General features: G+C 71.9%; 78 protein-coding genes, 1 tRNA gene and 1 rRNA gene (1 of these 80 only partly in view). 23 read left to right on the plus strand and 57 right to left on the minus strand.

Annotated features, from left to right (window positions below; genetic code table 11):
* From AB0927_RS19120 to AB0927_RS19145, 6 genes are all read right to left on the minus strand, one after another.
* Positions 1-799: the beginning of a cation acetate symporter gene (locus AB0927_RS19120; RefSeq protein WP_366668793.1), read on the minus strand. The gene continues 818 nt to the left of window position 1, outside the view; 799 of the gene's 1,617 nt are visible here — the first part of the coding sequence; it begins with the start codon at positions 797-799; the stop codon falls past the left edge of the window.
* Complete coding sequence (locus tag AB0927_RS19125) at positions 796-1,365, minus strand: DUF485 domain-containing protein (protein ID WP_366668794.1); 570 nt, start codon at positions 1,363-1,365, stop codon at positions 796-798. The genes AB0927_RS19120 and AB0927_RS19125 overlap by 4 nt, the downstream gene beginning before the upstream one ends.
* Before the next feature lie 70 nt (positions 1,366-1,435).
* Positions 1,436-2,125: a response regulator transcription factor gene (locus tag AB0927_RS19130; RefSeq protein WP_366668795.1), complete on the minus strand. Its 690-nt coding sequence runs from the start codon at positions 2,123-2,125 to the stop codon at positions 1,436-1,438.
* Positions 2,122-3,273: a histidine kinase gene (locus AB0927_RS19135; RefSeq protein WP_366668796.1), complete on the minus strand. Its 1,152-nt coding sequence runs from the start codon at positions 3,271-3,273 to the stop codon at positions 2,122-2,124. Before AB0927_RS19135 ends, AB0927_RS19130 begins: the two co-directional genes overlap by 4 nt.
* Positions 3,270-3,821 carry a DUF1453 domain-containing protein gene (locus tag AB0927_RS19140; protein ID WP_366668797.1) on the minus strand — a complete coding sequence of 184 codons (552 nt, stop codon included), beginning with the start codon at positions 3,819-3,821 and terminating at the stop codon, positions 3,270-3,272. Before AB0927_RS19140 ends, AB0927_RS19135 begins: the two co-directional genes overlap by 4 nt.
* Before the next feature lie 237 nt (positions 3,822-4,058).
* Positions 4,059-6,182, minus strand: a complete 2,124-nt coding sequence (locus AB0927_RS19145) for a DNA topoisomerase IV subunit B (protein WP_366668798.1) — start codon at positions 6,180-6,182, stop codon at positions 4,059-4,061.
* Between the two features lie 439 nt (positions 6,183-6,621).
* Here AB0927_RS19145 and AB0927_RS19150 point away from each other — a divergent pair, with 439 nt between their 5' ends.
* Complete coding sequence (locus AB0927_RS19150; RefSeq protein WP_366668799.1) at positions 6,622-6,852, plus strand: hypothetical protein; 231 nt, start codon at positions 6,622-6,624, stop codon at positions 6,850-6,852.
* A 90-nt stretch (positions 6,853-6,942) separates the two neighbouring features.
* Here AB0927_RS19150 and AB0927_RS19155 read toward each other — a convergent pair whose 3' ends face one another.
* The 7 genes from AB0927_RS19155 to AB0927_RS19185 all read right to left on the minus strand — a co-directional run bounded on the left by AB0927_RS19155 (position 6,943) and on the right by AB0927_RS19185 (position 18,027).
* Entirely contained in the window at positions 6,943-7,857 is a 915-nt protein-coding gene (locus AB0927_RS19155; protein ID WP_366668800.1) for a serine protease, read from the minus strand.
* Positions 7,858-7,999: 142 nt separating this feature from the next.
* Positions 8,000-9,535 carry an RNA polymerase sigma factor gene (locus tag AB0927_RS19160; RefSeq protein ID WP_366668801.1) on the minus strand — a complete coding sequence of 512 codons (1,536 nt, stop codon included), beginning with the start codon at positions 9,533-9,535 and terminating at the stop codon, positions 8,000-8,002.
* A 407-nt stretch (positions 9,536-9,942) separates the two neighbouring features.
* Positions 9,943-10,830 (minus strand): FadR/GntR family transcriptional regulator, encoded by an 888-nt coding sequence (locus AB0927_RS19165; protein WP_366668802.1) that lies wholly within the window; start codon positions 10,828-10,830, stop codon positions 9,943-9,945.
* A gap of 166 nt (positions 10,831-10,996) precedes the next feature.
* Positions 10,997-13,159 carry an ATP-binding cassette domain-containing protein gene (locus AB0927_RS19170; RefSeq protein WP_366668803.1) on the minus strand — a complete coding sequence of 721 codons (2,163 nt, stop codon included), beginning with the start codon at positions 13,157-13,159 and terminating at the stop codon, positions 10,997-10,999.
* A 137-nt stretch (positions 13,160-13,296) separates the two neighbouring features.
* Positions 13,297-14,055, minus strand: a complete 759-nt coding sequence (locus AB0927_RS19175; RefSeq protein WP_366668804.1) for an NUDIX hydrolase — start codon at positions 14,053-14,055, stop codon at positions 13,297-13,299.
* A 108-nt stretch (positions 14,056-14,163) separates the two neighbouring features.
* Positions 14,164-15,576, minus strand: coding sequence for a DUF4192 domain-containing protein (locus tag AB0927_RS19180; protein WP_366668805.1), 1,413 nt, complete (start codon positions 15,574-15,576; stop codon positions 14,164-14,166).
* A gap of 291 nt (positions 15,577-15,867) precedes the next feature.
* On the minus strand, positions 15,868-18,027 hold the full coding sequence (locus tag AB0927_RS19185) for a RecQ family ATP-dependent DNA helicase (protein WP_366668806.1): 2,160 nt from the start codon (positions 18,025-18,027) through the stop codon (positions 15,868-15,870).
* A 684-nt stretch (positions 18,028-18,711) separates the two neighbouring features.
* Between AB0927_RS19185 and AB0927_RS19190 the strand changes: the two genes are divergently transcribed.
* Complete coding sequence (locus AB0927_RS19190) at positions 18,712-19,659, plus strand: hypothetical protein (protein ID WP_366668807.1); 948 nt, start codon at positions 18,712-18,714, stop codon at positions 19,657-19,659.
* On the opposite strand, the gene AB0927_RS19195 is transcribed toward AB0927_RS19190, so the two are convergent.
* Entirely contained in the window at positions 19,643-21,097 is a 1,455-nt protein-coding gene (locus AB0927_RS19195; protein WP_366668808.1) for a hypothetical protein, read from the minus strand. The genes AB0927_RS19190 and AB0927_RS19195 overlap by 17 nt on opposite strands.
* A gap of 552 nt (positions 21,098-21,649) precedes the next feature.
* Between AB0927_RS19195 and AB0927_RS19200 the strand changes: the two genes are divergently transcribed.
* Positions 21,650-22,264 (plus strand): hypothetical protein, encoded by a 615-nt coding sequence (locus AB0927_RS19200; RefSeq protein WP_366668809.1) that lies wholly within the window; start codon positions 21,650-21,652, stop codon positions 22,262-22,264.
* Between the two features lie 262 nt (positions 22,265-22,526).
* On the opposite strand, the gene AB0927_RS19205 is transcribed toward AB0927_RS19200, so the two are convergent.
* The 5 genes from AB0927_RS19205 to AB0927_RS19225 all read right to left on the minus strand — a co-directional run bounded on the left by AB0927_RS19205 (position 22,527) and on the right by AB0927_RS19225 (position 26,547).
* A complete protein-coding gene (locus AB0927_RS19205; protein WP_366668811.1) occupies positions 22,527-23,150 on the minus strand; it encodes a hypothetical protein in 624 nt (207 codons plus the stop codon).
* Positions 23,151-23,218: 68 nt separating this feature from the next.
* Entirely contained in the window at positions 23,219-23,920 is a 702-nt protein-coding gene (locus tag AB0927_RS19210; protein ID WP_366668813.1) for a ribonuclease HII, read from the minus strand.
* Between the two features lie 340 nt (positions 23,921-24,260).
* The gene (locus AB0927_RS19215) at positions 24,261-25,166 is read right to left on the minus strand and encodes an ADP-ribosylglycohydrolase family protein (protein WP_366668814.1); all 906 of its coding nucleotides are present in this window, start codon (positions 25,164-25,166) and stop codon (positions 24,261-24,263) included.
* A gap of 12 nt (positions 25,167-25,178) precedes the next feature.
* The gene (locus AB0927_RS19220; RefSeq protein WP_366668816.1) at positions 25,179-25,838 is read right to left on the minus strand and encodes a histidine phosphatase family protein; all 660 of its coding nucleotides are present in this window, start codon (positions 25,836-25,838) and stop codon (positions 25,179-25,181) included.
* 103 nt (positions 25,839-25,941) lie between these two features.
* Complete coding sequence (locus AB0927_RS19225) at positions 25,942-26,547, minus strand: YdbC family protein (protein WP_366668817.1); 606 nt, start codon at positions 26,545-26,547, stop codon at positions 25,942-25,944.
* Positions 26,548-26,700: 153 nt separating this feature from the next.
* On the opposite strand from AB0927_RS19225, the gene AB0927_RS19230 reads away from it, so the two are divergent.
* Positions 26,701-27,228: a TerD family protein gene (locus AB0927_RS19230; RefSeq protein ID WP_366668818.1), complete on the plus strand. Its 528-nt coding sequence runs from the start codon at positions 26,701-26,703 to the stop codon at positions 27,226-27,228.
* A 157-nt stretch (positions 27,229-27,385) separates the two neighbouring features.
* On the opposite strand, the gene AB0927_RS19235 is transcribed toward AB0927_RS19230, so the two are convergent.
* Positions 27,386-30,289, minus strand: a complete 2,904-nt coding sequence (locus AB0927_RS19235) for a vitamin B12-dependent ribonucleotide reductase (RefSeq protein ID WP_366668819.1) — start codon at positions 30,287-30,289, stop codon at positions 27,386-27,388.
* 165 nt (positions 30,290-30,454) lie between these two features.
* Positions 30,455-31,027: a transcriptional regulator NrdR gene (nrdR, locus tag AB0927_RS19240; RefSeq protein WP_366668820.1), complete on the minus strand. Its 573-nt coding sequence runs from the start codon at positions 31,025-31,027 to the stop codon at positions 30,455-30,457.
* A gap of 694 nt (positions 31,028-31,721) precedes the next feature.
* Here nrdR and lexA point away from each other — a divergent pair.
* A complete protein-coding gene (gene lexA, locus AB0927_RS19245) occupies positions 31,722-32,501 on the plus strand; it encodes a transcriptional repressor LexA (RefSeq protein WP_366668821.1) in 780 nt (259 codons plus the stop codon).
* 90 nt (positions 32,502-32,591) lie between these two features.
* On the opposite strand, the gene AB0927_RS19250 is transcribed toward lexA, so the two are convergent.
* The 4 genes from AB0927_RS19250 to AB0927_RS19265 form a co-directional block, all read right to left on the minus strand.
* A complete protein-coding gene (locus AB0927_RS19250) occupies positions 32,592-34,568 on the minus strand; it encodes an ATP-dependent DNA helicase (protein ID WP_366668822.1) in 1,977 nt (658 codons plus the stop codon).
* Positions 34,569-34,644: 76 nt separating this feature from the next.
* Positions 34,645-35,268, minus strand: coding sequence for a GNAT family N-acetyltransferase (locus AB0927_RS19255; RefSeq protein ID WP_366668871.1), 624 nt, complete (start codon positions 35,266-35,268; stop codon positions 34,645-34,647).
* Positions 35,269-35,338: 70 nt separating this feature from the next.
* Entirely contained in the window at positions 35,339-37,279 is a 1,941-nt protein-coding gene (locus tag AB0927_RS19260; RefSeq protein ID WP_366668823.1) for an IucA/IucC family protein, read from the minus strand.
* Between the two features lie 171 nt (positions 37,280-37,450).
* Positions 37,451-39,028 carry a diaminobutyrate--2-oxoglutarate transaminase family protein gene (locus AB0927_RS19265; RefSeq protein WP_366668824.1) on the minus strand — a complete coding sequence of 526 codons (1,578 nt, stop codon included), beginning with the start codon at positions 39,026-39,028 and terminating at the stop codon, positions 37,451-37,453.
* A gap of 308 nt (positions 39,029-39,336) precedes the next feature.
* Here AB0927_RS19265 and AB0927_RS19270 point away from each other — a divergent pair, with 308 nt between their 5' ends.
* The gene (locus AB0927_RS19270) at positions 39,337-40,566 is read left to right on the plus strand and encodes a hypothetical protein (RefSeq protein ID WP_366668825.1); all 1,230 of its coding nucleotides are present in this window, start codon (positions 39,337-39,339) and stop codon (positions 40,564-40,566) included.
* 64 nt (positions 40,567-40,630) lie between these two features.
* Here AB0927_RS19270 and hflX read toward each other — a convergent pair whose 3' ends face one another.
* From hflX to miaA, 6 genes are all read right to left on the minus strand, one after another.
* Positions 40,631-42,121: a GTPase HflX gene (gene hflX, locus AB0927_RS19275; RefSeq protein ID WP_366668826.1), complete on the minus strand. Its 1,491-nt coding sequence runs from the start codon at positions 42,119-42,121 to the stop codon at positions 40,631-40,633.
* A gap of 239 nt (positions 42,122-42,360) precedes the next feature.
* Entirely contained in the window at positions 42,361-44,046 is a 1,686-nt protein-coding gene (locus AB0927_RS19280) for a M1 family aminopeptidase (protein ID WP_366668827.1), read from the minus strand.
* 123 nt (positions 44,047-44,169) lie between these two features.
* Positions 44,170-46,389 carry an HD domain-containing protein gene (locus AB0927_RS19285; RefSeq protein WP_366668828.1) on the minus strand — a complete coding sequence of 740 codons (2,220 nt, stop codon included), beginning with the start codon at positions 46,387-46,389 and terminating at the stop codon, positions 44,170-44,172.
* A gap of 283 nt (positions 46,390-46,672) precedes the next feature.
* Positions 46,673-47,542, minus strand: a complete 870-nt coding sequence (gene dapF / locus AB0927_RS19290; RefSeq protein ID WP_366668829.1) for a diaminopimelate epimerase — start codon at positions 47,540-47,542, stop codon at positions 46,673-46,675.
* Positions 47,543-47,604: 62 nt separating this feature from the next.
* Positions 47,605-48,102, minus strand: a complete 498-nt coding sequence (locus AB0927_RS19295) for a hypothetical protein (RefSeq protein WP_366668830.1) — start codon at positions 48,100-48,102, stop codon at positions 47,605-47,607.
* Between the two features lie 234 nt (positions 48,103-48,336).
* A complete protein-coding gene (gene miaA / locus AB0927_RS19300) occupies positions 48,337-49,275 on the minus strand; it encodes a tRNA (adenosine(37)-N6)-dimethylallyltransferase MiaA (RefSeq protein WP_366668831.1) in 939 nt (312 codons plus the stop codon).
* 189 nt (positions 49,276-49,464) lie between these two features.
* On the opposite strand from miaA, the gene AB0927_RS19305 reads away from it, so the two are divergent.
* Positions 49,465-49,617 (plus strand): hypothetical protein, encoded by a 153-nt coding sequence (locus AB0927_RS19305; RefSeq protein ID WP_366668832.1) that lies wholly within the window; start codon positions 49,465-49,467, stop codon positions 49,615-49,617.
* A 25-nt stretch (positions 49,618-49,642) separates the two neighbouring features.
* Complete coding sequence (locus AB0927_RS19310) at positions 49,643-49,927, plus strand: antitoxin (RefSeq protein WP_366668833.1); 285 nt, start codon at positions 49,643-49,645, stop codon at positions 49,925-49,927.
* A 57-nt stretch (positions 49,928-49,984) separates the two neighbouring features.
* Here the strand turns inward: AB0927_RS19310 and AB0927_RS19315 are convergent, their stop codons facing one another.
* Entirely contained in the window at positions 49,985-50,698 is a 714-nt protein-coding gene (locus AB0927_RS19315) for a class III extradiol dioxygenase subunit B-like domain-containing protein (protein ID WP_366668834.1), read from the minus strand.
* A gap of 71 nt (positions 50,699-50,769) precedes the next feature.
* Positions 50,770-52,296: a tRNA (N6-isopentenyl adenosine(37)-C2)-methylthiotransferase MiaB gene (gene miaB / locus AB0927_RS19320; RefSeq protein WP_366668835.1), complete on the minus strand. Its 1,527-nt coding sequence runs from the start codon at positions 52,294-52,296 to the stop codon at positions 50,770-50,772.
* Positions 52,297-52,437: 141 nt separating this feature from the next.
* On the opposite strand from miaB, the gene AB0927_RS19325 reads away from it, so the two are divergent.
* Complete coding sequence (locus tag AB0927_RS19325) at positions 52,438-52,797, plus strand: DUF6204 family protein (RefSeq protein WP_366668836.1); 360 nt, start codon at positions 52,438-52,440, stop codon at positions 52,795-52,797.
* A gap of 78 nt (positions 52,798-52,875) precedes the next feature.
* Positions 52,876-53,316: a MarR family transcriptional regulator gene (locus tag AB0927_RS19330; RefSeq protein ID WP_366668837.1), complete on the plus strand. Its 441-nt coding sequence runs from the start codon at positions 52,876-52,878 to the stop codon at positions 53,314-53,316.
* Positions 53,317-53,339: 23 nt separating this feature from the next.
* Here AB0927_RS19330 and AB0927_RS19335 read toward each other — a convergent pair whose 3' ends face one another.
* Positions 53,340-53,771 carry a MazG nucleotide pyrophosphohydrolase domain-containing protein gene (locus tag AB0927_RS19335; RefSeq protein ID WP_366668838.1) on the minus strand — a complete coding sequence of 144 codons (432 nt, stop codon included), beginning with the start codon at positions 53,769-53,771 and terminating at the stop codon, positions 53,340-53,342.
* Between the two features lie 95 nt (positions 53,772-53,866).
* Here AB0927_RS19335 and AB0927_RS19340 point away from each other — a divergent pair, with 95 nt between their 5' ends.
* Positions 53,867-54,865 (plus strand): TAXI family TRAP transporter solute-binding subunit, encoded by a 999-nt coding sequence (locus AB0927_RS19340; protein WP_366668839.1) that lies wholly within the window; start codon positions 53,867-53,869, stop codon positions 54,863-54,865.
* Here the strand turns inward: AB0927_RS19340 and AB0927_RS19345 are convergent.
* Positions 54,855-56,255, minus strand: coding sequence for a HAMP domain-containing sensor histidine kinase (locus AB0927_RS19345; RefSeq protein WP_366668840.1), 1,401 nt, complete (start codon positions 56,253-56,255; stop codon positions 54,855-54,857). The genes AB0927_RS19340 and AB0927_RS19345 overlap by 11 nt on opposite strands.
* A gap of 9 nt (positions 56,256-56,264) precedes the next feature.
* Positions 56,265-56,951: a response regulator transcription factor gene (locus AB0927_RS19350; RefSeq protein ID WP_366668841.1), complete on the minus strand. Its 687-nt coding sequence runs from the start codon at positions 56,949-56,951 to the stop codon at positions 56,265-56,267.
* A 294-nt stretch (positions 56,952-57,245) separates the two neighbouring features.
* Between AB0927_RS19350 and AB0927_RS19355 the strand changes: the two genes are divergently transcribed.
* The 8 genes from AB0927_RS19355 to AB0927_RS19390 all read left to right on the plus strand — a co-directional run bounded on the left by AB0927_RS19355 (position 57,246) and on the right by AB0927_RS19390 (position 63,640).
* Complete coding sequence (locus AB0927_RS19355; protein WP_366668842.1) at positions 57,246-58,022, plus strand: amino acid ABC transporter ATP-binding protein; 777 nt, start codon at positions 57,246-57,248, stop codon at positions 58,020-58,022.
* Between the two features lie 81 nt (positions 58,023-58,103).
* A complete protein-coding gene (locus AB0927_RS19360) occupies positions 58,104-58,940 on the plus strand; it encodes a glutamate ABC transporter substrate-binding protein (protein WP_366668843.1) in 837 nt (278 codons plus the stop codon).
* A gap of 74 nt (positions 58,941-59,014) precedes the next feature.
* The gene (locus AB0927_RS19365; protein WP_366668844.1) at positions 59,015-59,680 is read left to right on the plus strand and encodes an amino acid ABC transporter permease; all 666 of its coding nucleotides are present in this window, start codon (positions 59,015-59,017) and stop codon (positions 59,678-59,680) included.
* Positions 59,677-60,612 (plus strand): amino acid ABC transporter permease, encoded by a 936-nt coding sequence (locus AB0927_RS19370; protein WP_366668845.1) that lies wholly within the window; start codon positions 59,677-59,679, stop codon positions 60,610-60,612. The genes AB0927_RS19365 and AB0927_RS19370 overlap by 4 nt, the downstream gene beginning before the upstream one ends.
* Positions 60,613-60,791: 179 nt before the next feature.
* Positions 60,792-62,399 (plus strand): FAD-dependent monooxygenase, encoded by a 1,608-nt coding sequence (locus tag AB0927_RS19375; RefSeq protein WP_366668872.1) that lies wholly within the window; start codon positions 60,792-60,794, stop codon positions 62,397-62,399.
* 152 nt (positions 62,400-62,551) lie between these two features.
* A complete protein-coding gene (locus AB0927_RS19380; RefSeq protein WP_309506048.1) occupies positions 62,552-62,599 on the plus strand; it encodes a hypothetical protein in 48 nt (15 codons plus the stop codon).
* A gap of 70 nt (positions 62,600-62,669) precedes the next feature.
* The gene (locus AB0927_RS19385; RefSeq protein ID WP_366668846.1) at positions 62,670-63,230 is read left to right on the plus strand and encodes a cysteine dioxygenase; all 561 of its coding nucleotides are present in this window, start codon (positions 62,670-62,672) and stop codon (positions 63,228-63,230) included.
* A complete protein-coding gene (locus tag AB0927_RS19390; protein WP_366668847.1) occupies positions 63,227-63,640 on the plus strand; it encodes a rhodanese-like domain-containing protein in 414 nt (137 codons plus the stop codon). Before AB0927_RS19385 ends, AB0927_RS19390 begins: the two co-directional genes overlap by 4 nt.
* An 80-nt stretch (positions 63,641-63,720) precedes the next feature.
* On the opposite strand, the gene AB0927_RS19395 is transcribed toward AB0927_RS19390, so the two are convergent.
* The 5 genes from AB0927_RS19395 to AB0927_RS19415 all read right to left on the minus strand — a co-directional run bounded on the left by AB0927_RS19395 (position 63,721) and on the right by AB0927_RS19415 (position 70,277).
* Positions 63,721-66,249, minus strand: coding sequence for an ABC transporter permease (locus AB0927_RS19395; RefSeq protein WP_366668848.1), 2,529 nt, complete (start codon positions 66,247-66,249; stop codon positions 63,721-63,723).
* A 180-nt stretch (positions 66,250-66,429) separates the two neighbouring features.
* Positions 66,430-67,347 carry a recombination regulator RecX gene (recX, locus tag AB0927_RS19400; RefSeq protein WP_366668849.1) on the minus strand — a complete coding sequence of 306 codons (918 nt, stop codon included), beginning with the start codon at positions 67,345-67,347 and terminating at the stop codon, positions 66,430-66,432.
* A gap of 2 nt (positions 67,348-67,349) precedes the next feature.
* Positions 67,350-68,471, minus strand: a complete 1,122-nt coding sequence (gene recA / locus AB0927_RS19405; protein ID WP_366668850.1) for a recombinase RecA — start codon at positions 68,469-68,471, stop codon at positions 67,350-67,352.
* A gap of 247 nt (positions 68,472-68,718) precedes the next feature.
* The gene (locus tag AB0927_RS19410) at positions 68,719-69,948 is read right to left on the minus strand and encodes an AI-2E family transporter (RefSeq protein WP_366668851.1); all 1,230 of its coding nucleotides are present in this window, start codon (positions 69,946-69,948) and stop codon (positions 68,719-68,721) included.
* A 134-nt stretch (positions 69,949-70,082) separates the two neighbouring features.
* Positions 70,083-70,277 carry a DUF3046 domain-containing protein gene (locus AB0927_RS19415; protein WP_366668852.1) on the minus strand — a complete coding sequence of 65 codons (195 nt, stop codon included), beginning with the start codon at positions 70,275-70,277 and terminating at the stop codon, positions 70,083-70,085.
* Between the two features lie 80 nt (positions 70,278-70,357).
* Here AB0927_RS19415 and AB0927_RS19420 point away from each other — a divergent pair, with 80 nt between their 5' ends.
* Positions 70,358-71,341, plus strand: a complete 984-nt coding sequence (locus tag AB0927_RS19420) for a hypothetical protein (protein WP_366668853.1) — start codon at positions 70,358-70,360, stop codon at positions 71,339-71,341.
* A 27-nt stretch (positions 71,342-71,368) separates the two neighbouring features.
* On the opposite strand, the gene AB0927_RS19425 is transcribed toward AB0927_RS19420, so the two are convergent.
* Genes AB0927_RS19425 through AB0927_RS19435 form a run of 3 tightly spaced genes read right to left on the minus strand, consistent with a single transcriptional unit; the run spans position 71,369 to position 73,421 of the window.
* The gene (locus tag AB0927_RS19425) at positions 71,369-71,677 is read right to left on the minus strand and encodes an AzlD domain-containing protein (RefSeq protein WP_366668854.1); all 309 of its coding nucleotides are present in this window, start codon (positions 71,675-71,677) and stop codon (positions 71,369-71,371) included.
* Complete coding sequence (locus AB0927_RS19430; RefSeq protein WP_366668855.1) at positions 71,674-72,471, minus strand: AzlC family ABC transporter permease; 798 nt, start codon at positions 72,469-72,471, stop codon at positions 71,674-71,676. Before AB0927_RS19430 ends, AB0927_RS19425 begins: the two co-directional genes overlap by 4 nt.
* The gene (locus AB0927_RS19435) at positions 72,471-73,421 is read right to left on the minus strand and encodes an AraC family transcriptional regulator (protein WP_366668856.1); all 951 of its coding nucleotides are present in this window, start codon (positions 73,419-73,421) and stop codon (positions 72,471-72,473) included. The genes AB0927_RS19430 and AB0927_RS19435 overlap by 1 nt, the downstream gene beginning before the upstream one ends.
* A gap of 109 nt (positions 73,422-73,530) precedes the next feature.
* On the opposite strand from AB0927_RS19435, the gene AB0927_RS19440 reads away from it, so the two are divergent.
* Together AB0927_RS19440 and AB0927_RS19445 are read left to right on the plus strand one after the other, a co-directional pair.
* Positions 73,531-78,480, plus strand: a complete 4,950-nt coding sequence (locus AB0927_RS19440) for a DEAD/DEAH box helicase (RefSeq protein ID WP_366668857.1) — start codon at positions 73,531-73,533, stop codon at positions 78,478-78,480.
* Between the two features lie 159 nt (positions 78,481-78,639).
* Positions 78,640-79,485, plus strand: a complete 846-nt coding sequence (locus AB0927_RS19445; RefSeq protein ID WP_366668858.1) for a DNA-formamidopyrimidine glycosylase family protein — start codon at positions 78,640-78,642, stop codon at positions 79,483-79,485.
* A 25-nt stretch (positions 79,486-79,510) separates the two neighbouring features.
* Here AB0927_RS19445 and AB0927_RS19450 read toward each other — a convergent pair whose 3' ends face one another.
* The 10 genes from AB0927_RS19450 to AB0927_RS19495 all read right to left on the minus strand — a co-directional run bounded on the left by AB0927_RS19450 (position 79,511) and on the right by AB0927_RS19495 (position 94,391).
* The gene (locus AB0927_RS19450) at positions 79,511-79,789 is read right to left on the minus strand and encodes a hypothetical protein (RefSeq protein WP_366668859.1); all 279 of its coding nucleotides are present in this window, start codon (positions 79,787-79,789) and stop codon (positions 79,511-79,513) included.
* Positions 79,790-79,849: 60 nt separating this feature from the next.
* The gene (locus AB0927_RS19455) at positions 79,850-80,320 is read right to left on the minus strand and encodes a DNA starvation/stationary phase protection protein (RefSeq protein WP_366668860.1); all 471 of its coding nucleotides are present in this window, start codon (positions 80,318-80,320) and stop codon (positions 79,850-79,852) included.
* 236 nt (positions 80,321-80,556) lie between these two features.
* Positions 80,557-80,931 carry a helix-turn-helix transcriptional regulator gene (locus AB0927_RS19460; protein ID WP_366668861.1) on the minus strand — a complete coding sequence of 125 codons (375 nt, stop codon included), beginning with the start codon at positions 80,929-80,931 and terminating at the stop codon, positions 80,557-80,559.
* A 109-nt stretch (positions 80,932-81,040) separates the two neighbouring features.
* On the minus strand, positions 81,041-81,586 hold the full coding sequence (locus tag AB0927_RS19465) for a CinA family protein (RefSeq protein ID WP_366668862.1): 546 nt from the start codon (positions 81,584-81,586) through the stop codon (positions 81,041-81,043).
* Positions 81,583-82,371: a CDP-diacylglycerol--glycerol-3-phosphate 3-phosphatidyltransferase gene (pgsA, locus tag AB0927_RS19470; RefSeq protein WP_366668863.1), complete on the minus strand. Its 789-nt coding sequence runs from the start codon at positions 82,369-82,371 to the stop codon at positions 81,583-81,585. The genes AB0927_RS19465 and pgsA overlap by 4 nt, the downstream gene beginning before the upstream one ends.
* Positions 82,368-83,840: a 30S ribosomal protein S12 methylthiotransferase RimO gene (gene rimO / locus AB0927_RS19475; RefSeq protein WP_366668864.1), complete on the minus strand. Its 1,473-nt coding sequence runs from the start codon at positions 83,838-83,840 to the stop codon at positions 82,368-82,370. The genes pgsA and rimO overlap by 4 nt, the downstream gene beginning before the upstream one ends.
* Before the next feature lie 93 nt (positions 83,841-83,933).
* Entirely contained in the window at positions 83,934-84,776 is an 843-nt protein-coding gene (locus AB0927_RS19480) for a RodZ domain-containing protein (RefSeq protein WP_366668865.1), read from the minus strand.
* A 337-nt stretch (positions 84,777-85,113) separates the two neighbouring features.
* Positions 85,114-87,852, minus strand: a complete 2,739-nt coding sequence (locus AB0927_RS19485; RefSeq protein WP_366668866.1) for a DNA translocase FtsK — start codon at positions 87,850-87,852, stop codon at positions 85,114-85,116.
* 124 nt (positions 87,853-87,976) lie between these two features.
* Positions 87,977-88,657 (minus strand): response regulator, encoded by a 681-nt coding sequence (locus AB0927_RS19490; protein ID WP_366668867.1) that lies wholly within the window; start codon positions 88,655-88,657, stop codon positions 87,977-87,979.
* Between the two features lie 274 nt (positions 88,658-88,931).
* A complete protein-coding gene (locus AB0927_RS19495; RefSeq protein WP_366668868.1) occupies positions 88,932-94,391 on the minus strand; it encodes a HAMP domain-containing protein in 5,460 nt (1,819 codons plus the stop codon).
* A 409-nt stretch (positions 94,392-94,800) separates the two neighbouring features.
* On the opposite strand from AB0927_RS19495, the gene AB0927_RS19500 reads away from it, so the two are divergent.
* Positions 94,801-97,560 (plus strand): SpoIIE family protein phosphatase, encoded by a 2,760-nt coding sequence (locus tag AB0927_RS19500; RefSeq protein ID WP_366668869.1) that lies wholly within the window; start codon positions 94,801-94,803, stop codon positions 97,558-97,560.
* A 72-nt stretch (positions 97,561-97,632) separates the two neighbouring features.
* Here the strand turns inward: AB0927_RS19500 and AB0927_RS19505 are convergent.
* The 3 genes from AB0927_RS19505 to rrf form a co-directional block, all read right to left on the minus strand.
* A tRNA-Thr gene (locus AB0927_RS19505) sits at positions 97,633-97,705 on the minus strand.
* Positions 97,706-97,789: 84 nt separating this feature from the next.
* Positions 97,790-98,452, minus strand: coding sequence for a DegT/DnrJ/EryC1/StrS family aminotransferase (locus AB0927_RS19510; RefSeq protein ID WP_366668873.1), 663 nt, complete (start codon positions 98,450-98,452; stop codon positions 97,790-97,792).
* A gap of 114 nt (positions 98,453-98,566) precedes the next feature.
* A 5S ribosomal RNA gene (gene rrf / locus AB0927_RS19515) occupies positions 98,567-98,661 on the minus strand; the annotation flags it as partial.

Here is a 98,661-nt window from a genome sequence, read left to right on the forward strand (position 1 = left end):
GGGACAGGATGTGCGGCAGCCCCGCGGTGCCCAGTACCAGCGCGAGGCCCAGGCTGATGAAGTCGAGGCGGGCCGTCCAGTTCCCGCCGTACTTCAGGCCGGGCGCCAGAAAGGCCTTCCCGTGGCCGCTGCGCTGCGCGGCCGCGACCAGCAGCCGGTCGACATCGCCGTGGAAGCGCAGCAGGAGAAGCACGGTCAGCGCGACCGTCCCGCCGAGCAGCAGCACCGCCTTCACGATCTGGATCCAGGTGGTGGCCCGCATCCCGCCCAGCGACACATAGATCACCATGAGCGCGCCGACACCGACGACCGTCCAGGCCTGGGCCGCCCCGCTCGTCCGCCCCAGCAGCAGCGCCACCAGGCTGCCCGCGCCGACCATCTGCGCCACCAGATACAGCACGGACACCACGACCGACGACGTGCCCGCCGCGATCCGCACCGGGCGCTCTCTCATCCGCGCGGCCACCACGTCGGCCAGGGTGAACCGCCCGCAGTTGCGCACCAGTTCGGCCACCAGGAACAGCACCACCAGCCACGCCACGAGAAAGCCGACCACATACAGCAGCCCGTCGTAGCCGTACAGCGCGATCAGCCCCGTGACGCCCAGGAAGGAGGCCGCCGAGAGATAGTCGCCCGCGATGGCAAAACCATTCTCCATCGGGGAGAAGAGCCGCCCGCCCGCGTAGAACTCCTCCGCCGAAGCACGCCGACGCCGGCTCACCCACGTCGTGATCCCGAGGGTGGCCGCCACGAACCCGCCGAACAGCAGCAGCGCCGGCGTCTGGTGATCGCCGGTCACCGGGCACCTCCCCGCGTTCCCCGCGCCATCTCCTGCGTCTCCCAGCGCAGTTCCAGCGCGGCCCGGTCACGCCGCAGCCGCGCGTGCCGGGTGTAGGCCCAGGTGAGCAGGAACGTGGTGAGGAACTGTCCGAGCCCCGCGAGCATCGCCACGTTGACCGCCCCCACCACGGGCCGCGCCATCATCCCCGGAGCGGTGGTCGCCGCGATCACATACGCGATGTACCAGCTCAGAAAGACCGCGACCCCGGGCACCACGAACCGCCGGTATCTGCCGCGCACCTCCCGGAAGGCCGCGCTGCGCTGCACCTCGACGTACACATCGCGGGCCTGCGCCGGCATCGCGTCCCCCTCCCCGCGCGGGGACGGCACGGTCGGCGCGGACGGCGCGACCGAGGCGGGCCTCCCGGTGCCGTCCGGCTCGCCCCAGCCCAAGGCCGACGGGTCGGACCAAGGGTCCTCGTCGTGCCGCACGTCGCGGGTGGGCGCGCCGTGGTCCCTCCGGTTCTCGGCCGAACACTCGGGACCGTCCCCCGCGCCGCGGGCCCGATCGTTGCTTGACTGCATGCCCAAGGATGGACAGATCGGGAAGTTCCGTGACTCTTCTTCTCCGCGCTCTTCACCCCATCAGGTGACCTCACCCCGTGGGCGGCCGCACCAGTCCCTTGCCATAGGCGTAACGCACCGCCTGCGCCCGGTCCTTGAGGCCCGTCTTGGCGAACAGGTTGTTGATGTGGGTCTTCACGGTCGCGGTCGAGACATGCAGCCTGCGGGCGATCTCCTGGTTGCTGAGACCTTCGGCGATCAGCACCAGGACCTCGGTCTCGCGCACGGTCAGCCCGTCCGGCGCGACGGGCGCGAGGGCGACCGGCGGAGGCTCGGCCTGCGACAGCCGCTCCAGCAGTCGGCGCTGCACGCTCGGCGACAGTCCCGCCTCCCCCGACAGCACGCTCTCCACGGCCCGTACGATCTCCTCGCCGCCCGCGTCCTTGGTCAGATACCCGCGGGCGCCGGCCCGCAGCGCGGGGAACAGCGACTCGTCGTCGGCGTACGTGGTGAGCACCACCACCTGGGTCGCGGGGTACTGCTCGCGGATCCGCCGGGTGGCCTCCACGCCGTCGCAGCGGGGCATCCTGAGGTCCATCAGGACGACGTCCGGGGCGAGTTCCCCGACCAGCCGCACCGCTTCCTCGCCGTCTCCCGCGGCACCGATGACCTCGACGCCCGGCAGCAGCCCCAGCAGCATCACGATGCCCTCCCGGACGATGGTCTGGTCGTCGGCGACCACCACCCGCGCCGGCTTCTTCTCCCCCTCCGGCTCGGTCATACGGGCACCTTCAGCGTCACCACGAACCCCTCCTCCTCCGGCCCCGCGTCCAGCGAGCCGCCCAGCAGCTCGGCGCGCTCGCGCATCCCGAGCAGACCGTACCCACCTCCGGAGGCCGTGAGGTCGCCGGCACATCCGCCCGTGTCCCGCACGCGCAGCGTCACTTGGTGGTCGCTGTAGTCGAGGCGCAGGGCCACCCTGGCGCCCTGGGCATGCTTGCGGACGTTCGTCAGCGCCTCCTGGGCGACCCGGCGAACAGCCTGGGAGGCCTCGGCCGGCAGGGTTCTGGGCTCACCCGTGACGGTGACCGCCGCGCCCTCCGCCCCGCTGACGAGTTCGTTGAGGAAGTCCTCCAGTGGTGTCAGCTCGCCCCGCAGCGCGGACAGCGCCTGTCTGGTCTCGGCTAGGCCGTCGCGGGCCATGCCGCGGGCGGCCACCACCCGCTCCAGAATTCGCTCGCGGTCGGCGCCCCGCTCGATCAGCAGCCGGGCCGCCTCCAGGTGGACGAGCTGCGCGGACAGGCTGTGGGCCAGCACGTCGTGGATCTCGCGGGCGATTCTGGCCCGCTCGGCGAGTGCCGCGGACTCGGCCTCGGCGACTCTCGCGGCCCGCTCCTGGTCCAGCAGCCGCTGTGCGTTGCCGCGGGCCTCCGCGTCCAGCCGCAGGACATAGCCGGCGAGGGCCATGCCCGCCACGGAGGCGGCGGTGGTCAGCCAGACGTCGTTGTTGAAGGCGGAGTACGCGGCGAGGCCCGCCGAGGTCACCGGGGTCGCGGCCGCGAGCGGCAGCCGCTCCAGGGCGGTGATTCCGCAGCCGCACCACAGGACGAGGGCCAGTGCCTTGAACCCCGTGGCCTCGGCGGCGACCGCGATGCCCATGAGCGCCGCCAGCAGGACCAGCGAGGGCAGCAGTCGGTGCTGAAAGGTGGTGCGGAAGAAGGCCCAGCCGAGGACCCCGGCGGCGACGACGCCCGCGAGCCCGGCGGCCGCGGTCCGGACGCCGACATGCTTCTGGTTGTACGCGCCCCACAACAGCAGGGCGATCACCAGAGCCCTGACGGCCCAGGCGAGCAGGCGGCGGGCGCGGGTGGTCCGGGCGCGGCCGAGTGCTTCCTTCGAAGGCCACCGCGTCCAGGCGTTCTCGGTCACACGCGCTCCTTTCCCGCGGGCCTGCCGTCACCGTACGCCGCGACGGGGCGGCTCACGGTGCCGAGGGGCTGGGTGGTCAGGGGGGTGCGAGCACCGAGGGTGCTCGCTCGCCAGGTCAGGATCCCGGCGCGGACCAGCAGGGAGGCCGCGAAGCCGAACAGCAGGGCGGAGCTGTGCTGGTGCAGGCCGAGCGCGGCGCCGATGGCGAAGACGCCGACGCGCAGGACGATGCCGGTGATCCAGACGGCGACGCTCGCCTTGGTTCCCTTGCTCCACACGACGCCGTCCGGCTCCGTCCAGACGCGGGTGGTCCAGGCCCAGCCCGCGCCCATGGCCAGGCCGATGAGGAGTTCCACGGCGAGCAGCGCGGCGGATTCGGCGCGGTGCTGGGCGTCGAGGATGCCGGGCTCGCGCAGCGCTATGACCCCGAGGATCAGCGGCGGCAGCCACCAGCGCCGGTCCGTGCTGATCGGGCGTGCGCGGAACTGCCGTACCAGCACGAACGCGACGACGGCCACGATCACCAGCGCGTTGGCGAGCCCCACCATCGGATCCTCCGTGAACGAGAAGTCGAGTGCCGGGAGCGAGCGCTGCCCGACGCTTCGAAGTTACGGAAATTCCCAGGTCGGGAGATCGGAGCCGGGGTGGATCACAGGTGGAGATCTTCGATGACGCGCCTCCACCCAGGGGTGGAGACCGACTCGGGGTGGCCCCTCACGGGGAGGGCGGGCAGCGCGGCTGTTCAGCCAGATCCGGCCGAACAACCGCGCCGGCTCGGCACGGCGTCACGCGTCGATGCGGGAGCGGTCCAACGTCGCAGCCGAGCTGGAGATGAACTCCTTGCGAGGGGCCACGTCGTTGCCCATCAGAAGGTCGAAGACCTGTTCGGCGGCTTCGAGGTCGGAGAGGTTGATGCGGCGCAGGGTGCGGTGGCGGGGGTCCATGGTGGTCTCGGCCAGCTGGTCGGCGTCCATCTCACCGAGGCCCTTGTAACGCTGGATGGAGTCCTTGTAGCGGATGCCCTTGGTCTGGAACTCCATGAGCTTGTCGCGCAGCTCGCGGTCGGAGTACGTGTAGACGTACTTGTCCTGTCCCTTCTTGGGCTGGACGACCTCGATGCGATGCAGCGGCGGCACCGCGGCGAAGACCCGCCCGGCCTCGACCATGGGCCGCATGTAGCGCTGGAACAGCGTGAGCAGCAGGCAGCGGATGTGGGAGCCGTCCACATCGGCGTCGGTCATCATGATGATCTTGCCGTAGCGGGCCTGGTCGATGTCGAAGGTGCGACCCGAGCCCGCTCCTATGACCTGGATGATCGCGCCGCACTCGGCGTTCTTGAGCATGTCGGTCACCGACGAGCGCTGCACGTTGAGGATCTTGCCGCGGATCGGCAGAAGCGCCTGGAACTCGGAGTTCCGGGCCAGCTTGGCCGTGCCGAGCGCGGAGTCGCCCTCGACGATGAACAGCTCGCTGCGGTCGACGTCGTCGCTGCGGCAGTCGGCGAGCTTGGCCGGCAGGGACGAGGACTCCAGGGCCGTCTTGCGCCGCTGGGCGTCCTTGTGCTGGCGGGCCGCGACACGCGTCCTCGCCGCGGCGACGACCTTCTCCATGACGACCCGGGCCTGGGCCGCGGCGTCCCGCTTGGTGGCCGTCAGGAACGCCTTCAGCTCCCTGGTGACCACCTGGTTCACGATGCGCCGGGCCGCCGAGGTGCCGAGAACCTCCTTGGTCTGGCCCTCGAACTGCGGCTCGGCCAGGCGCACGGTGACGACGGCGGTCAGGCCCTCCAGGGCGTCGTCCTTGACGATGTTGTCCTCGGCCACGCGCAGCATCTTCTTGGCGCGCAGCACGTCGTTCATCGTCTGGGTGAGGGCCTGCTCGAAGCCGGAGACGTGGGTGCCGCCCTTGGGGGTGGCGATGATGTTGACGAAGGACCGCAGGGTCGTGTCGTAGCCCGTGCCCCAGCGCAGGGCGACGTCGACACCCAGTTCGCGGGCGACCTCGGTCGGGGTCATCTGGCCGTGCTCGTCCAGGACCGGAACGGTCTCCTTGAAGGTGCCCTTGCCGGAGAAGCGGAGCACGTCGCACACCGGCTTGTCGCTCGCCAGGTACTCGCAGAACTCGCTGATGCCGCCGTCGAAGCGGAACGACTCCTCACCCTTGCTGCCGCCCTCGCCGAGGCCGTACTCGTCGCGGACGACGATGGTCAGGCCGGGCACCAGGAAGGCGGTCTGCCGGGCGCGCTGGTGCAGCGTGTCCAGGGAGAGTTTGGCGTCCTTGAGGAAGATCTGGCGGTCCGCCCAGTAACGCACGCGCGTGCCGGTGCGGGTCTTGGGGATCTTCTTGCCCTTGCGCAGACCGCTCTTGGCCTCGAACTTCGCGTCCGCGCCGGCGCCCGTGAAGGCGCCCGGCACACCACGCCGGAAGCTGATGGCGTGGGTGGAGCCGCTGCGGTCCACCTCGACGTCGAGGCGGGCGGAGAGGGCGTTGACCACGGAGGCGCCGACGCCGTGCAGACCGCCGGAGGCGGCGTACGAGCCACCGCCGAACTTGCCGCCCGCGTGGAGCTTGGTCATGACGACCTCCACGCCGGACAGACCGGTCTTGGGCTCCACGTCCACGGGGATGCCGCGGCCGTTGTCGCGCACCTCCACGGACGCGTCGTCGTGGAGGATCACCTCGATGTGGTCGCAGTAGCCACCGAGGGCCTCGTCCACCGAGTTGTCGATGATCTCCCACAGGCAGTGCATCAGACCGCGGCTGTCGGTCGAGCCGATGTACATGCCCGGACGTTTGCGCACGGCCTCAAGGCCCTCAAGGACGAGAAGGTGCCGCGCGGTGTAGTTGGAACCGTCCCGGTCTGCTCCTGCCAGCAGCGCTGTGGACGGCACGGACGTGTCGGCGGTCACGCGGTTCGCTCCTCGCTGAATTTCAGGTTGCCCCCTTCTGGGTAAGGGGGTGGCTTCGGTTGCCCGTCAGAGGGTACCGAGGCCTGGTAGAGCCGGTGTAACGCCACCCTCGTCGGGAACTCAGACTAGTCCAGACTCGCATACACGTTCGATCCCTCGATGGGGTGAAGTACATATCACGTTCCCTTCGGGGCATGAACCATTTAGGCTCCGGGCACGTCCTCATGAACAACCGGCAACCCGGCCGGGAGGACCGAGATACTAGACAGCGCGAACCCGTAAGCACCCAGACACGCACTACGGCACATTCGCCGCCAACCGGCAGCAGACAGCCGCCCCGGAAAGATTTTTTCGAGGAAAAGCCACGAGCGGGAACGTTTTCGGGCTGGTTGGATGTTGAGCCTGGTACGACAGCTCGTCGAGCTAGAGAAGAGGCGACGTGACTACTGTTCTGACCCCCGCGAGCCCGCTGACGGCCGCTGATCGCTGCGACCGCTGCGGCGCCCAGGCATACCTGCGCGTCGTCCTGCTCAGCGGCGGAGAGCTGCTCTTCTGCGCCCACCACGGTCGCAAGTTCGAGCCGGAACTCAAGAAGATCGCCGCTGAGATACAGGACGAGACGGAGCGGCTGACCTCCGCCCCGAGCACATCGTCCGACGAAGAGCGCTGAATCTCGCACGTACGACGAGCAGCCCCGGCACAGGCCGGCGAACGGGCGGTCGCTCCTCCCCGGAGCGGCCGCCCGTGCTTCGTACCCTCGTTACCCGCGCGCAAGGCCCTCAGAAGCTCGCGTGGGCCTCTCCCGGGCCTTCGCGGGCGCTTTCCCGTCACCGCCGTCGCCGCCCGTTCCCAGGGCGCGTACGACCTCGGAGACGCGGGTGTAGACACCGGGGCTCCCCGCCCGCCCGCAGCCGCTGCCCCAGGACACGAGCCCGATCAGCCGGCCGCCGGCCACCAGCGGGCCCCCACTGTCCCCCTGGCACGCGTCCGGGCCTCCGTCGGCCTCTCCCGCGCAGAGCATGCTGCCGGCCTGGTACACGCCCTCAGGGCCGCCCGGATAGGCCCGGGCACAGCGGTCGTCGGCGAGCACATGCACGTCGGTGGCGTGGAGCCGGTGTGCGTAGGCGCCGCCGCCGGTCAGGTCGCCCCAGCCGGAGACCCGGGCCTTGGTGCCCGGTGTGTAGGACGAGTCGCCCGGTCCCGCCATCCCGATGACCGCGTTCCGCGGCAGCGGCTCGGCGAGCGTGACGACGGCGAAGTCGCCGGAGTTCGTCTCGCTGTCGAAGCCCGGGTTGACCCGGACGTCCCGTACGGCGATCTCCTGGCCCTCGTCGGACAGCAGATCCGTACGGCCCGCGATGACCTTGAGGTCGCGCACGCGGCTCGGCGATGTCCCGAGGACGTCGTCCGTCATGCAGTGGGCGGCCGTGAGCACCGTGGTGCGGGCGATCGCCACGCCGCCGCAGAACTGGCCGGCCCGGGTACCTCCGAACCGGTCACGGCTGGACAGCGCCACCGTCCACGGGGCCTGCGAGACGTCGATGGGGAATCCCCCCACGACCACGCTTCGGGCCGCCGCGGGGGATGCCAGGGACGCGCTCACCAGGGGTATGACGGTCATGGTGGCCGCCAGGACAAGCGGCCTGATCAGTGCGCGGGCAAGGGAACGGCGCATGTCGACTCCTCACTCAGGGTGGGAACTGGAAAACCCAGAGTGATCCACATGGTCGCCGCTCGCAGCCCGAAGGCCCGGCTCCCACGAACGGGGGGCCGGGCCTTCGGCGCCGTACGGCCGATCTCGTCGGCCGGACCGCGGACTAGTCGAGGTAGTCGCGCAGCACCTGGGAGCGCGACGGGTGGCGCAGCTTCGACATGGTCTTGGACTCGATCTGACGGATGCGCTCGCGCGTCACGCCGTAGACCTTGCCGATCTCGTCCAGGGTCTTCGGCTGGCCGTCGGTGAGGCCGAAGCGCATGGAGACGACGCCGGCCTCGCGCTCGGAGAGGGTGTCGAGGACAGAGTGCAACTGCTCCTGGAGGAGCGTGAAGCTGACGGCGTCCGCGGGGACGACGGCCTCGGAGTCCTCGATGAGGTCACCGAACTCGCTGTCGCCGTCCTCACCCAGGGGGGTGTGCAGCGAGATGGGCTCGCGGCCGTACTTCTGGACCTCGATGACCTTCTCCGGGGTCATGTCGAGTTCCTTGGCCAGCTCCTCCGGGGTGGGCTCGCGGCCCAGGTCCTGGAGCATCTGGCGCTGCACGCGGGCGAGCTTGTTGATGACCTCGACCATGTGCACCGGGATACGGATGGTGCGGGCCTGGTCGGCCATGGCGCGGGTGATCGCCTGACGGATCCACCAGGTGGCGTACGTGGAGAACTTGTAGCCCTTGGTGTAGTCGAACTTCTCGACGGCGCGGATCAGGCCGAGGTTGCCCTCCTGGATGAGGTCCAGGAAGAGCATGCCGCGGCCGGTGTAGCGCTTGGCCAGGGAGACCACCAGACGGAGGTTGGCCTCCAGCAGGTGGTTCTTGGCGCGACGGCCGTCCTCCGCGATGATCTCCAGCTCGCGCTTGAGCTTCGGGGCGAGCTTGTCGGAGTTCGCGAGCTTGTCCTCGGCGAACAGGCCGGCCTCGATGCGCTTGGCGAGCTCGACCTCCTGCTCGGCGTTGAGCAGGGGGACCTTGCCGATCTGCTTCAGGTAGTCCTTGACCGGGTCGGCGGTGGCGCCGGCCGCGGCGACCTGCTGGGCGGGCGCGTCGTCCTCGTCCTCGTCGGACAGGACGAAGCCCGCGTTCTCGGTGCCCTCGGGCTCGTCGCCGACCTTGGTGTCCTCAAGGACCTCGTCCTCGAGAAGCTCGGCGTCGTCCTTCTTGCCCGAGGTCTTCTTGGCTGCCGTCTTCTTGGCCGTGGTCTTCTTGGCGACCGCCTTCTTGGCGGTCGTCTTCTTGGCCGCGGCCTTCTTGGCGGGCGAGGCCTCCTCGGCGGGATCGGCCGGGGCGGCGGACGCCACGGGGGCGGCCGTGCTGGCGGTGGCCTTCCTGGTGGTCACCGTCTTCGCCGCGACCGTCTTGGTGGCGGTGCGCTTGGCCGGGCTCTTCGCTGCGACGCTCTTTCGGGTGCGCTTGGGCTCTGCTGCACTGACCATCAGCGTCACACCCTCTTCCTCAAGAATCTGGTTGAGGCTGCGCAGTACGTTCTTCCACTGAGTGGCCGGGATCTGGTCAGCTTCGAAGGCCCGACGCACATCGTCGCCGGCGATCTGCCCCTCAGCCTTTCCCCGCTCAATGAGCGCCATGACAGAGACGGACTCGGCGATCTCCGGCGGGAGCGTACGGGATGTGCTGGCCGACACGAACAACCTCTCGGAACGTTGGAAAACGGCTTCCGGCACCGTCCACTACGGACAGGAGCCGACCACCGGCCTGGGGATGGGCCGACGGCGCGGGCGCGGGCCGGGGAGATGCACAGCGCCATGCATGGCGTCCGTATTCCCTCCGCGGCTGTCACCTCTTAGGTCATCGCGCTGCTCCCATGAGTGTTACGCCCATTCTGCGTGGCCCGAGTCACACCCCGTAAGCGAACAAAGACGGTCAGATCCAGGCAAAGGAGATCGCCCGCCGGACCGCCGGACCCCGCCGGACTCCTGAGGATCCGGCGGGGTCCGGCGATGGCGGGCGCAACGGCCGGCACCCCGGCCCGGCGCGCCATGGGAACCGCGGGAACGCCGCACACCGGTGACCGCACCGCCCGCGGAGCGGGTCAGTGCTCGCGCGGGGCGGGAACCACCCGCTCCACCTCGGGATGGACGGTGAGCAGTTGGCGCATGGCTGCCTCCGCCGCGCCGCCGTCGCCGGTGCCGAGGGCGTCGACGATCCGCGCGTGCTGGGCGAGGGACCCCTCGTTCGGCCGGTCGCAGACCGTGACCGGGCCGCCGGAGACCTGGAGGGCGGCGCTGACGATGCCGGAGAGGTGCTCCAGCATCCGGTTGCCCGCGATCTGGATGAGCAGCGCGTGGAACTCGGTGTCGGCGCGCGAGTAGGTGAGCGCGTCGCCCTGTGCCATGGCGTGGCTCATGATCTCGACCATGTCGGACAGGCGCTGCTGCACCTCCTCGCGGCCGTGCCCCGCGGCGAGACGGGCGGCGAGCGGCTCCATGGTCCAGCGCAGCTCGCTGAGCTCCCGACGCTGGTCGTCGCGCTGGGGGCCGAAGGCCCGCCACTCGATGATGTCCGGGTCGAGGAGGTTCCAGTCGCTGACCGGACGCACGCGCGTGCCGACGTTCGGCCGGGCGCTGACCAGGCCCTTGGCCTCCAGGACACGGAGGGACTCGCGGACGACGGTGCGGGAGACCTCGAAGCGCTGGCCGATCTCCTCGGGCACCAGCGGACGGTCCGCGCCCAGGTCGCCGGAGACGATCATCTGACCCAGCTGCTGGACGAGTTGGCCGTGCAGCCCGCGTCCGCGGTTGCCCGCGGACCGTCGGCCGACCCGGCCCAGCTCGGATTCTCCTCCGTCCCAGGCGGGCGCTCCGACGCGGTCGCCCACCGGGGCGTCGGTGTAGGGGTAGCGGTCGAGTTCGCCCGGACCGACCAGACCGGAGTCGGTGGAACGGGCGGCGGTCATCATGGTGTGCGCAAGGGTACTCACGGATCCTTTGTCGGCGTCGTCTCCAACTCCCTTGAGGTCTTTGGTGAAAAGCACACGAAAGGGTGATCGCTCACCCCGTCGCAATTGACGCCTTATCGGAAAGAAACGAGCTGCCCCCGGGGAGTTGTGGGCACAAGCGGCATCAGAACCGTAAGAACCGTGGTCATCAGGCCCTGGTGCGCAGGGTCGTGAACAGATACGCGCACAGCAACGCCGTGAGCGACAACACCATTGCGCCGCCCACGGGTTGGGCGATCATGCGCACCACCGCGAGCAGGTAGCGGTCCCCTCCGAACGGCCACTGCAGCAGGAACGCCTCCCGCATCCGCACCGGGAGATCGGCCGCCGTCCGCACGGCCGGGCCCCGGAGCGCCGTGTGCACGAGGGGCACGACGGCCACGGGTACGGCGAGGACGGCGGCGAGCCCTCCCGAGGTGGACCGGAAGACCCCGGCCGCGAGCACGCCGGCCCAGGCGCACCCGAGGACGAGTCCGAACCAACTCGCGGTCAGCGAAAGCCAGTCCTCGGGAACCTGTGTCACCTCCCGGCCGTAGACGAGGTAGAGCGCTTCCGCGTCGCAGCCCGCGGTGAGGAAGGCGAGCAGCACCGCGGCGACTCCGGAGACGAGGAGTTTCGCGGCCAGCAGCCCCAGTCTGCGGGGCACGGTGCCGCGGTCGGCCGCGAGGGCGGGGTGGCGGAACTCGTCCCCGAAAGCCAGCGACCCGAGCAGCCCCGCGGCGAGCGCGGCGGGCGGCAGCGGCAGCTGACGCGGCCACGCCGCGAACAGCCGCGCCTGCGGGGTGTGGCCGACCCCGGCGAGCACCACGGCGGTCAGCACGGACAGCACGAGCGCCGCGCCGCAGATCAGGAACCCGGTGCCAACACCCGCGGCCCGCCGGATCTCGTAGCGCAGGGGGCGGAGGGGGGTGGGTGCGGGACGGACGGAGACGGGGGGCGGGAGCGGGGCGCGCGTGCCGAGGACGCGGGCGCTGTCGTTGCCGCCGTTGACCCGGTTCTCGCGGTCTGCCGTCCCTGACGGACGGATGGCCGGTCTTCCGGCACCGGGCAGTCGGGTCCGGAGGGCGGAGATGCGTGCGGTGGCGATACGGGTGGGGACGGCGCGGTCGGAACCGGTGCGGGTGGCGGCTGTTCCCGGCCTTCCGGAGTGACGGGGAGTGGTCCCGGCGCCGACGGCCACGCCGGCTTCGGCTCGCGGCGACACCTCCTTGGGCCCGGTCGGCGGGGTCGGGTCGTCCGTGGCTCCCGAGGGGTGGGACGCAGGCGGCTTCCGCACGGAAGGGGCCGGAGTGGTGTGTTCCGTGCGGGTCGTGGTGGGTGAGGCCGGCGCGGAGAAGCCGAACACGGTCTTCCCGTGCTCCGTTGACGTATGGCCTGCCGCCGGTCCCGGTGCGGACGGCACGCGCTCGGGCAGCACGCCGTCCGCACCGGAACCGGGCCCCATGTCGCCTAGTTCTGGCGCGAGTTGGTGGACGAGGATGCCGTGACGGAAGGCCGTCTCGCCGATGACCGCGGTCGTGGTGCCGTACACGGACAGATGGTTGCCGCCCTCGCGTACGACCTCGACGGAACGGCGGCCGGTGCGGGCCTCCTTGGCGAGCATGGCCGCGAGGCGCCCGGCGTGTGGGCTGCGCACGGCCACGCGCGGACGCAGCCGGGTGCGGGCGAACTCCCCGGCCTCCTGGTCGGCGACGAGCCTGCCGGCGTCGAGGGTGACCACCCGGTCGGCGACGCGCGCGGCCTCCCTCGGGTCCCCCGTGGTCGTCAGCACGGTGCCGCCCTGGTCGGCGTGGGCGCGCAGCATGCCGTGCAGCCACTGGGCCTCGCCCAGCGAGAGACCGGCGGCGGGGTCGTCCAGGACCAGCGTGTGCGGGTCGGGCAGCAGGGCGCACGCCAGGCCGAGCCTGCGGTCCATGCCGCGCGAGAGCGTGCCGAGCCGTTCCTCGCGGAAGCTGACGAGGCCGACTGCTTCGAGAACTTCGTCGGCACGGCTCACCGGGACGCCCGACGCCGCGCACAGCATGCGGAGATGACCGCGCACCGAGCGGGCCGGATGCCCCGGCACGTCGCCGAGGAGCACGCCGACCTCACGCGCCGGGTGGGCGATCCGGTACAGGGGCCGCCCTCTGAAGTAGGTGATGCCACGCCCCGGCCGCAGGGCGAGCATCAGCCTCAGCGCCGTGGTCTTGCCCGCGCCGGCGGCTCCGAGAAGCACGGTGATCTGTCCGGCGCGCGCTTCGAAGGAGACGTCGTCGACGGCGGGCGGCCGCGCCTTGCGGGAGGTGCTGGTCAGTCCGAAGGCTTGGATCACCTGCAGCAAGATAGCGTGCGATGTCCTGTTTTTTGGTGTATGGGGGAGTTTGATGATGAATGCCACGCCTCCGCACCGGTGTCTGTCCACCGTTCGACGCAACAGGAGCCCGGTTCCCCGGCCGGGCTCCGCCTCGGTCAGACCTCGGGACGCAGCATCGGCGGATTGAGCAGCGTGGCACCACCGGCCCTGAAGAGCTGGGCCGGGCGGCCACCCTGACGCGTGGTCGTGCCTCCTGTCGGAACGAGGAACCCGGGGGTCCCGGTGACCTTGCGGTGGAAGTTGCGCGGGTCGAGAGCCACCCCCCATACCGCCTCGTACACCCGGCGCAGTTCTCCGACGGTGAACTCGGGCGGGCAGAACGCGGTGGCCAGCGACGAGTACTCGATCTTGGACCGGGCGCGCTCCACGCCGTCGGCGAGGATCTGGGCGTGGTCGAAGGCGAGCGGTGCCACGGGCTCGCCCTCGCGGCCGTAGCCGCCCTGTTCGAGCAGTTCCTCGACCGGGGCCCAGCGCGCGTTGCTGGCGTCGCCGCCCGCGCGGGGTGCGGGCAGGTCGGGGGCGAGCGCGAGGTGCGCGACGCTGACCACACGCATCCGCGGGTCCCGTCCGGGGTCTCCGTAGGTGGCCAGTTGCTCCAGGTGCGCTCCGTTGTCCTGCGCGGGGGCCGAGGGTGCGTGCGCGCGCAGCCCGGTCTCCTCGGCCAGCTCGCGCGCCGCCGCCTGGTTCAGGTCCTCGTCGGCCCGTACGAAGCCGCCCGGCAGCGCCCACCGGCCCTGGAAAGGCGACTCGCCCCGGCGTACCGCCAACGCGCACAGCGAATGACGGCGAACGGTCAGCACGACCAGGTCCACGGTGACGGCGAAAGGCGGAAAGGCTGACGGGTCGTAGGGCATGCCGCGATCATAGTCGTCTGCCTGACGATAAACACGCCCTTCGCCGGTCGCAGCGGTGGGGCTTCCGCTTCGTCGCGTTATGGGTGGCGGGGCCGGCTGCCGTCCGCTTCAGGTCGTGGTCTCCTCCGTTCCCATGGTGTGTGTACGGGTGCCGGCCGGGTGCCGGGTGCCCGGGCGCGGGGGCCGGCCGGCGCTCGGTCCGGGGCCCGCAGGCCGGCGCCGCTGTCCCGGCACACGGGCGGCGCGGGGACCGTCACCGGCCGTGGCGATGGCGGACCGGAGCCTGCGGCGCCGGCGGATGCGCGCGGCCGGATCCGGTTCGTCTGCCGGTGCCGGGTCCGCTTGGTCCGTCTCCGCCTTGTCCGTGTCCGCCGTGGGTGTCAGGGGCTCCGCGTCCGGCGCCTTCCCGGCCCGGTCCGCCCGCAGGCAGCGGCGGACCGACTCCACGTCGATCCCCTCGTTGCAGGCCTGGTGCAGGAGGCGGGCGAAGAGGTAGTCGGGGTCGGCGCCCATCGCCATGGCCAGGGCCTCGCGGGCTTCGAGTTCGTCGCCCGCGGACCAGGCGACCCAGCCGGCCATGGTCAGCGGAGGGGCGGCGTGTTCCCCGTAGGAGCCGACGCAGCGGCGGGCCAGGGCGCGCCAGAGCCGGAGCGCCGGGGCCGCCTCGTCGCCCTCCATCCAGGCGGCGGCACGGTCACGGGTGGTGCGGTCCTGGAGGCCGAGGATCAACCGCGCCGCCTCGTCGTGTCCGATCAGGCCGTCGTCGCGCAGGTCGGCCGGAAGCATGCCGGCGACCGGGGTCGCCGCGGCGAGGCGCCGGATCACGCGCTCGGCGAGGTCGAGGGTCTCCTCGGCCACCTCCGCACGGCCCGCCTCGTCGAGGATGCGGGGCACCAGCGCCAGCCCGGCCGCGTCGAGGGCGGCCTCCTGTTCCCGCGCCGCCGCGCCCTCCCAGGGCTGGAGCCGGGCGCGCAACTCCTTGAGCGTGCCCCGGACTTGAATGCCGGCGTAGGTGGCAGCGGCGGCGACGACGGAGGTGCCGGGCAGGCCCATCGGCGTACCGTCCGCGGGACAGCAGTCCTCGGCGGGGCAGCAGTACGACCAGTAGCGGCCGCCGGAGATGCACAGGGCCTCGATGACCGGTACGTCGAGGTCGCCGCACTGGATGCGCAGCAGATGGGCAAGGCGGGCGAGCCGGCGTTTGACGTCCCGGCCGCTTTCTCCCGGGGCCGGTTCCTGGCAGACGTAGGCCACCATCTGCTCGGGTTTGGCGCCCCGCCGCTCGCTGCCGCTCACCAGGCCCCGGGCCAGCTGCCGCGCGGCCTCCTCCCAGTCCTCCTCCTGTGCGGGGATGCCGAGCCGGGCCCGGCCGCCGAACCTGCCCTTGCCGCCGCTGTCGTGCAGGGCGACCAGGACCATGCTGTCCTCCGGGCGGTAGCCCAGCAGGTAGGGCAGGGCGTCGGCCAGTTCGGCCGCGGTGCGCAGGGTGACCTGTGCGGTGGTTTCGCTGTGATTCGTCATGCGCCGACGATCTCGCGGATCCCGCGAGCCCGCTTGAGCCTGTGGATAAGTCGAATCAGGGACACGACAAGGCGCCGGCGGTTTTCCACAGATCCGCTTCGGCCCGCCCGTTCGCCGGTCCCGTCCGGTTGCATGGAACGCATGAAGCACGAGCACACGAGCAAGCCGGATCTCCGGGCACGGGCGGGCGCCGTCCTCGCCCGTGGCCAGGCCAGCGGCCCTTCGAGGCAAAGTCTCAGGCTACGGACGAGTCGGCCTTTACGCCGGGAGCGGGCAGGGCCGGATCGCCGGTCAGCCCGCCGCCGCGAGCACCAGCGGCAGTACCTGGGTGACCCCTGCCTGCCTGAGCAGGCGGGCGGCAACCGCGAGGGTCCAGCCGGAGTCGGTGTAGTCGTCCACGAGCAGGACGGGTCCTGGGGTCCGGGCCAGGGCGCCGGCCAGGTCCTCAGGGAGGGTGAAGGCATGGGCCAGGGCCCGGAGCCGTTGAGCGGAGTTGCTGCGTCGTGCCGCGTGCGCGCCGCTCGCCCCGGTGTACGCCAGGCTGCCCAGGTATGGAAGCCGCCCGATGTCCGCGACCCCCTGGGCGAGGGACGCGACCAGCAGAGGCCGGGCCAGGGACGGCACGGCGACGACCCCCACCGGCCGGGCAGAGGCGTCCGGACCGTCCGCCATCCAGCCGCCCGGAGAGCGCGCCCAGTCGGCGAGGACCGTGACCACGGCCTTGAGCACGTCCTCGGGGACGGGCCCGTCGGACGCCTGCTCGGACAGCAGCGGGCGCAGCCGATTGCCCCAGCCGATGTCGGAGAGCCGTCCCAGGGCCCGGCCGGGGGAACACTGCTGCTGGGCCGGGATGCGCCCCTTGAGGTCGACGCCCAGTGCGGGCATGCCGGTCGGCCACATCCGGCGCGGCTCGATCTCCACCCCCGGGCGGTCCAGTTCCTTCGTCGCCCCGGCCAGGGTCTCCGCCGAGACGGCAGGGTCGGCCCAAGCGCCCGCACAGTTGTCGCAGCGGCCGCACGGCACTGCCTCCTCGTCGTCCAGTTGGCGACGCAGGAACTCCATGCGGCAGCCGGTGGTGGCGACGTAGGAGCGCATGGCCTCCCGCTCGGCCGCCCGCTGCTCAGCCACGCGGGCGTACCGCTCCGCGTCGTACACCCAGCCGGCACCCGTGGCCGTCCATCCACCCTTCACCCGCCGCACGGCACCGTCCACGTCCAGCACCTTCAGCATCGTCTCCAGCCGACTGCGCCGCAGATCCACCGAGCCTTCCAGGGCCGGCACGGACAGCGGCCGTCCCGCCTCGGCGAGGGCCGCGAGGGTCTGGCGCACCTGTTCCTCCGGCGGGAAGGCGGTCTCGGCGAAGTAGCGCCAGATGGCCTCGTCCTCCTTGCCCGGCAGCAGCAGCACCTCGGCGTGCTCCACGCCGCGGCCGGCGCGACCGACCTGCTGGTAGTAGGCGATCGGCGAGGACGGCGAGCCGAGGTGGACCACGAAGCCCAGGTCCGGCTTGTCGAAGCCCATTCCCAGCGCGGAGGTGGCCACCAGTGCCTTGACCCGGTTGTGCAGCAGGTCGTCCTCCGCCTGCTGACGGTCGGCGTTCTCCGTCCGTCCCGTGTACGAGGCCACGTCGAGGCCGCGCTGGCGCAGGAACGCGGTGGCCTCCTCGGCCGCTGCCACGGTGAGCGTGTAGATGATCCCGGAGCCCGGCAGCTCGTCCAGATGCTGAGCCAGCCACGCCATCCGGTGCGCGGCATCCGGCAGCCGCACCACACCCAGCCGCAGGCTCTCTCTGTCCAGCGGGCCCCGCAGCACCAGTGCCTCGCCACCACCGGTACCCAGTTGGTCGGCCACATCCGCCGTGACCCGGGCGTTGGCGGTCGCCGTGGTGGCCAGCACCGGCACACCCGGGGCAAGCTCGGCCAACATGGCCCGCAACCTGCGGTAGTCGGGGCGGAAGTCGTGGCCCCAGTCGGAGATGCAATGCGCCTCGTCCACCACCAGCAGGCCCGTCGTGGCCGCGAGCTTGGGCAACATCTGCTCGCGGAAATCAACGGAATTGAGGCGTTCAGGACTTACCAGGAGAACATCGACGTCACCACGCTCGACCTCGTCGTGGATCGTCTCCCACTCCTCCGGATTGGCCGAGTTGATGGTCCGGGCATGGATGCCGGCCCGCCCCGCCGCCTCGACCTGGTTGCGCATCAGCGCCAGCAGCGGCGAGACGATCACCGTGGGACCGGCGCCACGTCGGCGCAGCAGAGCGGTGGCCACGAAATACACCGCCGACTTGCCCCACCCCGTGCGCTGCACCACCAGCGCGCGACGGCGCTCCACCACCAGGGCCGCCACCGCCTGCCACTGGTCCTCCCGCAGCCGCGCCGACCCCGTCGGATCACCCACCAGCTCGGCGAGGATGGCGTCGGCTTCGGCACGCAGCTCCAGATCGTCCATGGCCCCATGCAACCCGATGGCAAGGACAATCGGCCACTTCGCCCCGCGTGACGGTCGGCACGCCCGCCGCTCCACCAGCAGCCGAGGAGCGGGGCGGCGCGTCCAGGACCCGCAGGCGCTCGGATTCCCGTTGCGTGATGCGCCGAACCGGTGAAAAGTAGGTCTTGTAGGGACTTTTGCAGCGGACTTGTCCGCAACGGGCAAAGCAATGTGCCGCACATCCCGTCTGGATTCGCGATGGCCAGAACCACCCGGCGACACGTCCTGCACATCACCAGCGCCTCCGCCTTGGCGGCAGCGCTCGCGTTGCCCGCGGCTTCCGCGACCGCCCTGCCGGCGCCTCCGGTCCGTAGCGAGGTCAGGGCGAACCCGCTCCTTCTCTCAACGCCTCCTTCACCGGCGCCTCCGTCACCCGCGCCTCCGTCGCCGACGCCTCCTCCCCCATCGACGCCGAACACCCCGTCCGCGCCGACGTCGCCTCCGCCCTCCCCACCGCACGGGACCACGAGTCCGGCCGAGACGCCGCAACCGGGCAAGACGTCGGGGACCGGTGAGTCGCCCAGTCCCAGCGAAGGCGATACAGCTGCGTCCCACGCCGCGACGCAGCAGAAGGCAGCCATCGACGAAGTGACGGGGGCCCTGAGCCAGAAGCAGGGGGAAGTACCGCGGGAGCTGGTCCCGAGCGTGGAGCAACTGATCACCTCCCTGAAGACGGTGGAGGACCCGGGGACCCCGCCGCAGGAACGGGACAGCGTCATCAGGACCGCGAAGGCCCTGACCTCCACACTGGAAGTGATCGGCGATCCAGGGACACCTCCCGCACTGCGGGGGCAGTTGACCGGCCTCGTGAAGCAGGTGACCGCCGCGCTGGCCGCGGTGAACCACCCGGGGACGTCGCCCGACCAGCGACGCACGGTCGCCTTGGTCGCGGAGAGGTCGGCATACACCCTGGACATGATCGGCAACCACGGGACGCCTCAGGGGCTGCGGGGACAGCTGATCGACATCGTGAACGACGTGACCACTGCCGCAACCCACGAAACTCATGCGGGTGCCTTGAATCTCGCGGCGGCGATAACCGTCTCGCTGGACATCATCAGAGACCCGAAGACGCCTGACAAAGAACGGAAGGACCTCGCGGAGACCACACACGAGGCCGCTTCGTCTCTGAAACATCCGGATGGCTCGAACGAGCAGACCGACCGGATGAAGAAGAAGCAGGAGGAAGCCGCCTCGGCTCAGGGCCTGCCGGACGTGCCGCTCCCGAAAGCGGCCGAAGTCTGCACCAACGCCGTCTTCGATTCCGTCCCGGACGACACCCTGAACCGTGATCTCAAGAGCGTGGTACCGCCGAAGTGGAAAACCGAGGGAGTCAACGACTTCTGGAAGTCCAACGAATCAGGGAACGACTCCCTCGACGTAATCGTCCAGTTGCTGAACGAGCAATCCGCCGACGCTCCGCTGAAAATCAAACAGCTCATCCCCAAGCTGGCCGATGCCGTACCGGCAGGTGAACTCTTCGGGACCCTCGGCACTTCAGGGCTTCACTGCCTCCGGGCGGCCCTGCAACTAGATCAGGATTCCGGGGTCACATCAGGTTCCTGGAACAAGATGGCTAAGACGAAGGAATAGATCCCAGCAACTCGGCCAGGGACACCTCCGAAGAGGCGTAGACCGTGGAAACGCCGAATCTGTCGACCTCCCTCGTTTCTTCGGCGGGACCACCGGCAGCCTCTCCGCTCTTGAAGTCATAAGAAGAAGATATAGAGTACTCGGGACTTCTTGTCGGCGACCACTCCGCTGTCACATAACGTGGTTTGCGCGTCACATTGACCAGGTTGTTGTTGTGACGCACCCTGCCGTGATACGTGAGCGTTTCGCCGCACAGTGACGGATGGCAGGAGTACGGGCTCCCCTTGATCCATGACGGGTGCGGCTTCCCGAATTCCCGCACGTCGATCCGCCCTCGGTCCTTCCTCATGTACGTGATCTGCAGGTCGACGTGCAGAAGGTCGTACCGAACGTTCCTGGGGATCTCGAACACGTGCACCCGAGCGTCCTCCTGCCCACTGCCGAGCACTTCACCGGCCTCATAGAACCGCCCGCTGCTTATGGCCGTGTATTCGAGTTGATCGACGTGAAGCTCCGCCTCCTCCCTCGTCTCACCCGTCTCGAAGCTCTTCTTCCATTGTTCCGTGACCAGGGTGCCCCGTTCGGAATACTTGGCGGTTCTGCCGTAGACCGTGAAGTCATTGATGACGATGTAGACCGAGACCTCTCCGGTATTCTTGACCGAGAGTTTGAGCGGGACCTGGACGAAGGGGCGTTCGCGGTCTGCCCGGGCCGTCCCGAATTCCGCCTTCAACTGGAATCGCATCGGGGCGACTGCCGGTTGGTACATAGTCGAGTACGTCAGGCTGAGAGCAGTCAGGAGGGCGGACACGAACACGCCGGCCGCGAACTTCCTGGGTTGCGGAAGTCCCTTCCATGATTTCTCCCGCACCAGCAGGAGGAGGGCCCACAGCGACCAGCACAGGAGAGGCATGAAGGCCAGCATGTACGGCGTGTATTCGCGCTCTTCGAACCACATCAGGAAGAGAAGGCTGTCGGTGCCCAGCGATATGAGGACACCGAGCAGGACGATCGCGCCGGAGATTCTGGCCTGCCGTTTTCCCCAGTAGTCGATCACCGAGACCGCTGCCGCCGCCTGTACCAGACCGGACAGGACGAACAGGGCCCCGGTTATTCGTTGCGTGAAGGTCAGGGCTCCGGAGGCGTCCGGCCATCCGATCATCACGTTGAGGACCGCGGACGCGACCAGCCCCAGCATCATGAGGACGCTGGTCACGCGTCTTCTCCAGGCCCGGGCGGGCCAGGTACCGCTGCCCCCGCCGCGCCAGCACACGGATGCCGGGTCCTCCACATCCACGTCCGGGTAACCGAGGCGGTCCAGCGTCTTCCGCAGCTCACGCAGCGACCAGGCACTGCCTACGGTCTCCCCGCCGATGGTGACCCGGCGAAGACCACGGCCGTCCGGTGCCTCGACGACGACCCATGGACGGATGCTCATGCAGCCAGCCTCGGGCCGGAGCCGGAACCGCGCACGCGGGTTTGCGCCGGTTGGCCCCGTGCGCGGCGGCCCTGCCCTCCAGACGCGGGTGACCAGCTGGTCGCCCACCGCGGCAGTCGGAGCGTCGCCTCCGTTTCGCCGGCGCCGGAGCGCGTCCACGACTCGGAGACCGGGCCGCCGCCGATGCCACGACTCAAGGCCCCCGACGGCACGTTGACGGTGCCGCTCGTCCCCGTGACACGGGGCCACCCTCGGTGACGTGGGCGCCCCGCGCCCCGCCGGAAAGCGCAGGAGGCGTCGCGGGTAGCCGCCCTGGAGAGGCACGAGCACCCCATGCGTCATCCGCCCGACCTGTGGGTAGGGATATATGCCACGCACCGCCTGATAACCGACGGCGCCCTCAATTGCTCGTTGCCGCATTCCAGTTCGACAGGAAGAATTGAGATCCGCTCCCCGCACGGTCCGTCCGTGGTCCGGTTGGGCTTCGCTGCGGTGCGCGGTCCCCTGATCCGACCTCGCCCGCTGTGTGGGCGCGTAGCCGAAGGGAGGAACGTGACCTTCGGATTCGCCTCGTCCCCGGCGGCCTCGTCGTCGACGTCCGCCGCCTCCGCCAGCCGCGTGCTGGAGCCGGCGGAGTGGGCCGCTGCCGGGATTCCGTTGCTACGCAACCCCCGTGAGGTCGTCAGCGGGCTGCACGTCCGGCATCGTCCGCGGCCGTCCACGGCGGTCGTGGCCGTTCTCGGCCCGGACGAACGGCTGTGCGCCAGCGCCTCGTTCACACGCCTGGCCGCCCCCGCGGACGGCTGGATGTTCCGCAATGCCCTGCTGTCCCAGTTGCGCCGGGTCATACCGCACGACCTGCGCCGCCGTACCCCGGTGCGCACCGCCGTCCTGCTCTACTGCCGTGAGGGCGACGCGCGTTGGACCGAGGAGGACGGTGCCTGGATGTGGGGGCTGCGTGACGCCTGCACCCTGCACGGGCTGCGGTGCGGTGCGTACATCACGCTGACCCACGACGGCTGGCAGGTGCTGGGCGAGGGGCGCGGCGGACGCCGTCCCAACGCCCATTCGGCGCCTGAGCCGTTCGCCACGGCGGACGCCCCGCCGCCCGTGCCCCGTACCGGCGGGCCGGTCTCCGAGGTCCTGCGCCGGGCCGCGGCCCGCTGAGGCGGCGGCACGGATCCGGCCGACCGGCGGCCGCACATCGGCCAGGCGCCCGGCATTGCCGGGTGCCTCCCACCGGGAGGCCCAGCGCCCCGACTTCACACGGCCGGGGCGACAGGAACCGAGGACTCCGACCGGTTCGGTCGGCCTGCCCTGACGGCCGTACGGCCTGCACCGGTCGTACCGGACCCGCGGATATGCCGAAGGGCGCACCGTGCGGTGCCCCCCTCAGGCGGCGGCCGACTTCAGGTGCCCGACGGGTGGTTCAGACGCCGGTGCCCAGGAGCGAGTTGATCTGCTGCGGGTCACCGCAGACGATCAGCAGGGCTCCCGCCCGGGCGTGGGCCAGCGGCAGGACGTCGGCGGCGGCGGAGCCCCCGTTGACGGCCACGACGACCACCGGGCGGGATGCGGCACGGGAGGCGATGGCGGCGTCCGTGTAGAAGACGTCGTCACCCGCGTCGTGCTGGGCCCAGTAGGCGGCTTCGCCGAAGGTCAGTTCGTGCTCGGCCCACGGGTGCTGGGCACCCGTGGTGATCACGAGCACGTCGCCGGGGGCACGGCCCGCTTCCAGCAGTACGTCGACGGCCTCCTCGGCGGCGTCGATCGCGCCCTCGGCCGAGGCCGGGATCAGCTGGATCTGCGGACCCGCGGCGGAGGCGGGGGTGGCCGGACCGGAAGGCCCGGGACTGGCCGGAGTCACGTCACGCGGCGTGCGCTGCACCGGCGGCGTGGGCCGCTGAGGGCCGGGACGACCGGGGCGGGACGGCGCCGCGGGACGGGGGCCGGGTACGGGGCGAGGGGTCGGCGCGGTGCGGCCGCTGGCGGGCGTGGCGCGGGGACCCTGGGCACTCTCGTGAATCTGAGGCTCCTCGGGAATGAGAGGCATGAGCTGATTTTTATCAAACGTTGAAGTGGCACTGACGACGGGGTGGCACATCAGTGCGATCGGAACCGTCAGAAGTCGAAGCCGAGCTGACCCTCGATTTCCGGAACGCTCCCGTCCGCCCTGTTGCGGACCTTCTTGAGATGCCGCCACTGGGGCAGCGCATCAAGATACGCCCACGACAAACGGTGGTGCGGGGTGGGGCCCCGCTCTTCCAGTGCGGCCTTGTGCACGGGCGACGGATACCCGGCGTTGTCCGCAAACCCGAAGTCTGCATGGTCGACAGCCAGTTCGGCCATCATTTTGTCGCGCTGAACCTTGGCGATCACCGAGGCCGCCGCGACGGCGACGCACGAGCGATCGCCCTTGATCACCGTACGCACCTGCCACGGGGCACCGAGATAGTCGTGCTTCCCGTCGAGGATCACGGCGTCGGGGTGGACCGGCAGGGCGTCCAGGGCGCGGACCGCGGCGAGCCGCAGCGCGGCCGTCATCCCCATGCCGTCGATCTCCTCGGGCGAAGCATGCCCCAGCGCGTAGGCCGTCACCCACGCCCGCAGGATCTCGTCCAGTTCGGTGCGCCGTTTGACGGTCAGCAGCTTGGAGTCGGTCAGGCCCATGGGCGGCCGGCGCAGTCCGGTGATCGCCGCGCAGACGGTGACGGGCCCGGCCCAGGCGCCGCGCCCCACCTCGTCGACACCGGCGATGACCTTCGCTCCGGTCGTGGCACGCAGGGAGCGCTCGACGGTGTGAGTAGGAGGTTCGTACGGCATGGCGCCCTTAGATTACGCCGCCGGGAGCGTCGGCCGACACCCCGGTCGGCCATGCGACGGCGGGAGCGCCGGCCGGTCGGTGGCCGTAGCGGAATCCAGGTTCTCGAATTTGCTGGCGCGCACGGGAAGCGAGGGCGGCAGCCGACGGCAAGTGGACGCGGAGAACGAGCCGCCGACCGCGTCGGACTGGCCCTAACTCCGGTTCCTCGAACCATGGTTGATCCAGATGCAAGAACCCATTGACTACTCCACCCCACCCGTCCCGCAAGGGCGCCCTCCCGAGGAGAGTCGCATCCGCGAATCGCGCGCATCCGGCCGTATATACCAGTAGGTACGGCCGTCAGAGCGTCTGCGGCACCCAGTCGGGCAGTGCCTCCGCCCGCTGCGTCCACTCGGCGGGCGGGGCCCCCGCCTTGCCCGCCGCGAGGACTCCGCCCACGATCGCGCAGGTGGTGTCCACATCGCCGCCCACCCGGGCCGTCGTCCAGAACGCCGTCTCGAAGTCGCCGAGGCCCCGCGCGGCGGACCACAGCGCGAAGGGCACGGTGTCGTGGGCGCTCCTCCGCCGTCCGCAGCCCAGCACCGCGGCGACGGTGACCGCGTCGCCGTAGTCGAGCATGTCGCGGGCGCGGCGCAGGCCCTGGCCGACCGCGCTCTTCGGGACGAGCGCGATCACTCCGTCGAGGAGGGCCTCGGGTGTGGGCGGCCCGTCCGGCGAACCGGCCAGCGCCGCGGCCGCCGCCACCGCCATGGCACCGACCACCGCCTCCCGGTGCTGGTGCGTGGGGTAGGCCGAGATCTCCGCCTGGTGGGTGGCCTGCTCCGGATCGTCCGCGTACCAGGCGCCCAGGGGCGCGGTCCGCATCGCCGCGCCGCTGCCCCAGGAGCCCCTCCCGTGGAAGAGGGCGGCGGCCGGCCCGCGCCAGTCCTCGCCCTGCCGGACGAGGCTCAGCAGCCGGCTCGCCGTGGGCCCGTAGCCCCGGTCCGGGTCGTGGTGGTCGGCGAAGGAGCGGGCCAGGGCGTCCTGGTCGACGCGCTGGTGCGCGGCGAGCACGGCGAGGACGGAACAGGCCATCTCGGTGTCGTCCGTCCACGGCCAGGGCCCGGCCGGCAGCTCGCGGCGCTTGAGCAGGGGGTGGTTGGCGGGGACGAAGAACTGGGCACCCAGGGCGTCCCCGACGGCCAGCCCGCGCAGGCTCGCCAGGGCGCGCTCGTGGCGTCCACGGGGGGAGAAGTGTGCGGTCATCGCTCTGTCACTCTATCCGTTGGCCCAGTCCGGCACCGGTTCACGCCAGCGTTCGAAGGGCCGGTCGAGTGTGTACCTGCCGTCCTCGCCGAGGACGAGCATCCGCATCTCGGCGTTGTCCGGGTTGGACAGCGACTCGAATTCCGCGACCGTCCAGTGGAACCAGCGCATGCAGAACAGCCGCATCGCGAGCCCATGGGTCACCAGGAGCACGTTGGGCGGGTGGTCGGGGGCCTCGAAGCTGCGGAACAGGCTCTCCAGGAAGCCGCCGACCCGGTCGTAGACGTCGGCGCCGGACTCGCCCTGCGGGAAGCGGAAGAAGAAGTGGCCGTAGGCGTCGCGGTAGGCCTTCTGCAGGCGTACGTCGTCGCGGTCCTGCCAGTTGCCCCAGTCCTGCTCGCGCAGCCGGGGCTCCTCGCGGACGCGTATGAGGCCGGGGTCGAGCTGGAAGGCGCTGAGGGTCTCGTGGGTGCGGCGGTACGGGGAGACGTACACGCTCACCTGTTCGGGGCCGAACAGCTCCCGGAGCCGTTTGCCGGTCTCCTCCGCTTGCCGCCGGCCCAGCTCGGTCAGCGCCAGGGCGTGGTCCGGCTCGCGCTCGTACACGGAGTCGTCGGTGTTGCCCGTCGACTCGCCGTGCCGGACAAGGACGATGCGCCGTGGTCGTGCCATGCCAAAACCCTAGAGCGAGCGGCGGGCAACCGAGCACTCGTACCGGGCTTGTACAGCGTAAGTCACAGATCGGATTACGGACCGACCGGCCGGAATCCCCGTTCTAGACCGTCCAGGACGGTTCCAGGTCGACGATGTCGCCGGAGAGGGCCGAGATGTCCGCCTCGGTCTGGGCGCGCAGGGCGAGGCGCTCCACCCGTTCGGTGCGGTACTTGCCGTGTTCGGCGGCCGCCCGCCACATCGACAGGATCAGGAACTCCTGCTCGGGTGCCTCGGCGAACATCCCGCGGATCATGCCGGGCGAGCCCGCCATCGCCGGGTTCCAGACCTTCTCCTGCATGAGGGTGAAGTGCTCCACCCGCTCCTCGTGGACCCGGCACAGGGCCAGTCTGAGCAGGTCGGAGTCGGTGAAGCGCGGTTCGAAGCCGGTCTTCACGTCGAAGCGGTACTCGAACAGTTTGACCTGGGCGTTCTTGAAGGTGCCGACCTGGGCGGCCGCCAGCCGGTCGTGGGAGCGGGCCATGAAGGAGTCGTAGAAGGCGCGGCTCTCCCAGAAGGCGACGATGTGCGCCACCTCCGGCCGCCGCCGGCTCCAGCCTCCGCCCTGTCCCCGGAAACCCGGCTCTCCCGGGAGCCCCGCCCATTTCCGCTGTCCCCGCTCGAACCCCCGGCGGTCCACCACGGTGCAGCGAATCCACTTGACCAGCACCGCGCCATCGTAAGGCCACCGGGCGTGGCGCCGGTCACGCTCCGGTGGAGTTCGTTCGCGCGCTCGGCCCGCCGTACGTGGCACGATGTGCAAGGATCCTCGGCTGCAGCACGGGAGTTGGGGACGAGGTGCCCACAGGGAAGGGGAGGCCCGGTGCCCGGTTTCAGCAAGGGAATGGACAAGGTCGAGGTCGCGGTCAAATGGGATCCCAGTCCCGCGGGCACGCCGCCCACCGATCTCGACATCATCGCCGCGACCTTCGAGACGGGCGACCCGTACGGGACCCCGGCCTATCTGGTGCACTTCGACAGCCGTTCGCCCGACGGCACCATCTTCCTCAACCGCGACAGCACCGACGGCAGGGGCTTCGGCTGGGACGAGGTCATGACCCTGGAGGTCGACCGGCTCAGCGAGCGCTACGCCCGTGTCGTGGTGGGCGTCGTCATCCAGCAGCAGCCCGCCCGCCGCACGTTCGCGGGTGTCCTCAACCCCGCCATGCGCGTGCGCGAGGGCTACACCGTCCTCTCCCAGGACGACTTCTCCTCGGTCCATGACGCCACCGCCGCCACCATCGCCGAGTTCGTCCGCAACGACTCCGGTGAATGGATCTTCCGCCCCGGCGTCCACGGCTTCCACGAGGACCCGGAGACCTTCACCCGCGTCATGGGGCGCGCGCACTAGTCGCAGACGCCGCCTGCTCGGCGAGGCGCGGGGCGGGGCGGGCGGCCCGGCGTGACGAAGGGGACCGGCCAGTGGCCGGTCCCCTTCGTGCGCTGCTGGTCAGCTACGGAGGCGGGCTACACGCCGGACGTCGCGTCCGGCGCGGTGCCGCCCGGTGTCAGCTGCAGCCGCTCGTCGAGCCGCAGCCCTCGCAGATGTAGCAGGAGCCGGCGCGCTGCATCTTGGTGCCGCAGGAGAAGCAGAGCGGGGCGTCGGCCTGGATGCCCAGCTGCATCTCCACCAGTTCCGCGTTGGTGTGGGCCTGCTTCGGGGCGGGCTTGGCCACCTCGGTCTCGGCCCTCGGGGCGGCGACGGCCTTCGGCTCCTGGGCGCGGGGCGCGGACTGGGCCAGGCCCTCGACGTCGACCTCGTCGTCGTCGAGCGACTGCTCGTAGGAACCGGTCTCCAGGTGCCGCTGGCGCTCCTCGGCGGAGTGGATGCCGAGCGCGGAGCGGGTCTCGAAGGGCAGGAAGTCCAGCGCCAGGCGGCGGAAGATGTAGTCCACGATGGACTGCGCCATCCGCACGTCCGGGTCGTCCGTCATGCCGGCCGGCTCGAAGCGCATGTTGGTGAACTTCGAGACGTACGTCTCCAGCGGCACGCCGTACTGGAGGCCGACGGAGACCGCGATGGAGAAGGCGTCCATCATGCCCGCGAGGGTCGAGCCCTGCTTGGACATCTTCAGGAAGACCTCGCCGAGACCGTCGTCCGGGTAGGAGTTGGCGGTCATGTAGCCCTCGGCGCCGCCGACGGTGAAGGACGTGGTGATGCCGGGACGACCCTTCGGGAGGCGCTTGCGGACCGGGCGGTACTCGACGACCTTCTCGACCGCGGTACGGATCGTGCCCTCGGCCTTCTCGGCGATCTCGGCCTTCTCCTCCTCCTTCTTCTTGGCGGAGAGCGGCTGGCCGACCTTGCAGTTGTCGCGGTAGATCGCGAGCGCCTTGACGCCGAGCTTCCAGGCCTCGAAGTAGATCTCCTCGACCTCCTCGACGGTCGCCGTCTCCGGCATGTTGACCGTCTTGGAGATCGCGCCGGAGATCCACGGCTGGATCGCGGCCATCATCCGGACGTGGCCCATCGGGGAGATGGCCCGCTCGCCCATGGCGCAGTCGAACACCTCGTAGTGGTCCTGCTTGAGACCGGGCGCGTCGATCACGTTGCCGTGCTCGGCGATGTGGGCGACGATCGCCTCGATCTGCTCCTCCTGGTAACCCAGGCGGCGCAGGGCCTGCGGCACGGTGCCGTTGACGATCTGCATCGAGCCGCCGCCGACCAGCTTCTTGAACTTCACGAGCGCCAGGTCGGGCTCGACACCGGTGGTGTCGCAGGACATCGCCAGACCGATGGTGCCGGTCGGGGCGAGCACGGACGCCTGGGCGTTGCGGAAGCCGTTCTTCTCGCCGAGGCGGACCACGTCCTGCCAGGCCTCCGTGGCGGCGGCCCACACCGGGGTGTCCAGGTCGTCCATGCGCACGGCCTTGCCGTTGGCGTCGGCGTGCTGCTTCATGACGCGCTGGTGGGCGTCGGCGTTGCGGGCGTAGCCGTCGTACGCGCCGACGACCGCGGCCAGTTCGGCGGAGCGGCGGTAGGCGGTGCCCGTCATCAGGGAGGTGATGGCGCCGGCCAGGGCGCGGCCGCCCTCGGAGTCGTACGCGTGGCCGGTGGCCATCAGCAGGGCGCCGAGGTTGGCGTAGCCGATGCCGAGCTGGCGGAAGGCGCGGGTGTTCTCGCCGATCTTCTGGGTCGGGAAGTCCGCGAAGCAGATCGAGATGTCCATCGCGGTGATGACCAGCTCGACGACCTGCTGGAAGCGCTCGGTCTCGAAGGACTGGTGGCCCTTGCCGTCGTCCTTCAGGAACTTCATCAGGTTCAGCGAGGCCAGGTTGCAGGACGTGTTGTCCAGGTGCATGTACTCGCTGCACGGGTTCGACGCGGTGATCCGGCCGGACTCGGGGCAGGTGTGCCAGTTGTTGATCGTGTCGTCGTACTGGATGCCCGGGTCGGCGCAGGCCCACGCGGCCTCGGCGATCTTGCGGAAGAGCGCCTTGGCGTCGACCTCCTCGATGACCTCGCCGGTCATCCGGGCGCGCAGCCCGAAGTCGCCGCCCGCCTCGACGGCCTTCATGAACTCGTCGTTCACGCGGACCGAGTTGTTGGCGTTCTGGTACTGGACGGACGCGATGTCGTCCCCGCCCAGGTCCATGTCGAAGCCCGCGTCGCGCAGGACGCGGATCTTCTCCTCCTCCTTCACCTTGGTCTCGATGAAGTCCTCGATGTCGGGGTGGTCGACGTCGAGCACGACCATCTTGGCGGCGCGGCGGGTGGCGCCACCGGACTTGATGGTGCCGGCGGAGGCGTCGGCACCGCGCATGAAGGAGACCGGTCCCGAGGCGTTGCCGCCCGAGGAGAGCAGTTCCTTGGAGGAGCGGATGCGGGAGAGGTTCAGGCCGGCACCGGAGCCGCCCTTGAAGATCATGCCCTCTTCCTTGTACCAGTCGAGGATCGACTCCATGGAGTCGTCGACGGACAGGATGAAGCAGGCCGAGACCTGCTGGGGCTGCGGGGTGCCGACGTTGAACCACACCGGGCTGTTGAAGCTGAAGATCTGGTGCAGGAGCGCGTAGGCCAGCTCGTGCTCGAAGATCTCCGCGTCGGCGGGCGAGGCGAAGTACTTGTGGTCCTCACCGGCCTTCCGGTACGTCTTCACGATGCGGTCGATCAGCTGCTTGAGGCCGGTCTCGCGCTGCGGGGTGCCGACGGCACCACGGAAGTACTTGCTGGTGACGATGTTGACCGCGTTCACCGACCAGAAGTCGGGGAACTCGACGCCACGCTGCTCGAAGTTGACCGAGCCGTCGCGCCAGTTGGTCATGACGACGTCACGGCTCACCCACTCGACCTCGTCGTACGGGTGCACGCCGGGGGTGGTGTGGATGCGCTCGATGTGCAGTCCCTTGTTTCCCGCCTTGCCGCCCTTGGCTCGGGAATTTCGTGCCGGACCGCTCGCCGTCTCTGTCATGCCGCCTCCCTGTACGGGCAAAAACGCCCAGAAGTGCCCCGATTGTTCCCGTGGCACGGTGTTCTGTCATGTGTTGCGGGCACCCTCAGCTGCCACCCGCAACAGGTCTTCGGTCGCCGCCTCGCGGCCGGATTCCGGGCCCTCTCCCGGTCTCCGGCGCGCCGGTCAGTCGGCGGCGCGCGCGGGCCGGGGGACCTCGGAGGTCCCGCCGCTCCCGCGTTCGTCTTCCTGGCTCCCCGCGGCCGTCCCGTCGGTCTCGTCCGGCTCGTCCGCCCCGGCCGCGGCGGGGCCGCGCTTCGTCTGCCTCAGTTCCGCGATGGCGGCCTCGAAGTCGTCGAGCGAGTCGAACGCCCGGTAGACCGAGGCGAACCTCAGATAGGCGACGAGGTCGAGCTCCTGGAGCGGACCGAGGATGGCCAGACCCACGTCATGGGTGGTCAGCTCGGCGCTCCCGGTGGCCCGCACCGCCTCCTCGACCCGCTGGCCGAGCTGGGCGAGCGCGTCCTCGGTGACGGGCCGCCCCTGGCACGCCTTGCGTACGCCGTTGATGACCTTGGTACGGCTGAAGGGCTCGGTGACCCCGGACCGCTTCACCACCATGAGCGAGCAGGTCTCCACGGTCGTGAAACGACGGGAGCAGTCGGGGCACTGGCGGCGCCTGCGGATCGACGTGCCGTCGTCGGTCGTACGGCTGTCGACCACCCGGCTGTCGGAATGCCTGCAGAAGGGACAGTGCATGATCTCCAACCCTCCTCACAGCAGACTCAACAGCCTCGTCGAGTCCCAGGGGCCCCGCGAAGCAGCCCTAAGCATAGGCGATCGTGGAGCCGTCTCCGACCGGGGGGACCACAACTTGTGGGCCGCTGCAGCCATCCAACCACTAGATGTGGGGATCGGCTCATTCGCCGAGGCCGGACCGCGTGTCGGGCGGGAAGAGGCGGGACGGGACACCCCCGCGGCGAAGCGGACGCCCTCGCCCCAGCCCCGGACACCCCTTCCGGAGAACCCGGGCGTCCCTTCCGGAGAACCCGGGCGTCCCTTCCGGAGAACCCGGGCGTCCCTTCCGGAGAACCCGGGCGTCCCTTCCGGAGTGACACGCGGGCGCGGGACCGCACCGCTGTGAGGCTTACGGAGATACCGTGGGCGCCGCACGGAGGATGCGTAGGACTCCGGCGCAGAACGGACCCCTCGTCCCGGCGGGCCGGGTTCCGGATGGCAGACTGGGGAAGCACTCACGAGGTCGGCAACCCCGGCGGAAAAGAGTACAACGCACAAAAAGAGCGCTTTCGGTCACCCGCTGCCGCGTCAGCCATACACCCAAACACCCGATCGCAACAGGTGAATCGCACTTTTTCACTCGAACGTGTGTTTGGCGCAACCTTTCGAAAGCAACTACCGTTGTCCAGCAGGGAGACCATCGAGAGGGGCCGACGTGACCACCACCGCAGACAGTGCCACCATCACCGCCCAGGACCGCTCCCAGGGCCGGGTCGAGCCGGTACACGCGATGAACGAAGCCACGAATCCCGAGGGGCAGCGGCGCTCCCTGCCGGGCCGACCTCCAGGCATCCGGGCGGACAGCTCCGGACTCACCGACCGGCAGCGCCGGGTGATCGAGGTCATCAGGGACTCCGTGCAGCGGCGGGGCTATCCGCCGTCGATGCGGGAGATCGGCCAGGCCGTCGGCCTCTCCAGCACCTCCTCCGTGGCACACCAGCTGATGGCACTGGAGCGCAAGGGCTTCCTGCGCCGCGACCCGCACCGCCCGCGCGCCTACGAGGTGCGCGGCTCCGACCAGGCCGTGTCGGTGCAGCCCACGGACACCACCGGCAAGCCCGCCGCGTCGTACGTCCCGCTGGTCGGCCGGATCGCCGCCGGTGGTCCGATCCTCGCCGAGGAGTCCGTGGAGGACGTCTTCCCGCTCCCCCGCCAGCTTGTCGGCGACGGTGAGCTGTTCGTCCTGAAGGTCGTCGGCGACTCCATGATCGAGGCCGCGATCTGCGACGGCGACTGGGTCACCGTCCGCCGCCAGCCGGTCGCGGAGAACGGCGACATCGTGGCCGCCATGCTCGACGGCGAGGCCACGGTGAAGCGCTTCAAGCGCGAGGACGGCCACGTCTGGCTCCTCCCGCACAACGCGGCCTACGAGCCGATCCCCGGCGACGACGCCACCATCCTGGGCAAGGTGGTCGCCGTACTGCGGCGCGTGTGACGCCCGCGGCGAGCGGACCCCCGCTCGCTCCCTGACCGGGCCCCGGAACCTCTGCGCCGGTTCCGGGGCCCTGCCTTGCCTACGGCATGCTCACTCGGCCTCCGCCTGCTTGGCCGCCGCGTCGATCGCCGACAGCGACCGGCGGACCTGGTCGCGGTCCGTGGTGTACCAGAAGTCCGGCAGGGACGCCTTGAGATACCCGCCGTACCGCGCCGTGGCCAGCCGCTGGTCCAGTACGGCGACGACGCCCCGGTCGCCCGACGCGCGGACGAGGCGGCCGGCGCCCTGGGCCATCAGCAGGGCCGCGTGGGTGGCGGCCACCGCCATGAACCCGTTGCCCCCCGCGTCCTCCACCGCCTTCTGGCGGGCGCTCATCAGCGGGTCGTCGGGGCGGGGGAACGGGATCTTGTCCATGACGACCAGCTGGCAGCTTGGCCCGGGGACGTCCACGCCCTGCCACAGCGACAGCGTGCCGAAGAGGCAGGTCTTCGGGTCGGCCGCGAAGTTCTTGATCAGCTCGCCGAGCGTCTCCTCGCCCTGGAGCAGGATCGGGTACTCCGGGATCCGCGAGCGCAGCTCCTCGGCGGCGAGCTGGGCGGCCCGCATGGAGGAGAACAACCCGAGGGTGCGGCCGCCGGCCGCCTGGATCAGCTCCGTCAGCTCGTCGAGCATGTCACCGCGCTCGCCGTCCCGCGCGGGGCGGGCCAGGTGTCTGGCGACGTACAGGATGCCCTGCTTGCGGTAGTCGAAGGGGGAGCCGACGTCGACGCCCTTCCACTGCGGCAGGTCCTCGCCCTCGACGCCCTCGGGGCCGAGTCCGAGGGAGGCGCCGACGCCGTTGAAGTCGCCGCCCAGCTTGAGGGTGGCGGAGGTGAGGACGACGGCGCGGTCGGCGAACAGCTTCTCCCTGAGCAGCCCGGAGACGGACATGGGGGCGATGCGCAGGGAGGCGCCGAAGCGGTCGTGCCGCTCGTACCAGACGACGTCCCACTCGGAGCCGTTCAGCACGCGCTCCGCCACGTCGTGGACCGCCTCGACCGAGGCCAGGGCCTGCTTGCGGACGGCGTCCTCGTCCTGGACGGACTTGTCGCGGGTGGCGCCGATCGCGGAGATCACCGTACGGGCGGCGTCCCGCAGCGTCATCAGCGCGTAGCCGAGGTCCTCGGGGATCTCCTCCAGGCGGCCCGGCAGCGCCAGCTCCATCAGCCGCTCGAACCCCTCGGCGGCGGTCTGGAGCTGGTCGGCCGCCTTCTCGTTGACGAGTTTCGCGGCGCGGCGCACGGCGCGGTTGACCTGGCCGGGGGTCAGCTCGCCGGTGGCGACGCCGGTGACCCGGGAGACGAGTTCATGCGCCTCGTCCACGATCAGCACCTCGTGCTGGGGCAGCACCGGGGCGCCCTCGATGGCGTCGATGGCCAGCAGCGCGTGGTTGGTGACGACGACCTCGGCGAGCTTGGCGCGCTCGCGGGCCGCCTCCGCGAAGCACTCGGCGCCGTACGCGCACTTGGTGGCGCCGAGGCACTCCCGCGAGGACACCGACACCTGCGCCCAGGCGCGGTCCGAGACGCCCGGGGTGAGGTCGTCCCGGTCGCCGGTCTCGGTCTCGTCCGACCAGTCCCGCAGCCGCAGCAGGTCCTGGCCCAGTCTGCTGGTGGGCGCGGCCGCCTCGAACTGGTCGAAGAGGCCGTCCTCCTCGTCCTGGGGCATGCCCTCGTGCAGCCGGTGCAGGCAGAGGTAGTTGGAGCGGCCCTTGAGCATGGCGAACTCGGGGCGGCGGCGCAGCAGCGGGTGCAGGGCGTCGACCGTGCGCGGCAGGTCGCGCTCCACCAGCTGGCGCTGGAGAGCGAGGGTGGCCGTCGCGACGACCACTCTCTCCCCGTGCGCGAGCGCGGGCACGAGATAGCCCAGCGACTTTCCGGTGCCGGTGCCGGCCTGGACCAGCAGATGGGATCCGTCGTCGATCGCCTCGGCGACCGATTCGGCCATGGTCACCTGGCCGGGGCGCTCCGTGCCGCCGACCGCGGCGACGGCGGCATGCAGGAGTTCGGAGAGTGAGGGCTTCGTCATAGCCCGACCAGCCTACGGCCCGGGACCGACAAACGGACGCCGTTCACACCCATGGTGAGACCCCGCTCACCCGACGCTACAGCACATCGCGCAGCACCCGGTCCCGGATCATGAGCGCGGCCAGCTTGCCGGGCAGGTCGACCTCGGCCGCGTACCGGAAACCGGCGCCGAGGAACGCGGCGAGGGAGGGTGTGTTGCGGTGGTCGGGCTCCGCCACGACCCGGGCGCAGGCCGGGCGCCGGTCGAGGACGAGGTCGGCCACGGCCCGCAGCAGCGCGGAGCCGAGCCCCCGGCCGCGGTCGCCGGCCGCGCCGAGGAGCAGGTGGATGCCTGTGTCGTGGGGCAGCACCGGGTAGTGGAGGGCCAGGGGGTCCAGGTCGGCCCGGTAGATCTCCCAGTAGCTCATCGGGGTGCCGTCCAGCACGCCGAGGCACGGCACGCTCCGTCCGTCGCCGTCGAGTTGGGCGCGCAGATGGTCCGCGGTGCGGTGCCGGGGGCCGGCCAGTTCCCAGAACTCGGCGACGGCGGGGTCGTTCATCCAGGCGTGGACGAGCGGCAGGTCGCGCTCGATGCGCACGGGCGCCAACCGGAAGGTGCCGACGGGGGTTCGCACCGGCGGCCAGGAGGGGAGGCCGTCGAGGAGGTCGTCGGTGGTCCCGGCGAGGAGACCACCGGTGGTCCCGTCGGTGAGGAGGTCCAGGAACTCGGTGGGGGCGGTGCACACGTCGGAGGGCGGCACGGCGGGTTCCTCTCTGGGCTGCCGAAGGGCCTTACGGGTGAAGGGGGTTGGCGATGGTGACGTACACGGACTGGGTGTCGACCGGGCCGACGAGTTCGTCGAGTCCGTGCAGCCGGGTCAGCAGGTTGGCCTTGCAGCGCAGGACGGGTGAGTCGAGCAGCCGGGCGGGCAGGGGGGTGCGCAGGGCCGCGGGGCCGGTGACGAGGTGGGTGAGGAAGCGGCGGAACGCGGCGAGGAGCAGGCGCTCGTCGGCGAGGTGCTGGGAGCCGAGGGCGCCGATCAGGCCGAACACGTTGTTGACGGCGAGGTAATAGGCGAAGCGTTCGTCGGTGACCTCGTCGGAGACGAAGGTGTCGCTGCGCGTGCCGATGCCGGGCAGCCGGGCGTCGAGTTCGGCGCGGCGGGAGGCGCGGAAGTAGTAGCCCTGGTTGTCCCGGTAGCGGCCGCCCCTGGGCCAGCCGTCGCGGTCGAGCAGGACGAGGGTGTTCTGCTGGTGGGCTTCGAGGGCGATGCCCGCCTCGGCGTCCAGCCAGAGGACGGGCCGGACGACCTGTTCCAGGTAGCGCAGGAACCACTCCGTGGCGACGGCGGCGACGGGGCGGCCGGTGCGGGCGGCGAGCCGGGCGACGAGGAGGGAGAGCCGGGACCGCATGGGCGGAACGGGGCCGCTGGTCGCGGGGGCGGGGTTGGTATCAGGGGCTGGGCCGGGGGTGACGTCGGTGAGTGGCCGGGGCGAGATCAGTCCGGCGACGCAGCCGACGTCGTCGGCCGGGGTGAAGGGGTTGTGCCGGATCATCACGTCCAGTCCGGGCACCGGCCGGCCGTCCGGGTCGTCCACCGCGAGCCATGCCGGATCGCGCACGATGTCGAAGCCGGGGTGCGCGGCCTGCCACTGCCTGGACAGGCCCGCGCGCAGCAGCCGGTGCACCTCGACTCCGCGCCACAGCTCCTTGCGCAGGTTCTCCCGGCGGGAGTTGGTGATGCGCAGGCCCAGCGACAGCTTGAGCATCGCGGGGGCGCCGGAGCGGTACACGGTGCGCACGGAGGAGGTGGGATGCCAGGCGGGGCCGTGCGGGCCGAGGTCCCTGAGGAGTCCCGCGTCGAGCAGCGCGGCGACGGGGGCGCGGTGGCGTACCTCGCGGGCCTGCCAGGGGTGCAGTGGGAGGGCGGTGTATCCGTCGGGCAGGGGCAGGGTGGTCTCCGCCAGGTGCCGGACGAGGTGGTCGGCGGGGACGGGGCGGCCCCGCTCGGTCCAGGCCGAGTCGGTCGCGAGCAGGCAGGGTGCGACGGCCATCCAGTGCAGCGGGAAGGCGCCGTGCGACTCGGGTGAGTAGAGGGGGACTTCCGCCTCCGTCAGGCCCTCGCGGCTCTTCGGGGTCGGGTGCAGGGGGTGGCCGAGCAGGAGGGCCTGTTCGGTACCGAGGAAGAGGTCGGGGCCGTCGGCGGGGGCCTCGCGCCGGTCGCGGATGAAGGTGGCGGTACGGCGGAGGGAGTCGGCCACCCGCGCCACGAGGTCGTCGCCGTCGCCGCCCGCGCCCTCCCCGCTCTCCCCGCCCTCCCTGGCGAGCAGCGCCGCGAGGGTGACGGCGTCGACGGGCGAGGCGGTCTCGGGCGCGTCGGCGAACCGGGGCGGTCCGAAGCGGTGCCAGCCGGCCGGGGACCAGTACCGGACCGGGACGAGCAGGCGGGTGGCGCTGGCGGGGAGCGCGATGTGCAGGGTGCCGGAAGCCGGGGCGCGCAGGCCTGTCTCGCGCACCCAGCACCGCAGCAGGTTCTCCACGGCGGCGGCCTGCGCCGCGGTCCCGGCATCGGGGTCGTCCAGCGGCTCGGCACCGGGCGCGGTCGGCCGGGCCGGATCCACGACCCGCCTGCGCTGCTGCGGGACCGCCTCGACGAACGGCGCGCCGGCAGCGGATGCCCCCGGTTCATCGGGGGCACCGGAGCGGCCGTCGGGGGTGGGCGTGGCGTTCAAGACGGCTCCTCGGGACGTGAGCGGGAGGTGAGCGGATGTGAGCGGATCGGGCGCGGGGCGGGCGCGGGGCGGGCGCGGGTGTGTGCCGGCGGGGGCGACGCGCGGGGGCCGCGCGGCGTCCCCCGCGGGACGAGCGGTTGGTGCGTGGTCTCTCCGTGCCGGCCGTGGTCGTCAGTCGGCGGAGGATGCTGGGCCGTGCCGGAGTGCGTGCTGTGGGCCATGCGTCTCGTGATCGCGGGCCACCGCCCCGACCGCGTCGGTCAGCCGGTCCAGTACGGCCGCCGTCTGCTCGTCGCTGATCGTGAGCGGCGGCAGCAGCCGGACCACCGAGGAGTGCCGCCCGCCGAGCTCCACGATGAGCCCCCGCCGCAGGCACTCCCGCTGGACGGCCGCGGCGAGTCCCGGCGCGGCGGGCCGGGGCGCCCGCGCGGGCTCCGCCCGGGAAGGCACGGCGCCGAAGGCGTGCGCGGCGGACTCCGCGCCGGAAGGCGCAGCGTGCACGTCGTGGGCGGCGGGCTCCCCACCGGCGCGATCCGCGTCCGGGCCGAAGGCGGAGCTCCCCCCGCCGACCGCCCCGCCGACCAAACCACCGGCCGCCCCGTCCCCCTCCGGCTCCACCAGCTCCACCCCGATCATCAGCCCCCGCCCCCGGACCTCCCCCACGCACGCCAACGCCCCGATGTCCGCGCGCAGTCGCTCCATCACCCGTGCCCCGAGCCGGCCCGCCCGCTCCGCCAGGCCGTTCTCCCGGACGAACGCGAGCGTCGCCGTGCCCGCCGCCATCGCGAGCTGATTGCCGCGGAACGTGCCCGCGTGCGCGCCCGGTTGCCAGACGTCGAGGTCGTCGCGGTAGACGATGACGGCCAGCGGGAGGCTGCCGCCGATGGCCTTGGAGAGGACCATCACGTCGGGGGTGATGCCGCTGTGGCCGACGGCCCAGAAGGCGCCGGTGCGGCCGACGCCGGTCTGGACCTCGTCGGCGATCAGCGGGATGGAGCGGTCCGCGGTGAGGCGGCGCATCCGGCGCAGCCAGTCGTCCGGGGCCGGGAGCACCCCGCCCTCGCCCTGCACCGGTTCGAGGATCATCCCGGCGGGCAGCGGCACACCGGACTTGGGGTCGTCGAGGAGCGACTCGGTCCAGCGGGCGGCGAGTTCGGCGCCCTCGGGGCCGCCGACGCCGAAGGGGCAGCGGTAGTCCTGCGGATAGGGCAGCCGCGTGACCTGGACCTCGGGCGCGCCACCGGAGACGGCCAGCGCGCCGGCGGTCATGCCGTGGTACGCGCCGGTGAAGGCGAGGACACCGGAGCGCCCCGTCGCGGTGCGGACCAGTTTGAGCGCGGCCTCGACGGCGTCCGTCCCGGCCGGTCCGCAGAACTGCACGCGCGCCCGCCCGGCGAGACCCGGCGGCAGGGTGCGGAACAGCTCGGTGATGAACGCGTCCTTGACCGGGGTCGCGAGGTCGAGGACCGACAACGGGGCTCCGGAGTCGAGGACTTGGCGCACGGCCTCCAGCACCACCGGATGGTTGTGGCCGAGCGCGAGCGTACCCGCGCCGGAGAGGCAGTCCAGGTAGCGGCGGCCGTCGGCGCCCTCGATGGTCAGCCCGCGCGCCCGCACCGGCACGATGGGCAGGGCCCGTGCGTAGGTGCGCGCCGAGGACTCGCGCGCCGACTGGCGTCGCAGGATCCCCTCGTGCACGGCACCCGCCGGCCCGTGCGCTTCTTCCGCCAACGACTCGGTCACGGCCACGGCTGGCTGTCCTCCCGCGGTAAAAGGCGAGTTGATCCACGGGGACCAAGGACAGGCAGCGGGCCCCCCACCGCCTACAACCGCTCACCACGCGGCGGGGTCACGGCCTGACCCCGGATCGGATCCGGCGGCCCGCGCGCCGCTCGTAGCGAAACCGTTGCCGTTCCGGCGGAGGTCCCGCACACCTGAACGCATAGGGTGTGATGCCGTTCCGCAAGGTCACGGCGCCGGCCCGAACTGCCCATGGGCGGGCCGCCGATGCCATGGCCGAGCGCCGAAGTTCCGTCACCACACGGGGAGTCAAGAGCATGCGATCCATACGGCCGTCGTCCACCACCCGGCGAGAGAGGGGCGCCCGCACCCGCCGTGCCTCGACCTCGCTGGCGGCGGTCGCCCTCGCCTCGGCGCTGGCGCTGACCGCCACCGCCTGCGGCGGCGACGACCAAGCCGGCGGCGACCCGTCCGCCTCCGCCGCCGCGGCCGGCACCGGCGACGGAAAGATCAAGATCCCGGACGACCTGCGGCAGAAGCTCAAGGAACACGGGATCGACGTCGACAAGTGGAAGAACGGCGCCTGGAAGGACTGGAACCGCAAGGACTGGCTACGCGAGGCCAACGACTTCATCAACCCGATCATCAAGGGCCTGTGGGACCCGGACCGGATGCGGCACGCGGGCGACCCGGACAAGGGCGTCGACGACAACGACATCTCCGGTGACCAGGGCGTGACCGACCCGACGCCGCAGGCGGTGAAGGCGCGGCAGGTCGCGGCGCCGTACCACGCCAACGCGGCCACCTCGGGCAAGGTGTTCTTCGACTCCCCCGAGGGCCACATGGTCTGCTCGGGCACGGTCGTGGAGGACCCCGCGCACCCGGGCAAGTCCAACCTCGTCTGGACGGCGGGCCACTGTGTGCACGCCGGCAAGAGCGGCGGCTGGTACCGCAACCTCGCGTTCGTGCCGTCGTACAACAACGCGGCCAAGTCGGTCGACCAGTTGCAGCAGGCCACGCGCGAGCAGATCGCGCCGTACGGCGTCTGGTGGGCGGACGCGGCGCAGACCTCCCAGCAGTGGATCGACCAGGGCGGCGAGACCGGCGGCGACGGGGCGCCGTACGACTTCGCGGTCATCCACGTGACGCCGGAGCAGGGCAGTGGCGGCAAGTCGCTGGAGGAGACGGTCGGCGGGGCGCTGCCGGTGGACTTCAACGCGCCGGCCGTGCCGAAGGTGCAGAACATGACGGCCTCGGGCTACCCGGCGGCGCCGCCGTACGACGGTCAGCTGCTGTACCAGTGCGCGGACAAGCCGGGCCGGCTGTCGATCGTCCAGGACGCCCCGACGATGTACCGGATCGGCTGCACCATGACCGGTGGCGCCTCCGGCGGCGGCTGGGTGGAGACCGGCTCGGACGGCAAGCCGGCGCTGGTGTCCAACACCTCGATCGGCCCGGTGACGACGGGCTGGCTGGCGGGTCCCCGGTTCGGTGACGTCGCCAAGGGCGTGTACAAGTCGGTCAGCGACAAGTTCGCCGGTCAGTAGTCCCCGGACCACGGCGAAGGCCCGCCGCCCCCGAGGGGGTGGCGGGCCTTCGTACTGCCGTGGGTCAGGCCGCGGAGACGGGCGTGTACGGCGCGAGGTCCGCCGCCAGTTCCTCGTGCACCCGGGCCTTGAGCAGGGTGCCCTCCGCGGTGTGCTCCTCGGAGATCACCTCGCCCTCGGTGTGGGTGCGCGCGACGAGCTTGCCGTGGGTGTACGGCACCAGCGCCTCGATCTCGACCGAGGGGCGCGGCAGCTCGTCGTCGATGAGCGCGAGCAGCTCGGCGATGCCCCGGCCGGTGCGGGCCGAGACCGCGATGGAGCGCTTCTCGACGCGCAGCAGCCGCTGGAGGACCAGCGGGTCGGCCGCGTCCGCCTTGTTGATCACGACGATCTCGGGCACGTCGGTGGCGCCGACGTCCCGGATGACCTCGCGCACGGCGGCGAGCTGCTCCTCGGGGACCGGGTGCGAGCCGTCCACCACGTGCAGGATCAGGTCGGAGTCGCCGACCTCCTCCATGGTGGAGCGGAACGCCTCGACCAGGTGGTGGGGCAGGTGCCGGACGAAGCCGACGGTGTCCGCCAGCGTGTACAGGCGGCCGCTCGGGGTCTCCGCGCGGCGCACGGTCGGGTCCAGGGTCGCGAACAGCGCGTTCTCGACCAGGACGCCCGCGCCGGTGAGCCGGTTGAGCAGGGAGGACTTGCCGGCGTTGGTGTAGCCCGCGATGGCGACGGAGGGCACCTTGTTGCGCCGGCGCTCCTGGCGCTTGATCTCGCGGCCGGTCTTCATGTCCGCGATCTCCCGGCGCATCTTCGCCATCTTCTCGCGGATCCGCCGCCGGTCGGTCTCGATCTTGGTCTCACCGGGGCCACGCGTGGCGAGGCCGCCGCGACCGCCACCCATCTGCCGGGACAGCGACTGACCCCAGCCGCGCAGCCTCGGCAGCATGTACTGCATCTGCGCGAGCGCGACCTGCGCCTTGCCCTCGCGGGACTTGGCGTGCTGGGCGAAGATGTCCAGGATCAGGGCGGTGCGGTCGATGACCTTGACCTTGACCACGTCCTCCAGCTGGATCAGCTGGCCGGGGCTCAGCTCACCGTCGCAGATCACGGTGTCGGCGCCGGTCTCCAGGACGATGTCCCGCAGCTCGATGGCCTTGCCGGAGCCGATGTAGGTGGCCGCGTCGGGCTTGTCGCGGCGCTGGATGACGCCGTCGAGCACAAGCGCGCCCGCCGTCTCCGCGAGGGCCGCCAGCTCCGCGAGGGAGTTGTCGGCGTCCTGTACGGTGCCGGTGGTCCACACGCCGACGAGCACGACCCGCTCCAGGCGGAGCTGGCGGTACTCGACCTCGGTGACGTCCTCCAGCTCGGTGGACAGACCCGCCACGCGGCGCAGGGCCGCGCGTTCGGAGCGGTCGAACTGGTCGCCGTCCCGCTCTCCGTCGATCTCGTGGCTCCAGGCGACGTCCTCTTCCATCAGGGCATCGGCCCGAAGACCCTCGGGGTAGGCGTGCGCCATGCGCTTGGCGTCCTGGGAAGGGGAAGAAGAGGAGGTCATTGGATCCTTACGTCGATGGGCGTGCCGTGACGGCGTCGGTACGGCGGCCCGGCCGGACCGCACGTCTTGGTCAACGCACGGGTACCCCGGGAGATTCCCGCGTCCCGCGCGGCGCCGACCCGAAGATGGTCGCACGAGGCGGCGCGTCGCGTCACCGTGTTATCCCGGGGCCGGAGCGGGACCGGGAGGAGGGCCGGAGCACGGCTGGAGCGGGGGCTGGAGTGGCGCCGCCCGCCGCCTCACTTGTGGGCCGGCCGCTTCGCCGGCTTCCCTTCCTTCTTCGACTCCTTCTTGGACGGACTCGCCGGCTTCCAGTCCGGGTGGCCCGGCATCGGCGGGGTCTTCTCGCCGTACAGCCAGCCGTGCAGGAAGCCGCTGAGGTCCCGGCCGGCGACCGTGGAGGCCAGGCTGATGAAATCGCTGGTGGAGGCGTTGGCGTCGCGGTGGTCGCGGACCCAGAGCCGCTCCAGGTGCTCGAAGGCCGGCCGGCCGATCTCCTGCCGCAGGGCGTAGAGGGCGAGGGCCGCGCCGTCGTAGACGCTGGGCCGGAAGATGCTGATCTTCTGGCCGGGCGCGGGCGCCTTGGGCAGGGCGGGCGGACCGCCGGAGGCGCGCCAGCCGTCGGAGGCGCCGTACGCGCGCTTCATCCGGTCGATCATGGGCTGGTGGCCCTTCTCGTCCCCGTACAGGGCCTCGTACCAGGTCGCGTGCCCCTCGTTCAGCCACACGTCCGACCAGGAGCGGGGGCTGACGCTGTCGCCGAACCACTGGTGGGACAGCTCGTGCACCATGACCGAGTCGACGTACCACTTGGGGTAGCGGGGATCGGTGAACAGGTCCTTCTCGAAGAGCGAGAGGGTCTGTGTCTCCAGTTCGAACCCGGTGGTGGCGTTCGCCATGATCACGCCGTACGTCTCGAACGGGTACCGGCCGACCTTGCTCTCCATCCAGGCGATCTGGTCGGGCGTCTTGGCGAGCCAGGGTTCGAGGGTCTCGCGGTCGGCGCTGGGCACCACGTCGCGCAGGGGCAGCCCGTGGGGGCCCTGGCGGCGCGGCACGGCGGAGCGGCCGATGGACACCTGGGCCAGCTCGGTGGCCATGGGGTGCTGGGTGCGATAGGTCCAGGTGGTGCTGGCGCCGACCCGCTCGGAGTCGGTGGGCAGGCCGTTGGCGACCACGGTGTAGGCGTTCGGCGCGGTGACGTGGAAGGTGAACATCGCCTTGTCGGACGGGTGGTCGTTGCACGGGAAGACCAGGTGCGCGGCGTCGGCCTGGTTCGCCATGACGAGGCCGTCGGTGGTGGGCACCCAGCCGCCGTCGCCCTTCTGGCCCTGGTCGGGCCTGGGGTCGCTGGTGTGGTGCACGGTGATCCGGGTCCAGTCGCCCCGGCGCAGCGGTCGCACGGGCGTGACGACCAGGTCCTCCCCGGCACTGGCGAAGTCCGCGGGGACCCCGTCGACCTCGACGGAACGGACGGTGCCGCGCGCGAAGTCGAGGTTGACGCGGTCCAGGTCGGCGGTGGCCCAGGCGTCGATGGTGGTGACGGCCTGGAGCGGCTTGTCGTTGGTGCCCGGGTACGTGAGGTCCACGTCGTACGACGCGACGTCGTAGCCGGGGTTGCCCAGCGTCGGGTACAGCCGGTCGCCGATGCCGAGCGGCACGGGCGGGGCGGCGGCACCGACCAGGCAGAGGGAGGCGGCGACGGCGGCGAGCAGGCCGGCGTTGCGACGCGTGGCCTTGCGCGACCGGGGCGCCGCAAGGGGGCGGGGGCCGGGGGCGGCCTCGTGGCCGGCGGCGCGACCGGGGGCGGCCCGGTGGGGGAGGGCGAGGCCGGGAGTGGCCTCGTAGCCGGTGACCGGCCCGAGGGTGGCCTCGTGGCGGGGCGCGGGGCCCGGGGTGGCCCGGTGGCGGGGATTGAGCAGCATGGACCACCGCTACCAGCGCCCGCGCGCCCGGCGGTGGCGACGCGCGACCGGCCCACTCGAACGGGTTGCCCGCTACGGGGTTCGGGGGGCCGGCGCCGGGTACTGGGCGCGGCCGTACGTCGTTCAGGAGCCCTGGTGCCGGGTGCGACTCACGTCGTACACGCCCGGGACGTCCCGCATGGCGCGCATGAGGGACGGCAGGCCCGCGGCGTCGGGGAGCTGGAGGGTGTAGGTGTGGCGCACCCGCTGCTCGCTCGGCGGTTCCACCGTGGCGGAGACGATGTCGCCGCCCGCCAGCGCGATGGCCTCGGTGAGGTCGGCGAGCAGCCCCCGGCGCCCGAACGATTCGGCGACCAGCGTGACCCGGCACGCGGTGGTGTCCCCCCAGCGCACTCCGATCTCCGCGCGCCCCCTGCTCTTCATATGCGCCACCGCCGCGCACTCCACGCGGTGCACGGTCACCACTCCCCCGCGCACCGGGAACCCGGTGATCTCGTCGGGCGGCACGGGCGTACAGCATCCGGCGAGGCGGACGGCCGCGCCGGGGCGGTCGGTGCGGACGTCGGCGCCCTGGGGGCGTCCCGCGGGGCCGGGCCCGGAAGCGCGCCGTTCGGGGAAGTCGGCGTCGGCGCGGTAGCCGGCCGGCTCCTCGGCCGGGGCGCCCCCGCCGGGGTGCGTGGCCAGCCAGCGCTGGATGGCGATGCGGGCGGCCGGGGTGTGGGCGTGCTCCAGCCACTCGCGGGAGGGCTCCGAGGCGGGGTCCTGACCCATGAGGAGTTCGACGGTGTCGCCGTCCTTCAGGACGGTGCTCAGCGTGGCCAGGCGGCCGTTGACGCGGGCGCCGATGCAGGCGTGCGCGTCCTCGCCGTACTGCCCGTAGGCGGCGTCCACGCAGGTGGCGCCCTCGGGCAGGCCCAGGGTGCCGCCGTCCGGGCGGAAGACGGTGATCTCGCGGTCCTGGGCGAGGTCCTCGCGCAGGGTGGACCAGAAGGTGTCGGGGTCGGGCGCGGCCTGCTGCCACTCCAACAGGCGGGAGAGCCAGCCGGGCCGGGTGGGGTCGGCGCGCTCGCCGTCGGCGGGGTCGTCGGCGCCGGGGGCGTCGGCGGCGGAGGCGTCGGCGGCGGAGGCGTACGGGTTGCCGAGCGCGACGACACCGGCCTCGGCGACCTTGTGCATCTGGTGGGTGCGGATGAGGACTTCGACCACCTGGACGTCGTTGGAGGTCCCCCCGGGCGAGTCGGCTCGGGCCTGGGGGAGAGCGACGGCGGTGTGCAGCGACTGGTACAGGTTGAACTTGGGTACCGCGATGAAGTCCTTGAACTCCGAGACCACCGGCGTCATACAAGTGTGCAACTCGCCGAGCACGCCGTAACAGTCGGCGTCCTCGCCCACCAGCACCAGCAGCCGGCCGAAGTCGGCGCCGCGCAACCGCCCGCGTTTACGGGCCACTCGGTGCACGGAGACGAAGTGGCGCGGGCGGATGAGGACTTCGGCGGGGATCCCGGCCTCGCGCAGCACCGCGCGCACCTCGTCGGCGACCACGGCGAGGGGATCGGCGGCGCGGGCGGCGTTCTCCGCGATGAGTTCCCTGGTCCGCTCGTACTCCTCGGGATGGAGGATGGCGAAGACCAGGTCCTCCAGCTCGGTCTTCAGGGCCTGCACGCCGAGGCGTTCGGCCAGCGGGATCAGTACGTCGCGCGTGACCCCCGCGATCCGCGCCTGCTTCTCGGGGCGCATCACGCCGAGGGTGCGCATGTTGTGCAGCCGGTCGGCGAGTTTGATCGACATCACGCGTACGTCGCTGCCGGTGGCGACGAGCATCTTGCGGAAGGTCTCGGGTTCGGCCGCGGCCCCGTAGTCGACCTTCTCCAGCTTGGTGACGCCGTCGACCAGGTAACGGACCTCCTCGCCGAACTGCTCCCGCACCTGGTCCAGCGTCACCTCGGTGTCCTCGACGGTGTCGTGGAGCAGGGATGCCGTCAACGTCGTGGTCTCGGCGCCGAGTTCGGCGAGGATGAGGGTCACGGCGAGCGGGTGGGTGATGTACGGCTCGCCGCTCTTGCGCGTCTGGCCGCGGTGCGAGGACTCCGCCAGGAGGTAGGCGCGGCGCAGGGGTTCGAGGTCGGCGTCGGGGTGGTGGGCGCGGTGCGCCTCCACCACATGGCCGATCGCGTCGGGCAGTCTGTCCCGGGCGGCGGGCCCGAGCAGCGCGGCCCGGCCGAGCCGGCGCAGGTCGATCCTGGGCCGGGATTTCCGGCGCACCGTCGCGGGCGCCACGGCTGCCGTCGCGGCCGTGGGCACCACCGGGACCGGGGTCGGGGGGTTCGTGGCCTCCGCACTCATGGGCACCTCCGGCTCGTGGACCGGCGGACGGAGCCCCAGGGCATGCGCGGCGCGGGGCGCCGACGCTCCCCCGTCCGTGCCGGTGCTTGATGCTACCGAGCCCACCACGTGCGACCGACCGCCTCTCGCCGAGCGTGAAACGGATCACCCAATCGAGCGATGAACATGGAGGTTTAAGTTTTGCGCCACCTGCCCTCGGGTCGCCCGTGGATTCGATCCGGACCGGGGCCACGGAACCGCTGCTCCGGGTGCCCGGGACCGTCGTGAGGGAGGTTTCGGCAGGTCAGCGAAGCGCGTTTTCCAGCCACTCGCCGTCGATCTCGCCCTCGGCGACGATCACCGCGGGCCCGGTCATCTCGACCTGGCCGTCCGGCCGTTCGGTGATGACGAGGCGGCCGCCGGGCACGTCCACGGTGTACGTCGCCGGGGTGCCGGTGACGGCCGGGTCGGCGCCGTCACGGCGGGCGGCGGCCACGGCGACGGCGCAGGCGCCGGTGCCGCAGGAGCGGGTCTCGCCGGAGCCGCGCTCGTGCACCCGCATGGCGACATGGCGGGGGCCGCGGTCCACGACGAACTCGACGTTGACCCCCTCCGGGTAGGCGTGCTCCGGGCTGACCGGGGGCGCGGTGAAGAGGTCGCCGGCGTGCGCGAGGTCGGCCACGAAGGCGACCGCGTGCGGGTTGCCCATGTTCACGTTCCGCGCGGGCCAGCTGCGCTCGCCGACGCGTACCGTGACGTCCCCTTCGGGGAGGCGGGCGTCGCCCATGCCGACGGTCACGTCCCCGTCCTTGGCGATGTGGACGCTCTTCACGCCGCCGCGCGTGGCGATGGCGAGGTCGCCCTCGGCGACATGGCCGGCGTGCTGGAGGTAGCGGGCGAAGACCCGGACGCCGTTGCCGCACATCTCCGCGATCGAGCCGTCGCTGTTGCGGTAGTCCATGAACCACTCGGCCTCGCCGGCCATCGCCCGTGCGTCGGGGTGCGCGGCGGAGCGCACCACGTGCAGCACTCCGTCGCCGCCGATGCCGGCCCGGCGGTCGCACAGGGCGGCCACGGCGGCCGGGGACAGCTCGATGGCGTTGTCGGGGTCCGGGACGATCACGAAGTCGTTCTCCGTGCCGTGACCCTTGAGGAAGGCGATCCGCGTGCTCATTCCTCGATCGTACGGGGTGGGTACGACAGCGGTCCTGCGGCGGCGTCGCGGGGCGGTCGCGGTCAGCGCAGGCGGGCCACGCGCCACACGGCGAGGACGGCCACCACGGCGACCAGCAGCGCGTAGCCGAGGACGACCCGCCAGTCCAGCCGGCGGCCGGAGCCGCGCGGGGGCAGGCCCGGCCAGGTGTAGCCCACGCGGCGGGCGGCCATCATGCCCCACCCCGCGGCGCAGGAGCAGATCAGCAGGCCGAGCATGGCGATGACCGCGCCGCTGTCGCCGTCGAAGGCGAGCGGGAAGGCGAACATCAGGGAGCCGAGGGCGGACAGCCCCACGATGGGCGCGAGCTGCCAGATGCGCAGCCGGCGCTGCGGGCGCAGTTCGACCTCGACCTCGGGGCCGCTGGTGTACATCTCCTCGGGCGCCGGACCGTCGGCGGTCACGCCGTCCGGGGTCTCGTCGGGTCCGTCGTCGGCGAGGGGGTCCTCGGCCTCGGCCAGACGGTCCACGGGCTCGGCCTCGACGGCCTCGACCTCGGCGAGACGCTCACTCTCGGCCATACGGGATTCACCCCCGCCCAGCCGTTGTCCACCTTCGACACGAAGGTCCTCGCCCCGGTCCGATCGGTCACCCTCGGTGGTGACGTGCTCGGCACCTGGTGCGGTGTCGCGAGGGCCGGCCTCCATCGCCACGCGCCCTCCCAACTAGGACTCCACTTGGTCGATCGAAGCTCGATGATGGCATGGCGCCGGATGCGCCGATGACCCGCGGCGCATCCCGATGCCATCACGTGATCAGGCTGTGACCGGTCGTTCGACCAACGTCAGGGCCTGCCCGGGAAGTTCCCCGAGGTCGGCTTCGGCACCGCTCAGCCAGTGCACACGGGGGTCGCGGCGGAACCAGGAATCCTGCCGGCGCGCGAAGCGCTTGGTGGCGCGCACGGTCTCGGCGCGCGCCTCCGCTTCGGTGCACTCGCCGGCCAGCGCCGCGAGCACCTGCTGGTATCCCAGCGCGCGCGACGCCGTGCGCCCGTCGCGCAACCCCCGCGCCTCCAGCGCGCGCACCTCGTCCACGAGACCGGCGTCCCACATCCGGTCGACACGCCGCGTGATCCGGTCATCCAGCTCCGGGCGGCCCACGTCGACGCCGATCTGGACGGTGTCGTACACCGAGTCGTGGCCGGGGAGGTTGGCGGTGAAGGGCTGGCCGGTGATCTCGATCACCTCCAGGGCGCGGACGATGCGGCGGCCGTTGCCGGGCAGGATCGCGCGCGCGGCCTCGGGGTCGGCGGCGGCCAGGCGGGCGTGCAGGGCGCCGGAGCCGCGCAGCGCCAGCTCCTCCTCCAGGCGGGCGCGGACCTCGGGGTCGGTGCCGGGGAACTCCAGGTTGTCGACGGCGCCGCGGACGTACAGCCCTGAGCCGCCGACGAGGACCGGCCAGCGGCCCTCGGCGAGCAGCGCGTCGATGCGGGCGCGGGCCAGCTTCTGGTACTCGGCGACCGAGGCGGTGACGGTGACGTCCCAGATGTCCAGCAGATGGTGGGGCACGCCGCCGCGCTCCTCGGGCGTCAGCTTGGCGGTGCCGATGTCCATCCCCTGGTAGAGCTGCATCGAGTCGGCGTTGATGACCTCGCCGCCGAGTTGCTGGGCCAGGAAGACGCCGAGATCGGACTTTCCGGCCGCGGTGGGTCCGACGACGGCGATGACGCGGGGGGCGAGGGGTGCGCTGCTCACCGCACCAGTCTCGCAAACATGGCGGCGGGGTCTCGAACGAGTTACGTGACGAGGCGGTCGCCGGGTCGTTGCCCGAGGTGAGGCGCCCTTCGCGGGGCCGCCCGAGGCGGTGACCGGGGCGGCGCGACCGTACGCACCGCGTGACGCGGGAATGCGCCCGCACGAGTACCGTATGGAGTGGAAATGGGCATGTTCGCACGGCTTCTGGGCAGGTCGAAGACGACGCGGGAAGCGCCGGCCGAGGCGGCGGAGACGGAGCCGGCAAAGGCCGCCGTCATCGACGAGTCGTCCGAGGGCACCGGGATCCCCCGGCAGCAGTCCGCCGAGGGTGTCCGCGAGTGAACCGCTCCGCGAGGGAAGGTGGATCATGGGTCTGTTCGACAACATGAAGGCCAGGCTCGGCCCGGCCAGGGACAAGGTGTCCGACCTCGCGCGCCAGCACGGCGACAAGGTGCAGCACGGCCTCGACAAGGCCGCCAAGGCCGTCGACGACCGGACCAAGCACAAGTACAGCGACAGGATCCAGGCCGGCACGGGCAAGGCCAAAGAGGCCATGGACCGCCTGGCCCACCTGCACGACCATCCCGACGGCACGCCGGGCGCCCAGCCGAATCCGCCTACGCCGCCGCAGGGGCCGCCGCCGGCTTCCTGAGGCGGGCGGGCTCCGAGGGCGCCCGTGTCCTGGCGTGGTCCTGGCGGCCGACGACCGTCAGGACCACGTCGTGACCACGTACCCCACCCCGTACGGCGCGTCCTCGTACAGCAGGGCTCCCGTGAGCGCGGTGCCCTCGGCGGCGCCCGCCAGGATCTGCCAGGGGGCGCGACCCGAGGCCTTCAGGGCACGGGCCAGGGCGGGGTCCAGGGCGCGGACGGCCGGGAGGTCCGCCGTGGCCAGGGCCTGTGCGGCCGCCGCGTCGAAGGGGGCCGCGCGGTCGTCCAGATAGCCCGGGGCCTTGACCGTGCGGCAGGCGCTGGCGTCGCCCATGACGAGGAGTGCCACGCGATCGGCGCGGGTGCCGAGTTCCCGGCCGCTCTCGGCGCACTGCTCGGGGGTGAGCGTCTCCTCCGCGCCGAGGCCCTCGACCGGGGCGTTCGTCCAGCCGGTTCGGTCCAGCAGCCAGGCGCCGACGGCCAGCGAGGACGGCAGCGCGCGCTCCGCGACCGCGTCCCGGGCGGGCCCCAGGCGGACATCCAGGTCGACGCCGAAGCCCCGGAACGAACCCCGGGTGCCCCGCGGGAACGGGCCGCCCTCGCCCGGCCCGGCGGGTCCCACCACCACCAGCAGGTCAGGGCGGGCGGCCGCGAGTACGCCGAGCGCGTCCGTGCAGGCCGCGCGGGCGGCGTCCATCTCGGCCGCGGCACCCGCGGCGACCTCGGGCACGAGCAGCGGCGGGCAGGGGCAGACGGCGGCGGCGACAAGCATGATCGGCAGGGTAACCCGGCACCGCCGCGGACGGGCAGTCCGGCCGGGACCGCGAGGTCCCGGCCTCGCCGTCAGTCGCAGCCGCAGCCGCTCGCCGCCGCGGGCAGCGGCGCCGGAACGCCCACCTTCGGCAGGCCCAGCATCACACCGGCCGGCTTGGCGGCCTCCTCGGCCGTGCGCTTCTCCCACGCGTCGCCGGCGCGGGTGCGGCGCACCGCGAGGACCGGGCCCTCGGCGAGCAGGTGGTGCGGGGCGGCGTACGTCACCTCGACCGTGACCACGTCACCGGGGCGCACCTCCTGCTCCGGCTTGGTGAAGTGGACCAGCCGGTTGTCGGGAGCGCGCCCGGAGAGCCGGTGCGTGGCGCCGTCCTTGCGGCCCTCGCCCTCCGCGACCATCAGCTCCAGGGTGCGGCCGACCTGCTTCTTGTTCTCCTCCCAGGAGATCTCCTCCTGGAGGGCAACGAGCCGCTCGTAACGCGCCTGGACGACCTCCTTCGGGATCTGGTCCTCCATGGTCGCGGCCGGGGTCCCGGGCCGCTTGGAGTACTGGAAGGTGAAGGCCTGCGCGAACCGCGCCTCGCGCACGACGTGCAGCGTCTGCTCGAAGTCCTCCTCGGTCTCGCCCGGGAAGCCCACGATGATGTCGGTGGTGATCGCCGCGTGCGGAATCGCGGCGCGGACCTTCTCGATGATCCCGAGGTACCGCTCCTGCCGGTAGGAGCGGCGCATCGCCTTCAGGACGGTGTCCGAACCGGACTGGAGCGGCATGTGCAGCTGCGGCATCACGTTCGGCGTCTCGGCCATGGCGGCGATGACATCGTCGGTGAAGTCGCGCGGGTGCGGGGAGGTGAAGCGGACCCGCTCCAGGCCCTCGATCGTGCCGCAGGCGCGCAGCAGCTTGCTGAAGGCCTCGCGGTCGCCGATGTCGGAGCCGTACGCGTTGACGTTCTGGCCGAGCAGCGTGATCTCCGAGACGCCCTCGGCGACCAGCGCCTCGACCTCGGCGAGGATGTCGCCCGGCCGGCGGTCCTTCTCCTTGCCGCGCAGCGCCGGGACGATGCAGAAGGTGCAGGTGTTGTTGCAGCCGACGGAGATCGACACCCAGGCGGCGTACGCGCTCTCGCGCCGGGTCGGCAGCGTGGAGGGGAACGCCTCCAGCGACTCGGCGATCTCGACCTGCGCCTCCTCCTGGACGCGGGCGCGCTCCAGCAGCACCGGCAGCTTGCCGATGTTGTGCGTGCCGAAGACGACGTCCACCCAGGGCGCCTTCTTGACGATGGTGTCGCGGTCCTTCTGCGCCAGGCAGCCGCCGACCGCGATCTGCATGCCGGGCCGGGACGCCTTCCTCGGCGCGAGCCGGCCGAGGTTGCCGTACAGCCGGTTGTCGGCGTTCTCCCGCACCGCGCACGTGTTGAAGACGACGACGTCCGCGTCGCCGTCGGCGTCCTCCGGCGCCCGCACGTACCCGGCCTCTTCCAGCAGCCCGGCCAATCGCTCGGAATCGTGGACGTTCATCTGGCACCCATAGGTGCGGATCTCGTAGCTCTTGGGTGCGGGCACGTCCACTGCGGGGCTCCGGTCGCTGCTGCTGGTCATGGCTCAAGGGTAGGCGGTCCCGGGAAGGGGTTCGCCGCGCCGACCGAGAAGGTCGTCTTCCGGCCGACGGGCGGGCGAGGAGCACCCCGGTCCGCGAAAAGCCGGTGGAGAACCGCGCCCCGGCACGCCTATGGTCGCGGGATGAGTACCCGAACCTTCCGCATCACCGTGCGCGGTGTCTTCGACGGCCTCACCGACGACCAGCGGGCCGCGCTGCTGGCCGACGCGGCCGCCCATGACGTGCTGCGCGCCGCCTTCACCCCCGAGGGCAGCCTGACCTACGACATCGCCGCCCGGCCGGCCTTCGTCTTCCGCTTCTCCGACACCGGGGAGGAAGAGGAGGACATCCTGGAGGCGACCGAGCGGGCCGAGGCCGCGGCGGAGGCCTGGCTGACCGGGCGCGGCTACGGCTTCAAGAACCTCCGTTCCTCCGCCGAGGACCTCTCCCAGGCCCCCCTGAGCAAGCGCCAGCGGCGTGCGGCACGGGCCGGCGACGCGTAACGCCTTCGCGTTCACGCGGCCCATAAACTTGACTACTCAAGGAACCCGCAAGGAGTTGGCTCGATATGGACGTGACCCATGAGTGACGCCCTGGACGCGGTCCTGCGCCTGGTACGGGCCCAGGCGGCACTCGTACGACGCTTCGACGCGCGGCTCGGCGGGCTGCACGGGGTGAGCCTCGCCGACTTCACCCTGCTGCTGCGGCTGGGGCAGGCGCCCGGCGGCCGGATGCGCCGGGTCGACCTCGCCGAGGCCCTGGGGCTGACGGCGTCCGGGGTCACCCGCGCGCTGGCTCCCCTGGAGCGGATCGGCCTGGTGACCCGGGAACCGGACGCCCGGGACGCGCGCGTGGCCTACGCGTCGCTGACCGGGACGGGCCGCGCCCGTCTGAAGGAGATGCTGGCCACGGCCGAGGAGACCGCCGGCGACCTCTTCGCCACCCCGGCCTGGGCCGAGGAGGAGGTCCCCCTCCTCGCGGGCCTGCTGACCCGCCTGGGCGGCACCGGCTCGCGGCCCTGACCCGCGCTACGGCGCCCGCGCCCCTACGAGGCGCCCGCCTCCGCGGCGTCGGTCCGCGCCGCCGGGGTCCAGCCCTGGCGGCGCAGGACCGACGACACGTCCGGGGCCCGGTAGTGCTCGCCCTTGAGGACCTTGCCGTCGGCGCGGCGGCTGACCTGGCCGTCGGGGCCGAGCTTGCTCATGTTGGCGCGGTGGATCTCCGCGATCACCTCGTCCAGGTCGATGCCGTGGACCAGGGCGGTGCCGTACGCCACGTACACCACGTCTGCCAGTTCGTGCGCCAGCTTGTCCAGCGGGCCCTCCACCGCGACCTCGCCGACCTCCGCGGCCTCCTCGGCGAGCATGTCCCAGCGGTGGGCGGCCAGTTCGCGGGGGATTTCGGTGGGCGTGCCGCGGTCGTCGAGGCCGAAGGCGCGGTGGAACTCACGGACGAGATCGACGGGCGAAGTGCTCATGGAACGACTGTAGCCGCCGCCACCGACAGCGCCCGCGGCCCAGCTCACAGCCCCGGCCCTGGTCAGGGTCGTACGTCGCCTGGCAGGATCGCCGCATGTCCAAGCTTCTCCCCCGCACCGGCGGACGCCGGGCGCTGCCGGCCGCGGCCGCCGGCGTCGTCGCCCTCGGTCTGCTGCTGTGGTGGCTGCTGCCGCTGGGCGAGAAGCCGCCGAGCGGGACGATCGTCTTCAGCACCGGCACCTCCAGGGGCGTCTACCAGGAGTACGGCGAGCGGCTGCGCACCGAGCTGGCCAAGGACATGCCCGGTCTGAAGGTGAAGCTCCTGACCAGCGCGGGCTCGCAGGAGAACGTGCAGCGGGTGGCGACCGGAAAGGCCGACTTCACCATCGCGGCGGCCGACGCGGTGCAGGCGTACCAACTGGACCACGGCAGCGGCGCCGGGAAGCTGCGCGGGGTGGCCCGGCTCTACGACGACTACGTGCACCTCGTCGTGCGCAGCGACTCGGGCATCCACAGCGTCAGGGACCTGCGGCACAAGCGGGTCGCGATCGGGCTGCCGGACTCCGGGGTGCGGCTGATCGCCGACCGGGTGCTGCGGGCCGCAGGCATCGATCCGTACCGGGACATCACCGCCGCCGCCGACGGCATAGACATCGGGCCCGGCCGACTGGAGCGGGGCGGCATCGACGCGTTCTTCTGGTCGGGCGGTCTGCCCACGAAGGGCCTGGTCGCGCTGGCCGACAAGGGCGCCTTCCGGTTCATCCCGATCGACGCGGACCTCGTCGGCAAGCTGCACGCGCAGGGCGAGGAGACGCGCTACTACCGGGCCACCAACCTGCCCGAGTCGGCGTACCCGGCCGTCCAGCAGGGCGCGGAGGTGCCGACGATCGCGGTGTCCAACCTGCTGGTGACCCGCGCGGACGTGGAACCCCGGCTCACCGAGTGGGTGACCCGCACCGTGATCAAGAGCCGCGACGGCATCGGCGCCCATGTCCACTCGGCCCAGCTCGTGGACCTGCGCACCGCCATCTACACCGACCCCGTCCCCCTCCAGGAGGGGGCGCGCCGCTACTACCGCTCGGTCAAGCCCTGAACCTCGGCACCGACACGGTCACCCGCAGCCCCTGCGGCTCGTGGCGGCCGTAGGCGATCGAGCCGCCGCCCGCCTCCAGGAGGGCGCGGGTGATGGACAGGCCGAGTCCGGAACCCTTGACGTTCTGGTGGCGGCCGCTGCGCCAGAAACGGTCGCCCACGCGCGCGAGCTCCTCGTCGTTGAGTCCGGGCCCGGTGTCGGTGACGACGACCCTGGAGGTGTCGCCCTCGCAGGAGACGGCGACCTCGACGGTGCCTCCCTCGGGGGTGAACTTCACCGCGTTGTCGATCACCGCGTCCAGCGCGCTGGACAGCGTGATCGGGTCGGCCCAGCCGGTGGTGGCCGGGCAGTCGCCGCCGAGCCGGACCCCCTTCGCCTCGGCGGCCGGGGTCCAGGCGGCCAGCCGCTCCTCGGCCAGCGCGCCGATGTCGGTCAGGCTCAGGTCGGCCTCGGCGTGCTCGGCGAGCGCCAGGTCGAGCAGGTCGTCCAGGACCTGCGCGAGACGCTTGCCCTCGGTGCGCACCGAGGCGATCTCCTCGTTGCCCTCCGGGAGTTCGAGCGCGAGCAGTTCGATGCGCAGCAGCAGCGCCGAGAGCGGGTTGCGCAGCTGGTGCGAGGCGTCCGCGACGAAGGCGCGCTGCTGTTCCAGCACGTCCTCGACGTGGTCCGCCATCTCGTTGAACGACCGGGCGAGCCGTCTGAGTTCCGGCGGCCCGCCGGCGGCCGCCACCCGGGACTTCAGGCGCCCGGTGGCGATGTCGTGGGTGGTGGCGTCGAGCACCCGCACCGGCCGGAGCACCCAGCCGGTCAGCCGCAGCGCCGCGCCGACGGCGAGCAGCATGGCGGCGATCTCGCCGGCCCAGATGAGCAGCCAGGCGTGCAGGATCCGGCCGCGCAACGGCCCGGTGGGCGAGTCGGTGACGACGACCGCGACGACGTCCCCGTCCCGGATCACCGGTGAGGCGACCACCAGCCGGCTGTGCTGCCAGGGCCAGGCCTGCCGGGGGTCGTGGCTGCGCCGGCTGAGCAGCGCCTCGTCGAACGCCTCCCGCACCTCACCCGTCGGCGGTACGGACCAGTCGGCGGGCGCGTTGGCCATGGCGGAGCCGTTGCGGTAGAAGACGCCCGCGCGGATGCCGTAGACGTCGTGGTAGCTGTCGAGTTCGCTGCGCAGGGTCTCCCAGCGCTCGTCGGTGCTGGTGCGGCGGGAGCCGACGGGGCCCTCGGTGACGAACTGGGCGAGCGCGGCGAAGCGCGCGGTGTCGTCGATCCGGTCGACCACGACCCGCTGTTGCTCGGCGGCGGCCATGCTGACGGCGAGCGGCACGCCGAGGGCGAGGAGTACGGCCGCCATCAGGACGATGAGCAGCGGCAGCAGCCGTGTGCGCACCCGGCCCCGCTAGGCGGCCGGGGCGACGAGCCGGTAGCCGACGCCGCGGACGGTCTCGATGAGCGCGGGCAGGCGCAGCTTGGCGCGCAGCGAGGCGACATGCACCTCCAGGGTGCGCCCGGTGCCCGCCCAGCTGGTCTGCCACACCTCGCTGATGATCTGCTCCCGCCGGAAGACCACACCGGGGCGCTGGGCGAGCAGCGCCAGCAGGTCGAACTCCTTGCGGGTGAGCTGCACGAGGGAGCCGTCCACGCTGACCTGCCGGGTGGGCAGTTCGATGCGCACCGGGCCGAGGAGCAGCGGGCCCTCGCCGCCCGTGGCGGAGTCCTCGTGGGCGGTGCGCCGGCTGACGGCGTGGATCCGGGCGAGCAGTTCCCCGGTGTCGTACGGCTTCACCACGTAGTCGTCGGCGCCCAGGTTGAGCCCGTGGATGCGGGAGCGTACGTCGGAGCGGGCGGTGACCATGATCACGGGGGTGCTGGTGCGCTTGCGGATCTTGCCGCAGACCTCGTAGCCGTCCTGGTCGGGCAGACCCAGGTCGAGCAGGACGACGCCGAAGCAGTCGCTCTCGGGGACGAGCGCCCGCAGGGCCTCCTCGCCGCTGCGCGCGTGGGTGACGTCGAATCCGTGCCGGGCGAGCACGGCGGACAGGGCCGCGGCGACGTGGTTGTCGTCCTCGACGAGCAGCAGTCTCATTCCAGCCCCCTCCGGTTCAGCGGTCGTACGGACGTCGTTTGTCCGCCTTGCGGATCATCTGCCCGCGCGTGTGCACCATGGCAGTGACGCTGATGGAGCAGGACGCCGTCAAGAGGGTTCCGGTTGCCCGTCACTTCCGTTATGCGGCCGATACGCATCCTGGCGGGTACCGCTACTACAGGTGTGCGATGGCTACCGGATCGTGATGCTCAGATCTCGCTCAGATGTGATGACGCAGGTCATAGGCGCTCATTAGTGTCCCTCCGAAACCGAGGAGGACGGAGCCGTGAAGCGATGACCGAAGTATCGGTGGCCAAGGAGGACAGGGCCGCGTCCGACGAACTGGTCGTCCTGAAGAGCGTCAACAAGCACTTCGGCGCGTTGCACGTGCTCCAGGACATCGACCTGACGATCGACCGCGGCGAGGTCGTGGTCGTCATCGGGCCCTCCGGGTCCGGAAAGTCGACCCTGTGCCGCACCATCAACCGCCTGGAGTCGATCGACTCGGGCACGATCACGATCGACGGCAAGCCCCTGCCGCACGAGGGCCGGGAGCTGGCGCGGCTGCGCGCCGACGTCGGCATGGTCTTCCAGTCCTTCAACCTGTTCGCGCACAAGACCGTGCTCGAGAACGTGATGCTGGGCCAGATCAAGGTCCGCAAGGCGGACAAGAAGCAGGCCGAGGAGAAGGCGCGGGCCCTGCTCGACCGGGTCGGCGTGGGCACCCAGGCCGACAAGTACCCCGCCCAGTTGTCCGGCGGCCAGCAGCAGCGTGTCGCGATCGCGCGGGCGCTGGCGATGAACCCGAAGGTCATGCTCTTCGACGAGCCGACCTCGGCCCTCGACCCCGAGATGATCAACGAGGTCCTGGACGTCATGCGGCAGCTCGCCCGCGAGGGCATGACGATGATCGTCGTCACCCATGAGATGGGCTTCGCCCGGTCGGCCGCCAACCGGGTGGTCTTCATGGCGGACGGCCGGATCGTCGAGCAGGCCGCGCCCGAGCAGTTCTTCAGCAACCCGCGCAGCGACCGGGCCAAGGACTTCCTGTCCAAGATCCTGCACCACTGAGGCTGCGGGCGGCCGTCCCGGGCGCCCTGGATCGACTTTCCCCACGGGCCTCGTCCCTCACCACTTCGAAGGATGTTCAGCATGCAGCTCCGCAAGGTCACCGCCGCCTCGGCCGCCGTCATCGCCCTCAGCCTCGCCGCCACCGCGTGCGGCGGCGGCGACAAGAAGGACGACAACGGTTCCTCCGGTGGCAAGAAGATCACCATCGGCATCAAGTTCGACCAGCCCGGTCTCGGCCAGAAGACGCCCCAGGGCTACTCGGGTTTCGATGTCGACGTGGCCACCTATGTCGCCAAGAAGCTCGGCTACGGCCCCGACCAGATCGAGTGGAAGGAGTCGAAGAGCGCCGACCGCGAGACCATGCTGCAGCGCGGTGACGTCGACTTCATCGCCGCCACCTACTCGATCACCCCGGAGCGCGAGCAGAAGGTCGACTTCGCCGGCCCGTACCTGCTGGCCCACCAGGACGTGCTGCTGCGCGCGGGCGAGACCGCCATCAAGGCGCCGGCGGACCTGAACAACAAGAAGCTGTGTTCCGTGGCCGGTTCGACCTCGGCGCAGAACGTCAAGGCCAAGCTGGCCCCGAAGGCCGACCTCCAGACGTACCCGACGTACTCGGCCTGCCTGTCGGGCCTGCAGAGCGGCGCCATCGACGCCCTCACCACGGACGACGACATCCTCGCCGGTTACGCCGCCCAGGCCCAGTTCAAGGGCAAGTTCAAGCTCGGCGGCTTCAAGATGACCAACGAGAACTACGGGATCGGCGTCAAGAAGGGCAGCGGCCTCAAGGCGAAGATCAACACCGCGATCGAGTCCATGGTGTCCGACGGCTCCTGGGCGGCGGCCGTGAAGAAGAACTTCGGCCCGGCCGGCTACAAGAACGAGCCCGCGCCGAAGATCGGCGACATCAAGAGCTGAGGCAACGCCCTGCCGGTGCGCCGCCGCCCAGGCGGCGCACCGCGGCATCCCTACACGCGGAAGCGCGGGAGATCGTGTTCGACTTTCTTGGACGTTACGACGTACTGGGCGCCTTCTGGACGACGGTGCAGCTCACCCTGCTGTCGGCCGTGGGCTCCCTGGTCTGGGGCACCCTGCTGGCCGCCATGCGGGTGGGCCCGGTACCGCTGATGCGCGGTTTCGGCACCGCCTACGTGAACATCGTGCGGAACATCCCGCTCACGGTGATCATCCTGTTCTCCTCGCTCGGTCTGAACCAGACGCTGGGCGTCAGCCTGGGCGCCAAGGGCTTCGACGCGATCAACTTCCGGCTGGCCGTGCTCGGTCTGATCGTCTACACCTCGGCCTTCGTGTGCGAGGCGATCCGGGCCGGTATCAACACGGTGCCGGTCGGCCAGGCGGAGGCGGCACGGGCCATCGGCCTCGGCTTCTCCCAGGTGCTGGGACTGGTCGTGCTCCCGCAGGCCTTCCGCGCGGCCGTCGGGCCGCTGACCAACGTGCTGATCGCGTTGACGAAGAACACGACGGTGGCCGCCGCGATCGGCGTGGCGGAGGCAGCCCTGCTGATGAAGAAGATGATCGAGAACGAGGCGCAGCTGATGGCGATCTCGGCGGTCATCGCCTTCGGCTTCGTCTGCCTGACCCTGCCGACCGGCCTGATCCTCGGCTGGGTGGGCAAGAAGGTGGCGGTGAAGCGATGAGTTCGGTCCTGTACGACACTCCGGGGCCCCGCGCCAAGCGGCGCAACGTCCTGTACACGGTGGTCTGCCTGGTCGCCCTCGTGGCCCTCGCCTGGTGGGTTTACACCTCCCTGAACGACAAAGGCCAGCTGAACTGGGCCCTGTGGAAGCCCTTCTTCACCGGCTCCGAGGCGTACACGACGTACCTCTGGCCCGGCCTGCGGAAGACCCTGGAGGCTGCGGCGCTGGCGATGGTCATCGCGCTTCCGCTGGGTGCCGCCCTCGGCATCGCCCGGCTCTCGGACCACGCCTGGGTGCGTGTGATCGCCTCCGTGGTGGTCGAGTTCTTCCGCGCGATCCCGGTGCTGGTCCTGATGATCTTCGGGCTGGCGCTCTTCGCCCAGTACACCAACGTCAGTTCGGACGACCGGCCGTTCTACGCGGTCGTCACCGGCCTGGTGCTGTACAACGCGTCGGTGCTTGCGGAGATCGTCCGCGCCGGCATCCTCTCCCTGCCGAAGGGCCAGTCCGAGGCGGCCCTGGCGATCGGCCTGCGCAAGGGCCAGCTGATGCGGCTCGTGCTGCTGCCGCAGTCGGTCACCGTGATGCTCCCGGCCATCGTCAGCCAGTTGGTGGTCATCGTGAAGGACACCGCCCTCGGCGGCGCGGTCCTCACCTTCCCCGAGCTGCTGGCCTCGGCCAACCCGATGAGCGGCTACTACGGCAACAACATCGCCTCGCTCACCGTCGTGGCCGTGATCTATGTGCTCCTCAACTTCTCGCTGACCTCCTTCGCGCACTGGCTGGAGGGCCGGCTGCGGCGGGGCAAGAAGTCGACCGGGGCGGTGCTGGGCGCACAGGACGTGACGGACGTCGCGGGTGCGGCGGCGAGCGGCGCGGATCCGGCCGGCGCACTCTCCGGTACCGGTGACACCACCGACACCAGGAAGTGACGATCGTTCAAGTCGCATGATTGGGCCGGGGGCAGTGGCATGATCGCCACTGCCCCCGAGGGTCACTTGACGCATACTCTGCCAATGGGTTGCATACGTTCTGTGATCGTGCACCCGGCCTCACCCCGCTGTTCACCCACCGCCGTCGAGGCATCGCCGCGGACGGGGGGCGCCGCGCCGTGGACCCGGTGATCATCGTCGGAGCGGGGCCCGTCGGGCTCACGCTCGCCCTGGCGCTGGCCCGCCAGGAAGTGCCGACCGTCGTCCTGGACGAGGGCCCCGGCAAGGAGGAACCCCGCCCGGCGCGCACCGCCGTACTGCGCGAGGACACGGCCGCGCTGCTGGAACGGCTGACCGGGGTGGCACTCGACGAGCACGGCGTGCGCCTGACCGGGTGGCGCTCGCTGCGGCGCCGGCAGGTGGTGAGCGAGATCGCCTTCGCCCCGGACGAGCCCGCCCCGCTGCACATCGCCCAGCACGTGATCACCGGCCTGCTGCGGGCGGCCGTCGCCGAGCAGCCGCTGGTGGAGATCGCCGCGGACAGCCGCCTGGACTCGATCGAGCAGGAGCCCACCGGCGTGACCGCGCACACCCGGGGCCCCAAGGGCACCTGGTGGCGCGGCGGTTATCTGGTGGGCTGCGACGGCACCCGCTCGACCGTGCGCAAACTCCAGGACATCCGCTTCCCCGGCCGTACCGCGGTCGAGCGGCACGCGGTCGCCGCCTTGCGCACGGAACTCCCCTGGGAGGGCCGGGTGTTGCTTCACCGGTCGCCACCGTGGCGGTCGTCCGGACCCTTCGCCGGGGAGGTGACCGCCCGCCCCCTCCCGGACGGCGCCTGGCGCCTCGACTGGCTGCTGCCGCCGGGCAAGGACCTGGTCACGCCCGAACTCCTGGTGACCCGGATCCGCGAGACCCTCGCGGGCTGGACCGACGGCTCGACACCGGCGTACGACCTGCTCGACACCGGCGTGCACACGGTGCACCACCGGCTCGCCCGGCGGTGGCGCGACGGCCGCGTCTTCCTCGCCGGCGACTCCGCGCACCTGCTCGGCGCGCTCGGCACGCAGGGGCTGGACGAGGGGCTGCGGGACGCCGACAACCTCGCCTGGAAACTGGCCTCCGTCTGGCACCACGGGCCGCACGAGGCCCTGCTGGACAGCTATCAGGCCGAGCGGCGCGCGGTGGTCTCCGCCCGGCTGCGCGCCACCGACCAGGCGCTGCCGGGGCTGCGGGGCGGGGGCGGACTGCGGCACCTCGTCCCCGGCACGGCCCGCGGCCACGACGCCCTCCTCACCGACGGCCACCTGGGCCGCGGGACACTCGGCGCGCCGGGCGCGTACACCGCCTCCCCGCTCGCCCCCCGCCACGTGCAGGGCGAGATCCCCGTCGACACCCCGCCCGGCGCCCCGGTGGCCGACGTCCGCGTCACGGCGGAGGACGGCTCCTCGGTCCGCCTCCGCGACCGCCTCGGCCGCGGCGCCCTGCTGGTCGTCCTGATCGCCCCCGGCACGGGCGTGTGGGACCGCAAGCACTGGGTCTCCGCGGGCGTGATGCCCCGCCTGGCCGCCGCGGTGACGGCCCTGCCGCACCCGGCCGAACTGCTGGTCGCCGAGAGCTACCCGGGCGCCCCGGCACACAGCGTCCTCCTCGTCCGCCCCGACGGCCACCTGGTCACCGCGCTGAACGGCGTCCGGCCCGCCGACCTGTACGCGGCGGCGGAGGCGACGCTGGGCGGAGCGGTGACGGAGGGCATGAAGGAAGGGGCGGGGTCGGGGGTGGGGTGACGGGGGCGGGGTGAGGGGAGGCGGGGGTGCCGTACCACCCCGTGCGCCGTCACCCTGCGTCCACATGGTGACCCTCTGTTGACCGGACTTCGGCGGCGTGCTGTACTCCGGTCGTGACCGACACCTGTGTGCGCCTGTGGCGGAGGGTCCATATGGACCTCGTCCGCTATGCGGGCTGCGTGTGTCGGCCGTCCTGCTGAATTCGCATCCCCTTTTTCTTCCGGGCGCCGTCGCGCGCCCGTTCCGCGAACCCTCATCAGGACGGTGCACGTGTCTGTCCCCTCCCTCTCCACCCTCTCGTCTCCTTCGACGGCGTCCACGCCTCGGCGCACCGGCTCGGCCCCGGCCCAGGCGGACCTCCTCGAATTCGCACGGCGCACGGCGGCCGACGCCGGGCTGCTCGCCTCTCTCCCGCTGGATCCGGAGGGCCGTACCTGGGTGCGGCTGGAAGGTCCCGGCGGCAGTGAGGCCTGGCTGATCGGCTGGCCGCCCGGCACCGGTACCGGGTGGCACGACCACGCCGAGTCCGTCGGCGCCTTCGTCACCGCCTCGGGCGAACTCAAGGAGAACTCGCTCGCCGCCCGGCTGCCCACCGACGGCTGGAAGACCCTCGAACTCACAGACGGCGTGGACCGCGAACGCCGGCTGCCCGCCGGACAAGGCCGCGCCTTCGGCCGCCACCATGTGCACGAGGTCCTCAACGAGTCCCCCGACCGACACGCCATCTCCGTCCACGCCTACTACCCGCCGCTCCCCCGCATCCGACACTACAGTCGCTCGGGCCAGGTGCTGCGCCTGGAACAGATCGAACGCCCGGAGGACTGGCAGTGAGCGGCGCCCCACACCGACACCCGGTCGGCATCGACGAGTTGCTGGAGCGCGTACGCACCGGCTACCGGCGCGTCGAGGCGCAGGAGGCGTACGACACGGCGCGGACCGGTGAGGCCCTGCTGGTCGACATCCGGTACGCGGCCCTGCGCGAGCGGGACGGGCTGATCCCCGGCGCCGTCGTCATCGAGCGCAACGAACTGGAGTGGCGCCTCGACCCCCAGGGCAGCCACCGCCTCCCCGAGGCCACCGGCCACGACCTGCGCATCGTGCTGATCTGCAACGAGGGCTACGCCTCCACCCTCGCCGCCGCCTCCCTCCACCAACTCGGCCTCAACCGGGCCACCGACCTGGTGGGCGGCTTCCAGTCCTGGCGCTCGGCCGGCCTGCCGGTGGCGCCGACGGCGGCCTGACCACCGCCCCTCGGCCGCGGCCTGCTTTCCTGGCCGCGGCCTGCTCCCTCCTTCGTCTCGGTCTGCTCCCTCCCCGTGACCTACTCCTTCGCCGTGGCCGCCGTCACCGCCGGTACCCGCAGCGCCGCACGTCCCGGCAGGGCGCCGGCCACCAGGGCGAGCAACCCGGCGGTCGCGACGACGGCGACGTAGAGCAGCGGAGTGACGGCGGGTGCCGCCCGGCCGGTCATCCCGACGCTGAACGCGGTGAGCACGGCGAGCGCGATACCACTGCCGAGCGCGGTGGCCAGGAGCAGCAGGGACAGCGACTCGGTGCGCAGCATGCGCAGCACCTGGCGCCGGGTCGCGCCCGCGAGACGCAGCAGGGCGAACTCCCGTACCCGGTCCGCCACCGACATCGCCAGCGTGTTGACCACCGCGATGGCGGTGAAGGCGAGCACAAGGCCCATGGCGAGGTAGTTGACCTCGGCGTTCGTCCGCTGCTGCCCGGCCTCCAGCGACCGGGCACCGGCCGGCGAGGACACCCTCACCCCGGGGAACCCGCGCAGGTCGGCGGCTATCCGGCTCCGTGTCCGGGAGGTGCTGACAAGAAGGGAGGAGGCGAGCGGGTCGTCGACGTGCCGGGCGACGAGGTCGTGGGCGAAGGTGAGGTCCCCGAAGCCGAGCCCCCGGGCATAGACGGCGGCGACGGTGAGCGTGACGGGCGTGCCGTCGCCGAGCGTGAGTCTCAGGGTGCTTCCGGGCTTCACCTTCTGTTGTGCGGCGGCCAGTTGGCTGACGGCGACGGTGCCGGGGCCGAGCGCGCCCAGGGAACCGGCGGTGACCTCCGGGTCCCAGGTGCGGGTGAGGCCCGCGGGGGTGACGCCCTGCGCGGAGTACTTGTCGAGGCCCACCCGGACGGTCGTGCGCACGACCTCGGTGACCGTGTCCTGCCGCGCCCGCAGCCGCTGCGCGGCCTGACCGGGGACACCGGGCCCCTGTGCGGACACGACCCAGTCGGCCCTGACGCCCTCACGGACCTGGGCACGGGCCGCGTCGCCGAGCGTGGTCTGGACGAACAGCACCGTGCAGGTCATGCCGACGAGCAGGGTGAGCGGAGTGACCACGGACGCCATGCGGGCCGCGTTGCCCCGCAGGTTGGCGGTGGCGAGGCGCCCGCCGGGACCGGTGAGCCGCAGCGGCCCGGCGAGCAGCAGCGCGGCCCACCTGACCAGGAACGGCCCGAGCAGGGCGACGGCGATGGACAGCACCACGACGGCCAGCAGGGTCACGGGAGTCGAGGCCGCCTCGGTGCGCAGGGCGGTGAGGAGCACGACGAGGACGACTCCGCCGGCGAGACTCAGCAGCCCGGCGATGACCCGGCCCCAGGCGGGACGGGTGCGCTCGGTCCTGGCCTCCGCAAGAGCCTCGGCCGGTCGTATCCGGGCGATCCTGCGGGAGGCGATCCGGGCCGCCGCCCAGGCGCCGAGCAGGGTGGCGGCGAACGCGGCGAGCGGCGGGAAGACGCCGACGGTCCGCTCCAGCGTGGCGGGTACGGCTCCCAGGGCGATGAACCTGGAGTAGAGCCACCCGCCCAGCGGAAGCCCGAGCAACGCGCCTGCCGTGCCCGCGACCGCACCCACCATCAGTGCTTCCCGGCCCAGCAGCCTGCGGATCTGTCCGGGCGTGGCGGCGACGGCGCGGAGCAGGGCGAGTTCGCGGTGGCGCTGCTGAACGGTGAGCGCGAAGGTGCCGACGACCACGAGCACCGCCACCAGCAACGAGGTGCCGCCCATGGCCGCGCCCATGCTGACCAGCCGGATGCGGGCGGCGGCCGCGTCCAGGAATTCGACGGGACCGCGGGCGTCGCCGGAGCTGACCTGGGCGGTGGTGCCGTGCAGTGCCTGTGCCACGGCTTGCCGCACGCGCTCCGGGTCCGCGCCCGCGGCCGGCAGCACACCGAAGGCGGTGACCTGTCCGGGGTGCGCGGCCAGCCGACGGGCCTCGGCGGAGGAGAAGAACAGGGACGTCTGGTGGCGTACGGCGGTGGCCGGGGCGGCGATGCCCGTGATCCGGTAGCTCCGCGGGGCGAGCGTGGACTGCACGGTGAGCCGGTCGCCGGGCCGCAGCCGGGCGCGTGCGGCGAGGTCGCCGTCCACGACCAGTTCGTCGGCGGAGCGGGGCGCGCGGCCCGCGCTGAGCCGGTACGGCGTCAGCGCCGCGGAGTCCCAGGCGTGCCCATAGGCGGTACGGCCACCCGCGCCCGCACGGGTCAACGGCTGGGCGGGAAAGGTGAGTTCGGGTACGACCCGGGCCACCCCCGGGACCCGGGCGATCCGGTCCCGCAGCCGCTCGGACAGCCAGGCCCGCTCGGCGAGGGGCTTCGCCTTGTCCTTGACCTTGGTCTTGCCGTGCTTGTGTTTGACGATGGTCTGATGGACATTCTGGTCCGCGGAGACCAGGAGGGGCGTGGCCGCATAGCGCTCGGTGCGAATGGTGCCGCGCAGACCGGTGTCGAGGAGGCTCCCGCAAGCACTGATCAGGGCGGCCGCGCACATCAGGGCGACGAAGGCGCCGAGAAATCCCGCCTTGCGGGCGCGGACTGTCCGGAGGGCATAACGCAGCATCATCGAGGCGGGCTCTTTCCCGGTGGACGGTCGGCAGGACCGTGCTGACCGCCCCGATCAGTCTGTGCGGTGTTCCAGGGGCGTGCCTCCAGCGTCGCCGGTCCGGGGGTGCCGGCACATTGCGGTGACCCGGTGTCCCGAACCGGGGGTAATCCCCCCTCGCCGCGCCGCCCCGCCCCGTCGTCAGAATTCGGGCTCGCCGAGGAAGTCCGTGTCCTCGCCCTCTTCCTCCAGGGCCCGGCGGACGATGCGCAGGGACATCCCCTCGGGGTAACCCTTGCGGGCGAGCATGCCGGCGAGGCGACGGATGCGCTTGTCGCGGTCGAGGCCCCGGGTGGCGCGCAGCTTGCGGGCGACGAGTTCCCGGGCGGTCTCCTCCTCCTGGTCGGAGTCGAGCTGGGCGACGGCCTCCTCGATCAGCGTCGAGTCGACCCCCTTGGTGCGCAGCTCCCGGGCGAGGGCCCGCCGGGCCAGCCCCCGGCCGTGGTGCCGGGACTCCACCCAGGCGTCCGCGAACGCGCCGTCGTCGATCAGCCCGACCTCCTCGAACCGCGACAGCACCTCCTCGGCCACCTCCTCGGGGATCTCCCGCTTGCGCAGGGCGTCCGCGAGCTGCTTCCGGGTGCGCGGGGTCCCGGTGAGCAGACGCAGGCAGATCGCCCGTGCCCGCTCAGCCGGGTCTCCCGAAGACTCCCCCCGCTCGGCCCTCGACGAGGAGAGGGCGTCTTCGTCCCCACCGGGCGGCTCCCCGAAGCTGCGGCGCCGACGGCCCCCTCGCCGCCCGCCCCGGGGGCCGTCCGCGCCCCGGGGGCCGTCCGCGCCCCGGGAGCCGTCCGCGCCCCGGGAGCCGTCCGCGCCCCGGGAGCCGTCCGCGCCCCGGGAGCCGTCCGCGCCCCGGGAGCCGGGATCGGTCAAGCCGCCCCCGTGCGGCTCACCGCTCCCGCCACCCGGCCGGGCGCCGTCCCCGTATGCGTCGTCTCCGCCGGCCGCGTACGCGTCGTCACCGCCCGGGGCATGGGCCGGGTGGCCCCCGGTGCCCCTCCCCCGAGAGGCACCGGGGGTGGCGTACTCGTACTCGGACCAGTCGGTTCGTCGTGTCACGGTCAGCTCTTGGCAGCGGCGGCCTTGGGCTTGGTGGCCTTGGCGGCCGGGGCGGCCGTCTTGGCGGTGTCCTCGGCCGGGGTGGCGCTCGCCGCGTCCGCGCCGGGCTCGGCCGACGGCTCCTCCGGCCGGACACCCACGCCCAGCTTCTCCTTGATCTTCTTCTCGATCTCGTTGGCCAGGTCGGGGTTGTCCTTGAGGAAGTTGCGCGCGTTCTCCTTGCCCTGGCCGAGCTGGTCGCCCTCGTACGTGTACCAGGCGCCGGCCTTGCGGACGAAGCCGTGCTCCACGCCCATGTCGATCAGTCCGCCCTCGCGGCTGATGCCCTGGCCGTAGAGGATGTCGAACTCGGCCTGCTTGAAGGGGGGCGCGACCTTGTTCTTGACGACCTTGCAGCGGGTGCGGTTGCCGACCGCCTCGGTGCCGTCCTTCAGGGTCTCGATACGGCGGATGTCGATGCGCACCGAGGCGTAGAACTTCAGCGCCCGGCCACCGGTCGTGGTCTCCGGGGAGCCGAACATGACGCCGATCTTCTCGCGGAGCTGGTTGATGAAGATGGCGGTGGTCTTGGACTGGTTGAGCGCGCTGGTGATCTTCCGCAGGGCCTGGCTCATCAGACGGGCCTGCAGACCCACGTGGCTGTCGCCCATCTCGCCCTCGATCTCCGCGCGCGGGACGAGCGCGGCGACGGAGTCGATGACGATCAGGTCGAGCGCGCCGGAGCGGACGAGCATGTCCACGATCTCCAGCGCCTGCTCGCCGTTGTCCGGCTGGGACAGGATCAGGTTGTCGATGTCGACGCCCAGCTTGCGCGCGTACTCGGGGTCGAGGGCGTGCTCGGCGTCCACGAACGCGACCTGGCCGCCCGCCTTCTGCGCGTTCGCCACGGCGTGCAGCGTCAGGGTCGTCTTACCGGAGGACTCCGGTCCGTAGATCTCCACGACACGGCCGCGCGGCAGGCCGCCGACGCCGAGAGCCACGTCGAGCGCGGTCGAGCCGGTCGAGATGACCTCGATGGGCTCCTTCGACCGCTCGCCCATGCGCATGACCGCGCCCTTGCCGAATTGCCGTTCAATCTGTGCGAGCGCGGCGTCGAGCGCCTTCTCGCGGTCGGTTCCTGCCATGGGTTCCACCCGGTTTGCTTGAGTCGATCGCTTCACGTCAAAGACGCTAACGCCTGCCACTGACAATGCGCCCCGACGTCGGCCCGGCCTGTGGATAACCAGGGTGCATATCCGCCCAAATCATGACGGGGCACCCGGTCCACAGCCTCGCCGGAGCCTTCATAAGAATGGATGTTCGATTTTCGTGTCAAGCGACACCCCGTCGCGTGAGAGGTGTCCTTCGCGGCGCCGGGGCGTGGCCGCGCCGCTACCGCCCGGGGCGCCCGGCCCTGATGCGCGCGAGCACTCCGGGGCCGCCCGGCACCCGCGCGCGATGCCCGTTCACCCGGGGGTCGTCGGTGACGGCGTACCGCTTCACGTAGGCGCCCAGGAAGGCCTGGAGGGTGGCCACCGCGGGGATGGCGATCAGGGCGCCGACGGCGCCGAGCAGCGCCGTGCCCACGATGACCGAGCCGAAGGCGACGGCGGGGTGGATGTCGACACTCCTGGCGGTCAGCTTGGGCTGGAGCATGTAGTTCTCGAACTGCTGGTAGATCACGACGAAGACCAGCACCCACACCGCGTACCAGGGGGCGACGGTGAACGCGATCAGCATCGGCAGCGCGCCCGCGAGATAGGTGCCGATGGTGGGGATGAACTGCGAGACCAGCCCCACCCAGACGCCGAGCACGGGCGCATACGGCACCCCCAGGGCCTGGAGCAGGACATAGTGCGCGACCCCGGAGACGAGCGCCATGAGGCCGCGCGAGTAGAGGTAGCCGCCCGTCTTGTCGACGGCTATCTCCCAGGCGCGCAGCACCTCGGCCTGGCGCGCGGGCGGCAGCACGGAGCACAGGGCACGGCGCAGCCGGGGGCCGTCGGCGGCGAAGTAGAACGAGAACAGCGCGACGGTCAGCAGCTGGAAGAGACCGCCGAGCACCTGCTGGGACACGTCGAGGACACCGGCCGCGCTGTTCTGCGCGTACTTGCGCAGCCAGTCGGAGTGGAGCAGTCCCTCCTGGACGTCGACGCGCCTGAGGTTGGTGTGGAAGGTCTGGTTGGTCCAGTGGATGAGGGAGTCCAGGTAGTCCGGGAAGCCCTCGATCATCTTGATGATCTGGCCGGCCAGCATCGACCCGAGCAGGGTGACGAACCCCGCGACGGCGATGGTCAGGATGAAGAAGACCAGGAAGGTGGCGAGCCCCCTGCGCATGCCGCGGTCGGCCATCCGGCTCACCGCGGGCTCGACCGCGAGGGCCAGGAAGAACGCGATCAGGATGTTGATCAGCAGCCCGGTGAGCTGGTGGAAGGCCCAGCTGCCCAGCTGGAAGGTGGCGATCAGCGCGAGCGCGAGCACCATGGCGCGCGGCAGCCAGCGCGGCATGCGGCCGTCCGGCGTGACGGCGCCGGAGACCGGTGGCCGGTCGGTCGTCGCCGTCGTACCGGCCGGTGCGGTGGGGTGGGTCGGCTGCTCGGTGCCCTCGTCAGTGCGTGCCACGCGCCAAGTCTCGCCCACGTCACCGACAAACGGCGTCCACCTGCGGCTTTCGTGACCGATCGGTGCCGTAGCGTCGACTTCACATCGGACTTACAGGGCATTTCACCCAAGATGGCCGGAAGAGCCGGGCACTCTCAGCGCCGCTCTCCCGGCACGTTCATGACCGTGCACACCACGCGCCACACGTCCTTGGCCGCCCAGCCGGCGTCCAGCGCCTCGTTCACCGTGCGTCCGCCCAGCTCCGACATCACGTGATCGCGCGCGAAGGTGTCGGCGTACCCCGGACCGAAGTGTTCCGCCATCCGCTGCCAGAAGACCGTCAACCGCATGAATCCAGTATCCCGCCCCTGGGAGTGGGGCCCGCCCGGGACCGCTTGCCAGGGCCGCTCTGCGCCCTACGGTCTGACGCATGGCCGAAACCGGAGCATCCCCACTCCCCTGCACGCCCCCGGCGCGCTCCCCGCTCTTCAGCGCCGAGCAGTTCGTGTGGCTCACCGCGCGCGTGCTGGAGCAGCGCCTCTTCGCGTACCACTTCCTGCGCGGCGACCCGGACGCGGTGGAGACGGCACTGGACGCCTACCGCAACGAGGACGGCGGTTACGGGCACGCCCTGGAGCCCGACCTGCGCGGACCCGTGAGCCAGCCCCCGCACACCGCGCACGCGCTGCGCGTCCTGGACGCCGTCGGGCGCTGCGGCGGACAGCGCGTGGAGCGGGTGTGCCGCTATCTGACCTCCGTCTCCACGCCGGACGGCGCGCTGCCGGCGGTCCACCCGAGCGGGCACGGATATCCGGCGGCGTCGGCCGCCGGCGGCTTTCCCACGGCCACGGCCACAGCCACGGACCCGCCCGCTCAGGGGGACTCCCGGGGCTCGCTGCCGACCACCGGCCCCGTGGTGGGGCTGCTGCACCGCAACGAGGTGTGGCACGCCTGGCTGTTCCGGGCCACCGACTTCTGCTGGCAGGCCGTGGAGACCCTGGAGGAGGCGCATCCCGGCGAGGTGCGGGCCGCCGTGGCCTTCCTGGACTCGGTTCCGGACCGCCCGCGCGCGGAGGCCGCCGCGGACCGGCTCGGCCGCCTGGTGCGCGCGCGGCGGCTCGCGGCGCTGGACCCGGACCGGGCCGACGCCCGTCCGGTGGCACCCGGCCACGCGCCGGGCACGCGCCACTTCCCGCATGATTTCGCCCGCAGCCCCGCGTCGCTCGCGCGCGCCTGGTTCACCGACGCCGAGATGGCGCGCTCCCTGGACCACCTGGCCGCCGAACAGCAGGAGGACGGCGGCTGGCCGATCCGCCGGCGTCCGTGGGCGCCGGTCCCCGCGCTCGAAGCGCGCTCCCTGGCGACGATCGAGGCGCTGTGCACCCTGCGGGCCTATGGCCGCTTCGTGGGCTGACCCGGCTCAAACCCGATGCGTGACGGCTCAGCCGGCGAGGACTCGTACGCCCGCCGTCACCACCACGGCCGCCGCGACGACCACCAGGAACGGCGCGCGCAGCACCAGGGCCAGGGCGGCCGCCCCGAGCCCCGCCGCCCTGGCGTCCAGCACCAGCGCGTGCCCCTGGGCGAACGTCTGCTGCGCGGTGAGCGCGGCGAGGAGGGCGACGGGCAGGAGGGCGGCGAGCCGCCGTACGACGGGCCGCTCGATGACGTGGGCCGGTACCAGCAGGCCCGCGAGCTTGACGGCGTAACAGCCGAGCACGGTCAGACCGATCGCGATCCAGGTGTTCACCGGCCCTCCTCCGTGACCTTCTCCGCGGTCTTCTCCCTGATCTTCTCTGTGGCCTTCGCGCGTCGCCCCGACGCGAACAGGGCGGCCGGCGCGGCCAGCGCCGCCACCAGGACCGGCACACCGGCCGGCAGCACGGGCAGCAGACCGAGCCCCAGCAGCACCGCGAGGCCCGCGACCGCACGCTCGGTGGCCGTCTTCAGCATCGGCGCGAGCAGGGCCAGGAACACCGCGGGCCCGGCCGCGTCGAGTCCCCACGCGCGGGTGTCGCCGATGGCCTTGGCGCCCAGGGCGCCGAGCAGGGTGGTGAGGTTCCACAGCACGTAGAGGGTGAGTCCGGTGACCGTGAAGCCGATCCGCGCGGCGCGCCGGGTGGGCTGCGCCAGGGTGACCGCCGTGGTCTCGTCGATCACCCACTGGGCGGCGAGGGGCCGCACCGCGCGCGGCAGCGCGAGCAGTTGCGAAAGACGCAGCCCGTAGAAGGCGTTGCGTACGCCCAGGAAGAAGGCCCCGGCCGCGGCGGTGTACGGGTTGCCCCCGGCGGCCAGCGCTCCGACCAGGGCGAACTGGGAGGCGCCGGTGAACACCAGAAGGCTGAGAGCGCAGGTCTGGAGGAGTCCCAGTCCGCTGCCGGCCGAGGTCACCCCGAAGGCGAACCCGGACAGGCCCACGGCGACGCCGACCCCGAGGGCGTCCCGTACGACCGCCGCGTCGGGCTTGGCCGCGCCGTCCGCTATGTCCGCTATATCCGCTGATGCTGTCTGCTGTGCCACACCCGGGACCGTACGGGCGAACATCAGCGCGAGTCTTGTACGTTCTTGCGCTCGCGCTGATAGGCACCCGGAGGCACGCCGACGATCCGGGCGAAGTGCCGGTTGAGGTGGGGCTGGTCGGTGAAGCCGACGGCGACGGCCGCCTCGGCCGGCCGGGTACCGGCGTCCAGGAGGAGCCGCGCGCGCCGCACCCGGGCGTCGGTCAGCCAGGCGTGCGGCGGCATGCCGTAGCTGTCTCGGAAGGCCCGCAGCAGCGCGAACGGGCTGGTCCCGAGGTCGGTGGCGAGCCGTTCCAGGGTCGGCGGCTCGGCCATGCGCTCCTCGAGTACGGCACGCGCGCGTGCCGCGGTCCGGGCCCCGGCCGTACGCGGCCGCCGTTCGGGCAGCGTGCCGCCGTTGAGCCGGAGCAGCCGCGTCACGGCGACCCGGAGCAGCGTGTCGGCGGCCAGCGCGTTGCCCTCCTCGGCGGCGCGGAGCACCTCGTGGACGAGGCGGACGGTGGCGGGGTCGTCGAGGACGGGGCTGACGAAGCCGGGGGCGCCGCGCAGGGTGCTGGTCTCCGCCGCGATCGCCGCCACCACCTCGGGCGAGGGGTAGACCGCGCCGTACCGCCAGCCCTCCGGGACCCCGGCCCGGCCGGTGTGCGGAGTGTCCGGGTTGACCAGCGCGAGGGCTCCCGCGCCCGCGGACACGTCGGAACCGCCGTGGTGGAACACCTCGACACCGTCGGCGATGGCGGCGATCACGAAGTTCTCGTGGGTGTGCCGGACGAAGGTCTTGTGGACGTACCGGGCGCGGAGCAGATCGACGCCGGGCAGTTCCTCGTAACGCCAGTGCCGCGCCCGCTCCACCGGCCGCCGTGCCCGCTCCACCGACCGCCGCTCGCGCTCCACCGGCCGCCGCTCCCGCTCCACCGGCCGCGCCCGGTCGCCGGGCGGGCGGTCGTCGTCCTGCCGTCCAGCCGTGCCTGCCATGGGACCATTGTCCGCCGCGGCGGCCGTGTCCCGCCCCCGGCCCACCCCCCTCCGCGGGGCATTTGCCCAGGTCAGCTCGATTGTCAGTGGTCGGGTGCAGGATGGACGCATGGTCAGCTCCGCACACCGGGCCCTCGACGGCTTCTCCCCCGCGACCCGCGGCTGGTTCACGGGGGCGTTCTCCGCGCCCACCGCGGCCCAGGCGGGCGCGTGGCAGGCCATCCAGGCGGGTTCGGACGTGCTGGTGGTCGCGCCGACCGGCTCCGGCAAGACGCTGGCCGCGTTCCTCGCCGCGCTGGACCAGCTCGCCTCGGCCCCGCCCCCGGCCGACCCGAAGAAGCGCTGCCGGGTGCTGTACGTCTCGCCGCTGAAGGCCCTCGCGGTCGACGTCGAGCGCAATCTGCGCAGCCCGCTGACCGGTATCCGCCAGGAGTCCGTCCGCCTCGGCCTGCCGGAGCCCGAGGTCAAGGTCGGCATCCGCTCCGGCGACACCCCGGCCGCCGAGCGCCGCGCCCTGTCCACGCGCCCGCCGGACATCCTGATCACCACCCCCGAGTCGCTCTTCCTGATGCTGACCTCGGCCACCCGCGACGCGCTCACCGGCGTGGAGACGGTGATCCTGGACGAGGTGCACGCGGTCGCGGGCACCAAGCGCGGCGCGCATCTCGCGCTCTCCCTGGAGCGCCTCGACGAACTGCTCCCGAAGCCGGCCCGGCGGATCGGCCTGTCGGCGACGGTGCGCCCGGTGGACGAGATCGCCCGCTATCTCTCGCCGCGCCGCAAGGTGGAGATCGTCCAGCCGGCGTCCGGCAAGGAGTTCGACCTCTCGGTGGTGGTGCCGATCGAGGACATGGGCGAGCTGGGGGGCTCGCCCGCCACCGACGCGGCCGACGGCGGGGAGCGGCCGTCGATCTGGCCGCATGTGGAGGAGCGGATCGCCGACCTGGTCCAGTCGCACCGCTCCACCATCGTCTTCGCCAACTCCCGCCGCCTGGCCGAGCGGCTGTGCAACCGGCTCAACGAGATCGCGTACGAGCGCGCCACGGGCGAGCCGCTGGCGGAGCACCACTCCCCCGCCCAGCTGATGGGCGGCTCGGGCGCGGCCCAGGGCGCACCCGCGGTGATCGCCCGTGCCCACCACGGCTCGGTGTCCAAGGAACAGCGCGCGCTGGTCGAGGAGGACCTCAAGGCGGGCCGGCTGCCCGCCGTGGTCGCCACCTCCAGCCTGGAGCTGGGCATCGACATGGGCGCCGTCGATCTCGTCGTCCAGGTGGAGTCCCCGCCCTCGGTGGCCTCCGGGCTGCAGCGCGTCGGCCGCGCCGGGCACCAGGTGGGCGCCGTGTCCACCGGTGTGGTCTTCCCCAAGTACCGGGGCGACCTGGTGCAGGCGGCCGTGGTGACCGAGCGGATGCGCTCGGGCGCCATCGAGTCCCTGAAGGTGCCCGCGAATCCCCTGGACGTGCTCGCCCAGCAACTCGTCGCCATGACGGCGCTGGACACCTGGCAGTTCGACGACCTGCTCGCGGTGGTCCGCCGCGCGGCGCCCTTCGCCTCGCTCCCGGAATCCGCGTTCACCGCGGTCCTCGACATGCTCGCGGGCCGCTACCCGTCGGACGCGTTCGCGGAACTGCGCCCCCGCGTGGTGTGGGACCGCGTGGCCGGCACCGTCACCGGCCGGCCGGGTGCCCAGCGGCTGGCCGTCACCTCCGGCGGCACCATCCCGGACCGGGGCCTGTTCGGGGTCTTCCTCGCCGGCAGCGACCCCAAGAAGGGCGGCGGCCGGGTCGGCGAGCTGGACGAGGAGATGGTCTACGAGTCCCGCGTCGGCGACGTCTTCACACTGGGCACGAGTTCCTGGCGCATCGAGGACATCACCCGCGACCGGGTCCTGGTCTCCCCCGCGCCGGGCGTGCCGGGCCGGCTGCCCTTCTGGAAGGGCGACCAGCTGGGCCGACCGCTCGAACTGGGCCGCGCGGTGGGCGCGTTCCTGCGCGAGGTCGGCTCACTGCCCCAGGACGACGCCCGGCTGCGGCTGCTCACCGCGGGCCTGGACGCATGGGCGGCGGACAACGTGCTGGCGTATCTGCGGGAGCAGCGCGAGGCCTGCGGCCATGTCCCGGACGACCGCACGATCGTCGTGGAGCGCTTCCGTGACGAGCTGGGCGACTGGCGGGTCGTCGTCCACTCCCCCTTCGGCGCCCAGGTGCACGCCCCCTGGGCCCTCGCGCTCGGCGCCCGGCTGTCCGAGCGCTACGGCATGGACGCCCAGGTGATGCACGCCGACGACGGCATCGTGCTGCGCCTGCCCGACGCCGATCTGATGAGCCTGGACCTGCTCGACCAGGAGCCCATGAAGGCCGGCGCCCCCTTCCACTCAGGGGTCGACAGCGAGCAGGCGCCCGTGGGCGCGGCGGACGTCGCCTTCGACAAGGGCGAGGTCGACCAGGTGGTCACCGACCAGGTGGGCGGCTCGGCCCTGTTCGCCTCCCGGTTCCGCGAGTGCGCCGCGCGCGCCCTGCTGCTGCCGCGCCGCAGCCCTGGCAAGCGCACCCCGCTGTGGCAGCAGCGCCAGCGCGCGGCCCAACTGCTCCAGGTGGCGAGCGAGTTCGGCTCGTTCCCGATCGTCCTGGAGGCCGTCCGCGAATGCCTCCAGGACGTCTTCGACGTGCCGGGCCTGGCCGAGCTGATGGGCGACATCGAGTCCCGCAAGGTGCGCCTGGTCGAGGTCACCACCCCGGAGCCGTCCCCCTTCGCCCACTCCCTCCTGTTCGGGTATGTCGCCCAGTTCCTGTACGAGGGCGATTCCCCGCTGGCCGAGCGCCGCGCCGCCGCGCTCTCCCTGGACTCCCGGCTGCTGGCCGAGCTGCTCGGCCAGGCGGAGCTGCGCGAACTGCTCGACGCCGACGTGCTGACCGAGCTGGAGCGCGAACTCCAGTGGCTCACCGAGGACCGCCGGATCAAGGACGTGGAGGGCGTCGCCGACGTGCTGCGGCTGCTCGGCCCGCTCACCGAGGCCGAGTTGGTCGCCCGGGGCGCGGATCCGCACTGGGTGCGGGAGCTGGCCGGGGCCCGCCGGGCGATCAAGGTCCGGATCTCCGGCGCCGACCACTGGGCCGCGGTCGAGGACGCGGGCCGGCTGCGCGACGCGCTCGGCACCGCGCTGCCCGTCGGCGTCCCCGAGGCCTTCACCGAACCGGTCAAGGACCCCCTGGGCGATCTCCTCGCCCGCTATGCCCGTACGCACGGCCCGTTCACCTCGGCCACCGCGGCCGACCGCTTCGGTCTGGGCGTGGCGGTCACCGAGGGCGCCCTCCAGCGGCTCGCGGCGAGCGGCCGGGTGGTGCAGGGCGAGTTCCATCCCGCGGGCATCGGCCAGGAATGGTGCGACGCCACGGTGCTACGGCGGCTGCGCCGCCGCTCCCTGGCGGCTCTGCGGCACGAGGTGGAGCCCGTACCGCCCGCCGCGCTCGCGCAGTTCCTGCCGCAGTGGCAGCACATCGGCAAGGGGCACGGGCTGCGCGGCGCCGACGGACTGGTGCGCGCCGTCGAGCAGTTGCAGGGTGCCTCCGTGCCCGCGTCCGCACTGGAGAAGCTGGTCCTGCCGTCGCGGGTGGCGAACTACACGCCGTCGATGCTGGACGAGCTGACCGCGGCCGGCGAGGTGGTGTGGGCCGGCGCGGGCGCCCTGCCCGGCAAGGACGGCTGGGTCTCCCTCTATCTGGCGGACGCGGCACCGCTGTTGCTCCCGCCGCCGCACCCGCTGGAGCTGACCGCGCTGCACCAGTCCGTCCTGGAGGCGCTGTCCGGTGGCTACGGCCTGTTCTTCCGGCAGATCGCCGACCAGGTCCGCGCCACCACGCATCCCGAGGCCACCGATCCCCAACTGGCCGAGGTCCTCTGGGACCTGGCCTGGTCGGGCCGGCTCACCAACGACACACTGGCGCCGATGCGCTCCCTGCTGGGCTCGGGCCGTACCGCGGGCTCGACCGCCCACCGCGCCAAGCGCGCCGTGCCGCGCGGGCGCTACGGCTCCCTGACGGCCGCGGCGCGTACGGCCTCCCGTACCGGCCCGCCGACCGTCGCGGGGCGCTGGTCCCTGCTGCCCGCAGCCGAGCCGGACCCCACCGTGCGCGCGCACGCGCTGGCCCGCACCCTGCTGGACCGGCACGGCGTGGTGACGCGGGGGGCGGTCGCCGCGGAGGGCATCGAGGGCGGCTTCTCGGCGGTGTACCGGGTGCTGTCCGTCTTCGAGGAGAGCGGGCAGGCCAGACGCGGTTACGTCGTCGAGGGCCTCGGCGCGGCCCAGTTCGCCATGGACGGCGCGGTGGACCGGCTGCGGGCGGTGTCCAACGCGCGTGAACGGGGGGAGTCCCTCTCCGCCCCGACGAACGGCTTCACCGCCCCCGGATTCACCGATCCGAACGGCTTCCCGGGCATGGGCGGCGGCCCGCACGGCCCCACCTCTTCCGGCGCCGACGCGGGTTTCGCCCACCCCGGTCTCGACGGTGACTTCAGCCGGCCGCCGGCCGATCCGCCCGGCGCCCTCGCCGACCCCTTCTCCGCCCCCGGCTACGGCGGCCCGCGGGGCGGCGGATCCACCGGCTACGGCTCGGGCTTCCGGGGGGACCGGGGGCCGTACGGGGGACACGGCCGGGACCGCTCGCCCGATCCCCGTGCCGTCGTCCTCGCCGCGGCCGACCCGGCGAACGCCTACGGCGCGGCCCTGTCCTGGCCCGAGCCACCGACCGGCGCCGGACACAAACCGGGGCGGAAGGCGGGGTCCCTGATCGTCCTGGTGGAGGGCGAGCTGACCCTGTACATGGAGCGCGGCGGCAAGACGCTCCTGGCCTGGCCCGTCGCCCCCGACACCGGGGCCACGGAGGACTCCCGGCTACGGACGGCCGCCGAGGCCCTGGCCGCGGCCGCCCGCGCCGGCTCCCTCGGCACGGTCACCGTCGAGCGGATCAACGGCACCCCCGCCCTGACCTCCCCCACCGGCACCCTCCTGGAAGCGGCGGGCTTCGTGGCCACCCCGCGGGGGTTGCGCCTGAGAGCGTGAGACGGCCGGGTGAGGTGGTGGGCCTCGCCGCGGGGCCCCGAGCCTCGGGCCCCCGAGCCGCCAGGCCACCCTCGATCCACCGATCCGCCAACTCCTGCTCGCAACCGTCCCCTCGTCCTCACCCCCACCCCCTCACCCCCGCCGTGGCACCCTTGACCCATGCCCGAAGGTGACACGGTCTGGCAGGCCGCGCGGCGGTTGCACGAGGCCCTCGCGGGCAAGGCGCTGACCCGCAGCGACTTCCGGGTGCCGAAGTACGCCACCGTCGACCTCACCGGCCGCCGGGTGCTGAACACCGTCCCACGCGGCAAGCACCTGCTCACCCGGTTCGAGGGCGGCCTGACGCTGCACACCCATCTGCGCATGGAGGGCGCGTGGAAGGTGTACGGCGCGGGCGAGCGGTGGCGCGGCGGGCCGGGGCACCAGATCCGCGCGGTGCTCGGCACCGTCGACCGCACGGCCGTCGGCTACCGCCTCCAGGTGCTGGAGCTGCTGCCCACCACCGAGGAGGAGCGGGTGGTCGGCCACCTCGGACCCGATCTGCTCGGCCCGGACTGGGACCCGGAGCGCGCGCTGGCCAATCTGCGCACCGACCCTGCCCGGCCCCTCGGCGAGGCCCTGCTCGACCAGCGCAATCTGGCCGGAATCGGCAACATCTACAAGAGCGAGCTGTGCTTCCTGCTCGGCGTCACGCCCTGGCTGCCCGTCGGCGCGCTCCCCGCGGACCGTGCCGCCGCGCTGCCCGGCCTCGCGCAGCGGCTGCTCCAGTCCAACCGTGACCGCCCGGTCCGCCAGACCACGGGCCTGCACCGGCACGACCTCTTCGTGTACGGCCGCGCGCCCCGCCCCTGCCTGCGCTGCCACACCTCGATCCGCGTGGCCGACCAGGGCGACGGCTCCCAGGACCGCCCCACCTACTGGTGCCCCGCCTGCCAGGCCGGCCCGGCCCCGGCGCCGGACGCGCCCCAGCGTTGGCGCGAGCGCCACCGTCGTACTCTGCCCTGACGGCACGCCAACGGGCCGCCGGTGTTCACGACGGATCGGACACGCCGCTCGAACGCGGGCCCGGCGACGGGCCGTTGCCGCTCCGGACCCGCCAAGCGGCCGCCCAGCGCCCAGGAACCAGCGCCCCCGCCGCCTTCCCCTTGGGCGCGCAGTGCACCGGCAGCACGCTGAGCCCCCACCCGCCGGCCGCGACGGCGCCTTCCAGCGCGCCCTCACCCTGCCCCAGGGCGAGCCGCAGCACGGCCCACCACCACACCGCGCCGCCCGCCAGCGCCACCGCCCAGCGCACCGCACGCCCCGTCATGCCCACCACCTCCCGACGTGACGCCGGCCCGCGGCCGCTCCCCCTCGGCACCGGCGGCCGCTACGCGTTCTCCGCCTGGAACATCCAGTGATGCTTCTCCAGGTCGGCGGTGATCTGGATGAAGATGTCCTGGGACACCGGGTCCGGTTCCCCCGTCGCGAGCACACGCTCCCGCATCCGGGTGATGACGGAGCCGAGGGCGTCCACCATCGCCCCGACCCCGTCCCCGTCCTTGATCCAGCCCGCCGGTGCGGTCGTGATGCCACTGCCCGAGGAGACCGTGGCGGCGCGGCCGTCGGGCGGGACGCCCAGCGCCGAGGCGCGCTCGGCCACCGTGTCCGAGTGGGTGCGGGCGGAGGCGACGACCTCGTCCAACTGGAGGTGGACGGAGCGGAAGCGGGGTCCGACGACGTTCCAGTGGATCTGCTTGGCGACCAGGGACAGATCCACCAGGTCGACCAGGGCGCCCTGCAGCGCCTCGGCCACGGTCTTCAGGTCCGCGTCGACCAACGGGCTCTTCACGACGTACATCCGCTTCCTCCGGCGGTCCGGCGGCCCTCGCGGCCGTCACGTCCCTCCACCATGACCGCCCCACCGGGACCCGGCAAACGGACGCATACAGACACAAAGGGTGTATACGCGAGCGCAGCACGAAGCCCCGGCCACGCTCCCCGGGTTCGTCCCGAGAAGCCCGGCCGGGGCCTCGTACATGTCTGGCTGTGTCTGTCGGTGCCTGCCGGCGCCCGTCGCTCGTGCCGCCGCGTATCTCAGGCGGCGACCACGTCCACCGCCTTCGCGGGCGCCTTGATGGTCACCCGTTCCGGTGGCACACCGCTCACCGAGACGGAACCCAGCATCGGACGGACCGGCGTGGGCACGGCCTCGGTGGCCGCGGCGGACTGGGCCAGCTCGGCGAGCGCCAGTTCATCGCTCACTTCACGCATGAGTTCCGACATCCGTACGTCCAGCGCGTCGCAGATGGCGGAGAGCAGCTCGGAGGAAGCCTCCTTCTGCCCCCGCTCCACCTCGGAGAGATAGCCGAGTGAGACTCGGGCGGACGAGGAGACTTCGCGCAGAGTACGGCCCTGGCGTTGGCGCTGCCGACGCAGCACGTCACCCAGCAGGCGACGGAGCAGAATCATCGGTGGCTCCCTCCTCGGACCGCGTAGCCGCATCCTTCACGCCCCACCGTACCGCCTCGCGCTGCGGCCGTGCGGGGAGCGATGTCGTGTTCACTCAGGGCTGCAAACATCAAAACCCCCCGTTCCGTTCCGTATCCTGTGCCCGCTCATTCCCAGACTGTTCGCCCGCGATCTGCTCCAGAAGCAGTGCGAGTACGCTCCGTACACTCTCCCTACGGATTTCCGTACGGCTGCCGTTCAACCGCAGGGCCTCCACTTTTCCGCCACCGGCGGAAGGCGCGGAAGCCGTCAGCGGCCCGTCAGCGGCCACGAATACCGTGCCGACAGGCCGGCCGTCCTGCGGGTCGGGGCCGGCGACCCCTGTGGTCGCGATGCCCCAGTCGGCGCCCAGAGCCTTGCGCACCCCGGCCGCCATCTCCGCCGCGACCTGCGGATCCACCGCTCCGCGCCGCTCCAGCAGAGCCGCGTCGACGCCCAGCAACCGGTGCTTCAGTTCGGTGGCGTAGGCGGTGACCGACCCTCGGAACACCTTCGACGCCCCCGGCACCGCGGTGATCTCCGCCGCGACCAGACCACCCGTGAGCGACTCGGCGACCGCGAGGGTCTCGCCCCTCACTGTCAGTAGTCGCACCAGTTCGGTGGCCGGAGAACTCACGCTTCCGTCTCCTCCAACGCCGCCGCGCGCTCGGCGATTCCCTGCCTGCGCAGCACAATGGCTTGTCTTACATAGTCAAGTCCGGTGACGACGGTCAGGACGACCGCCGCGGCCATCACCCAGAAGCGCAGCGTGGCGAGCCATCCGGTCAGCGCCAGCACGTACATGCCGACGGCGACGCCCTGGGTCAGGGTCTTCAGCTTGCCGCCGCGGCTGGCCGGGATCACGCCGTAGCGAATGACCAGAAAACGCATCAGCGTGATGCCGAGTTCCCGGCCGAGGATCACCACCGTGACCCACCACGGCAGGTCGCCCAGGGAGGAGAGGCAGATCAGCGCCGCGCCCATGATCGCCTTGTCGGCGATGGGGTCGGCGATCTTGCCGAAGTCGGTGACCAGGTTGTAGGTGCGCGCCAGATGACCGTCGAACAGGTCGGTGATCATGGCGATGGCGAAGGACGCCCAGGCCAGCGAGCGCCAGGCCGGGTCGTAGCCGCCGTTCTCCAGCATCAGCGCCACGAAGGCGGGCACCAGGACCAGCCGGAACATCGTCAGCAGATTGGCGACATTCCATACGCTCGCCTGGTTGACCGCCGCGGCCGTGATCTTGCCGCCGCGCGCGGGCCTGCCCTCGTCCGCCGGGTCGGCGCCGGGCACGGCTTCACCGGGAGCGGACGCGGAACCGGAGACCTCGGACGCAACGCCGTCGGCAGCGGCGGCGGCGGTGCACCGCGCGCCCTGCGCGCCGGAGGAGCCGCCCGCGGCGGATGCCGGGACTCCGGTCATCTGCCCGCCTCCTCACTACACGCGCGCGAGCCGGCCAGCGGCTCGGCCACCAGGTCGACACCCTCGGTACCGACCACCTTCGCCTCGACCATACGTCCGACGACGAGACCCTCGCCGCTCGTGAGCAGCACCTGGCCGTCGGTCTCGGGCGCCTGGTGCGCGGCGCGGCCGTGGACGCCCTCCTCGTCGTCCACCGACTCCACCATGACGTGCACGCTCTCGCCGACGCGCTCCTCGGCGCGCTGCGAGACCAGTTCCTCCGCGAGCCGGGAGATGTGGGCCAGCCGCTCGGCCACGACGTCCTCGTCCAGCTTGTCGGCGTAGGTGGCCGCCTCGGTGCCCTCCTCGTCGGAGTAGCCGAAGACGCCGATGGCGTCCAGGCGGGCGCCGTTCAGGAACCGCTCCAGTTCGGCCAGGTCCGCCTCGCTCTCGCCGGGGAAGCCGACGATGAAGTTGGAGCGCACACCGGCCTCGGGGGCCTTGGAGCGGATGGTGTCGAGCAGCTCCAGGAAGCGGTCGGTGTCGCCGAAGCGGCGCATGGCGCGCAGCACACCGGGCGCCGAGTGCTGGAAGGACAGGTCGAAGTACGGCGCGATCTTGGGCGTCGAGGTCAGCACGTCGATCAGCCCGGGGCGCATCTCGGCCGGCTGGAGGTAGCTCACCCGGACCCGCTCGATGCCGTCGATCCCGGCCAGTTCGGGCAGCAGGGACTCCAGCAGACGGATGTCGCCGAGGTCCTTGCCGTACGACGTGTTGTTCTCGGAGACCAGCATGATCTCCTTCACGCCCTGCTCGGCCAGCCAGCGCGTCTCGTTGAGCACGTCGCTGGGGCGGCGGGAGATGAAGGAGCCGCGGAAGGACGGGATGGCGCAGAAGGAGCAGCGCCGGTCGCAGCCGGAGGCCAGCTTCACCGAGGCGACCGGGGCGCCGTCCAGCCGGCGGCGCAGCGGCGCGCGGGGTCCCGAGGCGGGCGCCAGGCCCTCCGGGAGGTCGGCCGGGGCGTGGCCGGGCAGCGCGACCGAGGCGGCCGAGTCCTGGCGCTGGGCCGGGCTGACCGGCAGCAGCTTGCGGCGGTCGCGCGGGGTGTGCGAGGCGTGGATGCCGCCGGACAGGATGGTCTGCAGGCGGTCGGAGATGTCCGTGTAGTCGTCGAAGCCGAGCACACCGTCGGCCTCGGGCAGGGCCTCGGCCAGTTCCTTGCCGTACCGCTCGGCCATGCAGCCCACCGCCACGACGGCCTGGGTTCTCCCATGGCCCTTGAGGTCGTTGGCCTCCAGGAGGGCGTCGACGGAGTCCTTCTTGGCGGCCTCGACAAAGCCACAGGTGTTGACGACGGCGACGTCTGCGTCCGCGGCGTCCTCGACGAGCTGCCAGCCGTCCGCCTCCAAACGACCTGCGAGCTCCTCGGAATCCACCTCGTTACGGGCGCAGCCGAGAGTGACGAGTGCGACGGTACGGCGTTCAGGCATGGGCTCAAGAGTACTTTGTCTCGCCGACAGCCCACGTCGACGGGGTTGGCCTACCCGGCCGACCCCGTCGCAGCGGTGCCGCGGCGGGCCGGATCAGCCCGCGACGGGGTCGCCCTTGGTGTACGTCAGGCGCTCCACGGCGCCGGGCCGGAAGTTGTCCTCGATCTTCTTGCCGTTGACGTACAGCTCGATCGCGCCGGCGTCACCGAGGATCAGGTTGATCTTGGCGTTGTCCTGGAAGGTCTTGGACTGGCCCTTGTCCAGCAGGCCGTCGAAGAGCATCCGCCCGTTGTGGTCCTTGGCCGAGATCCAGCTGCGTCCGTTGGGCGCGCTGATCTGGACGGTGACCTTGTCCTGCGGGGCGGCCGCGATGGCGCTGTCGGTGGGCTCGGGGGTCGGCTCGGCGGGCTTGTCCCTGGTCGGCGCGGGCGAGGCCGCCTCGCTGGTGCCGGGCGTGGAGCCCTCGGCGACCTGCGACTTGGAGTCGCTTCCGCCGGCGCCGCCCTTGACCGCGGTGAAGCCGACGAAACCGATCACGACGACGATCGCGGCGACCATCGCCGCGGTCCAGTTGGGGCCCCGGCGCTCGGGGCGGATCCGCTCGGCCTCGAACAGGGGCGCGGCCGGGGTGGGCGCGGGCCGGCCGCCGTGCTCGGCGTCGTACTGGGCGACGAGCGGCTCGGGGTCGAGGTGGACGGCCCTCGCCAGGTTTCGGATGTGGCCGCGCGCGTACACCGCGCCGCCGCAGGGACCGAAGTCGTCCGCCTCGATGGCGTGCACGATGGCGAGGCGGACCCGGGTGGCGCTGCTGACGTCGTCCACGGTGAGCCCGGCCGCGATCCGCGCCTGCTGGAGGGCACGGCCCACGGGGATTCGGGCCTCCTGGGACTCGTCTGGGAAGGGACGCTCGTCTTCAGGGGAGTTGCCGATGGACACGGGGGCGCCTTTCGAGCGTGTAGCCACCTGTGCTGGAAGCTCAGTCTAGGGGGGGTACGAAAGGGTGGGGCAACCGGGCGGTACGAACTTCTACGCCATCGGAATGGCCCGACATTCCGGTGGCTGGACAGGCGGATACCCCGGGACGGGACGCTTACCTGTCCTCTCGCTCAACTTGACGTGGGACAAAGGGAAACGGTTGCCCGCCACTCTCTAACGGGTGGATCACGGCGGGCACGAGCGGGTCACGACGGCACGGATCGGTCACGCCGGAACGGGCTGTTCACGGCGGATCGCCGCCCGGTGCACGTCGCGCGGAACCGGGCGGCTCTTCGTACTATCCCTCGGACTCGCCGCGAATCACGGCGAGCACGCCGTCCAGTTCGTCCGGTTTCACCAGAACGTCGCGCGCCTTGGAGCCCTCGCTGGGTCCCACGACGCCGCGCGACTCCATGAGGTCCATGAGCCGGCCGGCCTTGGCGAAGCCGACGCGCAGCTTGCGCTGGAGCATGGACGTGGAGCCGAACTGGGTGGACACGACGAGTTCGGCCGCCTGGCACAGCAGGTCGAGGTCGTCGCCGATGTCCTCGTCGATCTCCTTCTTCTGCTTGGTGCCGACCGTGACGTCCTCCCGGAAGACCGGCGTCATCTGCTCCTTGCAGTGCTGTACAACCGCCGCGACCTCCTCCTCGGTCACGAACGCGCCCTGCATACGAGTCGGCTTGTTGGCGCCCATCGGCAGGAAGAGGCCGTCGCCCTTGCCGATCAGCTTCTCGGCGCCGGGCTGGTCGAGGATGACGCGGGAGTCGGCCAGCGAGGAGGTGGCGAAGGCGAGACGGGAGGGCACGTTGGCCTTGATCAGACCGGTGACCACGTCGACGGAGGGGCGCTGGGTGGCGAGCACCAGGTGGATGCCGGCCGCGCGCGCGAGCTGGGTGATGCGCACGATCGCGTCCTCGACGTCGCGCGGGGCGACCATCATCAGGTCGGCCAGCTCGTCCACGATCACCAGCAGGTACGGGTACGGCTGCAGCTCGCGCTCACTGCCCTGCGGCGGCTTGGCCCTGCCCTCGCGCACGGCGCGGTTGAAGTCGTCGATGTGCCGGTAGCCGTAGGCCGCGAGGTCGTCGTAGCGCAGGTCCATCTCGCGCACCACCCACTGCAGCGCCTCGGCGGCCCGCTTGGGGTTGGTGATGATCGGCGTGATCAGGTGCGGGATGCCCTCGTAGGCGGTCAGTTCGACCCGCTTGGGGTCGACCAGGATCATCCGCACGTCCTCCGGGGTCGCCCGCATCATGATCGAGGTGATCAGGCAGTTGATGCAGGACGACTTGCCGGAACCGGTGGCGCCGGCGACCAGCATGTGCGGCATCTTCGCCAGCGAGTGCATGACGTAGCCGCCCTCGACGTCCTTGCCGAAGGCGACCAGCATCGGGTCGTCGTCCTCCGCGGACTCCGCGAGGCGCAGCACGTCGCCGAGGTTGACCATCTCCCGGTCGGTGTTGGGGATCTCGATGCCCACCGCGGACTTGCCGGGGATGGGGCTGATGATCCGCACGTCCGGGCTGGCCACCGCGTACGCGATGTTCTTGGTGAGCGCGGTGATCCGCTCCACCTTGACGGCCGGGCCCAGTTCGACCTCGTAGCGGGTGACCGTCGGGCCGCGGGTGAAGCCGGTGACGGCCGCGTCGACCTTGAACTCGGAGAAGACCTGGGTGAGCGAGGCGACCACTGCGTCGTTGGCGGCGCTGCGCGCCTTGCCGGGCCCGCCGCGCCGGAGCAGGTCCAGGGCGGGGAGCGCGTAGGTGATGTCACCGGACAACTGCAACTGCTCCGCGCGCGCGGGCAGGTCGCGGGGCGCGTCGGGCGCCTTCTTCGTGAGGTCGGGTACGACGGAGCCCTTGCCCTGCTCGGGGCGGGCGGCCGGGACCGGCTTGGCGGGCGGCTCGGGGGCCGGGACCTCGGCGGTCTCCTCCCGGTCGCCGACGCTGACGCCCTGGGTGAGATCGGCGACCAGCGGGGAGGGCGGCATGCCGTGCAGCACGGCGCCGTCCAGCGCCGCGGCGGCAGCGGCGGCCACGTCCACGGCGTCCATCTGCCGCTGCGGATCCGGCTGGGGCACCGCGGAGCGCCTGGGGCGGCCGCGGCGGCGCGAGAGGGCCTCTTCCTCGGCGCCGTCGGGGTCGTACGCCTGGGGGGTGCCCGGGCGCCTGCGGGAGCGCGCGGGCAGCGCCTCGCGCCACTGCTCCTCGTAGCGCTCGTCGTCCTCGGTGATCTCCTCCGGCTCGTGCTCGCGCAGCACGCCGAGACGCACCCCGAGGGCGCGCAGCCGCTGCGGGATGGCGTTGACGGGGGTGGCGGTCACCACGAGCAGCCCGAAGACGGTCAGCAGCACGAGCAGGGGCACGGCGAGCATCTCGGTCATGGCGTACGTGAGCGGGGTGGCGGCCGCCCAGCCGATGAGGCCGCCGGCGTCCCTTATGGCCTGCATGCCGTCGCTGCGGGCGGGCGAGCCGCACGCGATGTGGACCTGGCCGAGCACCCCGATGAGGAGCGCGGACAGACCGATCACGATCCGCCCGTTGGCCTCCGGCTTCTCCGGGTGCCGGATGAGCCGTACGGCGATCACCGCGAGCAGGATCGGCACCAGCAGGTCGAGCCGGCCGAAGGAGCCGGTGACCAGGACCTCCACCAGATCGCCGACGGGGCCCTTGAGGTCGGCCCAGGTGCCGGCGGCGACGATCAGCGCGATGCCGAACAGCAGCAGCGCGACGCCGTCCTTGCGGTGGGCCGGGTCGAGGTTCCTGGCGCCCTGTCCCACGCCGCGGAAGACGGCGCCGACGGCGTGCGCGAGGCCGAGCCAGAGGGCGCGCGCCACGCGGTACACGCCCCCGGTGGGGCTGGGCGCCGGCTTCGGCGGCGCCTTCTTGGCCGCGGTCTTCCTGGCCGGCGCCTTCTTGGCGGGCACCTTGCCGGCCGGGGCCTTCTTCGCGACGGCCTTCCTGGCCGGACCCTTCGCGGGAGCGGCCGCCTTCTTCGCGGGCTGCTTCTTGGCTGCGGAGGGACGTGAGGCCATGGAGATGAGGTTACCGGGGGAGACGACAGCGGACACGTGTGCCCACAGCTTCACCCGTTCGTGTCGCCCTTGCCGGGGCGCGGAACTGACGCGGACTCACGGGCAACTGGTGCCCCGGCATGGATCAGTTGGCCGACGGCACCGCGGGGCCGCCCGCGCCGGTGCCCGGCTCCAGGGCGTCGAGGGCACGGCGCAGCCCGGTGAGTTTGCGCTCCAGATGGGCCGCCGTGGCCACCGCGGCCGCGTCCGCGGAGTCGTCGTCCAACTGCTTGGACAGCGCCTCTGCCTGCTCCTCGACGGCCGCGAGCCGCGCGGACAGCTCGGCGAGCAGTCCGGCCGACTCCTTGCCGCCGACCGCGCCCTTGCCGCCGCCCTCCAACTGGAGCCGCAGCAGCGCCGCCTGCTCGCGCAGCTGACAGTTCTTCATGTACAGCTCGACGAACACCGAGACCTTGGCGCGCAGCACCCATGGGTCGAACGGCTTGGAGATGTAGTCCACCGCGCCGGCCGCGTAGCCCCGGAAGGTGTGGTGCGGGCCGTGGTTGATCGCCGTGAGGAAGATGATCGGGATGTCCCGGGTGCGCTCGCGCCGCTTGATGTGCGCCGCGGTCTCGAACCCGTCCATGCCCGGCATCTGGACGTCCAGCAGGATGACCGCGAAATCATCCGTGAGCAGCGCTTTGAGCGCTTCCTCCCCGCTCGATGCCCGCACCAGCGTCTGATCGAGCGCAGAGAGGATGGCCTCCAGCGCCAGCAGATTCTCCGGCCGGTCATCGACCAGGAGGATCTTGGCCTTCTGCACCATGGCCCGCCCTCCTCGCCCCGGCGGTACACCGGGCGCCGCCCCAGGGGACGACTCCCTTTCGCCGCCCTCCCTTGTGCCGGTCATCGTAGCCGCACCCCGCTTGTCGCCACACCCTGTCACCGCGATGTCACCGTGCACGTAGCGGAAACGCGGCGGGAACCCGGATGGTTCCCGGAACCCCACGTTCCCATACGTCCGCGGCCAGCCTAAGCACACAACTCCGCGCGCCCGCCGGGGGTTCCCCGGGTGTTCACACCATGGTCGGCCGATCCCGTCACTTCCCCCCCATCCACTGCTGCAGCACGCCCAGCAGATGGTCCGAGTCGACCGGCTTCGTCACGTAGTCGGACGCGCCCGCCTCCAGCGCCTTCTCCCGGTCGCCCTTCATCGCCTTCGCGGTCAGCGCGATGATCGGCAGCCCCGCGAACTGCGGCATCCTGCGGATCGCCGTGGTCGTCGCATAGCCGTCCATCTCGGGCATCATGATGTCCATCAGGACGACCGCCGCGTCGTCGTGCTGCTCCAGCACCTCGATGCCCTCCCGGCCGTTCTCGGCGTACAGCACCGAAAGCCCGTGCTGCTCCAGGACGCTGGTGAGCGCGAAGACGTTGCGGATGTCGTCGTCGACGATCAGCACCTTCTGGCCGCCGAAGCGCACCCCGCGCACGGCCTGCGGCGCGCTGTTCTGCTCGGGCACCGCCGTCCACTGCTCGGACAGCTGCCCGCCCTGCGGCAGGCTCCGCCGCCGGCGCCGGAAGAGCGCCGCGGGCCCGTTCTGCATGTCCAGGTACGACTTGACCTCGGCCGGCGTCTCGATCTCGGATGCCGAAAGCTGCGAGGACTGCTCCGCCTCGGAGGCGGCCAGGTCGCCGGCCTCCAGCGGGGCCACGGACTGCTGGTAGCCCTGCGGCGGCAGCTCGCTGGGGTACAGCGGCAGGTACAGCGTGAACGTGGAGCCGCGGCCCGGTTCGCTCTGCGCGTGGATCTCACCGCCGAGCAGCTGCGCGATCTCCCGCGAGATCGACAGGCCGAGGCCGGTGCCGCCGTACTTGCGGCTGGTGGTGCCGTCCGCCTGCTTGAACGCCTCGAAGATCACCCGCATCTTGCTGGCCGCGATGCCGATGCCGGTGTCCGTCACCGAGAACGCGATCAGCTCGCCGTCCGGGTCGGTGAGCGAACCGGCCTCCAGCAGCTGCTCCCGGATGTTGCGCGGCACGGCCGCGCCCGCGGGCCGGATGACCAGCTCCACCGACCCGGAGTCGGTGAACTTCACCGCGTTGGACAGCAGGTTGCGCAGCACCTGGAGCAGCCGCTGCTCGTCGGTGTGCAGGGTCGCGGGCAGCTCCGGCGAGACCCGCACCGACAGGTCCAGGCCCTTCTCCGCGGTCAGCGGCCGGAAGGTGGCCTCCACGTAGTCCACGAGCTGGACGAGCGCGATCCGGGTCGGCGAGACGTCCATCTTGCCCGCCTCGACCTTCGCGAGGTCCAGGATGTCGTTGATCAGCTGGAGCAGGTCGGACCCCGCGCCGTGGATGGTCTCGGCGAACTCGACCTGCTTGGGCGACAGATTGCCCTCGGCGTTGTCGGCGAGCAGCTTGGCCAGGATCAGCAGCGAGTTCAGGGGCGTGCGCAGCTCGTGCGACATGTTCGCCAGGAACTCGCTCTTGTAGCGCATGGACACCGCGAGCTGCTCGGCGCGCTCCTCCAGTACCTGCCGCGCCTCCTCGATCTCGGTGTTCTTCACCTCGATGTCCCGGTTCTGCCGGGCCAGCAGCTCGGCCTTCTCCTCCAGTTCGGCGTTGGAGTCCTGCAACGCCTTCTGCCGGCTCTCCAACTCCGCGGAACGCTCACGCAGTTGCTCGGTCAGCTCCTGCGACTGCTCCAGCAGCTGCTCGGTCTTGGTGTTGACCGAGATGGTGTTGACGCTGGTCGCGATCACCTCGGCGATCTGGTTGAGGAAGTCCTTCTGGATCTGCGTGAACGGCGTGAAGGAGGCCAGCTCGATCACGCCGAGCACGGTGTCCTCGAACAGCACCGGCAACACGATCACCTGGGCGGGCGGGGCCTCGCCGAGCCCGGAGGAGATCTTCAGATAGCCGCTCGGCGCGTCCGAGACCAGGATGGTGCGCTTCTCCTGGGCGGCCATGCCGACCAGCGCCTCACCCGGCCTGAACGACGTCGGCATGGAGCCCATCGAGTAGCCGTACGAGCCCAGCATCCGCAGCTCGTAGGCGTCCTTGCCCTCGCCGGCGTCCTTGCCCTCCATGCGCGGCATCGCGAGGAAGAACGCGCCGTGCTGCGCGGAGACCACCGGCGTCAGCTCGCTCATGATCAGCGAGGCCACGTCCTGGAGGTCGCGGCGGCCCTGCATCAGCGCGGAGATCCGGGCCAGGTTGCCCTTGAGCCAGTCCTGCTCCTTGTTGGCGATCGTGGTGTCCCGCAGGTTCGCGATCATCTTGTTGATGTAGTCCTGAAGTTCCTGGATCTCGCCGGACGCGTCGACGTCGATCTTCAGGTTCAGGTCGCCCCGGGTCACCGCGGTCGCCACCCGCGCGATGGCCCGCACCTGCCGGGTCAGGTTCCCGGCCATCTCGTTCACCGACTCCGTCAGGTCCCGCCAGGTGCCGTCCACGTCCCGCACCCGCGCCTGGCCGCCGAGCTGGCCCTCGGTGCCCACCTCGCGGGCCACACGCGTGACCTCCTCGGCGAAGCTGGACAACTGGTCGACCATCGTGTTGATCGTCGTCTTCAGTTCGAGGATCTCGCCGCGGGCGTCGATGTCGATCTTCTTGGTCAGGTCGCCCTTGGCGATCGCCGTGGTGACCATCGCGATGTTGCGCACCTGGCCGGTCAGGTTGGACGCCATCTGGTTCACCGACTCGGTGAGGTCCTTCCAGGTGCCCGCCACGCCCGGCACGTGCGCCTGGCCGCCCAGGATGCCGTCCGTACCCACCTCGCGGGCCACCTTGGTGACCTGGTCGGCGAACGAACTCAGCGTCTTGACCATCGTGTTGATGGTGTCCGCGAGCTGCGCGACCTCGCCGCGCGCCTCGATGGTCACCTGGCGCGTCAGGTCACCGTTGGCGACCGCCGCGGCCACCTGGGAGATGTTGCGCACCTGCATGGTGAGGTTGTTGGCCATCAGGTTGACGTTGTTGCTCAGGTCCTTCCAGATGCCCGTGACACCCGGAACGGTCGCCTGGCCGCCGAGAATGCCCTCGGTGCCCACCTCGCGGGCCACCCGGGTCACCTGCTCGGCGAAGCTGGACAGCTGGTCGACCATCGTGTTGACCGTCGTGACCAGCTCCAGGATCTCGCCCTTCGCGTCCACCGTGATCTTCTTCGACAGATCACCCTTGGCGACCGCGGTCGTGACCTCGGCGATGTTGCGCACCTGGATCGTCAGGTTGTTCGCCATGAAGTTCACCGACTGGGTGAGGTCCTTCCAGGTGCCGGAGACCCCCTGCACCTCGGCCTGACCGCCGAGGATGCCCTCCGTGCCCACCTCGCGGGCCACCCTGGTGACCTCCTGGGCGAACGACGACAGCTGGTCCACCATCGTGTTCAGCGTGTTCTTCAGCTCCAGGATCTCCCCGCGCGCGTCCACGGTGATCTTCTGGGAGAGGTCACCGCCCGCCACCGCGGTCGCGACCTGCGCGATGTTGCGCACCTGGGCCGTCAGGTTCCCGGCCATGCCGTTCACCGAGTCCGTCAGGTCCCGCCACACACCGGCGACCCCGGGCACCTGCGCCTGCCCGCCGAGCCGGCCCTCCGTACCCACGTCCCGGGCCACCCGGGTCACCTGGTCGGCGAAGGCGGACAGCTGGTCGACCATGGTGTTGATCGTGTTCTTCAGTTCGAGGATCTCGCCCCGCGCGTCCACGTCGATCTTCTGCGACAGGTCGCCGTTGGCCACCGCCGTCGTCACCTGGGCGATGTTGCGCACCTGGGACGTCAGGTTTCCGGCCATGAAGTTGACGGAGTCCGTCAGCTCCTTCCAGGTGCCCGAGACGCCGTCCACCCGGGCCTGACCGCCGAGGCGGCCCTCCGTACCCACGTCCCGCGCCATCCGCGTGACCTGGTCGGCGAAGCTCGACAGCTGGTCCACCATCGTGTTCACGGTGTTCTTCAGCTTGAGCATCTCGCCGGAGACATCCACCGTGACCTTCTGCGACAGGTCGCCGTTGGCCACCGCCGTCGTCACCTGGGCGATATTGCGCACCTGGCCGGTGAGGTTTCGGAACGCGGTGTTGACGGAGTCCGTCAGGTCCTTCCACGTCCCCGCGGCACCCGGCACCTGCGCCTGACCGCCCAGCTCGCCCTCGACCCCGATCTCCCGTGCGACCCTCGTCACCTCGGCGCCGAACGAGGAGAGCTGGTCCACCATCCCGTTGACGGTGTTCTTCAGCTCCAGCATCTCGCCGGCCACGTCCACCGTGACCTTCTGCGACAGGTCGCCGCTGGCCACCGCCGTCGTGACGGCGGCGATGTCCCGCACCTGCGTCGTCAGGTTCCGGAACACCGTGTTGACCGAATCCGTCAGGTCCTTCCAGGTCCCGGCCGCGCCCGGCACGTTCGCCTGCCCGCCGAGCCGGCCCTCCGCGCCGACCTCGTTGGCCACGCGGGTGACCTCGTCCGCGAAGATCCGCAGCGTCTCGGTCATCTGGTTGATCGTCTCGGCGAGCTGCGCCACCTCGCCGCGCGCCGGCACCGTCACCTTCTGCGACAGGTCCCCGTTCGCCACCGCCGTGGTGACCTGCGAGATCCCGCGCACCTGGGCGGTCAGGTTGCCCGCCATCGTGTTGACGGAGTCGGTCAGCTCCTTCCACACCCCGGCCACCTCGGGCACCTGCGCCCGGCCGCCGAGGATGCCCTCGGTGCCCACCTCCCGGGCCACCCGCGTGACCTCGGAGGAGAAGGCCGAAAGCTGGTCGACCATCGTGTTGACGGTGTTCTTCAGCTCCAGCATCTCGCCCGCGACGTGCACGGTCACCTTGCGCGACAGATCGCCCTTGGCCACCGCCGTCGTCACCAGCGCGATGTCCCGCACCTGCGCGGTGAGCCGGTCCGCCATCGTGTTGACGGACTCCGTCAGGTCCTTCCAGGAACCCGACATGCCGCGCACCCGGGCCTGGCCACCGAGCTTGCCCTCGGTGCCGACCTCGCTGGCCACCCGCGTGACCTCGTCGGTGAAGGTCGACAACTGGTCGACCAGGTTGTTGACGGTACGGCCGACCTTCAGGAACTCGCCCCGCAGCGGATGCCCGGTGCCGCCGTCCGGCGCCTGCGTCCGCAGCTCCATGCGCGGCGACAGATCGCCCTCCGCGACCGCCGTGAGCACCCGGCCGACCTCGGAGACCGGCCGTACGAGATCGTCCACCAGCGCGTTGGAGTTGTCGATCGCCGTCGCCCAGGAGCCCTCGCAGGCCCCCGTCTCCAGCCGCTCCGTGAGCTTGCCCTCGCGGCCCACCATGCGCCGCACCCGCGACAGCTCGCCGGTCAGGTGCAGGTTGCGGTCGGCCACCTCGTTGAAGACCGCCGCGATCTCCGACATCACGCCGTCCCCGGAGACCGTGAGCCGCTTGCGGAAGTTCCCCTCCCGCATCGCCACGAGCGCCGTCAGCAGCCGGTTCAGGGCGGCGGTGTCCACCTCCGTGGTGCCGCCGCTCCTGCCCAGGGACGGTCCGCCCTTCGCGCGCGTCTTCGTGCCACGCGTCGCTGCGCCAGACTCCACTGTGTCCCTCCCGGGGGATCGACCCTTACCGCCGTATGCGGACGCTTCCGTCCGGCATGCCCGTCTTCGGCATACCGGTTACTCTCGCGTACCGGTTACTGCTGCGTATTCTTGCCAGACGAGATCCGGCCACACCAAGGGCTGCTGCCCGCCGTACGCGGAACACACGCGGCGCGACCCGACCTTCGTCACAAGCCTGCCCAGTGTTTCACCCTGTCCGAACCAGGCCATAACAGTTCGGCAGCTTCGCACATCGTCCGCACACCCTGGGGGGTAAACACCGACGACCGGCACCCGCTCGGACGGCGAAGGTAAGTAACCTTGCATCCGGCTGTCCAGCCGCACCGGTCCCGACCGGCCTGGGCGGTGGCACGAGAACGAGCGGGCATCGGAGGGGCGGCCGCAGACCATGACCACCGGACTGATCCCGGGGGGACAGCCCCCGGAGCCGCAGCCGACCGACGCGCCGATGCCGCAGCAGCGGCTCGACCCGGTCGGCCCGTCAGCCCTGCACGTCGACAACCGGCCGAGGAGTTCTGTGATCACCGCGCGCGCGGCCGCCAGTTTCGAGCCCGCCGGACGATCGGTGGCGACCGCCCGGTCCTTCGTCCGCGACACCCTCCAGGGCTGGGGCTTCGCCGACATCGTCGACGACGCCGTCGTCCTGACGAGCGAACTGGTGACCAACGCCGTCGTGCACGCCGGCACCCACGCGGAGGTGCTCTGCCTGCGCACCGACGCCGGGGTGCGCATCGAGGTCTCCGACCAGTACCCCGAACGCGAGGTCCCGCTCCAGACCTCCGCCCACCCCATGGCCAGTCCCGACCGCGAGGGCGGCCGCGGCCTCCAGCTCTGCGCGGCCCTGGCCAGCCGCTGGGGCGTCGACTACACGCCGACGCACAAGCACGTCTGGTTCCAGCTCAACCTGCCCGAGCGGCCGGTCGGCACCCGCACCGCGGGCCCCGCCCTCCCCGCCGACCTGCTCCCCGTCGCCGACGGGCGGGTCCGCGTCGCCGTCCTCCAGGTCGACCGCAAGGGCACCGTCACCTCCTGGAACGAGGACGCGGAGGACCTCTTCGGCCACCGGGCCGCCGAGGCCGTCGGCCGGCCGCTGACCGAACTCGCCGCCTGGCCGCACACCCCGGGCACCAGCACCGGCGTCGCCGAGGCCCTCCAGCTCTCCCGCTGGGAGGGCAGCTACGGCATCCGCGGCGCCGACGGCCGCGTCGTACAGGTGTACGCCTCCCATCTCCGGGTCCGCGACACCGGCGGCGAACCCTCCACGGTCTGCCTGCTTGTGCGCGACCACGAGCGCGCCGTACTCCAGACACCCGCCCGGGTCCCGGCCGGCGACCAGGGCACCTCCCAGGACGGCCAGAGCACCGACCCCTTCGAGGTCTTCATCGGCTCCCCCGCCCCCGACGACCTCGACGGCCTGCTCCAGCGCACCGTGGAACGCGCCCGGGACATGCTCGACGGCGACTCCGCGTTCCTGCTGCTGGCCACCGACGACGAGACCGAGCTGGAGGTCCGCGCCTCCACCGGACTGCCCTCCGCCCGCCAGCGCTTCGCCCGCGTCCCCGTGGAAGCGGGCCCCGGCCGCTACGGCTCCGCGCGCATGCCCGCCGTCCATGACGACCTCAACGCCGTCCCCGGCGCGGTCCCCCTGCTCGGCGGCACCGGCATGCGCTCGGTGGTCACCGTCCCGCTGAAGGTCGAGGGCCGCCTCACCGGCTCCCTCGGCGTCGCGGCCGAGGCACCGGGCAGGTACACCAACGAGGAGGCGCTGCGCCTCCAGTTCGCCGCCGACCGCATCGCCCTGGCCGTGGAGTCGGCGCGCCTCGGCGAACTGGAGCGGCTGCGCCGCGGCTCCCTGAGCTTCCTGGTCGAGGCGTCCGACCTGCTGGCCGGCACCCTGGACCGCGACCAGACGCTGGCCCTCATGGCCCAGATGACGGTCCCCACCCTGGCCACCTGGTGCGCCGTCTACACCATCGCCGACCAGGCCTCGGACCCGTACCTGTCGTACGTGCTGCACGAGGACGAGGAACTCATCGACGGCATCAAGTCGTTGCTGTCGAAGATCGCCCCGCCGGACCCGGTGCCGACGCCCGGCGCCCGCGTGTGGGCTACCCCGGCCGAGGTCGCGCACCAGGCCGCCCTGCGCACCTCCATGCGCACCCTGGGCCTGGCCGGCGGCCCCACGCACCGGATCAGCGCGGGCATCGGCCCGACCCTCGCGACGGCCTCCGCGGTCGGCGGGGAAACGGTCGTCCTGCCGCTCGTCGCCCGCAACCGGGTCATCGGCATGCTGGTCCTCGGCAAGCCCACCGACGAACACTTCCGGCAGGAAATCCTGGAGCTGGCCGAGGACTTGTCCCGGCGGGCCGCCCTCGCCCTGGACAACGCCCGCCTCTACTCGGAACGCACCGCCATCAGCCAGGCCCTCCAGCGCAGCCTGCTGCCGCCCGGCACCCCGCACATCGACGGCGTCGAGGTGGAGGTCATCTACCGCGCGGCCGGCGAGGGCAACGAGGTAGGCGGCGACTTCTACGACCTCTTCCCCATCGGCAACGGCGCCTACGGCTTCGCCATCGGCGACGTCTGCGGTACGGGACCCAACGCGGCGGCCGTCACCGGCCTCGCCCGGCACGCCCTGCGCCTGCTGGCCCGCGAGGGCCTCAGCGGACCCGCGGTCCTGGAACGCCTGAACTCGGCCATTCTCGACGAGGGCGACCGCAGCCGGTTCCTGACGCTCCTTTACGGCGAGCTGCGACCGCAGCCGGACGGCAGCGCCGAGCTGAAGGTGGTCTGCGCCGGCCATCCGCTGCCGCTGCGCCTGCGCCAGGACGGCACCGTGACCCCGGCCGCCGAACCGCAGCCCCTGCTGGGCGTCATCGAGGACCTGGACCTGTACGAGGAGACCGTCACCCTCGACCCGGGCGATGTGCTGCTCTGTGTCACGGACGGCGTCACCGAGCGCCGCGAGGGCACCCGCATGCTGGGCGACGACGGCCTCGCCGATGTCCTCACCACCTGCACGGGCCTGACGGCCGGCGCGGTCGCGGCCCGCATCATGCGCGCGGTGGAGCGCTTCGCGTCCGACGCTCCGTCGGACGACATGGCCATTCTGGCGATGCGGGTCCCCGGTCTCCACAACGAGGGCTGAGCCGGGGCGGTTCAACAGCCGCCCCGGGACAGCAAAAAGACCCCACCCGAAAGGGTGGGGTCTTTTTTCGCGAGCCCCCAAACGGAATCGAACCGTTGACCTTCTCCTTACCATGGAGACGCTCTACCGACTGAGCTATAGGGGCCTGTCGTTTTCGAGGTTTCCCTCGCGGCGACGAAGAAACTGTACCCCGAACCGGCCCGACTTCCCAAATTCGTTCGGGAGCCGGTCAGAAGGCGGTCTTGAGCAGTCCGCCGAGGGCGTTGCAGGCGGCGGCGACGCGCTGCATCTCCCGCTTGGTCAGGGAGGCGTCGACGGGCAGCGCGAGTGTCTCGTCGGCGGCCAGCTCGGTCTGCGGCAGGGACAGGCACCGGCGGAACTCCGGCAGCCGGTGCACGGGCGTCTTCACCGGCACCCGGCAGTCGACTCCCCTGGCCCGCAGGGCGCGTGCGAAGGCGTCCCGGTCCGGCCGGCCGTTGCCGGGCACCCGCACCACGTACTGCTGGTAGGTGTGCCCGTCCCCACCGTCCGGGGTCCGTACGCCCTTCAGTCTGGCGTCCAAGTAGGCGGCCCGCTCCCGGCGTTGCGGCGTCTCGTCGTACGGCGCCTCGGACTCGCCCTGCTCCAGGACCAGCAGTTCGTGCCGCTGCCCGAGGGCGTGCAGCCGCTTGAGGTCGGCCCGCCGTCCGAAGCGGTGGACGACAACGACGGCCGCGGTGCGGGGAGTTACGGCCGCCTCGACCGCCTCGGGGTCGAGGCAGTAGGTCACCGGGTCTATGTCGGCGAAGACCGGGAGCGCGCCGGCCAGGATCACGGCCTCGGCGACCTCGACGTTCCCGAAGGCCGGTACGACGACCTCGTCACCGGCTCCGACGCCGGCCGCCCTGAGCATTGCGGAGGTTCCCATGTACGGGATGCTGGGCGCCCGGGGTGAACGACACGTTACGCGCAACAGAAAAAGGCCGGACCCTGAACCGAAGTTCAGGATCCGACCTTTTGAAAAAAAGTTCGGCGGCGTCCTACTCTCCCACAGGGTCCCCCCTGCAGTACCATCGGCGCTGAAAGGCTTAGCTTCCGGGTTCGGAATGTAACCGGGCGTTT

The sequence above is a fragment of the Streptomyces sp. NPDC048106 genome, assembly GCF_040706415.1.
In the GTDB taxonomy this organism is placed as follows: domain Bacteria; phylum Actinomycetota; class Actinomycetes; order Streptomycetales; family Streptomycetaceae; genus Streptomyces.

Bases quoted from the DNA above. Each gene is read 5' to 3' on its own strand.
- AB0927_RS19125 (WP_366668794.1), bottom strand. From the start codon at position 1,365: ATGCAGTCAAGCAACGATCGGGCCCGCGGCGCGGGGGACGGTCCCGAG.
- AB0927_RS19130 (WP_366668795.1), bottom strand. From the start codon at position 2,125: ATGACCGAGCCGGAGGGGGAGAAGAAGCCGGCGCGGGTGGTGGTCGCC.
- AB0927_RS19455 (WP_366668860.1), bottom strand. From the start codon at position 80,320: ATGTACGTCGTGAAGAGCCCGTTGGTCGACGCGGACCTGAAGACCGTG.
- AB0927_RS19235 (WP_366668819.1), bottom strand. From the start codon at position 30,289: ATGACAGAGACGGCGAGCGGTCCGGCACGAAATTCCCGAGCCAAGGGC.
- AB0927_RS19180 (WP_366668805.1), bottom strand. From the start codon at position 15,576: ATGACGAATCACAGCGAAACCACCGCACAGGTCACCCTGCGCACCGCG.
- AB0927_RS19435 (WP_366668856.1), bottom strand. From the start codon at position 73,421: ATGGCAGGCACGGCTGGACGGCAGGACGACGACCGCCCGCCCGGCGAC.
- recA (WP_366668850.1), bottom strand. From the start codon at position 68,471: ATGGCAGGAACCGACCGCGAGAAGGCGCTCGACGCCGCGCTCGCACAG.
- rimO (WP_366668864.1), bottom strand. From the start codon at position 83,840: ATGCCTGAACGCCGTACCGTCGCACTCGTCACTCTCGGCTGCGCCCGT.
- AB0927_RS19250 (WP_366668822.1), bottom strand. From the start codon at position 34,568: ATGACGAAGCCCTCACTCTCCGAACTCCTGCATGCCGCCGTCGCCGCG.
- AB0927_RS19485 (WP_366668866.1), bottom strand. From the start codon at position 87,852: ATGGCCTCACGTCCCTCCGCAGCCAAGAAGCAGCCCGCGAAGAAGGCG.
- nrdR (WP_366668820.1), bottom strand. From the start codon at position 31,027: ATGCACTGTCCCTTCTGCAGGCATTCCGACAGCCGGGTGGTCGACAGC.
- AB0927_RS19395 (WP_366668848.1), bottom strand. From the start codon at position 66,249: ATGATGCTGCGTTATGCCCTCCGGACAGTCCGCGCCCGCAAGGCGGGA.
- AB0927_RS19185 (WP_366668806.1), bottom strand. From the start codon at position 18,027: ATGGACGATCTGGAGCTGCGTGCCGAAGCCGACGCCATCCTCGCCGAG.
- AB0927_RS19315 (WP_366668834.1), bottom strand. From the start codon at position 50,698: ATGCTTGTCGCCGCCGCCGTCTGCCCCTGCCCGCCGCTGCTCGTGCCC.
- AB0927_RS19490 (WP_366668867.1), bottom strand. From the start codon at position 88,657: ATGGTGCAGAAGGCCAAGATCCTCCTGGTCGATGACCGGCCGGAGAAT.
- AB0927_RS19305 (WP_366668832.1), top strand. From the start codon at position 49,465: ATGTTCGCACGGCTTCTGGGCAGGTCGAAGACGACGCGGGAAGCGCCG.
- AB0927_RS19450 (WP_366668859.1), bottom strand. From the start codon at position 79,789: ATGACGGGGCGTGCGGTGCGCTGGGCGGTGGCGCTGGCGGGCGGCGCG.
- AB0927_RS19420 (WP_366668853.1), top strand. From the start codon at position 70,358: ATGGCCGAAACCGGAGCATCCCCACTCCCCTGCACGCCCCCGGCGCGC.
- AB0927_RS19140 (WP_366668797.1), bottom strand. From the start codon at position 3,821: ATGGTGGGGCTCGCCAACGCGCTGGTGATCGTGGCCGTCGTCGCGTTC.
- AB0927_RS19215 (WP_366668814.1), bottom strand. From the start codon at position 25,166: ATGACCGCACACTTCTCCCCCCGTGGACGCCACGAGCGCGCCCTGGCG.
- AB0927_RS19285 (WP_366668828.1), bottom strand. From the start codon at position 46,389: ATGAGTGCGGAGGCCACGAACCCCCCGACCCCGGTCCCGGTGGTGCCC.
- AB0927_RS19280 (WP_366668827.1), bottom strand. From the start codon at position 44,046: ATGCTGCTCAATCCCCGCCACCGGGCCACCCCGGGCCCCGCGCCCCGC.
- AB0927_RS19310 (WP_366668833.1), top strand. From the start codon at position 49,643: ATGGGTCTGTTCGACAACATGAAGGCCAGGCTCGGCCCGGCCAGGGAC.
- AB0927_RS19205 (WP_366668811.1), bottom strand. From the start codon at position 23,150: ATGCCTCTCATTCCCGAGGAGCCTCAGATTCACGAGAGTGCCCAGGGT.
- AB0927_RS19460 (WP_366668861.1), bottom strand. From the start codon at position 80,931: ATGATTCTGCTCCGTCGCCTGCTGGGTGACGTGCTGCGTCGGCAGCGC.
- AB0927_RS19430 (WP_366668855.1), bottom strand. From the start codon at position 72,471: ATGTTCGCCCGTACGGTCCCGGGTGTGGCACAGCAGACAGCATCAGCG.
- AB0927_RS19335 (WP_366668838.1), bottom strand. From the start codon at position 53,771: ATGAGCACTTCGCCCGTCGATCTCGTCCGTGAGTTCCACCGCGCCTTC.
- AB0927_RS19350 (WP_366668841.1), bottom strand. From the start codon at position 56,951: ATGAGACTGCTGCTCGTCGAGGACGACAACCACGTCGCCGCGGCCCTG.
- dapF (WP_366668829.1), bottom strand. From the start codon at position 47,542: ATGAGCACGCGGATCGCCTTCCTCAAGGGTCACGGCACGGAGAACGAC.
- AB0927_RS19210 (WP_366668813.1), bottom strand. From the start codon at position 23,920: ATGCCGTACGAACCTCCTACTCACACCGTCGAGCGCTCCCTGCGTGCC.
- AB0927_RS19440 (WP_366668857.1), top strand. From the start codon at position 73,531: ATGGTCAGCTCCGCACACCGGGCCCTCGACGGCTTCTCCCCCGCGACC.
- AB0927_RS19195 (WP_366668808.1), bottom strand. From the start codon at position 21,097: ATGAGCATCCGTCCATGGGTCGTCGTCGAGGCACCGGACGGCCGTGGT.
- pgsA (WP_366668863.1), bottom strand. From the start codon at position 82,371: ATGACCGGAGTCCCGGCATCCGCCGCGGGCGGCTCCTCCGGCGCGCAG.
- AB0927_RS19330 (WP_366668837.1), top strand. From the start codon at position 52,876: ATGAGTGACGCCCTGGACGCGGTCCTGCGCCTGGTACGGGCCCAGGCG.
- miaB (WP_366668835.1), bottom strand. From the start codon at position 52,296: ATGACCAGCAGCAGCGACCGGAGCCCCGCAGTGGACGTGCCCGCACCC.
- AB0927_RS19155 (WP_366668800.1), bottom strand. From the start codon at position 7,857: ATGCGCCGTTCCCTTGCCCGCGCACTGATCAGGCCGCTTGTCCTGGCG.
- hflX (WP_366668826.1), bottom strand. From the start codon at position 42,121: ATGACCTCCTCTTCTTCCCCTTCCCAGGACGCCAAGCGCATGGCGCAC.
- AB0927_RS19370 (WP_366668845.1), top strand. From the start codon at position 59,677: ATGAGTTCGGTCCTGTACGACACTCCGGGGCCCCGCGCCAAGCGGCGC.
- AB0927_RS19270 (WP_366668825.1), top strand. From the start codon at position 39,337: ATGCGATCCATACGGCCGTCGTCCACCACCCGGCGAGAGAGGGGCGCC.
- AB0927_RS19295 (WP_366668830.1), bottom strand. From the start codon at position 48,102: ATGGCCGAGAGTGAGCGTCTCGCCGAGGTCGAGGCCGTCGAGGCCGAG.
- AB0927_RS19360 (WP_366668843.1), top strand. From the start codon at position 58,104: ATGCAGCTCCGCAAGGTCACCGCCGCCTCGGCCGCCGTCATCGCCCTC.
- AB0927_RS19340 (WP_366668839.1), top strand. From the start codon at position 53,867: ATGTCCAAGCTTCTCCCCCGCACCGGCGGACGCCGGGCGCTGCCGGCC.
- AB0927_RS19500 (WP_366668869.1), top strand. From the start codon at position 94,801: ATGACCACCGGACTGATCCCGGGGGGACAGCCCCCGGAGCCGCAGCCG.
- AB0927_RS19510 (WP_366668873.1), bottom strand. From the start codon at position 98,452: ATGCTCAGGGCGGCCGGCGTCGGAGCCGGTGACGAGGTCGTCGTACCG.
- AB0927_RS19445 (WP_366668858.1), top strand. From the start codon at position 78,640: ATGCCCGAAGGTGACACGGTCTGGCAGGCCGCGCGGCGGTTGCACGAG.
- AB0927_RS19415 (WP_366668852.1), bottom strand. From the start codon at position 70,277: ATGCGGTTGACGGTCTTCTGGCAGCGGATGGCGGAACACTTCGGTCCG.
- AB0927_RS19355 (WP_366668842.1), top strand. From the start codon at position 57,246: ATGACCGAAGTATCGGTGGCCAAGGAGGACAGGGCCGCGTCCGACGAA.
- AB0927_RS19325 (WP_366668836.1), top strand. From the start codon at position 52,438: ATGAGTACCCGAACCTTCCGCATCACCGTGCGCGGTGTCTTCGACGGC.
- AB0927_RS19220 (WP_366668816.1), bottom strand. From the start codon at position 25,838: ATGGCACGACCACGGCGCATCGTCCTTGTCCGGCACGGCGAGTCGACG.
- AB0927_RS19175 (WP_366668804.1), bottom strand. From the start codon at position 14,055: ATGCCCTACGACCCGTCAGCCTTTCCGCCTTTCGCCGTCACCGTGGAC.